The organism is Microbacterium paraoxydans, from assembly GCF_900105335.1.
GTDB lineage: Bacteria > Actinomycetota > Actinomycetes > Actinomycetales > Microbacteriaceae > Microbacterium > Microbacterium paraoxydans.
This window is the reverse complement of record NZ_LT629770.1, coordinates 492821-606235: the sequence shown is the minus strand read 5'-3', so window position 1 is coordinate 606235 and position 113415 is coordinate 492821. Positions and strand designations below refer to the sequence as shown.

At 69.5% G+C, this 113415-nt stretch carries 107 protein-coding genes, 2 tRNA genes and 2 pseudogenes (2 of these 111 only partly in view); 65 read left to right on the top strand and 46 right to left on the bottom strand.

Translation table 11 applies throughout. From position 1 onward, the window contains the following. The 10 genes from BLU02_RS03170 to BLU02_RS03125 all read left to right on the top strand — a co-directional run. Positions 1-658: the final stretch of an SCO6880 family protein gene (locus BLU02_RS03170; RefSeq protein ID WP_052001299.1), read on the top strand. 815 nt of this gene lie to the left of the window's left edge; the window shows 658 of its 1473 coding nt (coding positions 816-1473); the start codon falls outside the window, past its left edge; the stop codon is at positions 656-658. A 52-nt stretch (positions 659-710) separates the two neighbouring features. Then, positions 711-1511, top strand: a complete 801-nt coding sequence (locus BLU02_RS03165; RefSeq protein ID WP_036340994.1) for a hypothetical protein — start codon at positions 711-713, stop codon at positions 1509-1511. Beyond that, positions 1508-3010: a putative type IV secretion/conjugal transfer ATPase gene (locus BLU02_RS03160; protein WP_058630946.1), complete on the top strand. Its 1503-nt coding sequence runs from the start codon at positions 1508-1510 to the stop codon at positions 3008-3010. Before BLU02_RS03165 ends, BLU02_RS03160 begins: the two co-directional genes overlap by 4 nt. Next, positions 3007-3459: a hypothetical protein gene (locus BLU02_RS03155; protein WP_036341000.1), complete on the top strand. Its 453-nt coding sequence runs from the start codon at positions 3007-3009 to the stop codon at positions 3457-3459. The genes BLU02_RS03160 and BLU02_RS03155 overlap by 4 nt, the downstream gene beginning before the upstream one ends. Positions 3460-3539: 80 nt before the next feature. Next, on the top strand, positions 3540-4010 hold the full coding sequence (locus BLU02_RS03150; protein ID WP_231919628.1) for a hypothetical protein: 471 nt from the start codon (positions 3540-3542) through the stop codon (positions 4008-4010). Then, positions 4007-5797, top strand: coding sequence for a TraM recognition domain-containing protein (locus BLU02_RS03145; protein WP_058630947.1), 1791 nt, complete (start codon positions 4007-4009; stop codon positions 5795-5797). The genes BLU02_RS03150 and BLU02_RS03145 overlap by 4 nt, the downstream gene beginning before the upstream one ends. A 221-nt stretch (positions 5798-6018) precedes the next feature. Continuing rightward, positions 6019-6567: a hypothetical protein gene (locus BLU02_RS03140; RefSeq protein ID WP_036341009.1), complete on the top strand. Its 549-nt coding sequence runs from the start codon at positions 6019-6021 to the stop codon at positions 6565-6567. A gap of 59 nt (positions 6568-6626) precedes the next feature. Beyond that, positions 6627-11636, top strand: a complete 5010-nt coding sequence (locus tag BLU02_RS03135; RefSeq protein ID WP_231919627.1) for a helicase-like domain-containing protein — start codon at positions 6627-6629, stop codon at positions 11634-11636. A gap of 86 nt (positions 11637-11722) precedes the next feature. Further along, entirely contained in the window at positions 11723-12223 is a 501-nt protein-coding gene (locus BLU02_RS03130; protein ID WP_052001302.1) for a single-stranded DNA-binding protein, read from the top strand. Positions 12224-12238: 15 nt separating this feature from the next. Then, complete coding sequence (locus BLU02_RS03125; protein ID WP_036341012.1) at positions 12239-12829, top strand: hypothetical protein; 591 nt, start codon at positions 12239-12241, stop codon at positions 12827-12829. A gap of 64 nt (positions 12830-12893) precedes the next feature. On the opposite strand, the gene BLU02_RS03120 is transcribed toward BLU02_RS03125, so the two are convergent. Continuing rightward, positions 12894-13607: a DUF6349 family protein gene (locus BLU02_RS03120; RefSeq protein WP_036341015.1), complete on the bottom strand. Its 714-nt coding sequence runs from the start codon at positions 13605-13607 to the stop codon at positions 12894-12896. 186 nt (positions 13608-13793) lie between these two features. On the opposite strand from BLU02_RS03120, the gene BLU02_RS03115 reads away from it, so the two are divergent. Continuing rightward, the gene (locus BLU02_RS03115; protein WP_036341018.1) at positions 13794-14210 is read left to right on the top strand and encodes a hypothetical protein; all 417 of its coding nucleotides are present in this window, start codon (positions 13794-13796) and stop codon (positions 14208-14210) included. Between the two features lie 38 nt (positions 14211-14248). Next, positions 14249-15385: pseudogene (locus tag BLU02_RS03110) on the top strand (recombinase family protein); the annotation flags it as partial. Here BLU02_RS03110 and BLU02_RS17725 read toward each other — a convergent pair. Next, on the bottom strand, positions 15305-15715 hold the full coding sequence (locus tag BLU02_RS17725) for a hypothetical protein (RefSeq protein WP_036341021.1): 411 nt from the start codon (positions 15713-15715) through the stop codon (positions 15305-15307). The pseudogene BLU02_RS03110 and the gene BLU02_RS17725 overlap by 81 nt on opposite strands. Positions 15716-15944: 229 nt before the next feature. Beyond that, positions 15945-16017, bottom strand: a tRNA-Ala gene (locus BLU02_RS03105). Between the two features lie 135 nt (positions 16018-16152). Here BLU02_RS03105 and BLU02_RS03100 point away from each other — a divergent pair. From BLU02_RS03100 to BLU02_RS03085, 4 genes are all read left to right on the top strand, one after another. After that, positions 16153-17364, top strand: coding sequence for a flavin-containing monooxygenase (locus tag BLU02_RS03100; RefSeq protein ID WP_082749964.1), 1212 nt, complete (start codon positions 16153-16155; stop codon positions 17362-17364). A gap of 666 nt (positions 17365-18030) precedes the next feature. Next, positions 18031-18558, top strand: a complete 528-nt coding sequence (locus tag BLU02_RS03095; protein WP_060921447.1) for a DUF3592 domain-containing protein — start codon at positions 18031-18033, stop codon at positions 18556-18558. Between the two features lie 28 nt (positions 18559-18586). Further along, on the top strand, positions 18587-19243 hold the full coding sequence (locus BLU02_RS03090) for an SDR family oxidoreductase (protein ID WP_060921448.1): 657 nt from the start codon (positions 18587-18589) through the stop codon (positions 19241-19243). An 83-nt stretch (positions 19244-19326) separates the two neighbouring features. After that, positions 19327-20451: a glycoside hydrolase family 3 N-terminal domain-containing protein gene (locus tag BLU02_RS03085; protein ID WP_231919626.1), complete on the top strand. Its 1125-nt coding sequence runs from the start codon at positions 19327-19329 to the stop codon at positions 20449-20451. A gap of 3 nt (positions 20452-20454) precedes the next feature. On the opposite strand, the gene BLU02_RS03080 is transcribed toward BLU02_RS03085, so the two are convergent. From BLU02_RS03080 to BLU02_RS03070, 3 genes are read right to left on the bottom strand one after another with little or no spacing between them, the layout of a single operon-like run. Beyond that, positions 20455-21318: a 3-methyladenine DNA glycosylase gene (locus BLU02_RS03080; protein ID WP_082749965.1), complete on the bottom strand. Its 864-nt coding sequence runs from the start codon at positions 21316-21318 to the stop codon at positions 20455-20457. Between the two features lies 1 nt (position 21319). After that, positions 21320-22345 carry an App1 family protein phosphatidate phosphatase gene (locus BLU02_RS03075; RefSeq protein ID WP_060921451.1) on the bottom strand — a complete coding sequence of 342 codons (1026 nt, stop codon included), beginning with the start codon at positions 22343-22345 and terminating at the stop codon, positions 21320-21322. Positions 22346-22349: 4 nt separating this feature from the next. Beyond that, positions 22350-23021: a DedA family protein gene (locus BLU02_RS03070; RefSeq protein WP_060921452.1), complete on the bottom strand. Its 672-nt coding sequence runs from the start codon at positions 23019-23021 to the stop codon at positions 22350-22352. A gap of 41 nt (positions 23022-23062) precedes the next feature. Here BLU02_RS03070 and BLU02_RS03065 point away from each other — a divergent pair, with 41 nt between their 5' ends. The 3 genes from BLU02_RS03065 to BLU02_RS03055 all read left to right on the top strand — a co-directional run bounded on the left by BLU02_RS03065 (position 23063) and on the right by BLU02_RS03055 (position 27765). Then, positions 23063-24385: an anthranilate synthase component I family protein gene (locus BLU02_RS03065; RefSeq protein ID WP_060921453.1), complete on the top strand. Its 1323-nt coding sequence runs from the start codon at positions 23063-23065 to the stop codon at positions 24383-24385. A 46-nt stretch (positions 24386-24431) separates the two neighbouring features. Further along, positions 24432-26996 carry a leucine--tRNA ligase gene (gene leuS / locus BLU02_RS03060; protein ID WP_157546988.1) on the top strand — a complete coding sequence of 855 codons (2565 nt, stop codon included), beginning with the start codon at positions 24432-24434 and terminating at the stop codon, positions 26994-26996. A gap of 169 nt (positions 26997-27165) precedes the next feature. After that, complete coding sequence (locus BLU02_RS03055) at positions 27166-27765, top strand: ComEA family DNA-binding protein (RefSeq protein WP_060921454.1); 600 nt, start codon at positions 27166-27168, stop codon at positions 27763-27765. A 7-nt stretch (positions 27766-27772) separates the two neighbouring features. Here BLU02_RS03055 and BLU02_RS03050 read toward each other — a convergent pair whose 3' ends face one another. Further along, a complete protein-coding gene (locus BLU02_RS03050) occupies positions 27773-28522 on the bottom strand; it encodes a DUF2510 domain-containing protein (RefSeq protein WP_060921455.1) in 750 nt (249 codons plus the stop codon). 262 nt (positions 28523-28784) lie between these two features. Here BLU02_RS03050 and BLU02_RS03045 point away from each other — a divergent pair, with 262 nt between their 5' ends. Continuing rightward, positions 28785-31130, top strand: coding sequence for a ComEC/Rec2 family competence protein (locus BLU02_RS03045; protein WP_231919625.1), 2346 nt, complete (start codon positions 28785-28787; stop codon positions 31128-31130). A gap of 88 nt (positions 31131-31218) precedes the next feature. On the opposite strand, the gene BLU02_RS03040 is transcribed toward BLU02_RS03045, so the two are convergent. Continuing rightward, complete coding sequence (locus tag BLU02_RS03040) at positions 31219-31758, bottom strand: DUF5067 domain-containing protein (RefSeq protein ID WP_197676698.1); 540 nt, start codon at positions 31756-31758, stop codon at positions 31219-31221. A gap of 343 nt (positions 31759-32101) precedes the next feature. On the opposite strand from BLU02_RS03040, the gene holA reads away from it, so the two are divergent. Beyond that, entirely contained in the window at positions 32102-33139 is a 1038-nt protein-coding gene (gene holA, locus BLU02_RS03035) for a DNA polymerase III subunit delta (RefSeq protein ID WP_060921458.1), read from the top strand. A 67-nt stretch (positions 33140-33206) separates the two neighbouring features. On the opposite strand, the gene rpsT is transcribed toward holA, so the two are convergent. Then, positions 33207-33467 carry a 30S ribosomal protein S20 gene (gene rpsT, locus BLU02_RS03030; protein ID WP_060921459.1) on the bottom strand — a complete coding sequence of 87 codons (261 nt, stop codon included), beginning with the start codon at positions 33465-33467 and terminating at the stop codon, positions 33207-33209. 221 nt (positions 33468-33688) lie between these two features. On the opposite strand from rpsT, the gene BLU02_RS03025 reads away from it, so the two are divergent. Then, on the top strand, positions 33689-35062 hold the full coding sequence (locus BLU02_RS03025) for a glycoside hydrolase family 1 protein (protein WP_060921460.1): 1374 nt from the start codon (positions 33689-33691) through the stop codon (positions 35060-35062). Continuing rightward, on the top strand, positions 35059-36297 hold the full coding sequence (locus tag BLU02_RS03020) for an MFS transporter (protein WP_060921461.1): 1239 nt from the start codon (positions 35059-35061) through the stop codon (positions 36295-36297). The genes BLU02_RS03025 and BLU02_RS03020 overlap by 4 nt, the downstream gene beginning before the upstream one ends. Here BLU02_RS03020 and BLU02_RS03015 read toward each other — a convergent pair. The 6 genes from BLU02_RS03015 to BLU02_RS02990 all read right to left on the bottom strand — a co-directional run bounded on the left by BLU02_RS03015 (position 36289) and on the right by BLU02_RS02990 (position 43107). After that, positions 36289-37020 carry an alpha/beta fold hydrolase gene (locus BLU02_RS03015; protein ID WP_060921462.1) on the bottom strand — a complete coding sequence of 244 codons (732 nt, stop codon included), beginning with the start codon at positions 37018-37020 and terminating at the stop codon, positions 36289-36291. The genes BLU02_RS03020 and BLU02_RS03015 overlap by 9 nt on opposite strands. Before the next feature lie 67 nt (positions 37021-37087). After that, entirely contained in the window at positions 37088-37267 is a 180-nt protein-coding gene (locus BLU02_RS03010) for a hypothetical protein (protein ID WP_060921463.1), read from the bottom strand. Between the two features lie 165 nt (positions 37268-37432). Continuing rightward, the gene (locus BLU02_RS03005; RefSeq protein WP_060921464.1) at positions 37433-39142 is read right to left on the bottom strand and encodes an ABC transporter family substrate-binding protein; all 1710 of its coding nucleotides are present in this window, start codon (positions 39140-39142) and stop codon (positions 37433-37435) included. 133 nt (positions 39143-39275) lie between these two features. Beyond that, positions 39276-41204: an ABC transporter ATP-binding protein gene (locus tag BLU02_RS03000; protein ID WP_060921465.1), complete on the bottom strand. Its 1929-nt coding sequence runs from the start codon at positions 41202-41204 to the stop codon at positions 39276-39278. Beyond that, positions 41201-42121, bottom strand: coding sequence for an ABC transporter permease (locus BLU02_RS02995; protein WP_060921466.1), 921 nt, complete (start codon positions 42119-42121; stop codon positions 41201-41203). The genes BLU02_RS03000 and BLU02_RS02995 overlap by 4 nt, the downstream gene beginning before the upstream one ends. Before the next feature lie 2 nt (positions 42122-42123). Further along, positions 42124-43107 (bottom strand): ABC transporter permease, encoded by a 984-nt coding sequence (locus BLU02_RS02990; RefSeq protein WP_060921467.1) that lies wholly within the window; start codon positions 43105-43107, stop codon positions 42124-42126. Between the two features lie 242 nt (positions 43108-43349). On the opposite strand from BLU02_RS02990, the gene lepA reads away from it, so the two are divergent. Further along, positions 43350-45218 carry a translation elongation factor 4 gene (lepA, locus tag BLU02_RS02985; protein ID WP_060921468.1) on the top strand — a complete coding sequence of 623 codons (1869 nt, stop codon included), beginning with the start codon at positions 43350-43352 and terminating at the stop codon, positions 45216-45218. 148 nt (positions 45219-45366) lie between these two features. Here lepA and BLU02_RS02980 read toward each other — a convergent pair whose 3' ends face one another. Further along, the gene (locus BLU02_RS02980; RefSeq protein ID WP_083370872.1) at positions 45367-45693 is read right to left on the bottom strand and encodes a GIY-YIG nuclease family protein; all 327 of its coding nucleotides are present in this window, start codon (positions 45691-45693) and stop codon (positions 45367-45369) included. A 40-nt stretch (positions 45694-45733) separates the two neighbouring features. Between BLU02_RS02980 and BLU02_RS17720 the strand changes: the two genes are divergently transcribed. The 15 genes from BLU02_RS17720 to BLU02_RS02905 all read left to right on the top strand — a co-directional run bounded on the left by BLU02_RS17720 (position 45734) and on the right by BLU02_RS02905 (position 58053). Then, positions 45734-46153, top strand: a complete 420-nt coding sequence (locus BLU02_RS17720) for a hypothetical protein (protein WP_231919624.1) — start codon at positions 45734-45736, stop codon at positions 46151-46153. Beyond that, positions 46081-46734 carry a DUF1990 domain-containing protein gene (locus tag BLU02_RS02970; protein WP_060922192.1) on the top strand — a complete coding sequence of 218 codons (654 nt, stop codon included), beginning with the start codon at positions 46081-46083 and terminating at the stop codon, positions 46732-46734. The genes BLU02_RS17720 and BLU02_RS02970 overlap by 73 nt, the downstream gene beginning before the upstream one ends. Continuing rightward, a complete protein-coding gene (gene hemW, locus BLU02_RS02965; protein ID WP_060922191.1) occupies positions 46734-47951 on the top strand; it encodes a radical SAM family heme chaperone HemW in 1218 nt (405 codons plus the stop codon). Before BLU02_RS02970 ends, hemW begins: the two co-directional genes overlap by 1 nt. A 109-nt stretch (positions 47952-48060) precedes the next feature. Beyond that, entirely contained in the window at positions 48061-49092 is a 1032-nt protein-coding gene (gene hrcA, locus BLU02_RS02960; protein WP_060922190.1) for a heat-inducible transcriptional repressor HrcA, read from the top strand. Positions 49093-49128: 36 nt separating this feature from the next. Then, complete coding sequence (gene dnaJ, locus BLU02_RS02955; RefSeq protein ID WP_060922189.1) at positions 49129-50241, top strand: molecular chaperone DnaJ; 1113 nt, start codon at positions 49129-49131, stop codon at positions 50239-50241. Between the two features lie 2 nt (positions 50242-50243). Continuing rightward, positions 50244-50972, top strand: a complete 729-nt coding sequence (locus tag BLU02_RS02950) for a 16S rRNA (uracil(1498)-N(3))-methyltransferase (RefSeq protein WP_060922188.1) — start codon at positions 50244-50246, stop codon at positions 50970-50972. Between the two features lie 37 nt (positions 50973-51009). After that, positions 51010-51357 carry an HIT domain-containing protein gene (locus tag BLU02_RS02945; protein ID WP_060922187.1) on the top strand — a complete coding sequence of 116 codons (348 nt, stop codon included), beginning with the start codon at positions 51010-51012 and terminating at the stop codon, positions 51355-51357. Positions 51358-51403: 46 nt separating this feature from the next. Further along, positions 51404-52429 carry a PhoH family protein gene (locus BLU02_RS02940; RefSeq protein ID WP_231919667.1) on the top strand — a complete coding sequence of 342 codons (1026 nt, stop codon included), beginning with the start codon at positions 51404-51406 and terminating at the stop codon, positions 52427-52429. Next, the gene (gene ybeY / locus BLU02_RS02935) at positions 52426-52887 is read left to right on the top strand and encodes an rRNA maturation RNase YbeY (protein WP_060922186.1); all 462 of its coding nucleotides are present in this window, start codon (positions 52426-52428) and stop codon (positions 52885-52887) included. Before BLU02_RS02940 ends, ybeY begins: the two co-directional genes overlap by 4 nt. Then, on the top strand, positions 52884-54176 hold the full coding sequence (locus BLU02_RS02930) for a hemolysin family protein (protein ID WP_025103687.1): 1293 nt from the start codon (positions 52884-52886) through the stop codon (positions 54174-54176). Before ybeY ends, BLU02_RS02930 begins: the two co-directional genes overlap by 4 nt. Then, a complete protein-coding gene (era, locus tag BLU02_RS02925) occupies positions 54169-55065 on the top strand; it encodes a GTPase Era (protein WP_060922193.1) in 897 nt (298 codons plus the stop codon). Before BLU02_RS02930 ends, era begins: the two co-directional genes overlap by 8 nt. A 54-nt stretch (positions 55066-55119) precedes the next feature. Then, positions 55120-55641 carry an RNA polymerase sigma factor gene (locus BLU02_RS02920; protein WP_060922185.1) on the top strand — a complete coding sequence of 174 codons (522 nt, stop codon included), beginning with the start codon at positions 55120-55122 and terminating at the stop codon, positions 55639-55641. After that, entirely contained in the window at positions 55641-56621 is a 981-nt protein-coding gene (locus BLU02_RS02915) for a hypothetical protein (RefSeq protein ID WP_060922184.1), read from the top strand. Before BLU02_RS02920 ends, BLU02_RS02915 begins: the two co-directional genes overlap by 1 nt. Next, positions 56618-57094: a hypothetical protein gene (locus BLU02_RS02910; RefSeq protein WP_060922183.1), complete on the top strand. Its 477-nt coding sequence runs from the start codon at positions 56618-56620 to the stop codon at positions 57092-57094. Before BLU02_RS02915 ends, BLU02_RS02910 begins: the two co-directional genes overlap by 4 nt. Positions 57095-57111: 17 nt before the next feature. Beyond that, a complete protein-coding gene (locus BLU02_RS02905; RefSeq protein ID WP_060922182.1) occupies positions 57112-58053 on the top strand; it encodes a quinone oxidoreductase family protein in 942 nt (313 codons plus the stop codon). Here the strand turns inward: BLU02_RS02905 and BLU02_RS02900 are convergent. Beyond that, positions 58050-58700, bottom strand: coding sequence for a hypothetical protein (locus BLU02_RS02900; RefSeq protein WP_157546986.1), 651 nt, complete (start codon positions 58698-58700; stop codon positions 58050-58052). The genes BLU02_RS02905 and BLU02_RS02900 overlap by 4 nt on opposite strands. 191 nt (positions 58701-58891) lie before the next feature. Here BLU02_RS02900 and leuA point away from each other — a divergent pair, with 191 nt between their 5' ends. Beyond that, entirely contained in the window at positions 58892-60646 is a 1755-nt protein-coding gene (gene leuA, locus BLU02_RS02895) for a 2-isopropylmalate synthase (RefSeq protein ID WP_060922180.1), read from the top strand. 73 nt (positions 60647-60719) lie between these two features. Here leuA and BLU02_RS02890 read toward each other — a convergent pair whose 3' ends face one another. Further along, entirely contained in the window at positions 60720-61100 is a 381-nt protein-coding gene (locus BLU02_RS02890; RefSeq protein WP_060922179.1) for a VOC family protein, read from the bottom strand. A 66-nt stretch (positions 61101-61166) separates the two neighbouring features. On the opposite strand from BLU02_RS02890, the gene BLU02_RS02885 reads away from it, so the two are divergent. Continuing rightward, a complete protein-coding gene (locus tag BLU02_RS02885; RefSeq protein WP_060922178.1) occupies positions 61167-61880 on the top strand; it encodes a TetR/AcrR family transcriptional regulator in 714 nt (237 codons plus the stop codon). 66 nt (positions 61881-61946) lie between these two features. On the opposite strand, the gene BLU02_RS02880 is transcribed toward BLU02_RS02885, so the two are convergent. After that, complete coding sequence (locus tag BLU02_RS02880; RefSeq protein ID WP_025103677.1) at positions 61947-62639, bottom strand: trimeric intracellular cation channel family protein; 693 nt, start codon at positions 62637-62639, stop codon at positions 61947-61949. Positions 62640-62673: 34 nt separating this feature from the next. On the opposite strand from BLU02_RS02880, the gene recO reads away from it, so the two are divergent. Continuing rightward, on the top strand, positions 62674-63417 hold the full coding sequence (recO, locus tag BLU02_RS02875; protein ID WP_025103676.1) for a DNA repair protein RecO: 744 nt from the start codon (positions 62674-62676) through the stop codon (positions 63415-63417). Next, a complete protein-coding gene (locus tag BLU02_RS02870; RefSeq protein WP_060922177.1) occupies positions 63414-64214 on the top strand; it encodes an isoprenyl transferase in 801 nt (266 codons plus the stop codon). The genes recO and BLU02_RS02870 overlap by 4 nt, the downstream gene beginning before the upstream one ends. On the opposite strand, the gene BLU02_RS02865 is transcribed toward BLU02_RS02870, so the two are convergent. Next, positions 64157-64765 carry a P-loop NTPase family protein gene (locus tag BLU02_RS02865; RefSeq protein WP_060922176.1) on the bottom strand — a complete coding sequence of 203 codons (609 nt, stop codon included), beginning with the start codon at positions 64763-64765 and terminating at the stop codon, positions 64157-64159. The genes BLU02_RS02870 and BLU02_RS02865 overlap by 58 nt on opposite strands. 52 nt (positions 64766-64817) lie before the next feature. Here BLU02_RS02865 and BLU02_RS02860 point away from each other — a divergent pair, with 52 nt between their 5' ends. Then, positions 64818-65492: a DsbA family oxidoreductase gene (locus tag BLU02_RS02860; RefSeq protein ID WP_060922175.1), complete on the top strand. Its 675-nt coding sequence runs from the start codon at positions 64818-64820 to the stop codon at positions 65490-65492. Positions 65493-65556: 64 nt separating this feature from the next. On the opposite strand, the gene BLU02_RS02855 is transcribed toward BLU02_RS02860, so the two are convergent. Both BLU02_RS02855 and BLU02_RS02850 read right to left on the bottom strand, forming a co-directional pair. Beyond that, the gene (locus BLU02_RS02855; protein WP_060922174.1) at positions 65557-66753 is read right to left on the bottom strand and encodes a metallophosphoesterase family protein; all 1197 of its coding nucleotides are present in this window, start codon (positions 66751-66753) and stop codon (positions 65557-65559) included. Positions 66754-66896: 143 nt separating this feature from the next. Beyond that, a complete protein-coding gene (locus BLU02_RS02850; protein WP_060922173.1) occupies positions 66897-67391 on the bottom strand; it encodes a glutathione peroxidase in 495 nt (164 codons plus the stop codon). 59 nt (positions 67392-67450) lie between these two features. On the opposite strand from BLU02_RS02850, the gene dusB reads away from it, so the two are divergent. The 5 genes from dusB (at position 67451) to BLU02_RS02825 (ending at position 72831) form a co-directional block, all read left to right on the top strand. Further along, on the top strand, positions 67451-68605 hold the full coding sequence (dusB, locus tag BLU02_RS02845; RefSeq protein ID WP_025103670.1) for a tRNA dihydrouridine synthase DusB: 1155 nt from the start codon (positions 67451-67453) through the stop codon (positions 68603-68605). Further along, the gene (locus BLU02_RS02840) at positions 68595-69980 is read left to right on the top strand and encodes a deoxyguanosinetriphosphate triphosphohydrolase (protein WP_060922172.1); all 1386 of its coding nucleotides are present in this window, start codon (positions 68595-68597) and stop codon (positions 69978-69980) included. The genes dusB and BLU02_RS02840 overlap by 11 nt, the downstream gene beginning before the upstream one ends. Beyond that, the gene (dnaG, locus tag BLU02_RS02835; protein ID WP_025103668.1) at positions 69980-71848 is read left to right on the top strand and encodes a DNA primase; all 1869 of its coding nucleotides are present in this window, start codon (positions 69980-69982) and stop codon (positions 71846-71848) included. The genes BLU02_RS02840 and dnaG overlap by 1 nt, the downstream gene beginning before the upstream one ends. A gap of 36 nt (positions 71849-71884) precedes the next feature. Beyond that, on the top strand, positions 71885-72658 hold the full coding sequence (locus BLU02_RS02830) for an ATP-binding cassette domain-containing protein (protein ID WP_025103667.1): 774 nt from the start codon (positions 71885-71887) through the stop codon (positions 72656-72658). A gap of 97 nt (positions 72659-72755) precedes the next feature. Beyond that, positions 72756-72831 (top strand) — tRNA-Asn (locus BLU02_RS02825). 118 nt (positions 72832-72949) lie between these two features. Here BLU02_RS02825 and BLU02_RS02820 read toward each other — a convergent pair. Then, positions 72950-74386 (bottom strand): APC family permease, encoded by a 1437-nt coding sequence (locus BLU02_RS02820; RefSeq protein WP_060921907.1) that lies wholly within the window; start codon positions 74384-74386, stop codon positions 72950-72952. 44 nt (positions 74387-74430) lie between these two features. Beyond that, positions 74431-75528, bottom strand: a complete 1098-nt coding sequence (locus tag BLU02_RS02815) for an alcohol dehydrogenase catalytic domain-containing protein (RefSeq protein WP_025103665.1) — start codon at positions 75526-75528, stop codon at positions 74431-74433. 114 nt (positions 75529-75642) lie between these two features. Between BLU02_RS02815 and BLU02_RS02810 the strand changes: the two genes are divergently transcribed. Continuing rightward, the gene (locus BLU02_RS02810; RefSeq protein ID WP_060921906.1) at positions 75643-77055 is read left to right on the top strand and encodes a PucR family transcriptional regulator; all 1413 of its coding nucleotides are present in this window, start codon (positions 75643-75645) and stop codon (positions 77053-77055) included. A gap of 64 nt (positions 77056-77119) precedes the next feature. Here the strand turns inward: BLU02_RS02810 and BLU02_RS02805 are convergent, their stop codons facing one another. Continuing rightward, positions 77120-77635 carry a septum formation family protein gene (locus BLU02_RS02805; protein ID WP_060921905.1) on the bottom strand — a complete coding sequence of 172 codons (516 nt, stop codon included), beginning with the start codon at positions 77633-77635 and terminating at the stop codon, positions 77120-77122. Positions 77636-77751: 116 nt separating this feature from the next. Beyond that, a complete protein-coding gene (gene def, locus BLU02_RS02800) occupies positions 77752-78318 on the bottom strand; it encodes a peptide deformylase (protein WP_082750022.1) in 567 nt (188 codons plus the stop codon). 61 nt (positions 78319-78379) lie between these two features. On the opposite strand from def, the gene BLU02_RS02795 reads away from it, so the two are divergent. Further along, entirely contained in the window at positions 78380-79420 is a 1041-nt protein-coding gene (locus BLU02_RS02795; RefSeq protein ID WP_060921904.1) for a DMT family transporter, read from the top strand. Here the strand turns inward: BLU02_RS02795 and pgl are convergent. The 6 genes from pgl to tkt are packed head-to-tail and all read right to left on the bottom strand — an operon-like array spanning position 79414 to position 87511. Next, entirely contained in the window at positions 79414-80193 is a 780-nt protein-coding gene (gene pgl / locus BLU02_RS02790) for a 6-phosphogluconolactonase (protein ID WP_060921911.1), read from the bottom strand. The two genes, BLU02_RS02795 and pgl, sit on opposite strands and share 7 nt — an antisense overlap. 5 nt (positions 80194-80198) lie before the next feature. Then, the gene (locus tag BLU02_RS02785; RefSeq protein ID WP_060921903.1) at positions 80199-81134 is read right to left on the bottom strand and encodes a glucose-6-phosphate dehydrogenase assembly protein OpcA; all 936 of its coding nucleotides are present in this window, start codon (positions 81132-81134) and stop codon (positions 80199-80201) included. Then, complete coding sequence (zwf, locus tag BLU02_RS02780; protein WP_025103658.1) at positions 81131-82681, bottom strand: glucose-6-phosphate dehydrogenase; 1551 nt, start codon at positions 82679-82681, stop codon at positions 81131-81133. Before zwf ends, BLU02_RS02785 begins: the two co-directional genes overlap by 4 nt. A 20-nt stretch (positions 82682-82701) precedes the next feature. Next, positions 82702-84309: a glucose-6-phosphate isomerase gene (locus tag BLU02_RS02775; protein WP_060921902.1), complete on the bottom strand. Its 1608-nt coding sequence runs from the start codon at positions 84307-84309 to the stop codon at positions 82702-82704. Continuing rightward, entirely contained in the window at positions 84306-85418 is a 1113-nt protein-coding gene (tal, locus tag BLU02_RS02770) for a transaldolase (protein ID WP_060921901.1), read from the bottom strand. The genes BLU02_RS02775 and tal overlap by 4 nt, the downstream gene beginning before the upstream one ends. Next, positions 85415-87511, bottom strand: a complete 2097-nt coding sequence (gene tkt, locus BLU02_RS02765; RefSeq protein WP_060921910.1) for a transketolase — start codon at positions 87509-87511, stop codon at positions 85415-85417. The genes tal and tkt overlap by 4 nt, the downstream gene beginning before the upstream one ends. 249 nt (positions 87512-87760) lie before the next feature. On the opposite strand from tkt, the gene BLU02_RS02760 reads away from it, so the two are divergent. Further along, positions 87761-88666 (top strand): heme o synthase, encoded by a 906-nt coding sequence (locus BLU02_RS02760; protein WP_029989291.1) that lies wholly within the window; start codon positions 87761-87763, stop codon positions 88664-88666. Here BLU02_RS02760 and BLU02_RS17715 read toward each other — a convergent pair. Both BLU02_RS17715 and BLU02_RS02750 read right to left on the bottom strand, forming a co-directional pair. Beyond that, positions 88612-89088: a hypothetical protein gene (locus tag BLU02_RS17715; RefSeq protein WP_060921909.1), complete on the bottom strand. Its 477-nt coding sequence runs from the start codon at positions 89086-89088 to the stop codon at positions 88612-88614. The two genes, BLU02_RS02760 and BLU02_RS17715, sit on opposite strands and share 55 nt — an antisense overlap. A 68-nt stretch (positions 89089-89156) precedes the next feature. Beyond that, positions 89157-90278: a COX15/CtaA family protein gene (locus BLU02_RS02750; RefSeq protein ID WP_060921900.1), complete on the bottom strand. Its 1122-nt coding sequence runs from the start codon at positions 90276-90278 to the stop codon at positions 89157-89159. 232 nt (positions 90279-90510) lie between these two features. Here BLU02_RS02750 and sufB point away from each other — a divergent pair, with 232 nt between their 5' ends. The 7 genes from sufB to BLU02_RS02715 all read left to right on the top strand — a co-directional run bounded on the left by sufB (position 90511) and on the right by BLU02_RS02715 (position 97186). Continuing rightward, positions 90511-91929, top strand: a complete 1419-nt coding sequence (sufB, locus tag BLU02_RS02745; RefSeq protein WP_025103651.1) for a Fe-S cluster assembly protein SufB — start codon at positions 90511-90513, stop codon at positions 91927-91929. Next, on the top strand, positions 91930-93135 hold the full coding sequence (gene sufD / locus BLU02_RS02740) for a Fe-S cluster assembly protein SufD (RefSeq protein ID WP_060921899.1): 1206 nt from the start codon (positions 91930-91932) through the stop codon (positions 93133-93135). It abuts the gene before it with no gap. Further along, the gene (locus BLU02_RS02735) at positions 93132-93458 is read left to right on the top strand and encodes a non-heme iron oxygenase ferredoxin subunit (RefSeq protein WP_060921898.1); all 327 of its coding nucleotides are present in this window, start codon (positions 93132-93134) and stop codon (positions 93456-93458) included. The genes sufD and BLU02_RS02735 overlap by 4 nt, the downstream gene beginning before the upstream one ends. A gap of 3 nt (positions 93459-93461) precedes the next feature. Beyond that, positions 93462-94232, top strand: coding sequence for a Fe-S cluster assembly ATPase SufC (gene sufC / locus BLU02_RS02730; RefSeq protein ID WP_025103648.1), 771 nt, complete (start codon positions 93462-93464; stop codon positions 94230-94232). A 9-nt stretch (positions 94233-94241) separates the two neighbouring features. After that, complete coding sequence (locus tag BLU02_RS02725) at positions 94242-94571, top strand: metal-sulfur cluster assembly factor (protein WP_017202280.1); 330 nt, start codon at positions 94242-94244, stop codon at positions 94569-94571. A gap of 93 nt (positions 94572-94664) precedes the next feature. Next, positions 94665-95819: a MalY/PatB family protein gene (locus BLU02_RS02720; protein WP_060921897.1), complete on the top strand. Its 1155-nt coding sequence runs from the start codon at positions 94665-94667 to the stop codon at positions 95817-95819. After that, positions 95816-97186, top strand: a complete 1371-nt coding sequence (locus BLU02_RS02715) for an MFS transporter (RefSeq protein ID WP_060921896.1) — start codon at positions 95816-95818, stop codon at positions 97184-97186. Before BLU02_RS02720 ends, BLU02_RS02715 begins: the two co-directional genes overlap by 4 nt. On the opposite strand, the gene BLU02_RS02710 is transcribed toward BLU02_RS02715, so the two are convergent. After that, the gene (locus tag BLU02_RS02710) at positions 97149-97733 is read right to left on the bottom strand and encodes a TetR family transcriptional regulator (protein WP_060921895.1); all 585 of its coding nucleotides are present in this window, start codon (positions 97731-97733) and stop codon (positions 97149-97151) included. The two genes, BLU02_RS02715 and BLU02_RS02710, sit on opposite strands and share 38 nt — an antisense overlap. A gap of 50 nt (positions 97734-97783) precedes the next feature. Between BLU02_RS02710 and BLU02_RS02705 the strand changes: the two genes are divergently transcribed. Both BLU02_RS02705 and BLU02_RS02700 read left to right on the top strand, forming a co-directional pair. Then, positions 97784-98497, top strand: coding sequence for an energy-coupling factor ABC transporter ATP-binding protein (locus BLU02_RS02705; protein WP_060921894.1), 714 nt, complete (start codon positions 97784-97786; stop codon positions 98495-98497). Next, positions 98494-99087: a CbiQ family ECF transporter T component gene (locus tag BLU02_RS02700; protein ID WP_060921893.1), complete on the top strand. Its 594-nt coding sequence runs from the start codon at positions 98494-98496 to the stop codon at positions 99085-99087. The genes BLU02_RS02705 and BLU02_RS02700 overlap by 4 nt, the downstream gene beginning before the upstream one ends. Positions 99088-99090: 3 nt before the next feature. Here BLU02_RS02700 and BLU02_RS02695 read toward each other — a convergent pair whose 3' ends face one another. The 4 genes from BLU02_RS02695 to BLU02_RS02680 all read right to left on the bottom strand — a co-directional run bounded on the left by BLU02_RS02695 (position 99091) and on the right by BLU02_RS02680 (position 103056). After that, a complete protein-coding gene (locus BLU02_RS02695; RefSeq protein ID WP_060921892.1) occupies positions 99091-100401 on the bottom strand; it encodes an acyltransferase family protein in 1311 nt (436 codons plus the stop codon). A gap of 95 nt (positions 100402-100496) precedes the next feature. After that, positions 100497-101168, bottom strand: coding sequence for a response regulator (locus tag BLU02_RS02690; RefSeq protein WP_060921891.1), 672 nt, complete (start codon positions 101166-101168; stop codon positions 100497-100499). Next, positions 101165-102433 carry a sensor histidine kinase gene (locus BLU02_RS02685; RefSeq protein WP_060921890.1) on the bottom strand — a complete coding sequence of 423 codons (1269 nt, stop codon included), beginning with the start codon at positions 102431-102433 and terminating at the stop codon, positions 101165-101167. Before BLU02_RS02685 ends, BLU02_RS02690 begins: the two co-directional genes overlap by 4 nt. A gap of 5 nt (positions 102434-102438) precedes the next feature. Beyond that, complete coding sequence (locus BLU02_RS02680) at positions 102439-103056, bottom strand: DedA family protein (protein ID WP_060921889.1); 618 nt, start codon at positions 103054-103056, stop codon at positions 102439-102441. Between the two features lie 166 nt (positions 103057-103222). Here BLU02_RS02680 and BLU02_RS02675 point away from each other — a divergent pair, with 166 nt between their 5' ends. The 3 genes from BLU02_RS02675 to BLU02_RS02665 all read left to right on the top strand — a co-directional run bounded on the left by BLU02_RS02675 (position 103223) and on the right by BLU02_RS02665 (position 108882). Next, positions 103223-104821, top strand: coding sequence for an ABC-F family ATP-binding cassette domain-containing protein (locus BLU02_RS02675; protein WP_060921888.1), 1599 nt, complete (start codon positions 103223-103225; stop codon positions 104819-104821). 22 nt (positions 104822-104843) lie between these two features. Continuing rightward, on the top strand, positions 104844-105476 hold the full coding sequence (locus tag BLU02_RS02670; protein WP_083370871.1) for a pyridoxine/pyridoxamine 5'-phosphate oxidase: 633 nt from the start codon (positions 104844-104846) through the stop codon (positions 105474-105476). Positions 105477-105771: 295 nt separating this feature from the next. Next, positions 105772-108882 carry an InlB B-repeat-containing protein gene (locus BLU02_RS02665; protein WP_060921852.1) on the top strand — a complete coding sequence of 1037 codons (3111 nt, stop codon included), beginning with the start codon at positions 105772-105774 and terminating at the stop codon, positions 108880-108882. Between the two features lie 44 nt (positions 108883-108926). Here the strand turns inward: BLU02_RS02665 and BLU02_RS02660 are convergent, their stop codons facing one another. The 4 genes from BLU02_RS02660 to BLU02_RS02645 are packed head-to-tail and all read right to left on the bottom strand — an operon-like array spanning position 108927 to position 110809. Beyond that, positions 108927-109736, bottom strand: a complete 810-nt coding sequence (locus BLU02_RS02660) for an SURF1 family cytochrome oxidase biogenesis protein (RefSeq protein ID WP_060921851.1) — start codon at positions 109734-109736, stop codon at positions 108927-108929. Next, positions 109733-109930: a hypothetical protein gene (locus BLU02_RS02655; protein WP_060921850.1), complete on the bottom strand. Its 198-nt coding sequence runs from the start codon at positions 109928-109930 to the stop codon at positions 109733-109735. The genes BLU02_RS02660 and BLU02_RS02655 overlap by 4 nt, the downstream gene beginning before the upstream one ends. Beyond that, on the bottom strand, positions 109927-110271 hold the full coding sequence (locus BLU02_RS02650; RefSeq protein WP_082750016.1) for a DUF3099 domain-containing protein: 345 nt from the start codon (positions 110269-110271) through the stop codon (positions 109927-109929). The genes BLU02_RS02655 and BLU02_RS02650 overlap by 4 nt, the downstream gene beginning before the upstream one ends. A 52-nt stretch (positions 110272-110323) precedes the next feature. Further along, entirely contained in the window at positions 110324-110809 is a 486-nt protein-coding gene (locus BLU02_RS02645; protein WP_082750015.1) for a DUF4190 domain-containing protein, read from the bottom strand. 140 nt (positions 110810-110949) lie between these two features. Here BLU02_RS02645 and BLU02_RS02640 point away from each other — a divergent pair, with 140 nt between their 5' ends. Continuing rightward, positions 110950-111660, top strand: coding sequence for a beta-ketoacyl-ACP reductase (locus BLU02_RS02640; protein WP_060921849.1), 711 nt, complete (start codon positions 110950-110952; stop codon positions 111658-111660). Between the two features lie 15 nt (positions 111661-111675). Here the strand turns inward: BLU02_RS02640 and BLU02_RS02635 are convergent, their stop codons facing one another. From BLU02_RS02635 to BLU02_RS02625, 3 genes and pseudogenes are all read right to left on the bottom strand, one after another. After that, a complete protein-coding gene (locus tag BLU02_RS02635) occupies positions 111676-112371 on the bottom strand; it encodes an alpha/beta fold hydrolase (RefSeq protein WP_060921848.1) in 696 nt (231 codons plus the stop codon). A gap of 35 nt (positions 112372-112406) precedes the next feature. Further along, positions 112407-113039: pseudogene (gene serB / locus BLU02_RS02630) on the bottom strand (phosphoserine phosphatase SerB); the annotation flags it as partial. A gap of 49 nt (positions 113040-113088) precedes the next feature. Further along, on the bottom strand, positions 113089-113415 hold the 3' portion of the coding sequence (locus BLU02_RS02625) for a glucose-1-phosphate adenylyltransferase (RefSeq protein ID WP_060921847.1). 915 nt of this gene lie beyond the right edge of the window; the window shows 327 of its 1242 coding nt (coding positions 916-1242); its start codon lies beyond the right edge, outside the window — the gene reads right to left on this strand; its stop codon occupies positions 113089-113091.

Sequence of the window (113415 nt, the reverse complement as noted above, 5' to 3'; positions counted from 1 at the left end):
CCTGTCGGCAGCGCTGCGCTCGGCAGACCTGACGAGCAAGGGCTGGCTCAGCACCGGGCAGATCGCGGTCATCCTGCGCTCGGCGTATGACCCGGCTATCGCCGCGACGCTGGAACGCCACGGCGACCTCGGACACGACCTCGCCACCGCCGGGCCAGTCGCGGTCACCGAGTCGTGGGGGCATCTGCGCAGCGACTCGGCCTATCACACCGTCGTCTGGATTTCGGAGTGGCCGCGCTCGATGGTGCATCCGGGGTTCCTCTCACCCGTGTTGCTGTCCAGTGGTATCCACCGTGCGTTCTCGCTGATCTGTACCCCGCTGCGCACCGATCAGGCCGCGCGCGACATTCGCCGCAAGAAGACCGAGTACATCAGCGACGCGGCCCAGCGCGCCCGCATCGGGCAGATCGAAGACGCTTCGCAAACCGCTGAATACCACGACGTGCTCCAGCAGGAGGCAGACCTCACCGCCGGGCACGGAGTGCTCCGCTACACGGGTCTGATCTCGGTGTCTGCCGACTCGCTCGAGGAACTGGAAGCGGCAGTCGCTGCGATCGAGCAGGCCGCCATCCAAGCCTCGTGTGAGGCCCGCGTGCTGGTCGGCCAGCAGGCCCAAGCGTTCACCGCCGCCGCGCTGCCGCTGTGCCGCAAGGTCTGAGCCGTCGGGCGCACCTCGAAGCCACCTGCACCTGTTCATCTGGAGGTCCGACATGCCCACGTTCAACGACCCGACCGCTGACGCTGCGGAAGCAAACGCGGCGTTGCGAGGCCTCGCGCACGCCAGCCGACGCATCGACAACCCCGACAAGCTCCACGGCATCGTCGGGGAACTACTGGCCGCGACCCGCTTGCTGGAACAGTCGTTCATCCAGCTCGCCGGAGCAGGTATCACCTACCAAGGCCGGGCCGCTCATGACGACGGTGACCGCGACCTCGGTGCCGCGGATGTCTGGGCCGCTGCCGATGCGCTGCGCCAGGCCGCGCAGCATGTCAGCGCCGCCGAGAGCTGCCTGGATCAGGCGTCCGGGCACCTGGGGCGCATCGCCTGGCAGCCGTCCGAGCGCCAGTGGGTGACCGTGGTGTTCTTGCAGGGCGAGGAAGCCGACCGGGTGCTTGACTTCATCGACCGCGACGGCACCGACGCGGCAATCGAGTATCTGCGAGGCTTGGACTACGGCGACGAGACCAACAATGCCGCGCTGGCAAACGGGCACGTCTACGACGAGCTGCCCGACAGCACAACCGACAAATACGCCAAGACCGCCGGCTACTCCCTCACCTACAACCGGACGCTCGGCAACGTCGCCCTCTACCGTGACTACAACCCGCCAGCCAACGCCACAGCAAACGCCGACGGTTCACAGCGGGTGGAGCCCGCACAGGATGCGGCGAACGTCGAGGCCGCGCGCCGCGCGCTCGATGAGCGCCGCGACCGCGTGCGTGGCGATGGGTCCTGGTTCACCCCCGACCGCATCGCGGACATCAAGCGCGACCGGGGGCTGGAACGATGAGCCACAGCGACGAGGAGAAGCTGCACGCCTCGGTGCTGGTCGCCCCCGCGAAAGAGCGGCGCCGCTACCGCAAGCAGCGGCGCCAAGCCGCGGACCAGCTGCACCGCGAGCAGCGCCAGCAGCGGATAGACGAGGCCAAGGCCCGCGCCGAAGCGGACAAGGCCGAGCGCGCCGCACGCCAGTATCTGCCCGCCGCCGGGGAACCCGGACCCTCGATGCTGCGTACACCGGGCCGCTTCCAGTTGCCCCGACATCAAGACACCTCCGCCACCCTCTCCGGCGCGTACCCGTTCGTCGCCGAGGGCGGCCTCGGCTCGTCCGGTGTCTTCGTCGGTCAAGACTTGTACTCGGGCGGGAGCTTCGTCTACGACCCGTGGGTGCTGTACGCCAACGGCGTCATCACCGCGCCGAACGTCGTGCTGGCCGGAATCGTCGGGTCCGGCAAGTCCTCACTGGCCAAGTCGCTCTACACGCGCAGCCTGCCGTTCGGGCGGCGCGTGTACGTGCCGGGTGACCCGAAAGGGGAACATACCGTCATCGCTGAAGCGGTCGGCGGCAGGGCGATCGCGCTCGGCCACGGCATGGCCAACAGGCTCAACCCTCTGGACGAGGGGTATCGGCCCTCCCACTTCACCGATGCGGAGTGGGAGAGCACCGTGGCAGCGCGCCGCCGCGACCTCATCGGCGCGCTGGCCGAGGTCGTCCTCAACCGAGGCCTCACGCCGCTGGAGCACACCGCAATCGACACGGCGCTGATCGCGACCGTGCGAGAGAACACCGTGCCGATTCTGCCGATGGTCGTAGACCGTATCCTCGCCCCGTCCGACGACGCCGACGGGCGACTGACCGAGGACGGCCGCATCGTCGGCCACGCCTTGCGGCGTTTGGTCGCAGGCGACTTGGCGGGATTGTTCGACGGCCCCTCGACGGTGCAGTTCGACCCGACGCTGCCGATGATGAGCCTCGACCTGTCGCGGGTGACGGAGAACAGCACGCTCATCAGCGCGCTAATGACGTGCTGTTCGGCGTGGATGGAGTCGGCGCTGCTCGACCCGGCAGGCGGGCAACGGTGGGTGATCTATGACGAGGCGTGGCGGCTGATGTCTCAGCCGTCGTTGCTGAGACGGATGGACGCGCACTGGCGGCTCGCCCGGCACTACGGCATCGCCAATGCCTTGATCTTCCACAAGCTGACCGATCTGGAGAACGTCGGTGACTCCGGCAGCGCCATGCGTTCGCTCGCCAACAGCCTGCTGGCGAACGCCGAGACGCGGGTGATCTACCGGCAGGAATCCGACCAGCTGGGCGTCACCGCCAAGGCCCTCGGCCTGACGACCACCGAGCGTAAGCTGCTGCCCTCACTCGGCGTCGGGCAGGGCCTGTGGCGCATCAAAGAACGCAGCTTCGTCGTCCAACAGCAGTTGCACCCTGCTGAGCTCGCGCTCTTCGACACGAGTGCCCGGGCATCGGGGCGCTCTCCGGGCGGGAGCGTGCGATGAGCCAGAGCGAACCTGATCGGGAGCGCCTCACGCTGACGATGACGGCGCTCGACGACGGCCTGAACCGGATCGCTCGGAAGCACGAGGGCGCGGTGCAGTTCTTCTACGAAGATCCCGAGACGTTCGGCGCCGGGCACTTCGTGTTCTACCCGGAGAACGACACCCGCTCACGGTTTGCGATCGAAGAGCAGTACACCGGCACCGACTGGTCAGACGACGAGCGGCTGCCGACGTCGTGGACGTGGACAGCGGAACGTCGCGTGCGCCACTCGGACGGCACGCACATGTGGGGCGTCGAGCGCACCGGCGAAGCGCGTGCGGAGGACTTCTGGCAGGTGCTCGTCGAGGCCGAGAACTGGGCGCGGCGCATACAGAACCGCACCACTCAGGCCGCACAGTTCGGCATCGGTCACCGCCGAAGGAACGAACCGCCCGCGCCGAGGCTCTAGCCGCTCGCCGGGAGGCGTCAGGCGCACCTGACGGCATGAGAAAACCACTTGCCCATGCCGCTGCTCCCGCGCCGGTCTCGATGCCGCTGATCCGCCTCGCCGTGCACGACGACGGCACGATGAGCGCCACCGTCGACGGGGAACCCCTCGCCCCGCCGGTCGCCGAGGGCGCATGGCGGCGCGGCTCGTTCGCGCGGATTGTCGATCAGGTCACCGCCGAGCGGATGATTCCGGCACGAGTCGAGGTCACCGAGGCCGATGGCTCGACGTTCACCGACATCATCACCGCCACCGCCCGCAAGAACACCCCCGCTCCGGCCCCGCCGGAACCCGAACCTGCGGATGCGCCCCGGCTGCTGGAAGTGACCGGGGATGGTTTCGTGCCCGGTGAGGACATTGCGGTGTGCCACATCATCAGGCACACCGACGCCGCCCCGACTGGCACCGCCCGCGCGCTCATCGACCTGGCCTGTGACCACGTCGACCCCGGCGACGAGGTTGTGCTCGTGGGCAGGGTCTCGGGCACGTTCGTCGTGCGGAGCCTGTCATGAGTGCCCCGGCACCGGGCAGGCAGACCGGCTCCTTCGGTGACGAGCTGACCAACGCCGCCATGATCGGACTGATCGGGGTGTTCGCGCTCACGCTGCTGCTGCGCGGTGCCGGGTCGGTCGCGGCGTTCCTCACCGGCACCGCTCAACCCCTGGCCGGCCCCGCCGCCGGGGTCGGGGTGCTGTTCAACCCCGGCGACCCGGCGACCGCGCTGGAGGCCGATGGCCTCAGTGTCGTCGCCTATTGGATCGTCGCGGTCGTGCTGCTGGGGCTGCTGGCGGCGGCGATCACCTGGGCGTGGACACTCCTGCGCCGCCAGTCGCGCAAGAGTGCGCAAGACCCTCATCGACTTCCCGGCACGGCAACGAAACATGACGTGGCTCAGGCCGCCTCCGCCAAGGCGCTGCTATCTCGGGCAGGGAATCTCCGGCCCTCTCTGGAGCGTCCCGCGCCGTCCGATGTGGGCTATCGGATCGGCACCTCGCATGGGCTTGACGTGTGGGCCAGCGTGGAGGACTCTCTGCTGGTCATCGGCCCGCCTCGAAGCGGCAAATCCCTCCAGATCGTCGTGCCGACGATCCTGGATGCGCCCGGCGGAGTGGTCGCCACCTCGACCCGCCCGGACAACCTCACCGCGAGCCTGCGCGCGCGCCAACGCATCGGCCCGACCGCCGTGTTCGACCCGCAGCACCTGGCCGAGGGCATCCCGGCCGGGCTGCGCTGGTCACCGATCAGGGGCTGCGAAGACCCGCTGACGGCGATGATCCGCGCAACCGGCCTCGCCTCGGCCACCGGCCTAAGTTCGGGCGGCGTGGAGGGCGGCGGGTTCTGGGAGGGCAAGACCCGCTCCGCGCTGCAGGCGCTCTTGCACGCGGCCGCGATCGACCACAGGCCACCGTCGGAATTGTTCCGGTGGACGCTCGACCCCACAGCCGCCGCCGATGCGGTGGCGATCTTGACGAACAGCCCACTCGCGGCGGGCGGCTGGGCCGAGTCGCTGGAGGCGATGATCGACGCCGACCCGAGGACGCGCGACTCCATCTGGCAGGGCGTGTCACTGTCGCTGAGCGCCCTGGCCGACCCGCGCGTGCTCGATGCGGTCTCACCTGGCGCGGGCGAAGACTTCGACCCGGAGAAGTTCATCCTCTCGCGCGGCACCCTCTACCTGCTCGCCACCGGCGCGGGCGCGGGCGCGAGTGCCGCGCTCGTGGCGGCGTTCGTGGAAGACCTCGTCGAGGCAGCCCGCCGCGTAGCGGCACGCTCACCTGGCGCACGCCTCGACCCGCCCCTGCTGCTGGCCTTGGACGAGATCGCCAACCTCAGCCCGCTTCCCAGCCTGCCGACACTCATGTCGGAGGGAGGCGGAACGGGAATCACCGCCATGCCCGTGCTCCAAAGCCTCGCCCAAGCGCGGGATCGCTGGAGCGAGAACCAGGCCAACGCGACCTGGGATGCCGCGATCACCAAGATCGTCCTCGGCGGCGCATCCAACAGCCGTGATCTGCAAGACCTCTCCTCACTGATCGGGGAACGCGACGAGTTCACCGACAGTGTGACCTTGGGCGACCACGGCACCCGGTCCAATCAACGCTCGGTCAGACGCATCGCGATCATGCCGCCCGAGCGAATCCGCACCCTCCCGTTCGGCACCGCGGTCACGCTGCTGCGCTCGGCCCCGCCGATCATCACCGATCTGCGGGCCTGGACGAAGCGAGACGACGGCGAGCGACTGAAAGCCGATCGGATCGAGATCGAGGCGTTGCTGGAACGAGGCGCGAATGGCCCCTGAGCTGCACCTCATTCACCGACCGCTGAACCGTGGCCGCGAGCTGCGATCGGTGGTCGCAGCAACGACGGCAGAGGCGTGGAGGTGATGGCCAATGGCCCGCAGGAGCCGGAAAGCGCCGCCCGGTCAGCTCGAGTTCGACCTGTGGGGGCTGGCCGAGCAGACCGCCGACGAGCAGATCAACGAAGCAGCCGAAACCGCGACCGGACTGGAGGGATCGACACATGAACAAGTACGGAGCGCAGGCGATGGCGCACTGGAAGACCCACGCACCCCAGCGGTTCCAGAACCTCGACGACCCGACCCGGTTCTTCACCGATCTGGGCCAGGAGGCGCAGGGCCAGATCAGCGAACTGGCGCGACAGATCGAGACAACACCGGCGTCGGTGCTGGCGAAGACGGCCTCTTCGGAGCAGACTTACTTGCAGGACGTGGCACGCCGGATGACGGCGCTACGGATAGCGGAGGAGGTCGTGATGCAGCAACTCGCCTGGGTCAGCGACCCGAGCCTGCCGCTGGACGAGGCCCGCGAGGAGTGGGAGCAGACCCGGCCGTCGGACGAGAATCTGGTGACCTGGGCCGAGCGGATGCAAGACGCCCCCGACCTGATGCCCTCGACGGTCGACCTGGAGCAGAAAGCCAAAGACTGGGCCGTGCCGACTTGGTTCTTGGAGGGTCTGGTCGAAGCGGAGATCCCGAGGCAGTACCTGGAAGAACACCAGAGCCTGCTGGCCGAAGCGGCGACGATCCGCTTCCTGCGCGAAGTCCGCTAACCTCCACCGCCGACGAGACCGCCACCGACTCGGAGCCTGCCGCGACGGTGGGGCGGTTCGTGCCCGCCACGCACGACGACCTCGCTCCCTCGGGCGCGAAAGCCCGCTTTCGCGCGAACATCGCGGCGATCGAAACCGCCCGGCTGCTGGTCGAGCAGGAACGCCCGGCGACCGCTGATGAGCAGCAGACGCTCGCGCGCTGGTCGAGCTGGGGCGCGGTGCCCGATGTGTTCGACGAGTCCAGGCAGGACTGGACAACCGAGCGTGAGCAGCTGCGGAGCCTGCTGACCCCGGACGAGTGGGATGCCGCCGCACGCACGACGATCAACGCGCACTACACCGACCCGTTGATCGTGCGGCAGATGTGGCGGACCATGACCGCGCTCGGCTTCGACGGCGGCAGGGTGCTGGAACCCGGCTCCGGGCTGGGCACGTTCCTCGGCATGGCCCCCGAGACCGCGCGCATGACCGGGGTGGAACTCGACCCGGTGACCGCGGCGATCAGCCGCGCCCTGTATCCGCACGCCGAGGTACGGACTGAGTCGTTCGCCGACACCCGGCTGCCCGAAGCCTCGTTCGATGCGGCGATCGGGAACGTGCCGTTCTCAGACGTGACCTTGCACGACCCGGTGCACAATCCGACGCGGCTGTCGATGCACAACCATTTCATCCTCAAGAGCCTGCGGCTCACCCGGCCCGGCGGGATGGTCGCGGTGCTCACGTCGCAGTACACGATGGACGCGCAGAACCCCGGCGCGCGCCGCGAGATGGCGATGCTCGCTGACCTCGTGGGCGCGATCAGGCTCCCCGCCGGGGCACATCGGCGCACGGCGGGAACCGACGTGGTGACCGATCTGCTCATCCTGCACCGCCGCGAGGACGGGCAACCCCCGGCAGATGACCTGTGGGAAACGGTCACCCCGATCAGCCTGGACGGACAGCGCGCGAAGATCAACGCCTACTTCGATCACCACCCCGAGCATGTGCTCGGCACCCTGAGCATCCGGCAGGGCATGTACGGCACCCCGACGCTCACCGTCGATGGCGACCTCGACCGCCTGGAGGCCGACCTGGCCGATGTGCTCGACCAGATCACGTTCACAGCCCGCCGCACCGGAAGGGTCTTCACTGCGCCCACGGCGGAGTATCAGGCACGGCAGGCCGCGCGTGTGCCGTCGCCGCCGCAGTTGTGGGATGGCAGCATCGTCGCCACCGACACCGGGTTCGGCACCGTCGTCCAAGGCTCCGTCGAACCGTTGGACGTGCCGAAATCGGCGGGGCCGGAGCTGCGCGCCCTGCTGGGGTTGCGCGACGGCGCGCACCGGCTGCTCGAACTGGAGGCCGCGACCGTCGATGACACCGACGAGATCAACCAGGCGCGCGAGGGCCTGTACCGCGACTACCGGAAGTATGCTGGCAGGTACGGGCCGCTGAACCGGTACACGCTGCGCCGCACCGGCCGCACCAACGAGGCCGGGGAAGACACCTACGCCCGCACGGTGCCGACCCCGATCCGGCTGCTGCGCTCCGACCCGTTCGGGGCGCTCGTGCTCGCCTTGGAGCAGTTTGACGACACCGACCAGACCGCGACCCCGGCGGCGATCATGACACGCCGCGTCGTCTCCCCGCGCACCGAACCCCAAGGCGTTGACACCCCGGCCGATGCGATAGCGGTCAGCCTCGACCGCACCGGCAGGATCGACCTGCCGCTGATCGCCGACATGCTCGGCATGGACGAAACCGAAGCCCGCGCCTCGCTTACCGGGCTGGTGTTCACCGACCCGATCACCGACGAGCTCATCCACGCCCCCGCGTATCTCTCCGGCGACGTGCGCATGAAGCTGGAGCACGCCACCGAGCGCGCCGCCGACGACCCGGCGTTCCAGGCTAATGTCGACGCGCTCACCGAGGTCGTACCCGAAGCACTCGGCGTAGAAGAGATCAGCGCCCGCATGGGCGCGGTGTGGATTAGCGCCGACGTGCACGCGCAGTTCTTGAACGAGCTGCTGCGCACCCGCGACGTGAACGTGGAGAACCCGCTGCCAGGCATGTGGGAAGTGCGGGGAGGACGCCAAGGGCTGCTGGCCACCAACGAGTGGGGCACCGAGCGTCGCCCGGCCCCCGATATCGCCCAGGCGATCATGGAGCAGAAGACCCTGCTCGTCTACGACGAGATCGAGAACGTCGACGGCAAGAAGCGCCGCGTGCTCAACCCGCTGGAGACCACCGCCGCGCAGGAGAAAGCCGACGCCCTGCAAGAGCGGTTCGCCGAGTGGGTGTTTGAAGACCCGGAGCGTGCCCGCACGCTCGTGGCCGAGTACAACCGGCGCTTCAACTCCATCGTCTTGCGCGACTACACCGACGCGGGCGAGTACCTGAGCCTGCCGGGGCTGGCGGAGAACTTCACCCCGCGCCCGCACCAGCGCTCCGCCGTCGCCCGCATGATCGCCGAACCGGCTGCCGGGTTGTTCCACGAGGTCGGGGCGGGCAAGACAGCGGAAATGATCATGGGCGTGATGGAGATGCGCCGCATGGGGCTGATCGACAAGCCCGTGCTCGTAATTCCGAATCACATGCTGGAACAGTTCTCCCGCGAGTGGCTGCAAATCTATCCGCAGGCCCGGATTCTCGCCGCGTCCAGCAAAGACCTCACCGCCGACAAGCGCCGCCTGTTCGTCGCACGGACCTCGGCGAACGAGTGGGATGGCGTGCTCATGACGCAGGGCGCGTTCGAGAAGATTCCACTGCGCACCGAGACCCAGCAGGCGTACATCCAAGCCCAGGTCGACGACATGCGGGAAGTGCTCGCCACCGCGACGGGCGAGAACGCGATGAGCGTCAAACGCATCCAGCGCAAGCTGCTCCAGCTGGAGAACAAGGTCAAAGCCCGCATCGACACCAGCCGAGATGCCGGGGTGTGCTTCGAGGACACCGGCATCGACTACGTGGTCGTGGACGAGATGCACATGTACAAGAACCTCGCCACCGACTCGAACATCCAAGACGCCGCGATCGAGGGTTCCAACCGTGCCTCCGATCTGCACATGAAGCTCGAATACCTGCGCTCCGAAGGCCGCGAACGGGTGGTCACCGGGGCGACCGCGACGCCGATCTCGAACAGCGTGACCGAGGCGTTCGTGATGCAGAAGTACCTGCGCCCGGACTTGCTCGACGCCGCCGGTATCGGCGCGTTCGATGCGTGGGCGGCGACGTTCGGGCAGACGGTCACGCAGATGGAGATGGCCCCGACCGGCAACAACACGTTCCGCATGAAGACGCGGTTCGCCAAGTTCCAGAACGTGCCCGAGATGCTGAAACTCTGGTCGATCTTCGCGGATGTGAAGACCGCCGAGGATCTGCAACTGCCCACCCCCGAGATCGCCGAGCGCGAGGATGGTAGGCGGGCACCGGCGACGGTCGCGATCCAGCCCACGGTCGAGCTGGAGCAGTTCATCGAGACCCTCGGCAAGCGTGCCGAGAAGGTCGCAGCCCGGGCGGTGTCGCCCAGCGAAGACAACATGCTCACCATCTCGACCGATGGGCGCAAGGCCGCCCTCGATATCCGCATGATCGCATCCACCGACCCGTCTGGGCCGACCAAGGTGGACCTGGCTGCCGACAGCATCCACCGGGTCTGGGAGCAGACGAAAGACAACATCTACCTCGACCCGATCACCGGGCAGGAGTCGCCCGTGCGGGGTGCGTTGCAGCTGGTGTTCTCCGACATCGGCACCCCGAACCCAACCCAGTGGAACGCCTACGACGAACTGCGGGCGCAGCTTGTCGTGCGCGGGATGCCGCCCGAGTCCATCCGGTACATGCACGAAGCCAAGACCGACGTGGACAAAGCCAGGTTGTTCGCTGCCGCGCGTGCCGGGCACGTCGCGGTGCTGATGGGTTCCACACAGAAAATGGGCGTCGGCACCAACGTCCAGAACCGGGCCGTCGCGCTGTATCACCTGGACTGCCCGTGGCGACCCAGCGACATCGCCCAGCGCGAGGGCCGCATCCTGCGCCAAGGCAACCAAAACCCCGAGATCGGCATCGTCCGGTTCGTCACCGAACGGTCATTCGACTCCTACATGTGGCAAGGGGTCGAGCGGAAGGCGACCTTCATCGCGCAGCTCATGCGTGGAAACCTCGACTCCCGCGAGATCGAGGAGATTGACTCATCCGCCCTATCCGCCGCCGAAGCCAAGGCCATCTCCTCGGGGAACCCGCTTCTGCTGGAGCACTCCACGGTGCATACCGAAGTACAACGGCTCCGCCGTCTCGAACGCGCCTATCACCGCAACGAGTCGATGCTCGTCCACGCCCGCGACCGCGCCAGTGACCATGCACGGAGTGCCGCAGCCGACATCGAAGCCCTCGAAGCGGTGCTGCCGCGCGTGACCGACACTTCCGGTGACAGGTTCCGCATCGAGCTACGCGACAACACCTACACCTCCCGGGCCGATGCTGCACACGCGCTCGCAACTTGGGCGCACGACTCCGACCTGAAGTGGGCACCGCGCTACGCCTCCCGCGACCACGGCGTCATCGGCCAGATCAGCGGCTTTGACGTGATCGTCTCGACCAGCCCGGCACTCGGGGCCGACCCCGTGGTGAACATTCGGCTCGACGGGGTGCCGCGTAGCGGGTTCATCATGACCCGCCAGTCGTTCCTCGACGGCGGCGTCGGACTCATCCAGCGCATCGAGAACCGCGCATCCGGCATCCCCTCCCTCCTCGAGCAAGCCCGCAGCGACCTCGCCAGCGCCGAGACCGAACGCGACGATGCCGAGCAGCGCATCGGCCAGCCGTTCCGCCACGCCCAGGCCCTTGCCGACGCGGAGAAAGACCTCGCCAGAATCGAGACCCAGCTGGCCGCGATGCAAGAAGACATCGACCACGCAGCACAACCCGAACCCGCGCCGGGGAACCCACCGAATGGGCTGAACGTCGAGACCGTGCGAGCACACCGGCCCGCGCTCGGTGTCCGCCCGAACCCCGAACGCACCCCGGTATCCAGCAGAGCTGGTTCGTCGGCGCAGTCGTGGGCGCGGGAGACGCCCGCGCGAGGGTTCTAAGGCTCGCGGGCCGCTTCGTGCACCTTGCCGCCACACACAAGCAGCGCCGCCTACTGGCGGGGCACCGTGAGGTAGGAGGCAAGCTGATGGACGAGCAGAACGAGCCGCACGACGGCCAGAGGCAGGAACGGGCGAAGCTGCGACCACGTGAAGCGCTGGTCGGATACATCGACTCCGAACCCAGGCTCACGTACAGCAAGAACGGGATCGCGCGGTTGTACGCGCGCGTCGGCGTCGATCACTTCCGTCGTGACGGCGAGGATTCGTTTGTCAAGACCGGCACCACGTTCCACGACATGGTGCTCTTCCGCAAGACCGCCGAGGAAGCGAGCCAGAAGTTCCAGCAGGACGACCGCTTCATCGCACAGGGGTACGTGCGGCCGTTTACCGATCAGAACGGCAACGAGCGTGAAGAGTTCGTGGCCACGAAGATCGGCCACGACATGATGTGGACGCCCTACACCGTCGACCGTGCGCCGCAGCAGGAGACACCGCAGCGTGAGGCCCCGGGCCTCGACCGCAGCCAAGGGTTCGAGCGCGACGACCGGCCCGCGCAGCAGCGCGAACCGGCCGTGATGTCGCAGTAGGACAGGGCCGACACCATGAATGACGAAGAGGACTTCGTACCCGAGCAGGACGAGCCAGAACCCGAAATCGACCACGGCACCACAAACCGGGTCGGGGCGGCGGGGCCGATGCTCGATGAACCGCCCGGCCCGATCAACTGGAATCTGCTGACCGCCGACGACGCCGAGGCCGCATGGTTGGAACTGAACCAGTGGGTGAACTGGCTTCGCACGACCTACGGGCTGCCGTCGTCGGTGGTGCCTCCCATGTGGCACCGTCACCCCGAGCTGCACTGGGAACTCTCAGCGCTTCACACCCATTGGCTGTGCGCGTTCGACCCGCAGCAGAACGGTTCGGCCCCGATCGGCTGGCACCGGGATTTCGCGGACGCCAGGCAGCGGCTGCGTGATTGGGTCGCCGCGTGCGGCACCCGCCTCGACCGCGACCGGCCCACGCGCCAGACCGTCTGGCCCGGCGAGGACGAGGCCGAACCGATCGAAGACACCCCGATCACCGACCGCGACGAGGACTTCGTGGCCTACGTCATCGCCGACGTCGAGCGCCGCCGCCAACTCGAACACGACTTCTACGCCAACCTCAACCCCGAGACCGGCGAGATCAGCTGAGCATCGCACCGCTTACGGGGCCGAAGCCCTACTCCCAAGTTTCGGCCCCGCTCTCGTGTGCCGGTCAGTCGCCGAGCATGCGCCCGGTCCGACGCGGCGCGCTCACTGACGGCTCGAACTGGGCAGGCTCCCGGCGCACGGCGTGACCTGCGGGCCGAGGCGCGGGGCGCTCCAGCGCGGTAGCGGACAGGTCGTAGCCGCCCCAGGGTGAGTAGGCAGGAACGTGGCGGATGCCGAACTGCTGGCGTTCGGTGATGATCGGGGCACCAGGTATCTGCATGTGCTGCGGGTAGCGTTGCTCAATCCACCGCAGGGCCACTTTCGACAGGCCCTTGTCGGTGCGTACCCGAATCTGGCCGGGAACCACGGGGAGGTCTCGCCACCCCGGTACGGCGTGATCGTGCCACGCTTCGACCGCATCTGACTCGCCGCCGGCGTCGGACTGCCACGCGCACGGCCCGCAGACGATCTTCTTCAGCAGATCGCCCGGCCCCTCCGCGTCGGGCTCAGGGCGAAGATCGGCGTGGAACATCTCGGCGCGATGCTCGCCGAACTCGACAGTGGCATGACTGAAGCGGTGCCACATATGGCTACGCGCGAACGAGCCGAAGCTGCCGTTGATGAACCGCCAGTGCTCAAACGCCTCGTCCAGCAGCCTCGGTGGGTAGTAGTCCTCGGTGTAGTGCAGCGGTGCTCCGGCCCACTCGGGCAGTCGCGCGCGGGCGTCCTCGCGGGCGAACTCATCGAAGTCGAACGCCAGCTGCTCCATCGTGGCCATACGGGTAGGTACCCGACCCACGACGACCGCTCTTCCGACAGCAGCGTGCAGGCGCTAGACTAGGGGTAGGCGACATCAATGTTCAGCTAGTCGTCACCGGCCCCAGGCAGGTGGCAGACGAACCGGGGAAGCCGCCCCGGCAAGTCCATCCCATAGGAAGCGTCGCCGCTTCGGGAGGACTTGACCATGATCTGGCTCATCTTCATCGCAGTCGTCATCCTTTTCCGGGTGCTGCGGCCTTGGATACCCTCGACCATCCTGCTCGACTGGTTCCGCACTCAGCGCGACCCGAAGTGGGGTCTGTGGGCCGTGCTCGCCGGGGTCGTCTACTTCGGTTTCGCCTACGGGTGCACCGTCCTGATCGACAACGGAGGCCCGGAGTGGCTCCACCTCTTCGTTCTGATCGGGATCTGCGAGGGCTTCCGCTTCCTCTTTCACGGCTTCGGCATCTACCTCCGGCTCCGTGCCGCCCGCCGCAAGGAACGCCGCGTCGCCCGTGACGCTAACGGGCAGGCGAGTTCACCTGGCGGGTATGAGGCACTACCGGGTGACGAGCACGGGCCGACGTATCTCGGCCGAGCCTCGGGTGCGCTCCAAGCCTGACAACAAGCAACTGATCGCGCTGGTTCTGCACATCGCGGATGGACTTCACGCCCAGGAGCTTGATGAGCAGCAGCGTCGCATCGGTGATCGACACAGCACCGGAAACACGACGCACGCCCATTCGTCGTCTGGCGAGCAAGGAGGCCACCATGACCCTGACAATGCCGATACACGACACGGATACGTCGCCGCTTCTGACAGCGGTGACGTATCAACGTGTCTCGACCAAGGAGCAGGCGACCAAGGGGGGTCGTGACGAGGGGTTCTCCATCCCCGCTCAGCGCCAGGCGAACGCGCGCAAGGCCGAAGACCTCGGCGCACGCATCGTCGCCGAGTTTGTGGACGCCGGAGAGTCCGCCCGCTCAGCTGACCGGCCAGACCTGCAACGGATGCTGGAGTACATCGCCACGCATCAAGTCACATACTGCATCGTCCACAAGGTCGACCGCCTCGCCCGCAACCGACTGGACGATGTGGAGATTCACCGCCGCCTGGTCGAAGCCGGGGTGACCTTGGTGTCTGCGACGGAGAACATCGACGAGACGCCCTCGGGGATGCTGCTGCACGGCATCATGTCCTCCATCGCAGAGTTCTACTCCAAAAACCTCGCATCCGAGGTCAGCAAGGGCCTGAACCAGAAGTTCGAGACCGGCGGAACCCCGATGCGAGCACCAGTCGGGTATCTCAACGTCCGCAAGCGTGACGAGCAGGGCCGCGAGTACCGCACCGTCGAGATCGACGCCGAGCGCGCCCCGCTGGTGAGGTGGGTATTCGAGCAGTACGCGACCGGTGAGCACACCGTTGTCAGCCTGCTCGCCGAGGCCACCGCGCGCGGACTCACCACCGTACCCACGCCGAAGCGTCCGTCCGGGCCGGTGGGCCGTTCCACGTTCTTCTCGATGCTGCGCAACCCGTACTACATCGGCATCGTCCGCTACAAGGGAGCCGAGCAGTCCGGCACCCACGAACCGCTGGTCGATGTCGAGACCTGGCAGCAAGTCCAACGTCTACTCGACTCCCGCAAGATCGCGGCCGAGCGCCGCCGCACGCACGACCACTACCTGAAAGGCTCCCTGTTCTGCGGCCAGTGCGGGTCACGGATGCAACTGGACTACCCCGCCAACAAGCAAGGCGTGCGCTACGCCTACTACGTGTGCTCCGGTCGGGCCTCCAAACGGAAGAACTGCACCCGGCGGGCCGTGCCGGTCGGTATCGCCGAGCAGCTGGTCGCGGACTGCTACCGAGACATCTCCATCACCGAAGAGCAGTACGCCGCCCTCGCCGCTCAGGTCGAGACAGCGTTCGATGAACGGCTCGCCTCCCGCTCCCAGGAACTGGCCGACCTGACCGAGAACCGCAAGCGGCTCCAGAACGAGAGCGACAAGCTGCTCGCCGCACACTTCGCCGACGCCATCGACCTCGACACCCTCAAACGGCACCAAGACCGCATCCGGGCCGGGCTTGCAGACATCGACCGCCGCCTCGCCAGCGAACACGACCAGCACGAGGGCTCACGCAAGCACCTCAGCACCGCGCTCAGCCTGCTCGTTGACTGCGCGACCCTGTACGCGCGCGCCGACGACCAAGGCAAGCGGCTGGCCAACCAAGCGCTCACCAACGGCATCGAGATCAGCGAAGACGAGAGGGCGACGATCAAGCTCGCTGAGCCGTTCGCCGCCCTCGCACCAACACCGGCTTCCACCGATGTCAGGTGTTCTAGTACGTCTGAAATTGTGGACCTGAGGGGACTCGAACCCCTGACCCCCTGCATGCCATGCAGGTGCGCTACCAGCTGCGCCACAGGCCCAGACGCTGCTCCGGAGTGCTCCGGGCAACGTGAAAACACTACTACACGAATCCGCATCCGCACCAATCGGCGCGGGCTGCCCGGGCGCGTCGGGGCGCGAGGAACATCCGGAGGAGCGACGGCGTTCGATCCATCGTGAGCACTCTCGACAGCATCGTGATCGGCGCCGGCCAGGCCGGGCTGTCCGCGTCGTTCCACCTGCGTCGCCGCGGGATCGAGCACGTCGTGCTGGACGCCGATGCGCGGGCCGGGGGAGCCTGGCAGCACCGGTGGGACGCCCTCACGATGCGCGACGTGCACGGGGTCGCCGAGCTCCCGGGAGACAGCGCGCCGCCGCGGGACGAGCGCCGGGCGAACATCGCGGTGCCGGAGTACTTCGCCGCGTACGAGAAGGCCCATGATCTTCCGGTGCTGCGGCCGGTGCACGTCCGCCGGGTTCATGACGACGAGGGCGTCCTGGTCGTCGAGGCCGACGAGGGGGAGTGGCGCACCCGCACTCTCGTCAACGCGACGGGCACCTGGACGCAACCCTTCATCCCGCATTATCCGGGGATGGAGACGTTCCTCGGGGAGCAGTTCCACACCGTCGACTACCCCGGCCCGGAGCACTTCCTCGGCAAGCGGGTGCTGGTCGTGGGCGGCGGTGCATCCGCCGTGCAGTTCCTCGGTGCCCTCGCTCCTCTCACCGAGACGCTGTGGGTCACCCGACGCCCGCCCGTCTGGCGGGACGACGACTTCACGCCGGAGGCCGGTGCCGCCGCGGTCGCGCTCGTCGAGAAGCGCGTGGCGGCCGGATTGCCCCCGGAGAGCGTGGTCAGCGTCACGGGGCTCATGCTCCGACCGCAAGAGAGGGAAGCGGAGCGTCTCGGAGCGTACGCCGACCGTCGACCGCTCTTCCAGCGCATCGAGCCCGACGGCGTGCGCTGGTCCGACGGAGCGTTCGAGCGCGTCGACGTGATCCTGTGGGCGACGGGGTTCCGGCCGGCCATCGGCCACCTCGCCCCGCTCCACCTGCGCAGTGCCGCGGGCGGGATCCAGCTCGACCGCGGCGGCCGCGGCACGACGGCCGTCGCGGATCCCCGGGTGCAGCTCGTCGGCTACGGCCCGTCCGCGAGCACCATCGGCGCGAACAGAGCGGGGCGTCCGCGCGCTCGCGAAGGAGGGCGCCGCGGTCTCCTCGTGACCGTTTCGTCGTCCGGCGCCTCCTGTGGATACGCTGGGAGGCATGCTGCGCATCATCCTGACCGTCGTCTGGCTGCTGCTCTCCGCGTGGCTCGTGGTGTGGGTGGGGGAAGGCCTGTTCGGTGTGAACCAGCGCGAGTCGATCCTCCCCTTCGCGAGCGATGACGGCCTGGGCGGACCGATCGTGATCGGCGTCGCCTGGGGCCTGCTGCTCACCTTCGGCGGATCGATGTCGGGTCTGGCGCGGCGCAAGAAGGTCCGCGGGCCGGCGCAGATCGGCGTCGGCACCGTCGTCGAGATGTCGCGCACCGGCGTGACCGTGAACGACGTGCCCCAGTACGACCTCTTCATCCGGGTCAGCCCCAGCGTCGGCGACGACTTCATCGGACAGCTGCGCATGCTGCTCGACGCCGGTGACGTCGGAGCGCTGCAGGTGGGGCAGCCCGTCCCTGTCCGCTACAACGTGGACGACCCCGACACCGTCGAGCTCGCTGACCTCAGCGACCCGAGCGTCCGAGAGGCGATGCTGCAGTGGCGCATCGACCGCGGCCTCATCGACCCGTCCCAGGTCCGCGCTCGTACGACGGGGACCCAGGTGCCCGCGTCCGTCGTCGAGGTGCGTCCGACCGGGCGACGCCGCGAGGGGCAGAGCGAGCTCGCGCTGAAGGTGCTCGTGGCCCCCGAAGGAGCAGAGCCGTGGGAGGCCGACACCACCGTGTTCGTCTACCCGCAGGCCGTATCGCGCCTGCAGGTGGGGGCACCGATCTGGGCGTTCTACCGGCGTGAGGATCCGCACACGGTCGCCGTCGCCATCGAGAAGGAGCCGGCACGATGAACCCCCTCGACACGCTGATGTGGCTGGTGAACTTCCCGGCCGCGCACGGCTACGCGATGGTCTTCATCGCGGCGTTCTCGATCCTCGGGCTGTTCGCGGTGTCCGCGCGGGGAACGACCGGAGGCGGCTCGCTGCGGGCTGTCCGCGAGCGGGAAGGGCTTGTTCCGGCGGGCACGCGATCCAGCGGCGGCATCGGCGGCTCCGTGGTCCGCGTGTTCTTCCGCGTCCTGGCCTTCGTGATGCTCGGCTCCCTCATCATCGGCATCCTGAGCCTGACCGGTGTCCCGGTGACCCGCGCGTACATCTTCGAGAACGGTCGTCCCACCACCGGCACGGTGGACGGGGACTGGGTGACGTTCACGGCCGCGGACGGCACCGAATACACGCTGGAGAGCGACTTCTTCACTCCGGCCGTGTACCCGGACCGTGACGCGTGGCTCCCGAGTGGGGCACCGGTGGTCGTCCGATACCTGCCCTCGCATCCGCAGGCCTTCGTCATCGACAGTTCGCAGATCCCGGACTGACGTCGGCGAGGGCGCGTAGGGTGAAGACATGTCGCGCATCCTCGTCTTCGGCGGCCACGGCCGCATCGCCCTGCTGCTCGCCCCGCTCCTCGTGGCCCGCGGTCACGAGGTCACGGGGGTGATCCGGAACCCCGATCACGTGTCCGAGGTGGAGGAGAGCGGCGCGATCGCTCTCGTCGCCGACATCGAGACCATGGACGTCGACGCCCTCACCGAGATCATCCGCGGGCACGACGCGGTGGTGTGGTCGGCCGGTGCCGGGGGCGGGAGCCCCGAGCGCACCTACGCCGTCGACCGGGACGCGGCGGAGCGGACCATGGACGCGGCGGAGCGCGCGGGTGTGCGACGCTACGTCATGGTGTCGTGGATCGGCTCCACGGCCGATCACGGCGTGCCGGAGGACGACTCCTTCTTCCCGTACGCCGATGCGAAGTGGGCCGCAGACGAGCACCTCCGCGCTTCCGGCCTCGACGGGACCATCCTCGGCCCTGGCACGCTGACCTTCGACGATCCGACCGGACGCATCCGCATCGACCCGGAAGGGCGCGGCGAGGTCTCCCGCGCCGACGTCGCGGCGGTCATCGTCGCGACCCTGGAGGATCCGGGCACGATCGGGCGCACCATCCGCTTCGGCAACGGCGACGAGGAGACCTCGGTGCCGATCGCCGAGGCGCTCGCGCGCTGAGAGCGATGAACCGGGGCTGGTCACGGGTGCGGCGAGGCGTAGGCGCCGCACTCGTCCTGCTCGCCCTCACGGGAGGTGCCTGGGTGTCGGCGGCTGCACAGTCCAGCCCGGAGCCGGCTGCCGAGGCGGTGTCGGTGCAGGCTGCAGAACCTGACGCGATCCGGGAGCAGGCCGCCGCCCTCGTCGCGGACATGAGCACGGCGGATCAGGCGTCATCCATCGTGATGGGACACATCGGCGGGACCGATCCGGCGGCGCTACGCGACTACATGAAGTCGGGGCTCGGAGGCTTCATCCTCATGGGTGGGAACATCCCGGCGACGGAGGAAGAACTCCGCGCACTGACGGCCGCGCTGACGATCGACCCGGCCCTCCCGCCGCTGATCGCCGTGGACCAGGAGGGCGGCATCGTCTCGCGACTGCCCTGGGACGCCTTCCCAGCGTCGACGACCCTGAAGAGCCGTCCGGTCGCCGAGACCTCGGCGGCCTTCGCGGCCCGCGGCGCGCTCGTCGCCCGCGCCGGGATCACCGTCGACTTCGGCACCGTCGCCGACGTCCCGACGGACCCCGGCTCGTTCATCTTCGGGCGTGCCCTCGGCACCGATCCGGAGAGTGCCGCCGACCGCACCGCGGCGGCGACCGCGGCCCAGGAGCACTTCGTCGCGTCCACGCTCAAGCACTTCCCCGGGCACGGAGCGGCGCCGGGAGACTCCCATCACGCGATCCCGAGCACCGGAATGACGAAGGCGGCGTGGCGTGAAGGGGACGGCGTCCCGTTCGCCGCCGGCATCGAAGCCGGCGCCTCGTTGCTCATGTACGGCCATCTCGCGTACACCGCCGTGGACTCCCGTCCGGCGTCGCTCTCCGCGGAGTGGCATCGCATCGCGCGGGAGGAGCTCGGCTTCGAGGGTGTGGCCGTGACGGACGACCTCGGCATGCTGCTGTCCTCGGGGGATCCGGCATACGCTGACCCCGTCGCGAACGGCGTCGCCGCGGTCGCGGCCGGCAACGACCTCGTGCTCATAATCGCGGGGTCCACGGCGCAGACCGCGACCGAGATGGCCGCGGGGATCGCCGCGGCCGTCGACGCCGGGACGCTCCCCGCCGAGCGTCTGGAGGACGCGGCGACCCGCGTGCTCACCCTGCGTCTGGAGCTCGCCGCAGCGTCGTCGTCGTGGGCCGTCTGTGGGGACTGCACTGCCCGCTGACGCTCAGGCTGCGGCGCGCTCGTCCGGGCCGAGCCAGGCGGTGAGGAGGGAGGCGCGGAGGACGGCGCCGCGGTCTGCGAAACCGCGCTGGCGCCGGACGTACTCGGCCTTGCCCTCCGGCGTCTCGATGCGTACCGGTTCGACGTCCCACGCCGACAGGTCGTACGGGGCGGCCTGCATGTCGAGCAGCCGGATGTCGCGCGCCAGCTCGAACGCGTCCAGCAGCAGCTCTCCGGGAACGAGCGGACCGAGCTTCATCGCCCACTTGTACAGGTCCATGCCGGCGTGCAGGCAGCCGGGCTGTTCGAGGAGGGGCTGATCCTCTCTCGTCAACGCCGCCCGGTTGCGAGGCACCGCCTCCGGAGTGAAGAACCGGAAGGCGTCGAAGTGCGTGCAGCGGAGATCGTGACCCTCGACCACCGCGTCCGTGCCCTCCTGCCCGAGCCGCAGGGGGACGGCATGCCGATGCTCTGCGGCGCGATAGACCATCGCCCACTCGTGCAGGCCGAAGCAGCCGAACTGCCCGGGACGGGAGCCGGTACGGCGCAGCATCAGCGAGACGAGGCGAGCGAGCTCCGGCTTCTCGGCGGCGAAGCGCTGGGCGTCGGGAATCGCGCCGCCGGGTGACATCCCGGGGGAGTACCAGCGCCATGTCACTCGCTCGGATGCGTCCTGCAACTCCACGCCCGCCCCCGGGTGCCACCGCCGGAGCTGCGCGGGCTTATAGCCGTAGTAGGTGAAGAGGAAGTCCCACACCGGGTGCTTCTCGCCGCGCGCCACACGGTCTCGGTGCTCGGCCGTCAGCGCGTCGGCCCGTTCCCGATGCGCGTCCTCGCGCCGGAGCCAGTCGTCACGCCTGAGGATCATGTCAGTGCAGGATGCCGGCATCGCCGAGCTGGTCGCGGAGGCCGGCGCCGTCCTCTGCGCTCACCCAAGGAGCCTCGTCAGCGTCATGCGATTCCATCTCGGCGCGACCGCCGGCGAGCACCGCCTCCGCGGGCAGCAGCCGTCGGATCGCGACACCCGCGACGGAATCCGGGTACTCCTCCTGGAACTGCGTGTAGATGGCCTCGTCGTGCTGGCCGTCGTCGCCGATCAGCAGCCATTTGACGTCCGGGAACTCGGTCGCCAGCCGACGGAGGTTCGTGAGCTTGTGCTCGCGGCCGCTGCGGAACCAGCGATCGTGCGTAGGACCCCAGTCGGTCAGCAGCAGCGAGCCTGCGGGGAAGAGGTGCCGACCGAGAAACCGTGACAGGGTGGGCGCGACGTTCCAGGCGCCGGTGGAGAGATAGATCATGGGGGCACCGGGGTGCTGCCGGAGAAGCTGATCGAGCAGAACCGCCATCCCCGGCACAGGAATGCGTGCGTGCTCGTCGACGACGAACGAGTTCCAGAAGGCGATGAAGGGGCGGGGGAGCGCGGTGACCATGACGGTGTCGTCGACGTCCGAGACGACGCCGAACCGGGTGGTCTCCGCGACGATGAAGGCCCGGGCCTCGATGGGCTCCTGCCCCTCGACAGTGATCGTGAAGGTCTGCCAGCCGGGCTCGAGATCGGCGCGGATGACGGTGTCGATGACCCCGCCGCGGTCGGCGACCACACGATGCGTGCTGTCGCCGACATGCACGTCGACGGAGGCGAAGCCGACAGGGATGCCGACGAAGCTGCGCCAGCCGCGGATGCTCGCCGGTTCCCCGTCGCGACCGCGGCGCTGCGGCGGGACGATGAGCACACGACCGAGCACACGGACCCATCCGGGGCCGCCGTAGCCCGGGAAGGGCAGCACGGTGGCGTTCCGGCCGCGGCGGCGCGCTCGTCCCTCGCGCCACACGTGCAGGCGGTGCTCGAGACGGGCGAACCAGTGGATCCTGGGCGCCGGGGGTGCGGGGGCCATTGCCTCAGTCTTTCACGTCGGCGTCGGACTCCACCGCCGGTGCCTCCAGATGACGCGCCTCCAGGCGGTGCAGCAGCCGCTTGCCCAGGTAGGCGAGCACGAGGAACAGGGCGATGACCCCGACGAACAGGTAGCCCGCGAAGTGCACGCGGTCGACGAGCTCACGGAAGCTCCCGGCCGCCAGCGAGGTCACGCTCACGTACGCCGAGGCCCAGATGATGCAGGCCGGGGTCGTCCAGGCCAGGAAGCGCCGGTAGGGGTACTCGCTCATCCCCACTGTGAGAGGGACGAGGGAGTGGAGGACCGGGAGGAAGCGGGAGAGGAAGATGGCGATGCCGCCGCGACGTGCAAGGTAGTTCTCCGCGCGGACCCAGTTGTGCTCCCCGATCCGCCGCCCGAGCCAGGAAGCACGGATGTAGGGGCCGAGCCAGCGGCCGAGCCAGAAGCCGATGCTCTCTCCGATGAGGGCGCCGACGACGACGGCGACACCCATCGCGATGCCCTCGAGGGGAGTGGCGACGCCCATCGAGGCGATGATGACGATCGTGTCGCCGGGGACGATGAGGCCGATGAGGATGCTCGTCTCCAGCATGACGGCGAGACCCGCGACCAGAGTGCGCGTGACCGGATCGATCGACTGCACGGTGTCGAGGAGCCAGAGCAGGAGGTCGTCCACCCCATGAGGATACGGGAGCGGCCCGGTCCTAGGCTGGAAAGGTGCCCGACCGCCTGACCCCCCGACCGCTGCCGTCCTGGGTGGCTCCGGAGCGTGTTTTCGCGGTGATCGCGCAGCAGCTGGCGGATGTGTTCTGGCTCGATGCGGGCGCTGACGCCGCCGAGGGATGGAGCTTCCTCGGCACCGGGGTCGCCGAACAGCTCCCGGAGGACGTGCGCCTGGATGCCGGGCCCGTCGAGGCGGGGATGCCGCCGTTCCGTGGAGGATGGGTGGGCTGGCGCGACTACGAGAGCGGAGCCGTCCGCGCGGGGGCTCCGGTCGCCACCGACCCGGAGCCGGAAGCCCGGACGTGGCTGCGCGTGACCATGGCCGTGGCGTTCGATCATGCCGCGCACCGCCTGTGGCTTCTGGCCCCGGAGGGGGAGTCGCGTGAGGGGGAGCGCTGGCTGCAGTCCCTTCTGAGCGACGCCGGCCCGGAAGCGCTGACGCCGCGGGTGGTGGAGGATCGTCACGCCGCCGAGGCCCGCCACACCCCTGCCGCATACGAGCAGCTCATCGACCGCTGCCGCGACCTCATCCACGCGGGCATCGCGTACCAGCTCTGCCTCACGACGCGGTTCACCGTGCCAGGGACCCATGACCCCGTCGCCGTGTACGAGCGGCTGCGGGCGGCGACTCCCGCCCACCATGGCGGATTCCTGCGCATCGGGGGACGTGCGCTCCTCAGTGCCAGCCCCGAGCAGTTCCTCCACGCCGCCGGTGGCGTCATCCGCACCCGTCCCATCAAGGGGACCCGCCCTCGAGGCGCCGACGCCGTGACCGATGCCGCGCTCGCCGCAGAGCTCGCCGCGGATCCGAAGGAGCGGGCCGAGAACGTGATGATCGTCGACCTCATGCGCAACGACCTCTCCCGGGTGTGCGTGCCGGGGTCGATCCGGGTCGAGGGGCTCTGGGAGGTCGAGAGCTATCCGGCCGTGCATCAGCTCGTCAGCACCGTCAGCGGCACGGCCGCGGAGGGGACCACGGTCGGGGCGCTGCTGGAGGCCGCATTCCCCGCCGGAAGCATGACCGGAGCGCCGAAGCTGTCGGCGATGACGCAGCTGCACGAGCTCGAAGGCGGCCCGCGCGACATCTATGCCGGCTGCTTCGGCTATATCGGCGTGGACGGTGCGCTCGACCTCGCGATGGTGATCCGCAGCATCGTCGTGGACGAGGAGGCTGCGTTCGTCGGCGCCGGTGGCGGGATCACGTGGGGATCGGTGCCCGCGGCCGAAGTGCGTGAGGTCGCCACGAAGGCCCGCGCCCCTCTCGCGGCGCTCGGCGCGGAAATGCCCGCCACCTGGCGTTCCGATATCCTGAACTGATCCCGTTTTTCCCTTCAGATTGGTCGTGCGTTCGTTGTCCGAGAACATGTCCACCGCTCCCGTCGACGAGGAGTTCTCCTCGCCGCACGCCATCCAGGCCAAGTGGCAGAAGTACTGGGCGGAGCACGAGACGTTCCTCACGGGCGGAGACGACGACACCCGGCCGCGGCGCTATGTGCTGGCCATGTTCCCGTACCCCTCTGGCGACCTGCACATGGGGCACGCGGAGAACTACCTCTACTCCGACATCGTCGCTCGCTTCTGGCGTCACCGGGGCCACAACGTCCTGAACCCGATCGGGTGGGACTCCTTCGGGCTGCCGGCGGAGAACGCCGCGATCCGCCAGGGTGCTGACCCGCGCGAGTGGACGTACCAGAACATCGCGCAGCAGAAGGTGGGCTTCCAGCAGTACGGCGTCTCCTTCGACTGGAGCCGGGTGCTGCACACGTCCGACCCCGAGTACTACCGCTGGAACCAGTGGCTGTTCCTGAAGATGTACGAGCGGGGCCTGGCGTACCGGAAGAAGAGCCCGGTCAACTGGTGCCCGAACGACCAGACCGTTCTGGCCAACGAGCAGGTCGTGGATGGGCGCTGTGAGCGCTGCGGCTACGAGGTCGTCAAGAAGAAGCTCACCCAGTGGTACTTCCGCATCACCGACTATGCGGACCGCCTGCTCGACGACCTGAACCAGCTCGAGGGGTTCTGGCCGCACAAGGTGCTGCAGATGCAGCGCAACTGGATCGGCCGTTCCGTCGGCGCCGATGTCGACTTCCGCATCGAAGGCCGCGAGGAGCCGGTGACGGTGTTCTCGACCCGTCCGGACACGCTGCACGGTGCGACGTTCTTCGTCGTCGCGCCCGACGGCGACCTGGCCGCCGAGCTCGCCGCGGAGGCCGAGCCCGAGGTGCGCGAGCGCTTCCAGGCCTACCTGGCCGAGGTGCAGAAGACCACGGACATCGATCGGCAGTCCACCGACCGTCCCAAGACGGGCGTGTTCCTGGGCCGCTACGCGATCAACCCGGTCAACGGCGAGAAGCTCCCGATCTGGGCTGCCGACTACGTGCTGGCCGACTACGGGCACGGCGCCGTCATGGCGGTCCCGGCGCACGACCAGCGCGACCTGGACTTCGCACGCGCGTTCGATCTGCCGGTCAAGGTCGTCGTCGACACCACCGCTCCGGTCACCGGTGCCATGCCGGTCATCGAGGTGGACGAGGACGGCGTCCCGATCGATGCCGATGCCGCGCTCGACGAGCAGAACCCGGCGAAGACCGGCGTCGCGCTCACCGGCGAGGGGCGCATGATCAACTCTGGTCCGCTGAACGGACTGTCGAAGCGCAACGCGATCGCGCGCGCCATCGAGCAGCTGGAGGCCACGGGGACGGGGCGGGCGGCGAAGAACTACCGCCTGCGTGACTGGCTGATCTCGCGTCAGCGTTTCTGGGGGACGCCGATCCCGATGCTGCACGCCGAGGACGGCCGGATCATCCCTGTGCCCGAGGACCGGCTGCCGGTGAAGCTGCCGAGCGTGGAGGGTCTCGATCTCAAGCCGAAGGGCACGTCGCCGCTGGGCGGCGCGGAGAGCTGGGTACGCACGACCGACCCGGAGACCGGCGACCCGGTACTCCGCGATCCCGACACGATGGACACCTTCGTCGACAGCTCCTGGTATTTCCTTCGGTTCCTGTCGCCGAACAGCGACACGCAGGCGTTCGACCCGGCCCAGGCGGCGCGCTGGGCCCCGGTGGACTCGTACATCGGCGGTGTCGAGCACGCGATCCTGCACCTGCTGTACGCCCGCTTCATCACCAAGGTCCTCTTCGACATGGGGCTGATCGACTTCACCGAGCCGTTCTCCAACCTGATCAACCAGGGCATGGTGCTGCTGGACGGCCAGAAGATGTCGAAGAGCAAGGGCAACCTGGTGCTGTTCCAGGAGGAGCTCGACGCCCACGGTGCGGACGCGCTCCGCGTCGGTCTGGCCTTCGCCGGTCCGGTGGAGGACGACAAGGACTGGGCGGACGTGTCGACCACCGGTGCGCAGAAGTTCCTCGCGCGCGCCCTGCGGATCGCGCACGAGGTCGCCAGCCCCGTCGACGTCGTCTTCGACGGAGGCGACGCGGCGCTGCGCCGTGCGACGCACAAGCTGCTCGCCGAGGCGCCTGCGCTGGTCGAGCAGACCAAGTTCAACGTGCTCGTCGCCCGTCTGATGGAACTCGTCAACGTGACCCGCAAGACGATCGACGGTGCTGCCGGTGCTGCCGACCCCGCCGTCCGTGAGGCGGCGGAGACCATCGCCGTCATGCTCGACCTCATCGCCCCGCACACCGCGGAGGAGATGTGGGAGATCCTGGGGCACGAGCCGTCCGTCGGACTCGTGTCGTGGCGCTCCGCCGATCCGGCGCTCCTTGTCGAGGACACCGTCACTGCGGTCGTGCAGATCGGCGGCAAGGTGCGCGCGCAGCTCGAGGTGCCGGCACGCATCGGCGAGGCCGAGCTCGAGGCGCTGGCGCGAGCCGACGAGCGGGTCATCCGCTCGATCGGCGATCGCGAGGTCGTCAAGGTCGTCGTGCGGGCCCCGAAGATCGTCAGCATCGTCGTCAAGGGCTGAGTCCCCGGCGTTCTCCGCGGTTTCGCCGACCCCGGCGCGAAGCGGTGATCCCCGGACCGGGTTGCGACCGAGAACGGCCGTCCTCCACGACGAGTCCCTTCTGAGCGTCTCTCCACGGTCGCTGTGTCCGGCTCCGGGAGGCGGTGGGCGCGGAGCTTAGGGTGACCGGATGACCTCGGCCCCGCCTCCACCTCCTCCGCCCCGTCGGAGGCTCCGCCTCGGGCTCGGCGCGGCGGTCGTGCTGGCGATCGTCGCGCTCTCCACGGCCGTCGGCCTCGGCCTGGTGCAGGGGCAGCCGTCGTCCGTCGAGGCCGTTCCGCTCGCGGAGAGCTCGGCGTCGGTCGAGTCCGCGCCCGCGGAGATCTACGTGCACGTGCTCGGCGCGGTCGAGCACCCGGGCCTGTACGTCCTGCGCACCGACTCCCGGGTCGTCGATGCCCTCGCGGCCGCCGGCGGGTCGACGGATGCCGCCGACCTCGTGGGTGTCAACCTCGCCCGACGGGTCGAGGACGGGGAGCAGATCCTGGTCCCGGTCGTGGGTGCCGTCGCCGGCCCGTCGGCGCCGCCATCCGGAGACGGGACCGTCGATCTGAACACCGCGGATCAGGCGGCTCTGGAGCAGCTCCCGGGAATCGGGCCGGCGCTGGCCGAGCGCATCGTCGCGTGGCGCGAGGACAACGGTCGGTTCCGCACGGTCGACGATCTCCTGGCGGTGCCGGGGATCGGGGAGAAGGTCTTGGAGGGGCTGCGAGACGGGGTGCGCGTGTGACAGTCGCTTACCCCTGGGGATCGCAGGTCAGCGTGGCATCCGTGATCACCTGGGTCGCCAGCTCCCGCTCGGACTCGAGCGGATCGCGTCCGTCGACCAGGAGCTGGACGCTCTCATCGGACAACTCGGAGTCGTAGACGTACTGCCCGACGCAGGGGTAGAAGTCCGGCATGTCGTCATAGGTGGTCAGACCGTTCGACCGGTTGATCTCCTCCGCGGACGCGCCGATCTCCTCAGGTGTCGGACGGCTCTCACTGGCGCTGCTCGGCGCGTCCGATGGCTGGGCGCTGGCTGGGGGCGCGCTTTCGGCGGGCAACGAGTCGTTCAGCGCCGACGAGGCCAGCACGAGCGACACGATGAGCACGATGACCCCGATCACGGCGCCGACGACCGACACGACCATGCCGACGATCGACGGCCACTTCGCGGCGTTCTTCGTGAACAACCCGATCAGCGACACGACGAACCCGGCGAACAGGATCACCGCGCCGACCACGAACAACACCGGGATGAAGGCGAGAACGGCGCCGAGGACGGCCAGGCCCAGCCCGATGAACCCGAGGACCGGCGTCGGCCGAGAAGCAGCGTCAGGGACCTGTTGCGCAGGGGCGGCCGACCCGTATGTCGGCGCCTCGGGATGAGGCGGCGAGGGATTCGTCGGAGCCGAAGGGGGAGCGTAGGCGTCGGTCCACCGTGCTCCGTCCCACCACCGCTGGCGCCCGGAACCATCGTCGTACCACCCAGCCGGGACACTCATGCGCTCTCCTCCTCGTCGCGGCAGCGTCCGCCGCGCGCGAGTACCCAGGCTACTCAATCGCTTCCGACGAGGTCGTCACCGCGTCCGACGCCGGCGGTCTCCTCCATCAGAGAAGTGCTCCTCCACACCCTGACCTCCAGGGTCGTTGTCCTCTGCTCGTGCGGCGGTGGTCGCGGCGGGCGGAGCGGGCACCGGCGCGACTCTAGGGTGATCCGATGCATGAGAGGCAGCGTTCGTCCCTGGGGTCCGAGGAGGGATCGGCGTGACGCGCGATCTGCGCCTGCTGCCGGTGGCGGTCGGTGCCTGGGGTGTGGCCCTGGTCTGCGTGTTCGTGCCGGGAGCGGCGGCGTGGGTGGCGGGTGGATGCCTGGCGGCCGCGGGGATCATCGGCGCCGCTCTGGCGATCCGGCGCCGCGCAGTCGCGACGATCGGGGGACTGGTCATCGTGGTTCTCGCGACGGCGGCGGCCGTGGCGTTCACCGTGTTCGCACAGTCCGCGGGCCGTGACGCCGTGCACGCGTGGGGAGGCAGAGCCGTCGAAGCGGTCGGTGAAGTCTCGTCCTCGGCGTCCGTGGGACGCGATGGGCGTCTGTGGATGGACGTGCAGCTGAGCGGCATCGGTGCGCCCGGGGCCGTGGCGCCGGCGGCCGGTCCGGTGCGCATCGGCATCGAGGAAGGGGAGGGGTTCGTCCTCGGTGCGCAGGTGCGGGTGACCGGAGAGAGTGCGGAAACGGATGCGGGGGAGCGGGCGGCCCTCGTCGTCTTCGTCGCCGCGGGAACGGTGGAACGGTCCGCACCGGGCGTCTTCGGATTCGCTGCAGACCTCCGCCGGTCGTTCGTGGAGCGCGCGACGCGGCTCCCGGAACCCGGCGCCGGGCTCCTTCCGGGGTTGGCGGTGGGCGACACGACCGCTGTGCCTGCCGCCGTCGACGCCGACATGCGTACGAGCGGCCTCAGCCACCTCACCGCCGTGTCCGGGGCGAACTGCGCGATCGTCGTCGCTGCGGTCTTCGGGATCGTGGCGTTGAGCGGCGGGACGCGAGCGCTGCGGGTCGTGCTCGCCGCCCTCGCCCTGGCGGCCTTCGTCGTACTCGTGACACCGGAGCCGAGCGTCATCCGGGCCGCCACGATGGCCGCGGCGGGCATGCTGTCGATCCTCGTCGGGCGGCCGAGCGCAGGCGCCGGAATCCTGGCCCTGTGTGTGGCCGTACTCCTCGTCGCCGATCCCTGGCTGGCGTCGGCCCCGGGATTCGCGCTGTCCGCCGTGGCCTCCGGGGCCCTCATCCTGCTCGCCCCGGCGCTGGCGAACGGGATCGGGCGCTGGCTGCCCGGTCCGCTCGCCCTGGCGATCGCCGTGCCTCTGGCGGCGCAGCTCGCGTGCGCGCCCGTGATCGCGTTGTTCGCGGAACAGCAATCGCTCGTCTCGGTCGTCGCGAACCTCCTCGCCGAGCCGGCCGCGCCGATCGCCACGGTGATCGGGCTGCTCGCCTGTCTCGCTGCGCCTCTCCCACCCGTCGCGGATCTGCTCGCCGCGTGCGCCTGGCTGCCGTCGGCGTGGATCGCGACCGTCGCGCATGTCACTTCCGGGCTCCCCGGCGCTCAGGTGCTCCTCCCCGCGGGTCTCGGGAGCGCTGCCCTGGTCGCGCTGGTGAGCGTCGCGATCGCCATCGTGTGCTGCCGCGGAAGACCGCGCCCGGACGTCGTGACGGTGCGCTCTCGTCCGCGGGGCACGTCGACGTCCGGCGGCGTCCTCACCATCGTCCGATGCGTGGCGGCCGGCGTTCTCATCGTCGTGGCGTCCGTCGGCACCTCCCGCGCGTTGGTCGACGGTCCGCTCGCTCCGCTCGTGACGCCGCACGGGTGGGCGATCGCCGCGTGCGACGTGGGCCAGGGCGACGCGATCCTGGTGCGTTCGCAGGACGCGATCGCCCTCATCGACACAGGTCCGGACCCGGCGGCGCTCGACGCATGCCTCCGCTCGCTGAGCGTCGATCGCATCGACCTGCTCGTGCTCACGCACTTCGACGCGGACCACGTCGGGGGTGCGGCTGTGCTCGAAGGGCGAGTGGACACCGTGCTGCACGGACCGCCCGCCGATGGCACCGATGCGCGCGTGCTCGACGACCTGGCGCGGGCGGGCGCTGCCCTCCGGGCAGCCGGCGCCGGAGACCGGGGCGCTCTCGGCGAAGCGTCATGGCGAGTGCTCTGGCCGCGGAAGGGCAGCGTCGCCTTCCCGTCGGGCAACGATGCGAGCGTCGTCACCGAGTTCGCCGGGGGAGGCGTGCCCCGTGCCCTGTTCCTCGGCGATCTCTCCGCGGTCCCGCAACGCGCGCTGTTCCGCGGTACGCCGTTGACACGATACGACGTGGTGAAGGTCGCCCATCACGGGAGCGCTGACCAGGAGCCCGCCCTCTACGAGGCTCTGCAGCCGAGCGTGGCGCTCATCACGGTCGGCGCGGGAAACGACTACGGGCACCCGCGTCGGGAGACCCTGGAAATGCTGTCGGCTCTCGGCGCGCACGTCTACCGCACCGACCACGACGGCCGCACCCTGCTCGGCATCGAGGACCATGCCCTCCGCGTCTGGACCGACGTCGCGCCGCCCTGAGCGCCATTCACGAGGCATCGCACGTGGCTCTCAACTTCGAACGGCTCCCAGCATGCGCCGGGAGCCGTTCGATGCCGCGCTCAGTGGGTCACTGCAGCGTGAACGTTGCGCGTCCGATCTCGGTCATGCCGAGGTCGTTAGAGGCGACAAGCTCTACCGGGGTTGCCTCGTCGTCCAGCTCGTAGGCAACAGCGTTGGCGACAGTGCCGCCCTTCTTGATGTCCTGCAGCTGGGTGTCGAGGAACTGCTCGTCCGGGAGCATTCCGACGCCGAGCTCGTTGACGGCGTTCGGGTCATTGTCTTGGATCGCGGTGAAGGTGCCGATCCACGCGGTGGACGGATCGATCGTGTCATCGGAGTTGTTCGTGACTTCGTACCAGAAAGCGATGACAGGCTTCTCGCCATACTCGTTGCCTGGTTGGCCGACGGCGATCTTCTTCGTGTCGGTGATCGTGATCGTGTACGCGGGCAGGGTAAGGACGTTATTGGCAAACGATGCATCGGTTGTCGTCTCCGACTCATCCGAGGTGTCATCGCTCGACACTGCAGTGGTCGTCTGCGGCTTCGGCTCTGCCGCAGGTGCTGAGCAGCTACTGAGCAGAAGTGCCATGGTCACCAGAGCGAGCACGGCGGAATTGTTTTTTGACAGGCGCATCAGCGCGTCCCCCAAGCGTAAGTGAGATTGCTGACCTGACGTCAGCAGTCTCACGCTAGCGTTGGACGGACGGGCTGGAGATCGCCAGATGAGCGAGCCGGGGCGATTGTTATCAGCACGTCATCATCTGGGGCGAATCGTCTCCGGTCCCTCCGTGAAACACGATTCGGGGTGTCGACGCTCGACGATCGCCTGCCGATCGGCTCCGCAACTGCGTTGTGGGCGGCGTGGTGATTGGAAGGCGCAAGTTCCCGCGTCTGGACCGACGTCGCGCCGCCCTGAGGCGGGTGTCCGACGCCGCCGGTAGGCTGGTCCCATGGCAGCTTCCCGTCCTCCCTCCCGCGGCGGCGCGAAGGCCACGAAGATCCCGCAGGTGTCGTGGCGGGAGCCTCATCCCGCTCCGTTGGTGCTCGTATCCGGGCCGGAAGAAGTCTGCGCCGAGCGCGCGATCGCCGGGGTGCGCGACTACCTCCGTGCCGAGGATCCGGCGCTCGAGGTCAGCGACGTGCGTGCCGACGACTACGCTCCCGGCACGCTGCTCTCCCTGACCTCGCCGTCGCTGTTCGGAGAGCCGCGACTGGTCCGCGTGTCCGGCGTGGAGAAGTGCTCCGACGCGTTCCTCCAAGAGGCCATCGGGTATCTGGAGAACCCGCAGGAGGGCGCGACCGTCGTTCTGCGGCATACCGGAGCCAGTGTCCGCGGGAAGAAGCTCCTCGACGCCCTCCGCGCGGGGACCGGCGGTGGGATCGAGATCGCCTGCCCCGCCATCAAGCGCGACGGCGACCGGGTCGACTTCGCGGCGGGGGAGTTCAAGGCGGCCAAGAAGCGCATCGCTCCGCCGGCACTCCGAGCGCTCGTCTCGGCATTCGCCGACGACCTCACCGAGCTCGCCGCTGCATGTCAGCAGCTCATCGGCGATGTCGACGGTGACATCACCGAAGAGGTCGTCACCAAGTACTACGGCGGCCGGGTCGAGGTGTCGGCGTTCGTCGTCGCCGACACCGCCATCGCCGGTCGCTACGGGGAGGCTCTCGTGGCGCTCCGCCATGCCCTGTCCTCCGGTGCGGACCCGGTGCCGATGGTCGCCGCGTTCGCGATGAAGCTGCGCACCATGGCGCGCGTCGCCGGCAATCGTGAACCCAGCAGGCAGCTCGCCCCGCGCCTCGGGATGAAGGACTGGCAGGTGGACCGCGCGCGGCGAGACCTGGCGGGCTGGAACGAGCGCTCCCTGGGAATGGCGATCCAGGCGACCGCGCGCGCCGACGCCGAGGTCAAGGGTGCGGCGCGCGACCCGATCTTCGCGCTCGAGCGCATGGTGACGGTCATCGCCACCCGTGAACCGTTCGGGGGCTAGGGCTCTCGCCTCCCGGAAAGCAGAAAGCCCGCCTCATGAGGAGACGGGCTTTCCGGAAGTCGGAAGCTCAGAGAGCTGCGACCTGCTTGGCGATCGCCGACTTGCGGTTCGATGCCTGGTTCTTGTGCAGCACACCCTTGCTGACGGCCTTGTCGAGCTTGACCGAGGCCTTCTTCAGGCTCTTCTCTGCTGCGGCCTTGTCGCCGGCGGCGACGGCCGCGCGGGTCTGGCGGACGAGAGTCTTCAGCTCGCTCTTCACGGCCTTGTTGCGCGCGTGAGCCTTCTCGTTGGTCTTGTTGCGCTTGATCTGCGACTTGATGTTTGCCACGTGTGGACGCTTTCTGTACAGGAGTTATTCGGAGTGCCGGCAGCAGAAGAGGGCTGCTGCACGGCGGTCGTGAGGGAAGAACCCACACGCAAGCCAAGAGTCGAGTCTACCAGCACCGGATGGGATCGTGCGAAACGACACCGACCGGACGAGACGCCGTCGCGCGGAGGGTGGGACCGGGTGCAGAATCATCCTCAACGACGACGACGTCAAGGAGCCCGATGACCCCCCTCAGCACCGACCCGACCGCGCGTGCGCGGCTCCGCTGGTCCGCCGCCACCTCATCCATCCAGATCGAGGGTTCCCGCCGTGCCGACGGAGCGGGCCGGTCGATCTGGGACGACGAGATCGCGAAGCCCGGACGCATCCGCGACGGCTCGACGGCGGAGCCGGCGTGCGACAGCTATCGCCGTGTGGCGGATGACGTCGACCTGGTGGCCGGTCTCGGACTCGATCGGTACCGGTTCTCGATTCCCTGGGCGCGCGTGCAGCCGGACGGACGCGGACCCGGGAACGTCGCGGCGCTGGACCACTACGCCCGCGTCATCGATGCTCTGCTGGAGGCCGGAGTCACACCGTTCCCGACGCTCTACCACTGGGAGCTGCCGAGCCGCGTCGAGGCCGACGGCGGCTGGCTCACCCGTGACACCGCCGAACGCTTCGGTGAATACGCCGCCCTCGTCGCCGCCCGCCTCGGAGACCGGGTGTCGTCCTGGTACACCCTGAACGAGCCCGCCATGACCACCCTGCAGGGCTACGCCGTCGGCGCGCTCGCACCCGGCAGGCAGCTCCTCTACGGTGCGCTCCCGACCGCCCACCATCAGCTGCTCGCCCATTCCCGAGCCGCTGACGCGCTGCGACACCAGGGTGCGGAGAGCGTGGGGCTCGTCAACAACCACACCTGGGTCCTGCCGCTGCGGGACACCGAGGAGGATCATGCCGCAGCCGCGGTCTACGACCTCCTGCACAACCGGCTGTTCAGCGAGCCGCTGCTCTCCGGGACGACACCGGACCTGGAGGCGCTCGGGCTTCCGCCGCTGCCCATCCTCGGTGATGACCTCGCACGCATCGCGGGATCGATCGACTTCTACGGCGTGAACTTCTACAACCCGACGACCGTCACCGCCGCCGCTTCCGGGAACGACATCCCGTTCGAGATCGTGCCGACGCCCGGAGTCCCCGTCACCGGGTTCGGTCCCGAGTGGCCGATCATGCCGTCCGCGCTGCGTGCTCTCCTGATCGACCTGCACCGCCGCCACCCGGACATGCCACCGATCGTCATCGGAGAGAACGGAGCTTCCTTCCCGGAACCCGAGGTCGCCGGTCCTGTGGAGGACATCGACCGGATCGCCTACCTCTCCGCGCACATCGACGCGGTGGGCGAGGCCATCGACGCCGGCGTCCCCGTCGAGGAGTACACGGTCTGGTCGCTGCTCGACAACTGGGAGTGGACGGACGGCTACACGCAACGGTTCGGTCTCGTTCACGTGGACTTCTCGACGGGGGAGCGCACCCCGAAGGGCTCCTACGGCTGGTATCGCGAGCTCATCGGGGGCGCTCGTGCGGCCCGCAACGCCGAGGCGGCACGAGCGTGAGCGGTACCTCGGGCGTCGCCACCCGCAGGGCGGGCCTGCGCTGGATGTCGTTGTTCACCCTCGCCTGGCTCGCCATCTGGACCGTCCAGCTCACCCCGGTCCAGCTCCTCCTCCCGCTGCAGCTCGACACTCCGGAGGACGACTGGATCCGTGGCGTCGTCTCCTCCGGGATCGTGCTCGGAGTGGGTGGCCTCGCCGGTGTCGTCGCCGGGCCGCTCGCCGGAGCGCTCTCGGACCGCGCCCGTGCCGGCGCGCACCGGCGTCGCCCGTGGGCTCTCGGCGGTGTCGTGCTCACCGCCGCGTGTCTCGTGCTCACCGGATTCGCCGAGGGACCGTGGGCGGTCGGCGCCGGCTGGATCGGCGTCTCGATCGGTGTCGCCGTCTCCTCCGCCGCGTTCACCGCTCTCATCGCCGACCAGCTCCCGACGACGCAGCGCGGCGCCGCCTCCGCCGCGGTCGGTTCGAGCCAGGCGGTCGGCATCGTTCTAGGGGTCGGGCTGGTGGTGCTGCTGGGCCTCGACATCGTCGCCGGGTATCTGCTCCTCGCCGGCATCATCGCGGCGGTGGGCATCGCCGCGGCGCTGCTGCTGCCGGACCCGCCGAGCACCGAAGCGCTCCGTCCCCAGCGCATCGGGCGTCCCCGCCTGGCGTCGCTCCGCGACCGCGACTTCGCCTGGATGCTCTCCGGCCGGCTCGTCACCAACATCGGCAACGCCCTCGGGACGGCCTTGTTCCTCTTCTTCCTGCTGCACGGCCTCGGGCAGGAGAGCGCGACCGCACAGGACAACCTCCTGCTCCTCATCGTCGTCTACACCGTCTTCGTCGTTATCGCCTCGGTGATCACGGGAATCATCTCCGACCGCACAGGCGAGCGGCGTCGACTCGCGGTGGCGGCCACGGTCGTGCAGGCGGCATCGGGTGTGGTGATCGTGGCCCTGCCCACCTTCGAGATGACGATGATCGCCGCAGCACTCATGGGCGTCGGCTACGGCGCCTTCTCGACGGTGGGACTCGCGTTCGCGGCCGATCTGCTCCCGGATGAGCAGGACCACGCGCGCGATCTCGGCATCGTGAACGTGACCGCCGCCCTCGGCCAACTCATCGGGCCCGTCCTCGGAGCCGGGCTCGTCGCGCTGGCCGGCGGGTTCTGGCTCGTCTTCCTCGCGGCGGCTGTCCTGTCGCTCGTCGGGGGAGCGCTCACCGCCGCCGCGCGGCCCCGAGTGCTCTCAGCCTGACGCCGTGCGCTGCTCGATCGTCGCGATCGCGAGCGCGAGGACGGCATTGAACACCCGCGGGCGCATGGCCGTGAGAAGGTGCGTGGTCCGCGGCACGACGATGAGCTCGGCCTCGGGGGCCAGACGCCGGAACAGGGGCTCGTTCAAGCGGAGCTGATCGTACTGGCCGTTCACGAACCACAGGGGTACGTCGATGCGGGGGACAGCGGCGGCGACGTCCAGAGCGGCGAGGCTGCGGAGCGTCTGGTCCTGGATGTCGAGCGCATAGCCGCCGGCGGCGAAATCACCGCGATTCTCCTCGGGGATCGTCGCAGCGAGCATCCGCTGCGTCAGCCACATGCCACGGTCGGGCAGGGAGTCGACCGCCCTGGCGAACAGTCGGTATGCACGCAGCCCCGCGCCGCGGGGCAGCGAGGTGCACGCCGCGGCGACGAGTCCGTCGACGGGGGGAGTCTCCGCGCCACCGGTGTATGCCAGGGAGAGCAGCCCGCCCATCGAGTGCCCGACGAGCAGCACGGGGCCTCTCTCGGCCGCGGCGCGGACGGCCGCGTCGATCGTGTGCAGCGCCTCGTGGAGGGTGAAGTCCTCGTCCATCCGGCTGCCGTGGCCGGGGAGGTCGACGGCGGTGACGGGGAGCTCGCGTGCCTCCAGGTACTCGATCTGCGACCGCCACATGGTGGCCGACGTGCGGATGCCGTGCACGAGGACGGTCTGGACGGTCACGCCTTCAGCATAAGGAAAGCGGGGCCGGTGGATGAACCACCGACCCCGCTTCGACACGAGAGGGCCTTTACTTCAGGCAGATCGCGCGCATACCTCCGATGAAGCACGTCTTGGTGCCCATCTTCCCGCCGCCGCCGTCGCCCTGCGGTATGGGCTTCACGACCGCGCCTGCCGAGACACCAGACCCCAACACCATGACGGCCGCAACGCCGAGGGCGAGCACTCCCGCGCGAATCTTGTTCTTCATCGATCCTCCGATCTCGTTTCCGGCCACTCGTTTCGGAAGCCCCCGGCGGAGCCGGGACCTCCCCGCCGAAACGGAGACCATACCTTTCGCGCGACGACGATACACGAAGCGGGGCCGGTGGATGGACCACCGACCCCGCTTCGACACGAGATGTGTCAGAGGATGTTACTTCTCCCAGCCGACGTTCTCGACCGGCGTGATGCCGAACAGGTCGAGACCCACGTAAGGCTCCGGGGTCAGGTTAGCCAGACCCTCCTGAACCGTGTAGATCTGCGGGCCGTTGTACAGCGGGATGAGACCCCAGCGCTTGTAGATCTCGGGCTCGAGCTCCATGGCGGCCTTGGTCTGCGCCTCGGGGTCGCTCTGCGACTCGACCTTGTCCTTGATCTCCGCGTCGAGCTCGGCGTCACCGACACCCGACAGGTTCAGACCGGAGTCCGAGCAGTAGAGCTGGCAGAACCAGGCGGCACCGAACGGGTCGGACGAGGTGAAGCGGAGTCCGGAGACGTCCCAGTTCTTCGAGGTGTAGTCGTCGGAGAACTGGCTGGCGGGACGCACATCGACCTTGACGTCGATGCCGATCTCCTTCTCCTGCGCCTGCAGCGACTGCGCGAGCGCCTTGGCGGTCGCGGTGTCGTTCCAGATGGGGTAGACGACGGAGAGCTTGACGCCGTCCTTCTCGCGGATGCCGTCCGAGCCTTCGGTCCAGCCGGCCTCGTCGAGGAGCTTCTTGGCGCCCTCGACGTCGAACTCCCAGCCGGCGGCCTTCATCGAGTCGGTGTAGCCGGGCTGGAAGGAGAACAGGGTGAGCGAACCGGCCGGGTCCTCCTCGTAGCCGAGGCCGTTCCAGGCGATCTGCTTCTGCTGGTCGATGTTGATGGCCTTGAAGAACGCCTCACGGACCTTGACGTCCTCGAACTGCGGCTTCGTCGCGTCGACCTGCAGGATGGTGTTCGCCGTCTGCTGTGCGCGGTAGACGACCGCACCGTCGACGTCCTTGACCTGGTCGATGAGCTCCTGAGAGCCCGTCTCCACCATGTCGACCTCGCCGTTCTTGAAGGCGTTGACGCCAGCCTGGCCGTCCATGCCCGTCATGGTGACCTTGTCGAGCAGCGGAGCGTCGCCCCACCACTCGGGGTTCGGCTTGAAGGAGATGTAGCCCTTGTTCGCGTCGAACTCGTCGACGGTGTACGGGCCGGCACCCCACTCCGGGTGCGGGTTGTCGATCATCGCCTCGTTGAAGACGTCCGGGTCGGCGAGGGCCGGGTGGATCACGCCGCCGTTGAACGGCATCTGCGGCCAGGCGAACTCGCCCTTGAAGGTCACGATGGCCGTCTTGGGGGAGTCGCCCTGCTCGACGGACTCGATCTCCTTGTAGCCGTCGGTCGCGTTCGGGTTGAAGCCCTCGTCGTAGGAGCGGTTGGCCTTCCACGTGGCATCGATGGCGGTCCAGTCCATGTCGGTGCCGTCGTTCCAGTGGGCCTCGTCGGTGAACGTGAACGTCAGGACCGTCTTGCCGTCCTTGACCTCGTTCTTCCACTCCGACAGGTAGTTGTCGTTCTTGTACTGCGTGCCGTCCGGCTCCATCAGGATCAGCTGCGGCGTGTACCACGCGGCGATGCGGGCGGTGTCCGCGCTGCCGTCGCTGTTGAATGCGTTGAGCTGGTCGGGGACCTCGCGGATGGCGAAGTTGACCTCGCCGCCTTCCTTCAGGTTCTCGCGGGGCTGCGGGTTGTAGTTCGCCATCTCGACTTCGGCAGCTTCGCCGTTGTCGCCGCTGTTGCCACTGCCGCCGTTTCCGGCAGCGCACCCGCTGATCGCGAGTGCGAGAACGCCGGTGAATGCCAGCGCTCCCATCAGCTTGTACTGCTTCATGGTGCTCCTTTCGCCTTACGGCGTGTCATAAAGGGAAGAATAGTTCGAGCCTCATACCGGTACGCCGCCGTGCGGTGAATGGCGCCTAACCGTTATCGGACGGTGACCACTCTCGGCCCCGGCCGTGCCCGTGTCAGACCGTCGCCGGCTTCGTGCTGACCGTGTCGGGATCGAACACGACGCGCTGCCGCGTGCGCTCGATATCCGGGTCGGGGACCGGGATCGCCGAGAGCAGAGCCTTGGTGTACGGGTGCTGCGGATTGTCGAACACCTCGTCGACATCGCCGTGCTCGACGAAATCACCGAGGTACATCACGGCGACCCGATCGGCGATGTGGCGGACGACGGAGAGGTCGTGCGCCACGAAGAGGTACGACAGCCCGAGCTTGACCTTGAGCTCATCGAGGAGATTGATCACGCCGGCCTGGATCGACACGTCGAGCGCGGAGACCGGCTCGTCGAGAACGACGATCTTGGGGTTCGTCGACAGCGCGCGGGCGATGCCGATGCGCTGTCGCTGACCACCCGAGAACGCCTGGGGGAAGCGATCGCGATGCGCCGGATTGAGGCCGACGAGATCCATCAGCTCACCGACACGACGGTGCACCTCGGCGCTCGGCGTTCCGATCGCGAGAAGCGGCTCTGCGATGATGTCGGCGACGGTCAGGCGAGGATCCAGAGCACCCATCGGGTCCTGGAACACGATCTGGATGTCGCGACGCAGAGCGCGCTCGACCTTGTGGCTGCGGATGTCGTTGACACTCGTGCCGGCGATCACGATGTCGCCCTCGGTCTGCTTGACCATGTCCATGATCTGCAGCAGCGTCGTCGTCTTGCCGGAGCCGGACTCGCCGACGATGGCCATCGTCTCGCCCTCGCGCACGTCGAAGCTGATCCCCTTGATCGCGTGGACCTCACCGACCTTGCGCTTGAGGAACGCCCCCTTCAGAAGGGGGAACGTCTTGGTGAGGTTCTTCACCTCGAGCGTGATCGGCCGCTCCTCGCGGGGAAGGCGCGTGAGGTCGCTCTCGGGGACCTCGCGCACGGGGTACACCGGTAGCCCGCCGAGCATGCCGCCATCCTCGATCTCGTCCGCCCGGATGCAGGCCGCACGGTGTTCTGACACGCCTCCCGTGTGAACGGGGAGAAGCTCCGGCTCCTTCGCGCGGCAGGCGTCGATCACGATGGGGCAGCGGTCCGCGAACGGGCACGCATCGGGCAGGTCGATGAGCAGGGGCGGGTTGCCCTTGATCGGGGTCAGAGGCTCCTTCTCGGCCTTGTCCACGCGCGGGATGGCGCCGAGGAGTCCGATCGAGTAGGGCATCCGGGTCTTGTGGAACAGCTCCCTGACCGGGGCCTGCTCGACGGGCTTGCCCGCGTACATGACCATGACGTCGTCGGCGGTGCGGGCCACGACACCCATGTCATGCGTGATCATCATCACGGCCGCGCCGGTCTCGTCCTGTGCCTTCTCGATGAGGTCCAGGATCTGTGCCTGAATCGTCACGTCCAGAGCAGTGGTCGGCTCGTCGGCGATGATCAGCTTGGGGTCGTTCGCCATCGCGATGGCGATGACGACGCGCTGGCGCATGCCTCCGGAGAACTCGTGGGGGAAGGCCTTCATGCGCTTCTCCGGCTCCGGGATCCCGACGAGCTTGAGGAGGTCGATGGCCCGGGCGTTGGCCTCTTTGCCGCTCATGTTGCGGTGCACGGTCAACGCCTCGATCAGCTGCGTGCCGATCGTGTACACGGGGGTCAGCGAGGTCAGCGGGTCCTGGAAGATCATCGACAGGCCGTTGCCGCGGATCGTGGAGAGCTGCGCGTCCGTCTTGCCGATCAGCTCCTGGCCGTCGAACATGATCGAGCCCGACACCTTGGCGTTCTCGTCGAGCAGGCCCATCACCGCCAGGGAGGTGACCGACTTGCCCGACCCGGACTCTCCGACGATGCCGAGGGTCTTCCCGGCCTCGAGGTCGAAGGAGACGCCGCGGACGGCGTGGACACGGCCGGCCTCAGAGGCGAAGCTGACGTTGAGGTCGCGGACGGAGAGGATGGGGCTCATGCGCGGCCTCCAGCAGCCGAGGTGGGATCGAGGGCATCACGCAGACCGTCGGCGATGAGTGCCATCGACACGGTGAGCAGAGTGAGGACGAGGGCCGGGAAGTAGAACAGCCACGGCGAGCTCGTGATGGTCGTGCTGCCCTCGCCGATCAGGGAGCCGAGGGAGACATCGGGGATCTTGACGCCGAAGCCGATGAACGACAGACCGGTCTCGGTGGTCACGGCGGCGACGATGCCCAGGGTGAAGTTGATCACCAGCAGTGATCCGATGTTGGGGACCAGATGCCGCAGGACGATGCGTCCGCCACGGACCCCCATGTAGCGCGCAGCCTGCACGTACTCGCGTTCGCGGAGCGACAGCGCCATCGTCCAGATGATGCGCGCGGGGAAGAACCATCCGACGAAGATCATCACCAGGGCGATGACCCACCAGACGCCGCCGGAGTCATTCGAGACGACCGACAGGATGAGGAAGGTCGGGACGACCATCATGAAGTGGATCACCAGAAGAGCGATGCGCTCGAACCAGCCGCCGAAGTAGGCGGCGGCCGTGCCGACGAGTGCCGAGAGGATCGTCGTGCCGAGCGAGACGGTGATGGCGATCATGAGCGAGCGCTGCAGACCGACAGCGGTCTGCGTGTACGTGTCGTTCCCGGCGCCGTTGGTCCCGAACCAGTGGTCGGCCGACGGGGGCGAGCTCAATGCCAGGAAGTCCATGTCATTCACCGCGTAGCGCGACAGCAACGGTCCGAGCGTCGCGAAGAGGATCAGGACGAACAGCACGATGATGCCGCCGACAGCGGGCTTGTTGCGCAGGAACCGGCGCGTGTACAACGTCCACTTCGAGAGCGACTTGTCGGCGGGCTGCGGAGGCCCGACGGGCGGCTCGACGAGGGGATCGATCATTTCCGTGGTCATTTTCAGCTCACCCTCACTCGCGGGTCGAGGATGACCACGATGATGTCCGCCAGCACGGCGCCGATCGCGGTCAGAACGGCGCCGAACGCGGCGACCGCCACGACACCGTTGATGTCGTTCTGGTTGATGGTGTCGAGGAAGTAGCGCCCCATGCCCTGCCAGGCGAAGATCGTCTCCGTCAGGATCGCGCCGGTGAAGATCGTCGGGATCGTGAAGGCGACCTGGGTGGCGACCGGGATGAGGGACGTGCGGAGCGCGTGCTTCCGGATCGCCTGGGCCTTCGTGAGCCCCTTGGCGCGAGCCGTGCGGACGTAATCGGCGTTGATGTTGTCGAGCAGCAGGGAGCGCTGAAGGAAGTGATACTGGGCGTAACCGACCAGCACCAGAGCGATGGTCGGCAGGGTGACGTGCTGGAGCGCATCGACGATCGTGGGGAAGAAGCCGGTGACCCCGGGACTGGAGGAGCCGGTGACGTAGAAGATGCGCACGCCGGTCGCCTCGTTGAGGGCGATGGCGAGGAGTACCACGGCGAGACCCGCCACGATGATGTTGATGTTCATCGTGATGATCGAGGTCGCCTGGCCGATGCGGTCGGCGAGCTTGTACTGACGAGAGGCGGTGTACACGCCCAGCCAGACGCCGAGCACGGCGGCGATGATCGTGGCGCCGAGGACGAGCTCGGCGCTGACCCACATGCGATAGGCGACCTGCTCGTTCACCGACTGCCCCGTCGGGCTGACGCCCCAGTCCCATCGCAGCAGAATCCCCGAGAACCAGTTCCACCACCGTTCGATCAGTGGGACTGTGTCGCTCAGGTTGCGGGGGATGAGGACGTTGTCGATCTGCTCAGGACTGAGCGGAGGGCGACGACCCACGTAGTTGCTGCGCGGATCGAGGAAGCCCCACGCGAGGAAGTAGGTGAGGTTCGTCGCGACCACGATCATGAGCAGCCAGCCGAGGGCACGGCGCGCGAGGTACTTGATCAAGGGGGATTTGTCTTTCTCTTCTCCAGACGCGCTCGGGGTCTGCCGACGCAACGCTGAGCCGGGCGGATGATCGGGTTTCATCCGCCGTTCCGCGCGACGCGACAGCCCTCACGGAGTCTGTGACGGAGTCGTATCGCTTACGGGATCCGGTGTCACGGATTGATCCCGGGCAACTTCGGGAGACTATCACCGATACGCACGAATGGGGATTATGAGGACCCTCACCGTAGAATCGACGGGACATGTCCCCACGCGCTCTCACCCCGCTTCAGCCTGCCGCGACGCCGGCTGCGCAGATCCGTAACTTCTGCATCATCGCCCACATCGACCACGGCAAGTCGACCCTGGCCGACCGCATGCTCCAGATCACCGGCGTGGTCGCGGAGCGGGACATGCGCGCCCAGTACCTCGACCGGATGGACATCGAGCGGGAGCGCGGCATCACGATCAAGAGCCAGGCGGTGCGGATGCCGTGGGCTCTGGGGCAGGCGCAGGGCCCGGACGAGGTGTTCGCGCTCAACATGATCGACACCCCCGGTCACGTCGACTTCACGTACGAGGTCTCCCGGTCGCTGGCCGCGTGCGAGGGTGCCATTCTGCTCGTCGACGCGGCGCAGGGCATCGAGGCCCAGACGCTGGCCAACCTCTACCTCGCGCTGGAGAACGACCTCCACATCATCCCCGTCCTCAACAAGATCGACCTGCCCGCCGCCGACCCCGAGAAGTACGCGAAGGAGCTGGCCTCTCTCATCGGGGGCAAGCCGGAGGACGTGCTGCGTGTCTCGGGGAAGACCGGCATGGGCGTCGAGGATCTCCTCGACCGGATCGTCGAGGAGATCCCGGCACCCGTGGGCGACGCGGACGCACCCGCGCGGGCCATGATCTTCGACTCCGTGTACGACGCCTACCGCGGCGTGGTCACCTACGTGCGGATGGTCGACGGCAGCCTCTCGCCCCGCGAGCGGATCCAGATGATGTCCACCGGCGCGAACCACGAGGCCCTCGAGGTCGGCGTGTCGAGCCCGGAGCCCACTCCGACCAAGGGGCTCGGCGTCGGCGAGGTGGGCTACCTCATCACCGGCGTGAAGGATGTGCGGCAGTCGAAGGTCGGCGACACGATCACGAACGCCCGCAAGCCCGCGGCGGAGGCGCTTCCCGGCTACACGGACCCCAAGCCGATGGTCTTCTCGGGCATCTACCCGATCGACGGCAGCGACTACGCCGAACTGCGCGAGGCGCTGGACAAGCTCAAGCTCTCCGACGCCTCGCTGCAGTACGAGCCGGAGACCTCCGTGGCGCTCGGCTTCGGGTTCCGCTGCGGGTTCCTCGGCCTGCTGCACCTGGAGATCGTGACCGAGCGTCTTTCGCGGGAGTTCGGCCTCGACCTCATCACCACCGCCCCGAGCGTGATCTACGAGGTCGTGACGAGCGACACCGGCGAGACGGTGACCGTGACGAACCCGAGCGAGTACCCCGACGGCCGTATCGGCTCGGTGTCGGAGCCGATGGTGAAGGCGGCGATCCTGCTGCCCAAGGACTACGTCGGCACCGTCATGGAGCTGAGCCAGTCGCGGCGCGGCACGCTGCTGGGCATGGAGTACTTCTCCGAAGAGCGCGTCGAGCTGCGCTACAACATGCCGCTCGGCGAGATCGTGTTCGACTTCTTCGACCAGCTCAAGTCAAAGACGCAGGGCTACGCGTCCCTGGACTACGAGCCGTCGGGGCAGCAGGAGGCCGACCTGGTCAAGGTCGACATCCTCCTGCAGGGCGAGAAGGTCGACGCGTTCAGCTCGATCGTGCACCGGGACAAGGCCTACGCCTACGGCACGATGATGGCGGAGCGGCTGCGCAAGCTCATCCCTCGCCAGCAGTTCGAGGTGCCGATCCAGGCCGCGATCGGTGCCCGCATCATCGCCCGCGAGACGATCCGCGCGATCCGTAAGGACGTGCTCGCCAAGTGCTACGGCGGTGACATCACCCGTAAGCGCAAGCTCCTCGAGAAGCAGAAGGAGGGCAAGAAGCGCATGAAGATGGTGGGCCGCGTCGAGGTTCCGCAGGAGGCGTTCATCGCCGCGCTCTCCGGCGACGTCGAGACCAAGGACAAGAAGTAGCCCGCTCCCGCTGAGCCTGTCGGTCCACGCTGGGTCGCTGAGCTTGTCGAAGCGGGTCCGTCCGCGCTGGGTCGCTGAGCGTGTCGAAACGCGCGGTTCTCAGGGTCCGTCCGCGCTGGGTCGCTGAGCGTGTCGAAACGCGCGGTTCTCAGGGTCCGTCCGCGCTGGGTCGCTGAGCTTGTCGAAGCGCACTGTACGACCTCGACAACGACGGAAGGTCCTCCCACCGATTCTCGATCAACGCCATCTTCTTCCGACGACTCCATCCCTGGATCTGCTTCTCCCGGAAGAAGGCCGCGTCGACGGTGTCGAAGTGCTCCGCGTAGACCAGCGAGACCGGTCTCCGGTGGCGCGTATGGATGGCGGCGAACGCGTCGTCGTAGTTGTGCTCCCAGATGCGGGCTTCGAGGTCGCCGTTCGTGCTGCCCGTGTAGAAGCTGCCGTCACGGCATTCGAGGATGTAGGTCCATGGCATCCGGCCATCATGGTGGAGGTGTGTGCGGGTTTCCCGGGGCATGGGCGATTCCTTCGACAAGCTCAGGGACCCACCCTTCGACAAGCTCAGGGACCCACCCTTCGACAAGCTCAGGGACCCACCCTTCGACAGGCTCAGGGACCCACTCTTCGACAGGCTCAGGGACCCACTCTTCGACAGGCTCAGGGACCCACCCTTCGACAAGCTCAGGGACCCACCCTTCGACAGGCTCAGGGATCCACTCTTCGACAGGCTCAGGGATCCACCCTTCGACAGGCTCAGGGACCCACCCTTCGACAGGCTCAGGGACCCGGTCGACGCCGGGGGATGTGACGGCGTGCGGCGCGGGGGGTGTTCGCTCAGGGAACCCGAAGTAGGCTGGAACTCATGCGGCGCGGGACTTTCCGAGACGACACGGTGGACTATGCGGCCGTGGGTGCGACCCACGCCCCCGATCTGATGCAGTACCCGCCGGAGCGCAGCATCCCGGCGGAGGAATCCTGGCGGATCGGGAGCGGCGAGGAGCGATTCCAGACGGCCGGCGAAGCCCTGCTGTCCTGGACGGCGCAGCGTGCGGCCGGGCTGTCGGTGGAAGACGTCCGCCCTGCTCCCGGCCCCGCGTACGCCGGCGTGAGCTTCGATGCCGAGGGCAACCCCATCGCACCGAGCAAGCGCGACGTGGAGCCGCGGTATGACGCGGAGGGGGTGCCCTTCGTGGGCGCGGGCATGACGCTGCGCCTGAGCGGCCGAGTGGGTGGGATGCGCGCTGACTCGGAGCTGCGCGTGATCTCCGTCACCGAGGAGACCCGGCGGATCGGCTTCGTGCTGGGCACGGTCGGGGGCTCCGTCGTGAGCGGCGAGGAGTCGTTCGACGTGGACTGGCGAGAGGACAACGACGAGGTCTGGTTCACGGTCCGCGCCTTCGACGCCCCGAACACGCTGCTCTACCGTCTCGTTCCCGCACTGATGAAGCGCCGCCGTCGCGAGCTCTTCGCGCGCTACCTCCGCGCGATCTCCCCGCTCTACGCGACCCCGGTGTGATGGCGGGACCACTTCCGCTCGGGGATCCGGCGCCCGCGGACGGGCGGCTCCCCGCAGACCTTCCGATCTCCGCCGAGACGCCGTTCTCCGCCTACCTGCACATCCCGTTCTGCCGGGTGCGCTGCGGCTACTGCGACTTCAACACGTACACGTCCGGTGAGCTCCGCGGGGCGAAGCAGGAGGACTACGCGTCCACCCTCATCGGCGAGATCGCCCTCGCGCGTACCGTCCTGGATGAGGCCGGAGCGCTGCGCCCGATGGACACCGTCTTCTTCGGCGGCGGCACGCCCACGCTGCTTCCCGCGGGAGACCTCGCCCGCATGCTGGGAGCGGCCACCGCGGCGTTCGGACTCGCACCGGGCGCCGAGGTCACGGTCGAGGCCAATCCCGACACCGTGACCCCGGAGGTCGCACGAATCCTCGCCGGGGCGGGGGTCACGAGGCTGTCCATCGGCATGCAGTCCGCCGTTCCGCACGTCCTCGCCGCGCTCGACCGGACGCACCGGCCCGAGAACGTGCGTACCGCCGTCGCCGCGGCGAAGGAGGCAGGACTCGCGGTCAGCGTCGACCTCATCTACGGTGCACCGGGGGAGAGTCTCGCCGACTGGGAGGCCTCGCTCGACGCCGCCCTCGCCCTGGAGTCCGACCACGTCTCCGCGTATGCCCTCATCATCGAGGACGGCACGAAGCTCGCGCGACAGATCCGTCGCGGTGAGGTGCCGACTCCGGACGACGACCTGCAGGCGGACATGTACGAGCTGGCGGACGAGCGCCTCGCCGCCGCCGGGTTCGAGTGGTACGAGGTCAGCAACTGGGCTCGCAGCGAGGGGCAGCGGTCGCGCCACAACCTCGCGTACTGGCGGGGGAGCGACTGGTGGGGCTTCGGCCCCGGCGCCCACAGCCACGTCGCCGGCCTCCGATGGTGGAACGTCAAGCATCCCGCCGCCTACGCGCAGCGGCTGGCCGCCTCGTCCTCGCCGGCGGCAGGGCGCGAACGTCCGGACCCGGAGGCGCGGACCCTGGAGCGCATCCTCCTCCTCAGCCGCATCCGTGAGGGGATCGCAGTGACCGACGTCCCGGAGCAGAACAGGGACCGCATCGCCGGCCTCATCGCCGACGGGCTCATCGACGCGGCGGCGGCGATCCGCGGGCGCGTGCAGCTCACGCTCCGGGGCCGCCTCCTCGCCGACGCCGTCGTGCGCGAACTGACGGATTGAGCGGCTCCACAGGCGCTGCCCCGCCTTCGGAGATCTCCCGGTCGCAGGAGGTAGGATTGGCACTCAGGGCAGCAGAGTGCCAGCATCCGGTCGGCGGGAAGGGGAAGCCATGGTCACAGAGCGAGGGCTGCAGGTCCTCCGCGCGATCGTGCAGGACTACGTCGAGACGCACGAGCCCGTGGGCAGCCGTTCCATCGTCGACCGGCACTCGTTCGGCGTCTCGGCGGCGACCATCCGCAACGACATGGCGCAGCTGGAGGACGAGGAGCTGATCACGGCTCCGCACACGTCATCCGGACGCGTGCCGACGGACAAGGGCTACCGGGTGTTCGTCAACCACCTCGCCCAGCTCCGCCCGCTCTCCACCGCGCAGCGTTCCGCCATCGAGTCGTTCCTCGCCGACCCGGCCGACCTCGACGATCTGATGGTCCGGACGGTGCGCGTGCTCACACAACTCACCGGACAGGTCGCGTTGGCGCAGTATCCGTCGTTCGCGAGAGCGCACGTGACCCACGTGGAGCTCGTCACGCTGGCCCCCAACCGGCTCCTCATCGTCCTCGTGACGGACGCGGGCGGGGTGTCCCAGCGGATCACCGCACTGCCGGACACGATCGACGAAGCGGACCTCGCGGTGCTTCGCGCGCGACTGTCCGCCCTCATCACCGGGCAGGCGATCGCGTCGGCTTCCGACCGACTTCAGGCGCTCCTCGCCACGGAGGAGACGCCCCATGATCGTGTGCTCCGCGCGGTCGCCGGCGTCGTCATCGACGAACTCGGCGGCTTCCGGCAGGAGCGGCTCGTGATGGCCGGAGCCGCGACCCTGGCGCGGCGGGAACAGGACTTCCGCGGCAGCATCCACCCCCTCCTCGAGGCCATCGAGGAGCAGGTCACGCTGCTGCGGCTGATGAGCGAGATGGTGCCCGACGAGCACGGCCTCGCGGCGAGCATCGGCACCGAGAACGCCTCCTTCGGGCTAGGCGAGGCGTCGATCGTCGCCAGCAACTACGCGGCGCCCTCGGGGACCGCGCGGGTCGGTGTCATGGGGCCCACCCGGATGGACTATCCGAGCAACCTCGCGGCGGCACGGGCGGTCGCCCGCTACCTGTCGCGGATGCTCGACGACGACGAGGCCGGCCGCTGAGGCGGCCCCCACGGAAACACACGCAGAAGGGCGATTGTGGCGGACCACTACGAGGTTCTCGGGGTGTCCCGGGACGCTTCCACCGATGAGATCAAGAAGGCGTATCGGCGCCTGGCACGGCAGCTCCACCCGGACGTGAATCCGGGCGAGGAAGCCGCGGAGAAGTTCAAGCTCGTCACGCACGCCTACGACGTGCTCAGCGACGAGGAGTCACGCCGACGCTACGACATGGGCGGCGGTGACGGCGCGAACAACTTCGGCGGCTTCGGCGGCTTCGGCGACATCTTCGAGACGTTCTTCGGTGCGTCACAGGGCGGCGGACGCGGCGCCCGTCCGCGATCGCGGCGAGAGCGCGGTCAGGACGCGCTCGTCCGGGTCACCCTCGACCTCGGCGACGTCGTCTTCGGCGCACATCGCGACATCGAGGTCGACACGGCCGTGCTCTGCGAGACCTGTCAGGGCTCGTGCTGCCAGGAAGGCACGTCGCCGGTCACCTGCGACATCTGCGGCGGCACGGGGCATGTGCAGCGTCAGGTGCGGAGCCTTCTCGGCAACGTCGTCACCTCCCAGCCGTGCGGCACCTGCGAGGGCTACGGCACGACCATCCCGTACCCCTGCGGAACCTGTGGCGGGCAGGGGCGCGTCCGCTCGCGCCGCACGGTGTCCCTCGACATCCCGGCGGGCGTCGAGACCGGACTGCGGCTGCAGCTCCCCGGCTCGGGCGAGGTCGGCCGCGCGGGCGGCCCGAACGGCGACCTCTACGTGGAGGTCACGGTCAACCCGCACCCCGCGTTCAGCCGTGACGGCGACGACCTGCTCGCCACGCTCGAGGTGTCCATGACCGATGCCATCCTCGGCACCGAGACCTCGATCGAGGGTCTCGACGGGGAGGTCGACCTGGAGATCCGCGCCGGTGTGCAGTCCGGTGACGTGCTGACCATCAAGGGGCGAGGCATCACGCCGCTGCGCGGCACCCAGCGCGGCGACCTCCGCGTCGGCGTGCAGGTGGTCACCCCCACCAAGCTCGACTCCGCACAGCGCAAGCTCATCGAGGACTTCGCCAAGAAGAACAAGGCGCCGGGCCCGCAGCTCGCGCAGTTCCAGCAGGGTCTGTTCTCCAAGCTGCGCGACCGCTTCCGCACCCACTGATCGTGGCCCTGCACTTCCTCGTCGAATCCGCGGGTGACGCTGCGGCGGGCGGCCTCGTCTCGCTGACCGGTGCCGAGGCGAAGCATGCGGCCGTCGTCAGGCGGCTTCGCGTCGGCGAGGCCGTCACGGTCGGCGACGGCCGGGGCGTCTGGCTGACCGGCGTCGCCGAAGAGGTGTCGCCGTCGCGCGTCGACGTCCGGATCACCGAGCGCGTCGAGCACGAGCCGGCGAGTCCGCGCCTCGTGCTCGTGCAGGCGCTCGCGAAGGGCGACCGCGACGAGCTCGCCGTGCAGGCCGCGTGCGAACTGGGTGTCGACGAGGTCGTGCCGTGGCAGGCGGGTCGCAGCGTGTCGCGCTGGGAGGGACCGAAGGCGGTGAAGGGGCGCGAGCGCTGGGCGACGATCGTCCGTGAGGCCGCGAAGCAGGCGCACCGTGCCTGGGTACCCGAGGTGGCCGCCCCGGAGACGACCGCACAGCTCGCGACCCGCGCGGCGACGCAGCGCGTGCTCCTGCTCGACCCGACCGCGCCCGCGCGGCTCTCCGCGCTGGTGCCGGATGACCGTGACCTCGTGCTCGTGGTGGGTCCGGAGGGCGGGATCGCTCCGGAGGAGCTCGAGAAGCTCACGGCCGCGGGCGCGGAACGCGTGCTGCTCGGCGACACCGTGCTGCGCACGTCCACGGCGGGCCCCGCGGCCATCGCCGTGCTGTCCGCGGCCCTCGGGCGCTGGTGACCGGCCGCGCCGCGCGTCCCCCCAGTAAGCTGAGAGCATGAGCGAACCCTCGATCTTCACGCGCATCCTCACCGGGGACATCCCCGGGGAGATCCTGCTCGACACGGGCCGCGTCTTCGCGATCCGCGACATCGATCCGCAGGCGCCGCTCCATGTGCTCGTCATCCCCAAGACCGAGGAGTACCGCGACGTGACCGAGCTCGCGGCCGGGGATCCCGCGCTGCTGGCCGAGATGGTCGCCGCCGCCAAGCGCATCGCGGAGGAACACGCCAACGGCGAGTACCGCCTCATCTTCAACAACGGCGCGAGTGTCGCGCAGTCCGTCTTCCACGTGCACGCCCATGTGCTCGGCAACCTCGAGGAGAACAAGCTCGTTGGCTTCTGACGATCAGGAAAACGTCACCGAACGGCTCTATGCCGACGGCGTCGCGATGGTGCAGCTGCTCGGTCCGCAGGACCGGCTGCTGCGGATGCTCGAGCGCGAGCACCGCGACGTGCAGGTGCTCGTCCGCGGCAACGAGATCACCCTCACGGGCGCGCGCGAGGCCGTCGCCAAGGCCAAGACCCTCGTCGACGAGCTCCTCACGATGACCAAGGCGGGGCACGATCTCGCCCCGAGCGACGTGTCCAGCTCGGCGCGGATGCTGCGTCAGGACGGCGGCCCGCGGCCCAGCGAGGTGCTGGGCGAGGCGATCCTCTCCACGCGCGGCAAGGTGATCCGGCCGAAGACCCTCGGTCAGAAGGAGTACGTCGACGCGATCGAGGAGAACACGATCGTGTTCGGCATCGGTCCTGCCGGAACGGGCAAGACCTACCTGGCGATGGCCAAGGCCGTCCAGGCGCTGCAGCGCAAGGAGGTCACCCGCATCATCCTCACCCGTCCGGCGGTCGAGGCGGGGGAGCGCCTCGGGTTCCTTCCCGGCACGCTCACCGACAAGATCGATCCGTACCTGCGGCCGCTCTACGACGCGCTCAACGAGATGATGGATCCGGAGATCGTGCCGCGCCTGATGGCGACGGGCACCATCGAGGTCGCGCCCCTCGCGTACATGCGCGGACGCACCCTCAACGACTCCTTCGTCGTGCTCGACGAGGCGCAGAACACCACGCCCGAGCAGATGAAGATGTTCCTCACCCGTCTCGGGTTCGGCACGAAGATGGTCGTCACCGGCGACATCACCCAGGTCGACCTCCCGCAGGGCGCTTCCGGCCTCCGCCTGGTCACCCGGGTGCTCGACGGCATCGACGACATCCACTTCTCCCGTCTCACCAGTGACGACGTGGTCCGGCACTCCCTGGTGGGGCGCATCGTCGACGCCTACAGCGAGTACGACGAGCGGCGCGTGGCGCAGCGGGCCGAGCGCGAGCAGGCGCACGAGTTCGCCAACCGCGCCGAGCGCCGCGGCGCCCAGCGACCAGGACCACGCGACCGCATGCCGAAACGAGGGCTCTCATGATCGAGATCAACAACGAGTCGGCCATCGATGTCGACGAGACCGTGCTGCAGCGGCTGACGGACTTCAACCTCGCGCAGCTCCACGTCAGCCCGGACGCCGAGGTGGCCATCGTGCTCGTCGACGAGGGCGCCATGGAGGCGCTGCACGTGCAGTGGATGGACGAGCCGGGGCCGACCGACGTCCTGAGCTTCCCGATGGACGAGCTCCGGCCCGGCACCGAGGACCGTCCCACGCCTCCCGGGCTGCTCGGCGACATCGTCCTCTGCCCGCAGGTCGCGGAGACGCAGGCGCAGGCCGCCGGCCACACCCTCATGGACGAGCTCATCCTGCTCACCACGCACGGGCTGCTGCACCTGCTCGGGTTCGACCACGCCGAGCCGGATGAGGAGCGGGAGATGTTCGGGCTGCAGAAGCAGCTCATCCAGGGCTTCGCCGCGTCCGAGCGCCGCCGGCGATGACGGAGCTGCTGCTGCTCGTCGCCGCGGTGCTGCTGGTGGCGTTCGGCGGCCTCATGGCCGCGATCGACGCGGCATACGGCGTGACCTCGCGCGCCGGACTCGAGGACATGGCGACCGAGGGGCGCCGAGCGAAGGCCCTCGGGCGGATCGCCGCCGACCTCGACGCGCACGTCAACGCCGTCGCCTTCATCCGTGTTCTCGCGGAGGTGACGGCCGCCGTGCTCGTCACCGTGGCGTTCACGATCGTCTTCGAGAACATCTGGTGGGCGATGCTCGCCGCCGCCATCCTGATGACCGGAATCACCTTCGTCCTCGTCGGGGCGAGTCCGCGGACGTTCGGTCACCAGCACGCCGAGAGCATGATCCGCGGGAGCGCGGCCATCGTGCGCGGACTCCGGATCATCCTGGGTCCCATCGCCCAGGGGCTCGTCGTCCTGGGCAACCGTGTCACCCCGGGGACCGGACGCAGTTCGTTCTCCAGCGAGGACCAGCTGCTCAGCATGGTCGATGAGGCCGCGTCCAACGACCTCATCGAGGAGGACGACCGCGATCTCATCCACTCGGTGTTCGACTTCACCGACCAGTTCGTCCGGGCGGTGATGGTGCCGCGCACCGAGATGGTCACCGTGGGCGCGGAGGCGACGACCGACGAGGCCATGTCGCTCTTCCTTCATCGCGGGGTGTCCCGCATGCCCGTCGTCGACGATGAGGCCGACGACGTCGTCGGGGTGCTGTATCTCAAGGACCTCGTGCAGTTCGCGTACCGGGACGACAGCGCCTGGCGCGCAGCGTCCATCCGTCCGATCGCTCGGCCGGCCACGTTCGTCCCCGAGTCGATGCGCGCGGAGACGCTGCTGCAGCAGATGAAGCGCGACGCCGTGCACGTCTGTCTCGTGATCGACGAGCATGGCGGGATCTCCGGCCTGGTGACGCTGGAGGACCTCATCGAGGAGCTCGTGGGGGAGATCTCGGACGAGTACGATCAGGTGTCCGCCGAGTTCGTCGACCTGGGCGACGGCCGCTATCGGGTGAGCTCCCGGCTCTCGCTGGAGGACGTGGGCGATCTGTTCGGTCTGGAGCTCGAGGACGAGGACGTCGACTCCATCGGCGGCCTGCTCGGCAAGACGCTCGGCCAGGTGCCGCAGCCCGGTGCGACGGCGACCGTCCACGGGCTCGTGCTCACCGGGGGCGCGTCCCGCGGGCGGGGGCGCGGGATCGCGACGGTGTTCGTGGAACGGGCGGCAGAGCCCGAAGAAGTGCAGGATGAAGGAGAGCGGCGCGATGACTGAAGACACCCGGAGCGGGTTCGTGACTTTCGTCGGGCGGCCGAACGTGGGCAAGTCCACGCTCACCAACGCCCTGGTCGGCGAGAAGATCGCCATCACCAGCGAGAAGCCGCAGACCACGCGCCGCGCGATCCGCGGCATCCTCAACCGGCCGGACGGGCAGCTCGTCATCGTCGACACTCCCGGCATCCACAAGCCGCGCACACTCCTCGGCGAGCGGCTGAACGATCTCGTGGAGCAGGTCCTGGGCGACGTCGACGTGATCGGCTTCTGCGTGCCCGCGACCGAGAAGGTCGGTCCCGGCGACCGCCGCATCGCCGCCTCGCTGGACGGTTACCCGCGTGCGCAGAAGATCGCGATCGTCACCAAGACCGACGCCGCGGGTCGCGACGAGATCACCGAGCGGCTGATGGAGGTCGACTCCCTCCGGGAGGACTGGGCCGCGGTGATCCCGCTGTCGGCGCTGACGCGGGATCAGCTCGAGGTGCTGGCGGACGAGATCCTGCAGCTCATGCCGGAGGGGCCCGCACTCTACCCCGAGGGCGTCACCACCGACGAGTCCGTGGAAGACCGGATCGCGGAGATCATCCGCGAGGCCGCGCTCGACGGCGTGCGCGACGAGCTCCCGCACTCGATCGCCGTCGTCGTCGATGACATCTCCCCGCGGGAGGACAGCGACCTCACCGACGTGCATGCCTCCATCGTCGTCGAGCGGGACAGCCAGAAGGCGATCATCATCGGCCACAAGGGCAAGCGTCTCCGCGACGTGGGAGCGCGCGCCCGCGCCGGCATCGAGGAGCTTCTCGGGACCCGCGTGTTCCTCGGGCTCCACGTCAAGGTCGCGAAGGAGTGGCAGCGCGATCCGAAGCAGCTCGGGCGGCTCGGGTTCTGACATGCCGGGCAGCAGGACGTCGGAGGCGGCGGGCCGACCGCCGACCCCACCGACATGATCGGCCGCGGCGAAGACCCGAGCTCGCTGCGGAACGAGGTCTTCACACGAGTGTTCGATGAGCACTGGGCGACGGTGCGCCACCACATCGAGGGCGTCGTCCCGGATGACGACGAGGTCAGCGAGATCGTGTCGGAGGTGTTCCTCGTGGCGTGGTCGCGACTGCGGCCCTCGCGGCCGCCGGGGAAGGTCTGGCTGCTCCGTCAGACCGACCGCCAGCTCCGCGCGCGGGCTCGGCGTTCGTCCACTGTGCACGGCGCGATCGACGCCGTGCACGCGGGACTCTCCGGCGACCCCGAGGCCCTCGGCAGGTTCGGGCGCAGCGAAGTGCTCAGAGCTTTGGGTGTCCTCACTCCGGGGCAACGGCGTATCATCATGCTCACGTACTGGGATGGACTCGCGGTGGGGGAGATCGCGGAGCTGCTGCGCACTTCTGAGTCCCGGGTACGGAAGACGTTGGCTCGTGCCGAAGATCGGCTGCGAGAGACGCTGGGACTGGAGGGGACGGGGAGCGCGTGATGTCTGACAATGCCCTGCTCGAGCGCGTGCTCGTCGAGGCCGATCCCGCGCGCACGCCGCGCGATGCCGAGCCGGATGCGCGCGCGATCGCCGCGCGCGACCGCATCATCCGGTCCGCGCGTGCCCCGCGACGACGGCGAGCCAGGACGATCGGCTGGGCGGCAGGGCTGACGGCTGTCGCCGCGTCCGCCGCTGTGGCGATCGGCGTCCTCCTCCCGCAGGGAGCCGCCGTGGCGGGAGCGCCGTCTCCGCTCGTGTTCGAGGATGCCGGTTCCCTGGGCGACACGGTGGCCGCGGCGGAGGCGGATCTCGAGGTCTTCAGTCCACCCACGGAACCGGAGCGCTCGACACGGACGGCCTTCTGGTCGTACAACGTCGAGGTCGACACCGAACGGGCCGAGGTCGTGCCGCAGTTCGCGACCTTCACCTGGGAGGAGGATCTCTCGGGAGTGGCCGTCGCCATCAACGGTGAGCCGTACGCGCCGACGGATGCGGTGGCGAACGGACAGGCCGAGGTGAAGAGCACGGGCGAGGTGGCATCCCGTGTCGTCCTCGCTCCGGGTGAGTTCGTCACTCCCGTCGTCGATGTCCCGGGCGATTCCGCCGAGGACGTCCGGGCACTGCTGGTCGCCTTCGACATGCCCGAGCAGCCCACCGCGTTCGAGGTGGTGACGGCGATCACCTCCGTCTTCGGGCAGTGGACGCTCACGAACGCGCAGCACGCCGAGCTGCTGACCCTGATCGAGGAGTCCGGGGGCGCGGAGGCTCTGGGGACGACGAACGATCGGCTCGGCCGCCCGGTCTCCGGGATCCGGGTCGTCTCCGCCGACGGCGTCGTCCGTGACGACGTGCTCGTATCGCTCGACACCGGCCGCATCGTGGGTCTCGAACGGACTGTGCTCAAGGACGATGGGGTGTTCCCCGCGGGGGCGATCGTCGACTACCGGATGTGGGACATCGACGAGGAGATGCTGCGATGACACGACTGCGCATCGCCGTCGTGCTCGGACTGGCCCTGGTCCTGACCGGAGCGGGCGGCCCTGTCGTCGCGGCCACTGCTGAGGAGCCGCCGCTCGACCCGCTGATGGTGCGCATCCTCGACGAGGTGCCCGGTGGCGTGGTGATCGACGCCGGCAGCGCCGTATGGCCGAAGCTCGACATGGAGTACACCTCGAACATGGCGACCGTCCGCACGATGGCGCGAGCGGTCGGGAACTGTGCGACCGGTCGCATCTGCGCGTACCGGGAGCTCAATCGCGTCGGCGCCATGCTGAGCTGGGGAAGCTGTACGACCATCGCGATCCCGTCCTCCTTCGCGACGAAGTCGGCGGCGAACGCCCGCACCTCCGGTTACATGCAGGTCCGGAACGGGAGCACGGTCCTGGCGACGGTCTCCGCCAATGCGTGGAGCAACATCTCCGGCTCCGCGACCAACATCCGCTGCTTCCTCTGACGGCAGGACGGCTGACCATGGCGAGACACTGGGTGGCGCGGGTGGCGGGATCTCCCGATTCGTGGGAGTTCGAGGAGTATGAGCCCGCGGCGCCGCGCGAGGGCGAGGTCACGATCCGGGTCCGGGCCGCGGGGGTGAATCCGGCCGACGCGAAGCATGTCGCCGCCGCCCGGCCGGGGATCAAGTTCCCGGTGCCCATCGGATACGAGGTCTCCGGTGAGCTCGCGGCGATCGGCCCCGCGACCCGCATCGGTTCCGGTGAGGCCGAGGTCGGCGATGAGGTCGTGGCGTTCCGCGTGCGGGGCGGTTACGCGACCGAGGTCACGGTGCCCGCGGCGAAGGTGTTCGCGAAGCCGTCCACGCTCACCCACCCGGAAGCGGCCAACCTCCTGCTCGTCGGCACGACGGCCGCGGAGATGCTCGCCGTCACCGGGGCGACGCCGGGGGAGACGGTCCTGCTGCATGGGGCGTCCGGCGCGGTGGGTGTCAGCGTGCTGCAGCAGGCGCGGCTCCGGGATGTCCGGGTCATCGGGACCGCCAGCCCCGAACGCTTCGGTGAGGTCCGCCGTTTCGGTGGGATCCCGGTGGCCTACGGCTCCGGACTCGCTGATCGGGTACGAGCGCTGGCCGACGGGCCGATCGCTGCGGCTCTGGACGCGGTGGGCACGGACGAGGCCGTCGACGTGTCCCTCGCCCTGGTGTCCGATCGCCGCCGGATCGTCACGATCGCGAACTTCGCGCGAGCGTCGGCCGACGGGTTCCTCGCGATCGCGGGGTCGATGCCCGACAGCGCCCGGTTCCGCGACGAGGTGCGCAGCGAGCTCATCGCCCTGGCGCAGAACGGTGACCTGGTGGTGCCGCTCGCACGCACGTTCCCGCTCGCCGAGGCGCCCGAGGCCCATCGGCTCCTCGCCACCGGTCACCCGGGCGGCAAGCTCGCCCTGGTCACCGACGCCTAGTCGATCTCGCGGAGCGCAGACGTGACGACGACCACGTCCTCGCCGTACTCGGCATCCACCGCGTCCTGCAGCGTCCCGTCGTCCCAGACGACCTGGAGCCACACGTAGCCGCGGTCCGCCGACACGGCGAGCGCGTCCGCGCCGAGGCGTCCGGTGATGTCGTTCTGCACCCGATCCAGCTCGTCCGCCGAGCTCGTACCGTCGATGCCGGCCGTCGGATCCTCCGGAGCCATCGGATCGTAGAGCGCGAGGAGCGCCGGGGGACCGGCCACCGTGAATCGCTCGCCGTCCCAGGTGCCGGTCACCGCGTAGGCCCCCCACCGCGTCTCCCCGGACGACTCGCGACCGTCCAGACCCTCCCAGCTCCACTCGTCGAGCGGGACGCCGTCGCACTGCGGCGGATACGACTCGAGGATCGCGCCGAGACACAGCCGCACGTCCCCGGAGTCGTCGAGCACGGTTCCCGTGGCGACGACGCGCCCCTTGGGTGGTGCGGGTTCCGACTCCTCCAGGAGCATGTCCGAGGGAACGGTCGTGCTTGTCGGCGGAGCGGACGCTCCCGGCGCGGTGGCACAGCCGGCCAGCAGCAACAGCACTGCCGTCGCGACGCCGACGGCGGTGACAGGGCGGTCGCGGAGGATGCTCATACCGACCAGTGTCGCGCGGGCACGCACCGTCTCAGACGTCGAAACGCCCGCGGCTTCCCTGCTAGCATGACCACATGCCTTTCGGCGGTCTGCTTCTTCTTAGCTGCCGCGACGAGTCCTAAAGCTAGGGCCTTCCTCGTCGCGGCGCTTGTGTTGGCCCGTACATCTTGACGAAGAGAAGAAGCCCCATCATGCAGAACACCCAGCGCCCGTCCGCGATGCCGATCCACAAGTACCGGCCGTTCCACGAGCAGATCAACGTCCACCTGCCTGACCGCACATGGCCCGATGCCCGCATCACCGAGGCGCCCCGCTGGTGCGCCGTCGACCTCCGCGACGGCAACCAGGCCCTCATCGACCCCATGTCGCCCGAGCGCAAGCGCGTCATGTTCGAGCTGCTCGTCAGCATGGGGTACAAGGAGATCGAGGTCGGCTTCCCCTCTGCGAGTCAGACCGACTTCGACTTCGTGCGTCAGCTGATCGAGGAGAACCTCATCCCGGATGACGTCACGATCCAGGTACTGACGCAGGCACGCGAGCATCTGATCGCGCGCACCTACGAGGCCATCGCCGGTGCCAAGCAGGCCATCGTGCACCTGTACAACTCCACGAGCGTGCTGCAGCGCGAGGTCGTGTTCCGCACCGACAAGCAGGGCATCATCGACATCGCGCTCGAGGGCGCTCGGCTGTGCCGTCGGTTCGAGAAGACGATCCCGGACACGCAGGTGTACTACGAGTACTCCCCGGAGAGCTACACCGGCACCGAGCTGGAGTTCGCGGTCGACGTCTGCAACCAGGTCATCGAGATCTTCGAACCCACGCCGGACCGCAAGGTCATCATCAACCTCCCCGCGACCGTGGAGATGGCGACGCCGAACGTCTACGCCGACTCGATCGAATGGATGAGCCGTCACCTGAACCACCGCGAGAACGTGATCCTGTCGCTGCACCCGCACAACGACCGCGGCACCGCGATCGCCGCGGCCGAGCTGGGGTACATGGCCGGAGCCGACCGCATCGAGGGGTGCCTCTTCGGCAACGGGGAGCGCACGGGCAACGTCGACCTCGTCGCCCTCGGCATCAACATGTTCACGCAGGGCATCGACCCGCAGATCGACTTCAGCGACATCGACCAGGTCAAGCGCACGGTCGAGTACTGCAACCAGCTGCCGGTTCCGGAGCGCAGCCCGTGGGCCGGGGACCTCGTCTTCACGGCGTTCAGTGGCTCGCACCAGGACGCCATCAAGAAGGGCTTCGAGGCCATGGCCGCCGAGGCCGAGGCGCAGGGTGTCACGGTCGATGAGATCGAGTGGGCCGTGCCGTACCTGCCCGTGGACCCGAAGGACCTCGGTCGCTCCTACGAGGCCGTCATCCGCGTGAACTCCCAGTCCGGCAAGGGCGGCGTCGCGTACCTGCTGAAGTCCGACCATGCGATCGATCTGCCGCGCAAGCTCCAGATCGAGTTCTCCGGGGTCGTGCAGGCCAAGACGGACGCCGAGGGCGGCGAGGTCACCAGCGACCAGATCTGGTCGATCTTCACCGACGAGTACCTGCCGGCCGCCGACACCGAGGCGAAGTGGGGCCGGTTCGAGCTGCTCGCCACGCAGACCCGGAGCGACATGTCCGGTGACGTCGTGCTCGACGTCGTGCTGCGGGACGACGACCAGGAGGTCTCCGTGTCGGGCAACGGCAACGGTCCGGTCGCCGCGTTCGTGGAGGTGCTGCGGGGTCAGGGCTTCGACATCACGGTCTACGACTACGTCGAGCACGCTCTCAGCGCCGGCGGGGACGCGCAGGCCGCCGCGTATGTCGAGCTGCAGGTGGGAGACCAGCGCCTGTGGGGAGTCGGCATCGACGGCGACATCTCGACCGCGTCGCTCAAGGCGATCGTGTCCGGTGTGAACCGGTCGATCCGCAGCCGTCAGCAGGAGCTGGCCGCCGTCTGACCCTCTTTCGAATCGCGCGATTGGTCGTATTCGGCCGCCGGATGGGACCAATCGCGCGATTCGAAGCGGGGGATCAGTCCAACCACTGCACCAGCTGCCAGATGAGGCCGTTGTGGTCGGCGAACTGGCAGTATCGCTCGCCCCAGGGCTCGGTCTCGGGTGGGGTGACCACGCGAGCGCCAGCGGCCGCGATCCGGGCGAACTCGTCGTCGATATCGTCGACGACGAAGACGATCAGGGTTCCCTGACCGGCGGATCCGGCGATCTCCTGCGGGCGGAACGTCGACAGCCCCGTCTCGAGGAAGATGACATTCGGCACGGGCCCCGGGTGCTGCAACGAGACGAAGCCCTCCGCGGACATCGCCTCCTCGAAACCGAAGTGCGTCATGGCGAAGGCTGCGGAGGCTGCGACGTCGGGGACGTTGAGCGAGAGAGCGGTCTGCGTGATGTTCACGGTTCTCCATTCCTAAAGGCTGTACAGCGTATAGGGTTAAGGCGCGAGCGGTCTAGGCTATTCCCGATGACCAAGAACCTCGTCGATCTGCTCTGGCGGCACAGCCCTGTGGCTCCCGCGACGCCACAGCGAGGACCGAAGGCGCGTCATTCGACGGATGACGTGGTCGACCGCGCTGTCGCGTTGGCTGACGTCGATGGCCTCGCGGGGGTGACCATCCGGTCTCTCGCGCAGAGCCTCGACCTGACGCCGATGTCGATCTACACCCACGTCAACAGCCGCGCCGACCTGCTCGTCCTGATGGCGGACGCGATGAATGCCAGGATGCTCGTCGCGCCTGTGCAGGCATCCGAGTGGCGCGCGGCGGTCCGGGCAGTCGCCGAGGACAACTTGCGCCTCTTCCGGGACCACCCGTGGCTCATCGACATCCACGATCCGCGGGTCGCGCTCGGCCCGGGCACCATCGCCAAGTACGACCGGGAACTCCACGCCTTCGACGGCCTCGGTCTCGGCGCCGTGGAGCGCGACGCGGCGTTGAGTTTCGTGTTGGACTTCACCCTCTCCGCGGCGGCGCGCATGCGCGAGCAGCAGGGTGCGGAGTCGTTCGCCGCCTCATGGGCGGAGGCGGCACCCCGGCTGGCGACCTACCTGGGTGACGATCTGCCGCTCGCCCGGTCGGTGGGCCAGGCTGCCGGGGAATCCATGGGTGCGCCCTACGACGCCCGGACGGCGTGGGAGTTCGGCCTCGCGCGCGTGATCGACGGGCTCGCCGCCACCTGACTCTCTTTCGAATCGCCCGATTGGTCGTATTCGGCCGCCGTATGGAGCCAATCGCGCGATTCGAAGTCAGTCCTGGGGCTTCACGATCGGGATGGCACCGGTCTCCGCGGCGACCTTGCGGCGGTAGAGACGGCGCTGCTCCGGCAGCGAGACGTCGAACGTCACGGCGAGGATCCGGATCACGGCGGTCACGACGATGCCGATGACGGCCGCGAGGGGGATGGGCATCCCGACGGCGTTCGCGACGACGATGAACGTGCAGCCGGCGGCCGCAGCCACGGCATACAGGGAGCCGACGTGCATGATCGCCGTCGGCAGGCCCATCAGCATGTCGCGGAGCACGCTCCCGCCGACCGCGGCGCAGACCCCGATGAAGACCGCGGGAACCTCGGGGATGCCGAAGGCGAGGGCCTTGCTCGTCCCGAAGGCGCCGAACATCCCGATCACGACGGCGTCCAGCACCACGATCGCCGTGTTGAGTCGCGTGAAGAGTCCGGCCAGCAGCATGCCGAGCAAGGCCGCACCCGCTGCGGTGACCAGGTACCACTGGTTCTGCAGGGTGGCCGGTGTCTGTCCGAGCAGGATGTCGCGGATGAGACCGCCGCCCATGCCGATCATGATCCCGATGATCGCGACGCCCAGCCAGTCGAGCCGGCGCTGGCCCTGGAATCCGGCGGCGAACATCGCGCCCTGCACTCCGCCGAGACCGACGCCGAGGAGGTCCGCCCACAGCGGAATGGTGAAGAGCGGTTCGGTCACGCGTCCATTGTCGCGCACGGAGGATAATCGAAGGGTGCCCACCTACCGAGACGAAGCGGTGATCCTGCGCACCCACAAGCTGGGGGAGGCGGATCGCATCGTCACGATGCTGTCGCGGCGGCACGGGAAGGTGCGCGCGGTCGCCAAGGGCGTGCGTCGCACCTCGTCGAAGTTCGGCTCCCGTCTCGAGCCGTTCATGGTCGCCGACGTGCAGCTCTACGAAGGCCGCTCGCTCGACATCGTGCAGCAGGCCGAGTCGCTCGGGGCCTACGGCACGGACATCGCCGCGCACTACGACCGGTTCACCGCCGCGAACGCCATGGTCGAGACGGCGGATCGGCTCAGCGACGCCGAGGCTACCCCGGAGCAGTACCTCCTGCTCGTCGGCGGGCTGCGGGCGCTGTCCCGCGGCGAGCACGCTCCGCGCAGCATCCTCGACTCGTATCTGCTGCGCGTGATGTCCCTCTCGGGATGGGCGCCGTCCCTCGAGGACTGCGCGCGCTGCGGGGCTCCGGGGCCGCACTCCGTCTTCGTCGCGCAGTTGGGCGGACTCGTGTGCCACGCCGACGCGCCCGCCGGCAGCCCCCGGATCGCCGAGAAGACCTTGACGTTGCTGCGTGCCCTGATCCGCGGCGACTGGGACCTCATCGACGCGGCCCCGCACGCAGACACCGCCGCCGCCTCGGGTCTCGTCGCGGCGTACGCCCAGTGGCACCTGGAGCGGGGCATCCGCTCGCTCGCGCACGTGTCGTCCACCCCCGGAGAAGGAGCACGGTGAGCCCGAAGCCCTACACGCACAAGGACGCCGTGCCGTATCGGCCGATCGACTGGACCGGCGTGTACCCGCCCGCGTTCCCGGCCGTCCCGGAGCACGTCGCCATCGTCATGGACGGCAACGGTCGCTGGGCGAACCGCCGGGGCCTCAACCGCATCGAGGGGCACAAGGCCGGGGAGGAGGTGCTGCTCGACGTCGTCGCGGGCGCGATCCAGGCCGGCGTGAAGCACCTCTCCGTCTATGCGTTCTCCACCGAGAACTGGGCCCGTTCCCCCGAGGAGGTCCGCTTCCTCATGGGGTACAACCGCGATGTCCTGCACCGCCGCCGCGATCAGCTCAACGAGTGGGGTGTGCGCGTGCGGTGGGCGGGGCGCAAGCCGCGCCTGTGGGGGAGCGTCATCAAGGAGCTGCAGTACGCCGAGCAGCTCACCCGCGACAACGACGTGCTCACCCTCACCATGTGCGTCAACTACGGCGGTCGGGTCGAACTCGTCGACGCGATGCGGGCCATCGCGGCCGATGTCGCGGCCGGGCGGGTGAAACCGAACGCGATCAGCGAGAAGACGATCCGTCGTCACCTCTACGTCCCGGACATGCCGGACGTGGACCTCTTCCTGCGCAGCTCGGGGGAGCAGCGCACCTCCAACTTCCTGCTGTGGCAGTCGGCCTACGCCGAGATGGTGTTCCTGGACACCCTGTGGCCGGACTTCTCCCGCGAGGAGCTCTGGCGCGCGATCGGGGTCTACCTCTCCCGGGACCGACGCTTCGGCGGCGCCGTGGACACCCCGACCTCGGTCTGAGCTCGCAGCCAGCGCTCCGTCTCGCGCGGATGCGTCAGACGCACGATCGTGAGGTGGGGGAAGCGCTCCTGCACCGCCGGGAAGCGCTCGGACCATTTGTGCAGCGTCGCCGTCTGCCAGGCCAGGATGCTCTCCTCCGGCGTGGCCCCCAGCATCCGCCAGATCGGCTTCTCGACGTTGCCGTTCCACATCCGGGTGCGCAGGATGCTGCGGCCGAGGGTGCGCCGGAGCAGACGCGACCGCACCACGCGGTACGGGTAGTCGAGCCAGAGCGCGAGCTGCGCCCTCGGGGTCAGGATCTCGTCGGTGCCCTTGCTCGTGTACTGCCACTCGGTCACCCACCGCTCCTCCGCGGCCAAGGCGCGCACGTCGTCGAGGAACTCCGCCCGCGGGGTCCAGTCCGGGCCGTGGAACAGGCCGTCGATCTCCACGTGACGGAGGTCCCAGAGGGCGGCGAGCCGTCGGGACAGAGTCGTCTTCCCCGACCCGGTGACGCCCGCGACGAGCACCCGTGCGGGCCGGAAGGGGAGGGGATCGTCGGCGGAGAGCATCCGAGGATTCTACTGACGGAATACGTCGGACGCGCGGACGGTTGACCACGGTGTGACTGAACCCATCGCCATCGACATCTGGTCCGACATCGCCTGCCCCTGGTGCTACATCGGCAAGCGCAACCTCGAGAAGGGGCTGGAAGCGGTCGCGGCCGACGAGGACGCTCCGCAGGTCACGGTCACCTTCCACTCCTTCGAGCTCTCCCCGGACACCCCGGTCGACTTCGACGGCGACGAGATCGACTTCCTCTCCGGGCACAAGGGGATGCCGCGCACGCAGGTCGAGCAGATGCTCGCCAACGTCACGAACGTCGCCGCGAACGCGGGCCTGCAGTACCGGTTCGACCTGCTGCAGCACACGAACACGGTGAAGGCGCACGAGCTGCTGCACTTCGCGAAGGCCGAGGGACGCCAGCACGAGATGGAGGAGCGGCTCATGTCCGCCTACTTCACCGAGGGCAAGCACGTGGGACGCATCGACGACCTCGTCGCCCTCGCCGCCGAGGTCGGTCTCGATGCCGATCGCGCCCGCGCCGCACTCGAGAGCGAGCAGTACCTCGCCGACGTCCGTCAGGACCAGGCGCAGGCTCGCGCCTACGGCATCCAGGGGGTGCCGTTCTTCGTCGTCGACGGCCAGTACGGCATCAGCGGCGCGCAGCCGCCGGCGGCGTTCGAGAACGTGATCCGCGACCTCTGGGCGCAGCGCAGCGCGGCCGTCGAGGCCTGATCCGCACCGACAGACGACGGCGGGGACCCCGGGTCGGGGATCCCCGCCGTTCTGCTGCCCGGCCTCAGAGGCGCTGCTGGCGGGGTCCGAGGGGGAGCGGCTCCATCGGCTGGTCGTTCGCGGTCAGGTCGATGCCGAGATCCCGGGCGTAGACGACCCTGGTGGAGATGGCGACCTCGTCGCCCGCCTCCTTCAGCTCGAACACGCGGCCCCCGCGCATGCGGTTGCGCTCGGCGCCAGGGAGACCATAGGCGCCGAAGCCGGTTCCCGGGGCATAGCCCAGCATCACGCCGTAGTAGTCGCCCGTGTAATCGTTGACGTGGTCGTGCCCGACGAACACGCCCTTCACGTCGCCACGTTCGAGGATCGCGTTGAACATGCCTGAGTTGAACGGTCCGGGGCATTCGTCCTCGTTGCGTTCGCCGACGATGCCGTGGCGGGCCTTGCCGCGCGCGGCGTCGGCCGCCGTACGGGTGTCCACACCGCCCCACCACATGAAGCGGTGCTCCCACAGCGCGATGTGGAGGAACATGAGGCCGGGCACCTTGCGTCCACGGCGCTGCTCCAGGCGCTGCGACTGGTCGCGGTACCAGGCGACCTGGTCCATGCGCAGCCAGTCCCAGGCCGGGTAGCCGTCGAAGTCCTGGCCGTCGATGGCGTCCGGCGCGTAGCGGCCCGAGTCCATCAGCCAGAGCGCGAACGCCTCCCGGTTCTTCTTCGCAGCGGAGCCGATCGTCACGATCGTGTTGCTCGTGCCCGTCACGCCGCGCGTGTTCTCGGCGTTCACGTTGTACTCGTACGAGCGGTAGATCTTCAGCATCCCGGCTTCGTCGACGCCGGACTGTGGCAGCGAGTCCTCGTCGTGGTTGCCGTAGGTGACCGCCCAGGGGATGCGACGGGACTCCATCGGCATGACCACGTTGTTGATGGCCTGCTTCACCGCCAGCCGCGTCTCGCAGCCGCCCGTGATCACGTCGCCGTTGATGACGACGAAGTCCGGCTTCTCCTGGTCGAGCACCTTCTCCATCAGCTCGACGGTGCGGCGGTCGGTCAGCTCGTCGTCCTGCGTGTCGTTGAACTGCACCACCTTGAAGGTGCCGTCGGCACGGAAGCGCAGGTTCCGCGCCTGCCCACCACCCGGCGACGCCGGGGCGATCGTCGCTGCGGCAGGTCCGGTGCCGAGGGGGAGGGCGGTACCGAGCGCACCGAGCGCTCCCGCGGTGAGGACAGTTCGCCGGCTGAGGGGCAGTCGGTCGGGCATGCGTGGTCTCCTTCGTCTTCGGCGCGTGTCGCCGCGGTGAGACTAGGGACGCCACATGTCGACGGGGAGACCGGAAGGTGAACGAGGGCGGCCACGTCGGGCGTCACGGCGCGGTGCGCGCGTGACGCAGAGGTGAACGACGCTCAGCGGGGGAGTGCGGCCTCGATCGCCTCGACGATCTCGGGAGCGTCCGGCTTCTGCTTCGGGCGGAAGCGCAGCACGTCGCCGTCCGGCAGCACGAGGAACTTCTCGAAGTTCCACTCGACGCGGCCGGCCTTGCCCCCCGCATCCGGCGTCTCCTTGAGCGCCTTGTAGAGCTCGGCGGCGTTCTTGCCGTTGACCTTGATCTTGTCGTTCACCGGGAAGGAGACGCCGTACGTCGTGGAGCAGAACTCGAGGATCTCGTCGACAGAACCGGGCTCCTGTCCGAAGAACTGGTTGCAGGGGAAGCCGACCACGGTGAAGCCGCGGTCTCCGAAGCGCCGCTGCAGCTCCTCCAGCTGCTCGTACTGCGGAGTGAGGCCGCACTTGGAGGCCACGTTCACCACGAGCACCACGTCGGCACCCAGATCGTCCAGAGTCTTCTCCTGCCCCTGGGCGTCGGTGAAGGGGATGGAACGGAGTGCGGAATCGGTCATATGCACAGCTTAGGTCGCCGCATCCCCACCGGCTCCGGGTCTGGGAGAATGGACACGCCATGACTCTCGCCACCGCCCCCGCCCGCCCCCTCCGCATCGGCCCGATCGACCTCGACGTGCCGGTCGTCCTCGCGCCGATGGCCGGGATCACGAACACGGCCTTCCGACGCCTGTGCCGGGAGTACGGGGCCGGCCTCTATGTCAGCGAGATGATCACCTCGCGCGCGCTGGTCGAACGCAACGAGACGACCATGCGACTGATCCGGCACCACGAGTCGGAGACACCGCGGTCCATCCAGCTCTACGGCGTCGATCCGAAGACCATCGCCGAGGCCGTCCGCATCATCGTCGCGGAAGACCACGCCGACCACATCGACCTCAACTTCGGCTGCCCGGTCCCGAAGGTGACGCGCAAGGGCGGCGGAGCGGCGCTGCCGTGGAAGTCGAAGCTCTTCGCCGACATCGTCGATCAGGCCGTGAAGGCCGCCGGCGACATCCCGTTGACGGTGAAGATGCGCAAGGGCATCGACCGCGACCACCTCACGTTCCTCGACGCCGGGCGGGCCGCCGAGGACGCTGGAGCCGCCGCCGTGGCGCTGCACGCCAGGACCGCGAGCGAGTTCTACTCCGGTCACGCCGACTGGAGCGCGATCGGCGAGCTCAAGCAGGCCGTGACCAGCATTCCCGTGCTGGGCAACGGCGACATCTGGTCGGCGGACGACGCCGTGCGCATGATGGCGGAGACCGACTGCGACGGCGTGGTCGTCGGCCGCGGGTGCCTGGGACGGCCGTGGCTGTTCGGGCAGCTCGCCCTCGCGTTCGGGGGAGAAGGCAAGACGGTCGATGCGACGCTCGGCTTCGTCGCCGACGCCTTCCGTCGGCACGCGGAGCTGCTCGTCGAGTTCTTCGAGGACGAGGACCGCGGCTGCCGCGACATCCGCAAGCACGTCTCCTGGTACTTCAAGGGCTACCCGGTGGGCGGAGACATCCGCACGGGCCTCGCCACCGCGTCGAGCCTGCAGGAGATCGACGACCTCCTGGGCCGACTCGACCGTGCGGCTCCGTACCCCGGCGCGGACGCCGAAGGGCAGCGCGGCCGCGCGGGACACCCGAAGAAGACGGCTCTTCCGGAGAAGTGGCTGGAGTCGCGCGAGCTCGCCTCGTCGGCGTCGGAGATGATGCGTGGAGCGGAGATCGAGAACAGTGGCGGATGACCCCCGGGTCGGCGCGCGCGCCGACGGCTATGACCCGCGCGACGCGGAGCGCTTCATCGCGGAGACCCATCGTTCCGAGCGGGACGACTTCGCCCGCGACCGCGCGCGCGTGCTGCACTCGGCGGCTCTGCGGCGGCTCGCCGCGAAGACGCAGGTGCTCAGCCCCGCCAGCACGGCCGACTTCGCCCGCAACCGTCTGACCCACTCGCTCGAGGTCGCGCAGGTCGGCCGGGAGCTCGCCGCGGCGCTCGGGGTCTCCGCGGACGTGGTGGACACCGCGTGCCTGAGCCATGACCTCGGCCACCCGCCGTTCGGCCACAACGGCGAGCGGGCGCTGAACGAGTGGGCGGCGGCCATCGGCGGCTTCGAGGGCAACGCCCAGTCGCTGCGCATCCTCACCCGGCTGGAGGCGAAGGTGCTCGACGCCGACGGCTCCTCCGTCGGCCTGAACCTCACGCGGGCGAGTCTCGACGCGACCTGCAAGTATCCGTGGACCGTCGACAGCCCCGTCCCCGACCCGGGGGGTCGGCTCAAGTTCGGCGTGTACCCGGAGGACGAGGCCGTGTTCCGCTGGATGCGCGACGGAGCACCGGGGCGGCTGCGCTGCATCGAGGCCGAGATCATGGACCTCTCCGACGACATCGCCTACTCGGTGCACGACTTCGAGGACGCGATCGTCAACGGCTACGTCGACGTCGCGCAGCTCGCCGACCCGGCGGCGCACGAGGCCCTGCTCAGCCGGATCCAGCAGTGGGTCGGCTACGACTTCACGCGCGACGAACTCGCCGACGCCCTCTATCGGCTCGCCTCGCAGCCGATGTGGCTGGCGTCCTTCGATCGTTCCCGACAGGATCTCGCCCGGCTCAAGAACCTCACCAGCGACCTCATCGGCCGGTTCGCGCGCGCGGCGGTCGCGGCCACCCGGGAGGCGTTCGGGGGCACGCGCCTGGTCCGCTACAACGCGCACGTGATCGTGCCTCGCGTCGTCGAGGTCGAGATCGCGGTTCTCAAGGGGATCATGGGTCAGGCGATCGTCACGATCGATGCCAGGAAGGGCGTCTACAAGGAGCAGCGCCGAGTGCTGAAGCGCTTGGCCGACGCCCTGTGGTCGACCGACACCCTGTGGTCGGCCGGCGCGGACGTGCTGGAGCCCGCGTTCGCCGCCGACTTCGTCGCCGCCGAGAGCGACGCGGAGCGGGCGCGGGTCGTCGTGGATCAGATCGCGAGCCTGACCGATCAGAGTGCGATCGACTGGCACAACCGCCTGGTCGGGGAGATCGACCCGGCGGAGGTCGGCATCTGGACGCCGCGTCATGCGCGCCCCGGCGCGCGCACGCCTGTCGAGAGGCGGCCCGTCGCAGAAGGCGCCCGCTGATGCCCCGCATCCGGCAGGCCGACGTCGACGAGGTCAAGGCCCGCACCAACATCGCGGACATCGTGGGGGAGCGCGTCGCCCTCAAGTCGGCGGGGGTGGGGTCCCTCAAGGGACTGTGCCCGTTCCACGACGAGAAGAGCCCCAGCTTCCACGTGCGTCAGCAGGTCGGCTACTACCACTGCTTCGGCTGCGGGGAGTCGGGCGACGTGTACTCCTTCCTCCGCGCGATGGACCACGTGAGCTTCACGGAGGCGGTCGAGCGGCTCGCGGGCCGCATCGGCTACACCCTGCATTACGAGGACGGAGGGGCGGCGCCGGAGACCAGTGGCCGCAGCCGGCTGTACGCGGCGAACACGGCCGCGGCGGAGTTCTTCCGGTCCCAGCTGCTGTCGCCGGATGCGGAGGCGGCCCGCCGGTTCCTCGGGGAGCGCGGCTTCGACGCCGGGGCGGCGGCGCACTTCGGCGTCGGCTTCGCCCCTCGGGGATGGGACGGCATGCTCAAGGCGCTGACCGCCCAGGGCTTCACGCGCGAGGAGCTGAGCACCGCAGGACTCGTCTCCACGGGACAGCGCGGTGTGTACGACCGGTTCCGCGGCCGCCTCGTCTGGCCGATCCGGGACGTGTCGGGGCAGACGATCGGCTTCGGCGCCCGCAAGCTGTTCGACGACGACCAGGGCCCCAAGTACCTCAACACCCCCGAGACCCCGATCTACAAGAAGGCCCAGGTGCTCTACGGGCTCGACCTCGCCAAGCGCGACATCGCCCGCGGCGACCCGCGCCGGGTCGTGGTCGTCGAGGGCTACACCGACGTGATGGCCTGCCACCTCGCCGGGCTCACGACCGCGGTCGCGACCTGCGGCACCGCGTTCGGCGCCGAGCACATCAAGGTGCTCCGCCGGGTCATGGGCGACGACAACGCGTCCGGTGAGGTGGTGTTCACCTTCGACGGCGACGAGGCGGGACAGAAGGCCGCGCTGCGGGCGTTCACGGAGGACGACCGGTTCAACGCGCAGACCTTCGTCGCGGTCGCCCCGGACGGCCTCGACCCGTGCGACCTCCGGCTGCAGCGCGGGGACGCGGCGGTGCGCGGCCTCATGGACGCGAAGCAGCCGATGTTCGAGTTCGCCATCGACCGCAAGCTCGCGGGTTTCGACCTCTCCACGGTCGAGGGCCGGGTCGGCGCCCTCCGTGCCGCGGCCCCGATCGTGGCGGAGATCCGCGACCGCCTGCTGCGCCCCGGCTACGAGCGGGTACTCGCACGCCGACTCGGCATGGACCCGACCGAGGTGCATGGGGAGGTCGAGCGCGCCGCGCGCGGTGCGCAGGCGGCCGCTCCTCAGGCCCGTCGGGAGGCCGCGCCGCGGGTCGATCCCGCCACGGGCGGGCCGGTCGTCGCGGCCGTGACGCTCGCCAGCCTGCCCCGTTCGCCCGACGTCGCCGTGGAGCGCGATGCGCTCATGGGAGCCCTGCAGTACGGTCACCAGATCGATGCGGCGCTGCTGACGCGAGCGCTCGCGGAGCCGTTCCGCACGCCCGGCCTCGATGCCGTGCGCGAGGCGGTCGCCGCCGCCCCCGATCGCAGCCGTCCCGGCTGGGTGACGGACGCGGTGAACAGCGTGCGCGAGCCGTACCGCTCGCTCGCGGGCGAGCTGCTGATGACGCCGTTCCCGGCACGAGACGAGGCCGGCGCGGTGGCGTCGGCGACGGATCTCGCCCGACGGCTGGTGGTGCGGCAGCTCGAGCACGAGAAGCAGGAGCTGCTGGGCGCGGTCCAGCGCGTCCCTGCCGACTCCGACGGCGGGCGCGCGCTGCGGGTGCGGCTGCGGGACATCGACGTGGAGCGGCAGCGGTTCTTCGCCGAGTCGTAACCGGAACGCTCCCGGACGAGACGGCAGGATGGACATATGCCCCGCACGCCCGAATCCTCGAACGCGATCGAGTGCTCCGATCTGGTCATCGACCGGATCGGTCACGGCACGCCGAATCGCGCGGTCGACGGCGTGACGTTCTCGCTCGCCCCTGGCGGGCTCATCTGCGTCGCGGGGCCGACCGGCTCGGGGAAGTCGACCCTCGTCGCCGCGCTCGCGGGTTCCACGGATCCCTCGGTGCGTGTCGTCGGCGGCCGGGCGCAGGTCTGCGGCATCGACATCCGTCGTCCGGGTCGCAAGCACCGCATCCTCACCTACCGCACGGGCTTCGTGCCGCAAGGTGCCGGGGCGGATCTGCCGCCGCAGCTGACGGTCAACGAGGTCATCGCCGAGCCGATCCTCATCCGGGAGAAGCGCGTCAACACCCGGGCGCTCTCCATCCGGGTGGCGACGCTTCTGGATGAGCTCCACCTGCCGCTCGGGACCGCCGCGAAGTTCCCCTATGAGCTCAGCGCGGGCATGCGCCAGCGGGTCGCGATCGCCCGTTCCTTCGTGCTGGAGCCGCGGGTGCTCATCGCCGACGAGATCCTCGCGAACCTCGATCTGGAGGTGCGACCGGTCGTCTTCGACGCCATCACCCGGCGCCGCAAGGAGGAGGGGATGGCGGCTCTCCTCGTCACCAACGACGCGGACTTCATCCGGGAGCTGAACGCCGAGACGCTCATGCTGCGCGGGGGCCACGTCGTCGCGCGGGGCGTCGGCAAGGACCTGCTCTGGGTGCCGAATGCGGAGTCGGATTCCCGCCGCTGAGCGCGACACGCCCGAGGGGCGCGGAAGGCGGCCCGGTGTCACGAACAGCGTCTCGAGTTTGCTAAGCTTGACGAGTTGCCCGCACCGCGGCGCACATTCCTCGGTAGCTCAATTGGCAGAGCAGCCGGCTGTTAACCGGCAGGTTCTTGGTTCGAGTCCAAGCCGGGGAGCCAACGAGAGAAGCCCCCTCCACGGAGGGGGCTTCTTCCGTTCCCGGACCGCTCGGCGGCACGCCCGGATACAGGAAGAGCCCCTCCTCGCGGAGGGGCTCTTCCTGTCGAAGAGGACGGTTCAGCCGACGCCCTCCATGGCGCTCGTCTCGGTGTTGCCGATCCGGGCGATGACGTCAGGGCGACGCCGGGCGAGGTAGGCGTACCGGGTGAGCGCGAGGGCGACGGTCACGAGGAACACGTACGGGATCACGTTGTACGGGAAGGCGGGCACGGGCCACACGTTCGCGAAGAAGACGTACGCCATCGTCACGACCGCGACCGTGGCGCACACCTTCACCAGACCGTTCCGCATCTTGGCCCGCTGCGTGTAGACCACGCACGCGATGGCGACGAGGGCGTAGGCGACCATGTAGCCGTAGGTGCCCCAGGTGTTGACCCAGACGAGGATGTCGCCCGTCGCCGCTCCCGCCACCAGTAGCACGATGTCGACCGTGATCGCCGCGGCACCGGCGAGGATGAGCACGCGGTGCGGCGTGAGGTGCTGCTCGTGGGTGCGTCCGAAGCGCTCCGCGACGACGCCTTCCTTGCCCATCACGTAGACGATGCGGCCGATCACGTTGAGCGGGGCGACGACGACCGCGAAGAACGACGCCGAGACGCCGAACGTGAGCACGGCCGCGAACCAGCCCGGCATGCCGATGAGGGCGGACATGCTCTCCAGCGGGCTCGCGGCGGTGGCGAGGTCGTCGCCGAGGACCGCGATCTGCGTGTACGCGGCGAAGACGTAGAGCACGCCGACGCCGAGGGCGCTCCACATGATGGCGCGGGGGATCGCCTTGTACGGCTCCTTGGCCTCGCGGCCGAGGGCGTCCGCAGAGGAGAAGCCGACGAAGCCCAGGATGCCCAGCACCATGCCGGACGCGATGCCCTGGAACGATGAGCCGGTCGCGAGGACCTGCGCGGGGTCCCAGGCGGAGGGACCCGCCCACGCGAGCGCCGCGATGAGGAGCACCAGGATGATGCCGACGGAGAGCAGCTCGAGGACGAGCGAGACCCGGGCGGACAGACGGATGCCGCGGATGGTGAACAGCGTCGCCAGGCCACCGAGCAGGATCGCCAGGCCGATGTCCCAGCCAAGCCCCTGGGCGGGCAGGCCCAGCATGCTCAGGAACTGCCCCATGTAGCTGACCGAGCCGCTGAGGGAGGCCGCCGCGATGCCGAAGCAGCCGATCAGCAGGGTGACCCCGGCGAGGAAGGCGCCGAACGGGCCGAGGCCCTTCGACACGTAGGTGTACAGCGAGCCTGCCGAGGCGTGCTTGCGAGCGAACACCACCACGCAGTATCCGACGCACAGGATCACGATGGTGGCCAGTGCGAAGGCGTAGATGGTGCCGTTCCCGGCGCCGAGGAAGATGGCGGCGGCCGTGAAGGCGATGACGGCGCTGGGGGCGATGTTGGCGATGGCCTGGGCGGCGAGCTCGGGTCCGCTCATGACGCCGGTGCGGAGCCCGGCATCCTGCGGGCCGCCGGGCGGGGCGACGACGGTGTCTGACATGGTTCTCCTGGTTTCGGGTTTCAGGGATGGGCCGCGCGCGGCGGTCAGGGGATGAGGAGGGTACGCAGTGCCGAGCCGCCGTCGAGGTCGTCCAGGGCGGCGGCGGCCTCGGAGAGCGGACGGCGACCGGAGATCAACGGATCGATCTTGAGCTGCCCGTCCATGTAGCGGTCCACGAGCGCGGGGACGTCGATCGACGGCCGCACCGAGCCGTAGTTCGAGCCGAGGATGCGCTGGTCGGCCTCGGCGAGGACGAGCGGCTCGAACGAGGCGCGTGCTCCCGTGGGCGGCAGCCCGACGATGACCGCGGCGCCGCCGAGTCCGAGCATCTGGATGGACTGCTCGGTCGTGGAGGTGCGTCCGATCGCGTCGAAGGCGTAGTCGACGCCGTCCGGGATGAGCTCCCGCAGCTGCGCCACGGCGTCGCCCTGGGAGGCGTCGATGCGGTCCGTGGCCCCGAACTGCAGGGCCATCTGCGTCTTCTCCGGCCGCACGTCGATCGCGACGATGCGCTCGGCACCGGCGAGTCGGGCGCCCTGGACGACGTTGAGGCCCACGCCCCCGCAGCCGATCACGGCGACGGTCGATCCGGGTTCTACGGCGGCGGTGTTCAGGACGGCGCCGACACCGGTCGCGACAGCGCAGCCGACCACGGCGATGACGTCGAGGGGCGCGTCGTCGCGGACCTTCACGGCTCCGGATGCGGGGACGACGACCTCCTCCGCGAAGGACGACACACCCAGGTAGTGGTGCAGCTGCTCGCCGTCGCGGCTCAGCCGCGACGTGCCGTCGAAGAGCACGCCGAGGGGAGCGACCACGGTGGCGACCTTCTGGCAGCGGGCCTCGTGACCGGCGCGGCAGTAGCGGCACTCGCCGCACGGCGGCACCCAGCTCAGCACGACGTGGTCGCCGACAGCGAGCGTGGTGACGCCCTCGCCCAGTTCGGTGACGACGCCGGAGCCCTCGTGGCCCATGACCAGGGGAGCGGCGGCGTCCCACTCGCCGCGCTTGACGTGCAGGTCGGAGTGGCAGACACCGGCGGCGGCGATGCGTACGCGCACCTCACCGGCGCGGGGCGGAGCGAGGTCGACGTCGACGAACTCGATGGGCGACTGGGGGTCGCGGAAGACAACAGCTTTCATGACATCCTTCGGGAAGTGGGGATGCGCACGATGCTAGGAGAGAGCGGAAGCCCTCGGCATCCGACAGAAGCGTGAACAGAGCGGCTGCTCTTCGACAATCTGTATGATCGGAGGGTGGCTCGTGACGTCGCCTCCGTGGCCAGGTATCTCCGGGCGGAACTGCTGCCGGGCGCTGTTCCCGGAGCGCGGCCGGTCAACGCGGTCCTTCCCCTCGACGACTTCGGTCCGCCGGTGGATCCGCTCCACGCGACGCTCGTCGTAGCCGAAGAGGCCGCGCTCCTCGGCGTCGGCGGCGACCGCCGTGCCGCGCTGGGGGAGACCGTGGTGGTCACGAGCGACGACAGCCCCCGTCTTCGCGAAGCCGTGCGGGACGCGGGGTTCACGGCCATCGTCGGGGTCCCCCTGTCACCGCCGCTGGTGGTACCGACGCTGACCTCGCTCCTCGCCGTCGATCAGGCGGCGGAGGCTCGCGCCATCACCTCGGCGATGCGGGTGCTCACGCTGGCGGCGCGGCGCAGCGGCATCACCGGCGTCATCGCGGAGCTGGCGCACCGCATCGACGGGTGGGCGGTGCTCCTGGATCGGCATGGCGAGGTCATCACGACCGCAGGAGCAGGAAGCCTGCACATCGACGATGCGATCGCCGTCGCCGTCGGCCGACCGGTGCGGGTGCGCCATCGCGCCCTGCAGGTGCACCCGGTCGGTCCTGGCCAGGACATCACCGCGCAGCTCGTGACCGCTCCGCGCAACGACAGCTCCGGCCGCGGTCGCGAACTGAGCTCGCAGGCCGCGGCGCTGCTCGATCTCCTGATGCGCACCCGGGACAGCAGCCAGCTGGAGCGCCTCGGCCGCTCGATGATGTTCGAGACCGTCCGCGAGGGAGGGGAGGAGGCCACTCGTCTGCTCCGCCGCTGGGGCGTGCACGAGCGCGTGCTGGTGGGTTTCGCGCTCGCGTCCCGCACCAGCGGTGTCGACGTCGAGCATCTGCTCGGTCTCTGGCTCGACGAGCTCGGCGCCGAGCACGTCTTCACGTCGCAACGGGGAATCGTGCAGGGCGTCGTGCGCGAGGACCATGCCGACCAGATCGCGCATCGCGCCAGGGCGTTCGCCTCGACGCTCTACCTCGGTCTCGGCCGACCGGCGGGTACGGATGCCCTCGCCCGCAGCATCGACGAGGCGCGGCACGCCTGCGAGGCCGCGCGCACCGGCGGCGAACGCGTGGTCCGCTACGAGGCCATTCCGACGGTGTCGTTCGTGCTCGGGGCGCTGGACCCGGATCAGACCACGCGCCTTGCGCGTCTGCTCGACCCGCTGCGCGCAGCCGAGCGGCCGGCCGAGCTCCTCGACACGCTCCGGGTGTTCCTCACGTGCAACGGGGCGTGGAGCGAGAGCGCGGCGCGACTGCGCATCCACCGGCAGACGCTGACGACCCGCGTCCGACGGATCGAGGACCTCACGGGCCTCTCGCTGTCCGATCCGGACGACCGCGTCGCGGCGTGGCTCGCTCTCCGTGCCGCGGACGGCTGAGCCGTGGCACGGACGACGAAGGGCCCCGCCTCGCGGCGGAGCCCTTCGTGAAGGTGCGGTCTGATCAGCGAGCGGCGCCCTTGAGCGATCCCTCGACCTGTCCGGCCGGGTCGATGATGATGCACTGGATCACGCGGTCGTTGGCCTGCTCCCACGAGTCCTTGCTGGGGGTGAGCGTGGTCACGTCCAGGGCGGACTCCTGGTACGAGACGCCGACGAAGGACGTGTACGCGTCGCCGATGCACTCCTCGGACGCGGCGCTGATGGCGTCCTCCGAGTACTCGCCGTCGTCCATCTTGATCTCGTAGAAGACCTCTTCGTCGTGCGGCTCGGAGCACGGCACGACGTTCGCGTCGGTGAGCATCCCGGAGCCGGTCTCGAGCATGCAGTCGCCGAGCTTCACGGAGAACACGTCGATGTTCGCGCTCTCGGTGACCTGACCGGTCTCCTCGTCGCGGTCGGCGTCGGCGCGACCGCCGCCGAGGATGCTGTTGATCGCGCTGCAGCCGGTGAGGGCGAGCGAGACGGCGACAGCCGAACCGGTGAGCACGAGTGCGCGACGGGTGCGCGACTTCATCATGGATTTCCCCTTCAGAGCGTGACGCGGGGCATGCTGAATATCCCCGCCGCGAACACGCTATAGTGCCCGGAGTCTATGACGCAACTTGAAGGATGCTGTGCGTGGGCTGAATGGGATCAGCCCTCGAGGTCATCCACTCCGGGGAGCCAGCTGGCCCCCGGGCGTCCCCAGCCGCGCTTGCGAGCGATCTTCTGCGTCGTCTTCCAGTCGGAGTCCGAGAGGCGGTCGATGTAGAGCACGCCGTCGAGGTGGTCGAACTCGTGCTGCATGATGCGAGCGCGCCAGCCGTCCACCTCCAGCGTGACCGGGCTGCCGTCCAGATCCGTCGCCGTCACCCGCACGCGGTCGGACCGGCGCAGGGGGAACCGCTCGCCCGGGAAGGACAGGCAGCCCTCGGACTCCAGCTCGGGGTCCGGCGCGCCCGGTTCCGTCGGCGTCATCCACAGTTCGGGGTTGATGAGCACACCGCGCCACGGCTGGTCGTCGTCGTCGACGTAGGAGTACGTGTAGATCCGCAGCGGCACCCCCACCTGAGGGGCGGCGAGACCGACGCCGGGCGCGGCGTCCATGGTCTCGAACATGTCGGCGACGAGGGTGCGGATCTCGTCGGTGATCGCCTCGACGGGGGAGGCGGGGGAGTGCAGGACGGGATCGCCCATGATGCGAATCGGAAGGACAGCCACGTCACAACCCTAGTCCGCGGCACTCTCCGGGTAGGGTCGTACTGTGAGCGCAGGGGTGTGGATGGGGACGGTCGAGGACGTCGGCGACCAGCTTGTCGGCGCGTTCCAGAACCCGGACCTGCTCCTCGGGATCCCGCTGGCTCTCGCCGGTGCCGTGTTCATGTCGCTCGGCGCGCAGTACCAGCACCGGGGCGTGGAGAAGGTCGAGCGGCTCAGCGGCTCCGACGGCGCCGCCGGCCTCAGCTTCGATCAGCTCAAGCGCCTGTTCACCCGCCCGTCCTGGGTGATCGGGACGCTCATGCTGGGACTCGCGATCGTCTGCCAGCTCGCGGCGCTCGTGAAAGCACCGCTCATCGTGGTGCAGCCTCTCGGCGCCATCGCGCTGGTCATCACGACGCTGCTCAACGCCCGCATCTCCGGTCACGCCCCCACGCGGCAGTCGCTCACCGCGATCATCGCCTGTGTCGGCGGCATCTTCCTCTTCGTGTTCTTCGCCGCGATCTACGCCACGGAGAAGGAGGTCACGGACCGCGAGCTGTTCGTCATCCTCGCGATCCTGCTCGTCGTGATCATCGTGCTCGGGGCGTGCTGGCTCATCCTCCGGCACCGGATGCGGGCGCTGTTCTACATCATCGGCGCCGGCATCCTCTACGGTTTCGTCGCCACCCTCGCGAAGGTCATCATCAAGCGCATCGAGGCCGGCCAGTTCGAATGGATCACCGCGGTCTGCCTGCTCGCGTTGCTCTCGGCGGGTGCCGTCGGCGCGTACTTCGTGCAGACCGCCTACAGCTCCGGTCCGCCGGACCTCGTCATCGCCGGTCTGACGGTGGTCGACCCCATGGTGGCCGTGCTCATCGGCATGCTCGTACTCGGTGAGGCCGCGGCGGCTCCGTGGTGGGTCTTCATCATCTTCGGCGTCGCCGGCAGCATCGCCGTCTGGGGCGTCGTCGGGCTCGCCCGGTTCCACCCGCAGGTCCTCAGCGAGAGCCAGGAGCTCGGCATCACCCGGGGGAGCGATCCCGCCACCCCGCCGGCTGCTCCCGCATCGGGTGCGCCGGAGCAGCCGGACCCGCGTGAGACACGCGGCCCGGACGCTCAGTAGGCCTGGTCGATGAGGTCGGGGGAGACCTCGGATGCCGCGGCCTCGTCGACGAAGAAGACCGTCCGCTTGCGGCCCTTCGCCCCGGCTGCGGGAACGCTCGTGTAGCTGGCGCCGGCGAGAGCGAGGCCGAGCGCCGATGCCTTGTCGGCACCCGTGAGCACGAGCCAGACGCGCTTGGAGGCGTTCAGGACCGGGCGGGTGAGGGTGACCCGCTCGGCCGGGGGCTTGGGGGAGTCCCGCACGGGCAGCGCCGCGGCATCGGTCACGGTGACCTCTTCCCGGTCCGGGAAGAGCGAAGCGATGTGGCCGTCGGGACCGACGCCGAGGAAGCACACCGCGAACGACGGCCACGGGTGGTCCTCGGTGCCGAAGCGGGCGAGCTCGGCGGCGTACGCTGCGGCGGCCTCATCGAGGTCGAGACCGCTGTCCGAGGCGGCGACCTCGTGCACGTTCTCCGCGGGGACGTCGATGTGGTCGAGCAGCGCCTCCCGCGACTGGAGGGCGTTCCGGTCCGCGTCCTCCTGCGGGACGAAGCGCTCGTCACCCCACCAGAAGTGCACGAGGGACCAGTCGATCTCAGCGGACCGCGGGTTGTCCCGGACAGCGCGCAGGACGGCACCGCCCATCGAGCCGCCCGTCAGGGCGACGTGAGCCAGACGGCCGTTGCGTGTCCGCGCGCGGACACGGGTGAGGAAGCGATCGGCGACCCGGAGGGCGAGGGCGGCGGGGGTGGCCTCGACCACGACCCGCTTCTCTGCGGACGATCCCGGCATCGAGGTCACTCTCCTGTCTCGGGCGGACCGAGCTTCTCCCAGCCCTCCGTGATCACTCGACCGTACAGGACGTCGGGGTCGAGCCTGCGCAGCTCCTCCGCGAGGCACTCGCGCAGCGTCCGCCGCGGCAGGTGGAGATCGTGGTCGGGCTGGTTCGGCTGGGTGAGGACGGCGACGCCGGGCGACGGGCGCTCGAGGAGGATGTCGCCGGACTCCCGGGTGAGGCGCACCGACTTGATGCCCTCCTGCCAGTGCTCCGGGTCCTCGTACGACCACCGCACCGGCACGTCCAGTGCCATCTGCAGCCACGCGGCGAGCAGTGCCGTGGAGGGCGAGGCGCTCCCACCCCGGACCTCGACGGCGGTGATGGTCTCGTACGGCGGCTGGTCCAGCACCGCGGCGAGCTGCTCGCGCCAGTGCGTGAGGCGCGTCCAGGCGAGGTCGGTGTCGCCGGGAGCGTGCGTGCGCCCGAGGAGGGCGAGGCGGTCGCGCACATCTGGGGACGTGGCGGCGTCGGTGATCCGGCGCTGGGCGATGCGGCCGAGCGGCGACGTCGCTGGAGAGGTGGGGGCCTCGTCCGGCCACCACGCCACCACCGGGGCGTCCGGCAGGAGCAGTCCGGTGAGCAGGCTCTCCTCGTTGCTCGCGGCGGCGCCGTGCGCGTGCAGCACGACGACCTCGCTGGCCCCGGCGTCTCCGCCCACGCGGATCTGCGCGTCGAGGCGGGACTCGCCGTCGCCGGTGGTCAGCACGATCACACGCATCGGGTGCTCGCGCGACGCATCGTTCGCCGCGTCGATCGCGGCCTCCGCGACGCCCTTGCGGGCCGCGATGACCAGGGTGAGGACGCGGCCGAGGGCGACGGCGCCACCCTCCTCGCGCACCTTGACGAGCTGCTTGGCGACCTGGCTGACGGTCGTGTCGGGAAGGTCGATGATCACGGGCGTCTCCAGACTCGTCCGTCGCGGGCCAGCAGGTCGTCGGCCGAGGCCGGTCCCCACGAGCCGGGCGCGTACTGCTCCACCGGACCGCCCTGGGCGGCCCAGTACTTCTCCACCGGGTCGAGGATCTTCCAGGAGAGCTCGACCTCCTCATGCCGCGGGAACAGCGGAGGGTCGCCCAGGAGGACGTCGAGGATCAGACGCTCGTACGCCTCCGGGCTCGCCTCCGTGAACGCGTGGCCGTAGCCGAAGTCCATCGTCACGTCGCGGACGTTCGTGCCGTTGCCCGGCACCTTCGAGCCGAAGCGGATCGTCACGCCCTCGTCGGGCTGGACGCGGATCACGAGGGCGTTCTGCCCGAGCTCCGAGGCGTTGCCGCGGCCGAACAGGTGCTGCGGCGCACGGTTGAACACCACGGCGATCTCCGTCACGCGACGGCCGAGGCGCTTGCCCGTCCGCAGGTAGAACGGCACGCCGGCCCAGCGTCGGGTGTCGATCTCCAGCTTGATGGCCGCGTAGGTCTCCGTCGTCGACTCGGGGTTCATCCCCTCCTCGTCGAGGAAGCCGGTGACCTTCTCACCGCCCTGCCAGCCGCCGGCGTACTGTCCGCGCGCCGTGGCGAGGGAGAGATCCTCCGGCACGTGCACCGCGGCGAGGACCTTCTCCTTCTCGGCCCGCAGATGCTCCGCGGAGAGGCTGATGGGCTCCTCCATCGCCGTGAGCGCGAGGAGCTGGAGCAGGTGGTTCTGGATGACGTCGCGGGCGGCGCCGATCCCGTCGTAGTACCCGGCACGACCGCCGACGCCGATGTCCTCGGCCATCGTGATCTGCACGTGGTCGACGTAGTTGCGGTTCCAGATCGGCTCGTACAGCTCGTTCGCGAAGCGCAGCGCGAGGATGTTCTGCACCGTCTCCTTGCCGAGGTAGTGGTCGATGCGGAAGATCGAGTCGGCGGGGAACGCCACCTCGAGGGCTGCGTTGAGAGCGCGCGCCGACTCGAGGTCGTGCCCGAACGGCTTCTCGATGACGACGCGCCGCCAGCGCTCGTCGTCGTCCGCGTCCTCGCCCACGAGCCCCGAGTCCTTGAGCTGCTTCGCGACGAGCGGGAAGTCCTTCGGCGGGATCGAGAGATAGTAGGCGTGGTTGCCCATGGTCCCGCGTTCCACGTCGAGCTTCTCGACGGTCTCCCGCAGCTTGCGGAAGGAGTCGGGGTTGTCGAACTCGCCGGAGACGAACCGGATGCCCTGGAGCAGCTGCGTCCAGGTCTCCTCGCGGAACGGCGTGCGGGCATGCTGCTTCACCGCGTCGTAGACAACCTGGGCGAAGTCCTGGTCCTCCCAGTCGCGGCGGGCGAAGCCCACGAGCGCGAAGCCCGGGGGCAGGAGCCCCCGGTTCGCGAGATCGTAGACCGCCGGCATGAGCTTCTTGCGGGACAGATCACCCGTCACGCCGAAGATCACGAGGGCGCTGGGCCCCGCGATCCTGTTGAGACGACGATCGTCGGGGTCGCGCAGCGGGTTGTGCCCGCGCGAGATGGGTACAGACATCGGTGGGGGCTCTCCTGCGGTTACTTCTGTGCGGCTTCGAAGAGGGCGAGCACGTCGTCCGAGGACTCGGTGATCGTCAGGGAGACGACGGGCCGTCCGTGCTCCGCGAGCACACCCGCGTCACCGGCCGCCTGCGCCTGGATGAGCTGCCCGAACGTGAACGGCCGGTCGGGGATCTCGAGATCCACGTCCGTGCGCTCCAGGATCTGCAGGAACACGCCCTGGGCGGGGCCGCCCTTGTGGTACTGGCCCGTGGAGTGCAAGAAGCGCGGTCCCCAGCCGAACGTGGTCGGGCGCCCGGAGTCGGCGGCGACGAGCTCGCGCAGGCCCTGGAGCTGCGGTACCTCGAGGCGGTTGACGTAGGCCTGGATGGACACGTAGCCGTCGGCGGGGAGCTGAGCCCAGAGAGCGTCCAGTACGCCTTCGACGGTTCCCGACACGGCGAGTGCGGGATCGGAGACTCGCACCTCGACGCCGTTCTCGACGAACGCGGGCGCCGTGGGCTCCGGGCGTGCGTCGAGCAGGCCCCGGGCGGCGACCTTGGCCGACTCCACGTCGGGCTGGTCGAACGGGTTGATGCCGAGGAGGTGCCCGGCGATGGCCGTCGCGTACTCCCAGACGATGAACTGCGCGCCGAGCGTGCCGCTGACGAGGATCTCGCCCTCGTGCCGCTCGTGCAGGTGGAACTCGTTGGCGTCATCGACGAGACGCACGATCTGGAGATCGGCGGGGACCGGGTCGAGCTCCGGCGAGACCGGGAGCAGGACGACCGGGAGGATGCCCGTGCCCTCCTTGCCCGTGGACTCCGCGATCAGCTGCTCGATCCAGTCCGGCAGCCCCTTGATGTGCGTGCCGTCGGTGATCAGGCCCAGCTTGTCGCGGCGGGGGTTGGTGGCGGCGATCGCCGCCCCGAGACGGAGGGCGGGGTTGTCGGCGGAGTCCACGGCCACCTCGAGCAGCGAGGCCTCGGCCTCGTCCAACAGCTCGTCGATGTCGACGCCGGCGAGTCCAGACGGGACGAGGCCGAAGGCGGTCAGCGCCGAGTAGCGGCCGCCCACGTTCGGGTCGGCGTTGAAGACCCGGTAGCCGGCCTCGCGCGCCGAGGCGTCGAGCGGGGAGCCGGGGTCGGTGACCACGACGATCCGCTCGGTGGGATCGATGCCGAGGTCGCGGAAGGCGGCCTCGAAGGTCCGGCGCTGCGAGTCGGTCTCGACCGTGGAGCCCGACTTCGACGACACGACGAGGACCGTCTCGGCGAGCCCCTCGTCGAGCGCGGCGAGCACCTGCCCCGGGGCGGTGGAGTCGAGGATCGTGAGCGGGACGCCGGACGTCTGCGCGATGACCTCGGGAGCGAGCGACGAGCCGCCCATTCCGGCCAGCACCACGCGGGTGACGCCCTTCGCCGCGAGTTCCTCGCGCAGCGCGACGATCTCCGCGACCAGCGGGCGGGAGACCGAGACGGCCTCGACCCAGCCGAGGCGGACCGAAGCCTCGGCCTCGGCGGCCGGACCCCAGAGCGTGGCGTCGCCACCGGTGATGCGGGAGGCGACGAGGTCGTGGACCAGGGCGGGCACGGTCTCCTCGATCGCGACGCGCGCCGCGCCCGATGCGTGGATGGCGAAGGTCATCGCTGCGCCTCCAGAGCCTCGGTGACCTGCGCGAGCAGATCGTGCCAGGAGTCGATGAACTTCGCGACCCCCTCCTCCTCGAGCACCTCGGTGACGGCGTCGAAGTCGACCCCCACCTCGGCGAGCCCGGCGAAGACCTCGCGGGCCTCCTCGTAGCCGCCGGTGATGGTGTCTCCCGTGACGACGGCGTGGTCGAACGTCGCCTCGAGGGTCTTCTCCGGCATCGTGTTCACGACGCCGTCCGCGACGAGCTCCGTGACGTAGAGGGTGTCCGGCAGCGCCGGGTCCTTCACGCCAGTGGACGCCCACAGCGGGCGCTGGACGTTGGCGCCGGCGGCGAGGAGATCCTGCGCGCCCTTCTCAGCGAACGTCTTCTCGAAGAGCTCGTAGGCGAGTCGGGCGTTCGCGAGTCCCGCCTTGCTCTTCAGCGCGGCGGCGGTGTCCGTGCCGATCGCGGTCAGGCGCTTGTCCGTCTCCGTGTCCACCCGGGAGACGAAGAACGAGGCCACCGAGTGGATGGTCGACAGATCGATGCCCGCCTCCTTGGCACGCTCGAGGCCGGTGAGGTACGCCTCGATGACCTCGGCGTAGCGCTCCAGGCTGAAGATGAGGGTCACGTTGACGCTGATGCCGTTCGCGATCGCCTCGGTGATGGCCGGGAGGCCGGCCTTGGTCGCCGGGATCTTCACGAGGAGGTTGGGCCGGTCGATCCGGTCCCACAGCTCCTTGGCCTGCGCCACGGTGCCGTCGGTGTCGTGGGCGAGGTCGGGGGAGACCTCGATCGAGACGCGACCGTCGACGTGGCCGGACTCCTCCCACACCGGGCGGAAGACGTCGAGCGCGGCACGGACGTCCTGGGTCGTCGCGGCGAACACGGCGTCCTCGGCGGAGGCTCCGGACGCGGCGAGCTCGGTGACCTGCGCGTCGTAGGACGTGTCGTTCTTGTCCGTGATCGCGTTCGCGAAGATGGTCGGGTTCGTGGTGACGCCCACGACGTTGCGCGACGCTATCAGCTCGGCGAGGTTGCCGGAGGAGATGCGGGTGCGCGAGAGGTCGTCGAGCCAGATGCTGACGCCGGCGGCGGCGAGCTGGGCGGTGGGGGTGCTCATGCGTTCTCCTTGATGGTCTCGCGGGCGGCCGCGACGACGGCCTCGGTGGTGATGCCGAACTTCTCGAAGAGGGTCTTGTAGTCGGCGGAGGCGCCGAAGTGGTCGATGCCGACGGACCGGCCGCGGTCGCCGACGATGCCGCGCCACGTGAGCACGGAACCGGCCTCGACCGAGACGCGGGCGGTGACGGACGACGGCAGCACGCTCTCGCGGTAGGCCTCGTCCTGCTCTGCGAACCACTCCAGCGAGGGGGCGGAGACGACGCGGACGTTCACGCCCTCGCCGGCGAGCACCTCGCGGGCGTTCACCGCGAGCTGCACCTCGGAGCCGGTGGCCACGATGATGACGTCCGGCGTGCCGTTCGGCGCTTCGGCCAGGACGTAGGCGCCCTTGGCAGCCTGGGCGGCCGAGGCGAAGGTATCGCCCGAAGCCTCGCCCTCGCCGCGCGGGAACACCGGGATGTTCTGGCGGGTCAGCGCGATGCCGGCCGGGCCCTCGTGGCGCCGGAGGATCTCGAGCCACACGGCGGCCGTCTCGTTGGCGTCCGCCGGACGGACGACGGCCAGGTTCGGGATCGCGCGCAGCGTCGCGAGCTGCTCGATCGGCTGGTGCGTCGGGCCGTCCTCGCCGAGGGCGACCGAGTCGTGCGTCCAGACGAAGACGCTCGGCACGTTCATCAGCGCGGCAAGGCGCACGGCCGGACGCATGTAGTCGCTGAAGATGAGGAACGTGCCCCCGAAGGCGCGCGTGGGCCCGTGCAGCACGATGCCGTTGACGATCGCACCCATGGCGTGCTCGCGGATGCCGAAGTGGAGCACCCGGCCGTACGGAGTGCCCGACCACTCGTGCGTCGACCACTCGGCGGGGATGAACGACGGTGCGTCCTTGATCGTCGTGAGGTTCGACTCGGCGAGGTCGGCGGAGCCGCCCCAGAGCTCGGGGAGCTGCGCCGCCAGCGCGTTGATGACCTGGCCGGACGCGGCGCGGGTGGAGACGTCCTTGCCGGCTTCGAACACCGGGAGCGCGTCCGCAATGTCGGTGGGAAGCTCGTGCGCCTCGACGCGGTCGAGCAGGGCCTTGCGCTCGGGGTTGGCGGCCGCCCAGGCGTCGAACGACTCCTGCCAGGCGGCGCGGGCCTCGGCGGCGCGCTCCGCGAGGCCGCGGGTGCGCTCCAGCACGTCATCGGCGACGACGAAGGTCTGCTCCGGGTCGAACCCGAGGACCTTCTTGGTGGCGGCGAGCTCGTCGGCTCCGAGTGCTGATCCGTGGATCTTCCCGGTGTTCTGCTTACCGGGGGCCGGCCAGCCGATGATGGTCTTGAGGATGATGAGCGACGGCTTGTCGGTCTCGCCCTTGGCCGCCTCGATCGCGGCGTGGAGCTCGGCGACGTCCTCCACGTACTCGCCGGTCCTCTTCCAGTCCACGGTCTGCACGTGCCAGCCGTAGGCCTCGTAGCGAGCGGCGACGTCCTCGGTGAAGGCGACGTTCGTGTCGTCCTCGATGGAGATCTGGTTGGAGTCGTAGATCGCGATGAGGTTGCCGAGCTGCTGGTGGCCGGCGAGCGAGGAGGCCTCGCTGGTGACGCCCTCCTGCAGGTCGCCGTCGCCCGCGATCACGTAGACGAAGTGGTCGAACGGGCTCGTGCCCGCTGCGGCCTCGGGGTCGAAGAGGCCGCGCTCGTAGCGGGCGGCGTACGCGAAGCCGACTGCCGAGGCGAGGCCCTGGCCCAGCGGGCCCGTCGTGATCTCGACGCCCTTGGTGTGGCCGTACTCGGGGTGTCCGGGGGTCTTCGAGCCCCAGGTGCGGAGCGCCTTGAGGTCGTCGAGCTCGAGCCCGAACCCGCCGAGGTAGAGCTGCACGTACTGCGTCAGCGACGAGTGGCCGACCGACAGGATGAAGCGGTCACGGCCGAGCCAGTCGGTGTCGGTCGGGTCATGCCGCAGCACCCGCTGGTAGAGCAGATAGGCGGCGGGAGCCAGACTCATCGCCGTGCCGGGATGACCGTTGCCGACCTTCTCGACCGCATCGGCCGCCAGGATCCGGGCGGTGTCCACCGCGCGTCGATCGATCTCGTCCCACTGCAATTCCGACACGTTCATGCCCTTTCCGACAGTTTCGAGGGCGCCGGTATTCCCTGGCGCATCCGCAACTTCCCTGGCGCATCCCGCATCGTCCAGGAGACGGGCGGGGTTGTGCGCAGCACCGGGCGCGCGAGTGCTCTCAGCATAGCGGGGACGGTCGCGGCGGCTGAGGGGTAGAAGGCGCGGAACGCGTCACGGCGTGTCATACACTGGAGAGGTTGTCCGGTAACGCGCGCGGAGGAGGCGATCGAGATCTCGACGATGTCTGATCAGACCGTACGGAAGTCGTCCATCGGTCGCACGGTGAGCGCCTACGTCACTCTGACGAAGCCCCGGGTCCTCGAACTCCTCCTCGTCTCGACCGTTCCGGTCATGTTCCTCGCGCAGGGCGGACTGCCCGATCTCTGGCTGGTCCTCGCGACGGTCATCGGCGGATCGATGAGCGCCGGTTCGGCCGGCGCGTTCAACATGTACCTCGACCGCGACATCGACGCGCACATGCACCGCACGGAGAACCGGCCGCTCGTGACCGGCGAGGTCAGTCCGCGCGGCGCCCTGATCTTCTCGTGGACGCTCGCGATCGTGTCGACCGTGTGGCTCTGGTTCACCACGAACCCGCTCACGGCGATCCTGTCGGCCTCCGCGATCTTCTTCTACGTCGTGATCTACACGATGATCCTCAAGCGCCGCACCGAGCAGAACATCATCTGGGGCGGCATCGCGGGGTGCTTCCCGGTCCTCATCGGCTGGTCTGCCGTCACCGGGTCGCTCGACTGGCCCGCCTTCATCCTCTTCCTGCTCGTCTTCCTCTGGACGCCGCCGCACTACTGGCCGCTGTCCATGAAGTACAAGGACGACTACGACGATGTCGACGTGCCCATGCTCGGCGTCACCCGCAACGCGTCGCAGGTCGGCCTGCAGGTCATCCTGTACGCGTGGGCCACGGTCGCCTGCTCGCTGCTGCTCGTGCCGATCGCCGGCATGGGCCTCGTCTACACCGTCTCCGCCCTGGTGTTCGGCGGCTGGTTCATCTATGAGTCGCACCGCCTGTACAACCAGGCGGTCCGGGGGACCGAGGCGCGGCCGATGCGAGTCTTCCACGCCTCGATCACTTACCTGACGCTGCTGTTCGTCGCCGTGGCGATCGACCCGCTGCTGCCCTTCTGATCCTCGTCGGCCTGGGGCTCGTCGGCCTGAGGCTCCGCATCGACCTGCGCCTCTGCATCGGCGGTCCGGAGAGCGGGTTCGTCGCGCGGGACTGAGACCGTCTCGACCGCCTCGTCCTGGATGATCGGCTCCTCGCGCTCGACGATCGGCGCGGGGGCGATCGGGGAGGCGACCAGCGTGCGCGCGGCGACGAGGCCGAGCGACAGGAGCAGGCCCACAAGGCCCGCACCGAGGACGACCGCGCCGACGACGACGAGCGACTGACCGACGTACACCTCGACACCGGTGGCGGTGCCGTCCATCAGGGTGGTCGTCATCGTGCCGATCTGTCCGGCGATCATCCAGCCGCCGACCCCGACCGCGGCGAGGGAGACGACGATGAGGAGCCAGAACCCGGCGCTGCGGGTGAGTGTCTTGTTCATGTCGACCACGATGGTCGATGCGGTGATGAGCGCCCGGTGCGCGCGCTATGGATCGTCTGTGCGGCAGGTCAGTCGACGGGGGCGGGTGCGACGGACGCGGTGCGCTTGAGGTGCAGCACGACGACCGTGTAGGTCGCGGCCGACAGCGATGCCAGGACCATGTGGATGCCCACGAGCACGGGCGGCAGCCCCTCCCGCGCCTGCCAGACGCCGACGGCCACCTGCACGAGGATCGCGATGACGAGGACGAGCAGCCACCGGCGGGGCTCGAGGCGCAGGACCCAGGCGGACACCGTCAGGAAGAGCACGAGCGCGGCGAGGATGTAGCCCGGCCAGGAGTGGACGTGGGCGAGGACCGTGGCGTCGAAGCCGCGGCGCAGCACGTCGGCGTCGCCCGAGTGCGGGCCCGATCCGGTCGTCAGCACGCCGAACAGGATGGTCACGGCGAGGGCGAGGCCGGTGACGTGCGTCACAATCGCGAACCAGGTGGGGACGGCCCGCTCGCGCGGTCCTTCCGGAGTCGCCAGCCGCACGAGGAACGCGGCGGTGATGCAGACGAGCAGGAGCGACGACGTGTAGTGGAACCCGACGATGAAGGGGTTCAGGCCCGTGAGCACGGTGATGCCGCCGACCAGGGCCTGCGCGACGACGCCGATCAGCACGAGCCAGGCGAGGAGGACGAGATCCCGTCGGGCGGGCGTCGTGCGCACCGAGTGGACCGCCGCCGCGATCACCGCGATCAGGAGCACGGCGGAGGCGACGGGGAACGCCGGGAAGTCGGTGAGCGAGACCAGGACGAAGGCGACGGCCGCGCCGGCGAGACCGCCGACGGCGAACCACAGGGCGTCGATGAGCGCCCGGCGGCCGCTGATGGTGTGCAGGACGAGCAGGACGACGGCGATCGCGATGATCCCGACGACGCCGGTCATCAGCCGGTTGCCGAACTCGATCATCCCGTGGATGCCCTGCACCTCGACGATCGGGACGAGCGACTCGGGCGTGCACAGCGGCCACTCGGTGCAGCCGAGGCCGGATCCGGTCAGCCGCACGGCGCCGCCGGTGCCGATGATGATCGTCTCGCTGAGGAACGACAGCCACGCGAAGACGGTGAGCGCGCGACCCCACACCGCGGAGCGGGGGGAGGCGGTCGCCCTGGTCGTCGAGGGGGCGGGGATGGTCGTCTCGGGCATAAGTCCTCCGGCCCGTCGAAGACGTGGCGCACGGCCCGTCCGTCAGGCGGAACCTGTAGAATCGGATTGTTGCGATGAGCGCTGACAGCGCTGAAGCATCGTCAACAGTTTAGGCGCGATGGAAGCGCCCGTGATGAGGGCCCCACCAACGGCACCCGCTCCCGCAGACTCGACGGGGATCAGGTGTGTCGGGGCGGATGACACCGTTTGGGACCTGTGAGGAGAGTGTTGCATGTCGGATGTGCTGATCGACCGCCCGGAGCTCGATGGTCTGGGGGTGTACGAATTCGGCTGGCACGATGAGGATGCCGCGGGTGCCGTCGCGAAACGCGGGATCTCGGAAGAGGTCGTCCGCGGGATCTCGGCCCTCAAGAACGAGCCGGAATGGATGCTGAAGACCCGTCTCAAGGGCTATCAGCTCTTCGGCCGCAAGCCGATGCCGACCTGGGGCGCCGACCTCAGCGACATCGACTTCGACAACATCAAGTACTTCGTCCGCTCCACCGAGAAGCAGGCGCAGAGCTGGGAAGACCTCCCCGAGGAGATCCGCGAGACGTACGAGCGCCTGGGCATCCCCGAGGCCGAGCGTCAGCGTCTCGTCGCCGGCGTCGCCGCGCAGTACGAGTCCGAGGTCGTGTACCACCAGATCCGCGAGGACCTGGAGGCCCAGGGCGTCATCTTCATGGACACCGACACCGCCCTGCGCGAGCACCCCGAGTTCTTCGAGGAGTACTTCGGCACCGTCATCCCCGCGGGCGACAACAAGTTCGCCGCGCTGAACACCGCCGTCTGGTCGGGCGGCTCGTTCGTCTACGTCCCCAAGGGCGTGCACGTCGAGATCCCGCTGCAGGCCTACTTCCGGATCAACACCGAGAACATGGGCCAGTTCGAGCGGACCCTGATCATCGCCGACGAGGACAGCTACGTCCACTACATCGAGGGCTGCACCGCCCCGATCTACAAGTCGGACTCCCTGCACTCGGCCGTCGTCGAGATCATCGTGAAGAAGAACGCCCGCGTGCGCTACACGACGATCCAGAACTGGTCGAACAACGTCTACAACCTGGTCACCAAGCGCGCCGTGGCACACGAGGGCGCGACCATGGAGTGGGTCGACGGCAACATCGGCTCCAAGGTGACGATGAAGTACCCGTCGATCTACCTGATGGGTGAGCACGCCAAGGGCGAGACCCTCTCCGTCGCGTTCGCCGGCCCCGGTCAGCACCAGGACGCCGGCGCGAAGATGATCCACATGGCGCCGTACACGCAGTCGTCGATCGTCTCGAAGTCGATCGCCCGCGGCGGTGGCCGTGCCGGCTACCGCGGCGAGGTGCGTGTCGACGCCGCCGCCCATCACTCGGCGAACACCGTCCGCTGCGACGCCCTCCTCGTCGACACGAAGTCCCGTTCCGACACCTACCCGGCGATCGACATCCGTGTCGACGACGTGCAGCTCGGCCACGAGGCCACGGTCTCCAAGGTCAGCGAGGAGCAGCTCTTCTACCTGCAGTCCCGTGGCATGCCCGAGGACGAGGCGATGGCGATGATCGTGCGCGGCTTCATCGAGCCGATCGCGCGCGAGCTGCCGATGGAGTACGCGATGGAACTGAACAAGCTCATCGAGATGGGCATGGAAGGATCGGTCGGCTAAATGGCGGCCTCGACGACAGCGCCCAGCGAGGCGCAGCACACGAACGCGCACATCGACCCGGCCGCCCAGGTGGCGGACGCCGGATTCGTCCCAGTGCAGACCCGCTCCGAGCGTCCGCACTCGTTCGACCCGGACGACTTCGGCACGCCGACCGGTCGCGAGGTGAACTGGAAGCACACGCCGGTGGCCGCGCTCGCGCCGCTGTTCCGCCCGGCCGAGGGCGACGAGGGCGTGCAGTACTCCTTCACGTCCGGCGAGCAGTACGTCGCCGCGCCGCTCCCGGCGGGAACCGCTCCGCGCGGCGAGGTCTTCCTCGCCGAGGACATCACCGCGGCCGTCGCGTGGCAGGGCGCCTCCGAGGCCCTGCACATCCGCATCCCGCGCGAGGAGGAGGTCGCATCGCCGATCTTCCTGTCGCTCACGGGCACCGGAGCCGACCGCCGGGCGGACGCCCACATCGTGATCGAGGCCCTCGAGCACAGCGCCGCCACGGTGGTGCTGCAGCACAAGGGCTCGGCGCAGTACGCCCAGAACGTCGAGATCATCGTCCGCGATGGAGCGAAGCTCACCGTCGTCTCCGTGCAGCAGTGGGACGACGACGCCGTGCACGCGGCCGCCCACCAGGTGCGGGTCGCGGCCGATGCCACCCTCAAGCACTTCGTCGTGAGCTTCGGCGGCGGCGTGGTGCGCGTGAACCCGAGCGTCGAGCTCGCCGGTGCCGGCTCCGAGGGCTACCTCTACGGGCTGTCCTACGCCGACTCCGGTCAGCACCTGGAGAGCCAGGTGTACCTGCACCACAAGGGCCCGCACACGACCGGCGACGTGCTCTACAAGGGCGCGCTGCAGGGCGAGAGCGCCCACAGCGTGTGGATCGGCGACGTGCTGATCGGGGTGGAGGCCACCGGCACCGACTCCTACGAGGCCAACCGCAACCTGGTGCTCACGGAGGGCGCACGCGCGGATTCCATCCCGAACCTCGAGATCGAGACGGGCGACATCGTCGGCGCCGGGCACGCGAGTGCCACCGGCCGCTTCGACGACGAGCAGCTCTTCTATCTCCAGGCCCGCGGCATCCCGGAGGACGAGGCCCGCCGACTGGTGGTGCTCGGCTTCCTCACCGACATCGTGCTGCGCCTCGACATCCCCGACCTGGAGTCGGAGCTGCTGGCCGCCATCGAGGCCGAGCTCGCCGAGGTGGACGCGTGACCGCGCAGCGCGTCTGCGGCGTCTCCGAGCTGGAGCAGGACATGCCGCTGCGCGTCGAGCCGGACGGTGTGCCGATCACGGTCATCAAGGACGGCGAGGGCGTCATCCACGCCATCGGCGACACCTGCACCCACGGCGACATCTCGCTGTCCGAGGGCTTCGTGGAAGGTGACACGGTGGAGTGCTGGGCCCATGGCTCGGCGTTCTCCCTGATCACCGGCAAGCCCCAGAATCTCCCCGCATATGAGCCCGTCCCGGTCTACGTCGTCGAGATCGACGGCGACGACGTGCTCATCGATCCCGCTGTGACGAAGGAAGTCTGAAGAATGTCTGTTCTCGAGATCCGCGACCTGCATGTGACGGTCGAGACCGAGGCGGGGACCACCCCGATCCTCAACGGAATCACCCTCACCATGAACACCGGTGAGACCCACGCCATCATGGGCCCCAACGGCTCCGGCAAGTCCACCCTGGCCTACACGATCGCCGGCCACCCGAAGTACACGGTCACCTCCGGCTCCATCACCTTCGACGGTGAGGACGTCCTGGCGATGAGCGTCGACGAGCGTGCCCGCGCCGGTCTGTTCCTCGCCATGCAGTACCCGGTCGAGATCCCCGGCGTGACCGTGACGAACTTCCTGCGCACCGCGAAGACCGCGCTCGACGGCGAGGCGCCCTCGATCCGGCAGTGGACCAAGGACGTCAAGGAGTCCATGGCCAACCTCCGCATGGACCCCAAGTTCGCGCAGCGCAACGTCAACGAGGGCTTCTCGGGCGGCGAGAAGAAGCGCCACGAGATCCTCCAGCTCGAGGTGCTCAAGCCGAAGTTCGCCGTGCTCGACGAGACCGACTCCGGCCTCGACGTGGACGCGCTGAAGATCGTCTCCGAGGGTGTCAACCGCGCGAAGGAGTCCACCGGCCTCGGTGTGCTGCTCATCACGCACTACACCCGGATCCTCCGCTACATCCGCCCCGACTACGTGCACGTGGTCGTCGCGGGCAAGATCGTCGAGGAGGGCGGCCCCGAGCTCGCCGACCGCCTGGAGAACGAGGGCTACGACCGGTTCCTCGACCCCTCCGCTCCCATCGAGGCGTAGGCTGATCGCATGACAGCGACCCTGACGGACGAGAAGTACGACGCGGTCACCGAGGCTCTCAAGGACGTGATGGATCCTGAGCTCGGGATCAACGTCGTCGACCTCGGACTCATCTACGACCTCGCCTGGGATGACGAGAACGACGCTCTCGTCATCCACATGACGCTGACCAGCGCGGGCTGCCCGCTCACGGACGTCCTCGAAGACCAGACGGCGCAGGCCCTCGACAACGTCGTGGACCGCTTCCGCATCAACTGGGTGTGGATGCCGCCGTGGGGGCCTGAGCGGATCACGGACGACGGGCGCGACATGATGCGTGCGCTCGGTTTCGCGATCTGAGCGTTCCGGTCACCTGACCACCAGACGAAGCGGGCGTGCCGGGCACGCCCGCTTCGACGTCTCCGCATCGGCGCGGAGAGAATCGGAGGACGAATGCTGTCGGTGAAGGCCCTGTCGCTGTCGGAGCTGCGCGAGCGGACCAGCGAGAAGTGGCGGGAGTATCCCGAAGACGTGCTGCCCCTCTTCGTCGCGGAGATGGACTTCCCGCTCGCCCCGGCGATCATCGCCGCACTGCAGCGGGCGCTGGATCTCGGGGACACCGGGTACATCGCCTCGCGGACGCCGCTGGCGGAGGCGTACGCGGGTTTCGCGGAGCGCCGCTTCGGCTGGCGCCCCGACCCGGCGCGGATGCGCAGCACGGCGGACGTGAGCATGGGCATCGTCGAGATCCTCCGTCGCGTCACGCAGCCGGGGGAGCGCGTCGTCGTCACGCCGCCGGTCTACCCGCCCTTCTATGACCTCGTCGCCGAGGCCGGTGCCGAGGTGCAGCGTGTCCCGCTGCGCGACACGGGGACCGGCTGGGAGCTCGACCTCGACGGGATCCGCGCCGCCTTCGAGGACGGCGCGACGGCCATGCTCCTCTGCAACCCGCACAACCCGACCGGCACCGTGCACGATCGGGAGACGCTGTCCGCGCTGGCCGAACTGGCCGAGGAGTACGGCGCGACGATCGTCTCCGACGAGATCCATGCGCCGCTCACCCAGCCGGGCACGGGCTTCACGCCGTTCCTCGCCGCGAGTGACGCGGCGGCGCGGGTGGGCTATGCCGTCGTCAGCGCGAGCAAGGCGTTCAACCTCGCGGGGCTGAAGTGCGCGCTCATGGTCACCGCCGCAGAAGAGACGTCCGCGGTCGTGCGCGACCTGCCCGTCGAGGTGGAGTGGCGGACGGGGCAGTTCGGTCTGCTCGCCGCCGTCGCCGCGTTCTCGGAGGAGAGCGACGCGTGGCTCGACGGCCTCCTGCGCACGCTCGACGAGAACCGCGTCCTGCTCGAGGACCTGCTCGCCCGTCACCTCCCCGCCGCCCGCTATCGCCTTCCGGACGCGGGATACCTCGCGTGGATCGACCTCTCCGCCCTCGGCTGGGGAGACAACCCCGCCCGGAAGATCCTCCGTGAGGCGAAGGTGGCGCTGCACTTCGGCCCGGCCTTCGGCGACGAGGGGGCCGGGCACGTGCGACTCAACTTCGGCACGAGCCCCGAGATCCTCATCGAGGCGATCGAGCGCATCGCCGCGCTCGTCGAGCGATGACGGCGGCGGAGCCGACGGCAACGATCTGGGACCGCAGCCGCGTCTGGGTGACTCTGGGCGCTGTCGCCCTGATCTTCCTCGCCGCGATCGAGGCCCTGGCGGTGACCACGGTCATGCCGATCGTCAGCGATGCCCTGAACGGCCAATCGCTGTATGCCGTCGCCTTCGCCGGTACGCTCGCGACCAGCGTGATCGGGATGGTCGCGGCGGGGTCCTGGTCGGACGCGCGTGGTCCGCGCGGCGCGCTGTACGCCGCCGTCACCCTCTTCATCCTGGGGCTGCTGATCTCCGGGTTCGCGACGACGATGCCCCAGTTCCTGATCGGACGACTGGTGCAGGGGCTGGGCGCGGGTGGGCAGACGGTGGCCCTGTACGTCGTGGTCGCGCGGCTGTATCCGCCGCATCTGCACGGCCGGGTGTTCGCGGCGTTCGCGGCCGCCTGGGTGGTGCCGTCGATGATCGGGCCCTTCCTCGCCGGAGCGGTGGCGGAGTACCTCGATTGGCGCTGGGCGTTCCTCGGCGTGGCGGTCCTGACCGCGATCGCCTTCTCGATGATCGCGATCCGACTGCGGGGTGTCGATCTCGGCCGCGGGGAGCCGCAAGACCGCCGTGCGCTGGTGACCCGTCTGCTGCTGGCCGTCGTCGTGGCGGTGCTCGCGGTGGTGATCGGGCTGTCCGCCGAGCTCGATCCGGCGATCGGGTGGCCGGTGGCACTGGGGGCTGTGCTCGCGATCGGCGTCGTCGTGCTGCCGCTCCTGCCACGACGGACCCTCCGAGCCGGCGCCGGGCTCCCCAGCGTCGTGCTCATGCGCGGTGTGGCGGCCGGGGCGTTCTTCGCCGCCGAGGCCTACATCCCGTACCTGCTGATGCGGAAGTTCGACTTCTCCGCGACCTGGGCGGGAGTCGCCTTGATGCTCGCGGCCTTCGCCTGGGCCGGGGCGTCGGCTGCGCAGGGTCGCTACGGTGAGCGGCTCGGCAATCACCGCATCACGGCGCTCAGCCTCGGCGCACTGCTCGTGGCGATGCTCTGCGTCCTGGCCGCAGCGGCGTTCGATGCCTCCCCGGTCTTCGTGATCGTCGGGTGGGCGTTCGCCGGGGGCGGCATGGGGCTGCTGTATCCGCGGCTCACCGTGCTGACGCTGGCCTACTCGGACGAGACGAACCAGGGATTCAACTCCTCGGCGCTGTCGATCTCGGATGCCACGGGTTCGGCGGTCGCCATCGCACTGGCGGGCCTCGCCGTCGCCACCCTCGGCGGCGGCGCGGACGCGTTCGCCGTCGTGTTCGTCCTCGGTGTCGGGCTGGTGCTGCTCGCGGTGATCCCCGGGCTCAGGCTCGGGCACGCCGCGGAGTCATCGGTGCGCTGAGCTCGCCGGCCAGGGCGAGGACGCCGAGGTCGAACACCCGGTCCAGGCCCGCGGTGACGTCGACCTCGCCGGAGGCCGGGAGTGCGCCATGGCTGTCGGCGTGCATCCGCTGCTGGACGAGGGTGGCATGGCCGAGCACGAAGTGCAGGATCGCCGCCCCGCGATCCTCGGCGTGAGTGGCGCCCTCGGCGTGGAGGGCGGCGACCAGGGCGTCGCGGGCATGCGCGGAGCCGAGCTGGAGCGCGTACGTGCTGAGGACGAGCTCGGCGCCGTCCCGGTAGGCGAAGAGGGCGTCGCGGAGCGCGCGGGCGGTCGCGAGGACGCCCTCCGCTCCGTCTGGGACGGTCGCCGTGATCCGATCGGCGAGGTCGGCGAGGAGCTCCTGCTTGTTCGCGACGTGCCAGTATAGAGCGCTCGGCTGCACGTCGAGCCGGGCCGCGATCCGGCGCATGGAGAGATCGGCCAGCCCCACCTCGTCGAGAAGGGCGAGGGCGGTCCGTGCGACGCTCTCCCGATCGTGACGGGCGGGATTCGTCTCGGGACTCATGCCCCCACTATAGTGAACGGCGTTCAGGTGAACGGTGTTCAGGAGGATGCATGCGCTGGCGGGAGCGGGACGCGACGACGATCGCGGAGCCGGGGACGCTGCGTCTCGACGGCGTGGGCGTGACCGTCGACGACCGCGTGCTCCTCGACGACGTGACGCTGGAGCTGACCGCACCGCGCATCGCCGTGATCGGAGCGAACGGCTCGGGGAAGTCGACGTTCGCCCGGCTGCTGAACGGCCTCATGACGCCGACCACGGGAACGGTCACCGTCCACGGCCTCGACGCGCTCCGGGAGCGGACCGCCGTGCGCCGTCGGGTGGGCTTCGTCTTCACCGATCCGGATGCCCAGATCCTGATGCCGACCCCGGCCGAGGATCTGGCGCTGTCGCTCCGAGGGCGGCCCCGTGACGAGATCGCCGCCCGCGTGCAGGAGACCCTGGAGCGGCACGGTCTCGGTGCCCACGCCGACATCCCGGCGTCGTCGCTCTCGGGAGGACAGAAGCAGATGCTGGCCCTCGCCGCGGTGCTCCTCGCCGAGCCGGCGCTGATCGTGGCGGACGAGCCGACGACACTCCTCGACCTGCGCAACGCGCGGCGGATCGGAGACCTCCTTCTGTCGCAGGAGGCGCAGGTGCTGATCGTCACCCACGATCTCGAGCTCGCGGCCCGCTGCGACACCGCCGTCCTGTTCGACGGCGGGTGCGTCGTCGATCAGGGAGAGCCCGAGGCGGTCATCGCACGCTACCGGCGGCTGTGCGCATGATCCTGCCGTCTCCGGTCGGTGCGGGACTGCTGCATCGGGTGCCGGCCGGTCCGAAGCTCGCCGGGCTCGCCGTCGCGGCGCTCGCGTTGACGCTGTTCCCGCACGGGCCGCTCAGCGTCGCGGTCTGCCTCACGGCCGTGCTCGCGCTCTACCCGATCGCGGGGGTGCCGCTCTCCGCCGCGGTGACGGAGCTGTGGCGGCTGCGTGCGGTCCTGCTCGTGCTCGCGATCGCCCTCGCCGTCTTCGTGTCTCCCATCGCCGCCTGGGTGAGCACCGGGCGGGTCGCCGTGCTGCTGCTGCTCGCCGCCCTCCTCACCCTGACCACGCGCATGTCCGATCTCTTGGCCGTGCTGCAGCGCCTCCTGCGTCCGCTGCGGCGCGTCGGGGTCGATCCGGAGGCGGTGTCGATGGCGGTATCGCTCACGCTGACCATGGTTCCCGTCGTGGCCGGACTCGCGCAGCGGGTACGGGACGCGGAGCGCGCACGAGGAGTCCGCCTGGGCGTGCGCGGCGTGGTGCCGCTGCTCGTGCTGACGCTGCGCCACGCGGATCAGGTCGGCGATGCCCTCGCCGCCCGCGGGGTCGGCTGAAGGTCAGGCCAGGACGGCGGTGCCGGGGACGGCACTGCCGGGGTGTCCCGCCAGCCGCAGCGCCGCGACCAGCAGCAGGACGGCGAGCGCCGCGGTGGCGACCGTCGTGCCGAGCACCAGGAGGAGCACCACTCCGCCGAGACCCAGCACCGTTGCCAGCGCCAGGCGGCGGTGCGACGCCGTCGCCTCCGGCGAGGGGTGATTCTCGAACCGATCGACGCGGATCGCGACCATCGCGGTGAGGACGACAGCCGTCAGGAGCCACAGTGGGCGGGCGGCCCACCACTCCGCGCTGTCGAGGGCGGGAAGGGTCACGCCGCCGACGAGGGCGGCGAGGGCCGTTGCTCCGGCCATCGACAGCAGCACCGGCATGTGCCAGAGGTAGATCGTCATCGTCCGCCGGGTGACGAAGGCGGTGAACGCGGCCACCGGACGGCGAAGACTGAGGCGCCCGATGTGCGCCCGGTACAGGGAGAACAGGATCGTGTGGATCAGCCCGACCAGCAGCAGGGCGCACGTGGGCGGGTTGATGTTGGCGATGAGGTCGGGGGAGTACGCGCCGATGAGGAACAGGACGACGAGCACCCCGAGGGCGCCGATGCCGATCGCGGCGCGGGTGCGGCGACGAAGGGCGTCCACGCGGCCGTCGGCGAGGAGGAACCCGAGCTGCTGCATCGTCAACCACACGAAGGCGAGGTTGAGGAACCCCACGGCGTCGTTCCCGGTCACGGCCCGCAGGACATCGACCGCCACGGCCGCGGTGGCGAGGACGGTGATCGTGCGCAGGGGCGCGCGCTCGTGCAGGGCGACGAACGCGGGGAGCAGCGCCTGACACAGCAGGAAGACCCCGAGGAACCACAGGGGCTGTCCGTATCGGAAGCCCGCGACGGCGATGAGATCCGGTGCGACGCCGAGGACGGTGAGCACCGCGAGCGCGGCCCCGACCGCGCCGACCGTGAACAGGGCCGGGCGCAGGAGCCGGTGCACCCGACCGGCCACGAAGGCGGTCGCGCTCCCGCCGCGGGCGCGGAGGCGGCGGTACGCGAGGAGCCCCGAGAACCCTCCGATCACGAAGAAGAGCGGCATCACCTGCAGCAGCCAGCTCAGCGGCGCGATCCAGCTCGTGCCGTCGCTCGCGTTCTCGAACACCGGTCCGGTCTCCGACATGGTGACCCCGACCATGACCGCGTGCAGCAGGACGACGCCGAGCACGCACAGCGCGCGCACCAAGTCGATTCCGGTGTCGCGGTGGCCGGTGGCGGCGGATACGGCGGGGGCGGGGGTGCTGAGGCGTGGAGCCGCGGCGATGACCATGAGTCCTCCTGGGAACGGTGTCCTCGGAGGCTATGGAGGCGGTGGGGGACGGGACATCACTCCGTGGTGCCGTCCTGACCCTACGCAGGGGTGACTCAGGCGGAGGGCTCGACCAGACCGGTGTCGTACGCGAGGATGACGGCGTGCACACGGTCGCGGAGACCGAGCTTCGCGAGCACCTTGCCGACATGGGTCTTCACGGTCTGCTCGGCGATGAACAGGTCGCCGGCGATCTCGGTGTTCGACCGGCCCTTGCCGATGAGGACGAGGACCTCCCGCTCCCGGTCGGTGAGCTCGGCGAGGGCGGTCGCCGACCGCCGCGAGGCCGGCCGCCGTCCGGCGAACTGCTCGATCATGCGCCGGGTCACGCTGGGGGCGAGGAGCGCATCGCCGCCCGCCACCACGCGCACGGCGTGCACGAGCTCCTCCGGCAGAGCGTCTTTGAGGAGAAACCCGCTGGCCCCAGCGGCGAGGGCGTCGTAGACGTAGTCGTCGATGTCGAAGGTGGTGAGCATGAGGATCCGCGGCACGTGCGCGGCAGGGTACGACGGACCGAGGATGCGGCGGGTGGCCTCGATGCCGTCGAGCTCCGGCATGCGGACGTCCATGAGGATGACGTCGGGATCGAGCCGCGCGGCGAGCGTCACGGCCTCCGCGCCGTCGGCCGCCTGGCCCGCCACGCGGATCCCCTCGTGCGCGTCCAGTAGGGCGGCGAAACCGGCGCGGACCATCGCCTGGTCGTCGGCGATGAGCACGCTGATCGTCACGGGTTCTCCTTGTCTTCCGCCGAGGCGGTCGGGGTGGGCGGTACGGCCGTTGCAGACAGCGGCAGGGTGGCCTCGACGGTCCAGCCGCCGTCGTCGGACGGCCCGGCGGCGAGACTCCCGCCGAGCAGCTCGGCGCGCTCACGCATTCCCCGGAGGCCGTAGCCGCCGGAGGGGCTCTCGGTCGGCTGCGGCGGTGCGGCGTTGCGCACACGGATGTGCAAGGCATCGGCGTCGGCATGGAGCCGGACGGTGACGCGGGCACCGGGCGCGTGGCGGACGGCGTTGCTCAGCGCCTCCTGCACGATGCGGAAGGCGGCGATCTGCACGCCGGGTCCCGCTGCGGAGGCCGCTTCCATCCCCTCCAGCACGAGGCCGACCTCCACCCCTGCCCGGCGGATCGTGTCGACGAGGGCCGGGACGTCGTCCAGTCCCTGCTGCGGTGCGAGCTCGGCGTGCTGGTCCTCGGTGCGGAGCACTCCCAGCATGCGCCGCATCTCGGTGAGCGACGTGCGCGCGGTGGCGGCGATGTCGTCGAACTCGGCGGCGGCCTCGGCGTCGAGGTCCGCGATCCGGTAGCGCGCGGTCGACGCCTGCACCTGGATCACCGACATGCTGTGCGCCACGACGTCGTGCAGCTCCCTGGCGATCCGGGTGCGCTCCTCCACGAGAGCGCGCCGGGATTCCTCCAGCGCGCTGTGCTCCTTCTCCCTCGTGAGCTCCGCCGCGACACGCACACGACCGGCGACGAGGACGGCGATGAGCAGCATCGCGGCAGCGACCGAGGTCGTCACGATGAGATTGGCGGTGGCGCTGCCGGAGCTCGCCGGCGTCGCGACCATGTCCGGGCGCAGCAGCGGCGCCGTCAGCGAGGTCAGTGCGCCGATCACGAGGGTGAGGCCTCCGAGGCGGGCTCCCTGCACGAAGGACATCACGCCCACGAGGAGGACGAAGGACAGGAGGGCCGGTACCGACCAAGGCCAGGGGGAGTGGATCGCGCGCGCCGGCTCGACGAGGAGCGGCAGCAGGAAGGCGCCGGCGGCGAAGACGACGATCGCCGTCCGCGGCCGGGAGGGGACGAGGAGGGGAGCGCCGCACACGGCGGCGCCGAGCAGGAAGGGCAGGGGCAGCGGCGTGCCGGAGAGCACCGTCTGAAGGGAGACGAGGAGCGCGTACAGCACGACGACCGTCGCAGTCAGCGCCACGAGGGCGCCGGTGCGACGGCTGATCCGTGGCGGGCGCGGGGTGCGCTCTCGGCGGCGTGCCATGCGTCTCATCCTGCCAGGTGCGCGACCGGCGTACGGCGTCGGCGGAGCGCCGCGATCCGGTCGATGACGACGCCGACGATCAGGGCGATGACGACGCCGATGGCGGCGCTGAGGAGGGGCTGGTCGTGCAGCCACGCGCCCGCGAGCAGCCCGATCGCGAGACTGAACACGCTCCAGCTCACACCGGCGATGAGGCTCAGCGGGAGGAACCGTCGCCACGGGAATCCGAGCGCTCCGGCGGACATGTTCACCGCGACGCGTCCGATCGGGATGTAGCGGGCGCCCAGGATCAGCGTGGCGCTGCGACGGTCCAGCGCACGCTGCGCGTAGGCGAAGGCGGCGGCGACGCGGGGGCGCCGCATCCAGGCGAACCGCGTCGTGCCCAGTCGGCGCCCGATGAGGAACGCGATGTTGTCGCCGATCGCGGCGCCCAGGGCGGCGACGGCACCCAGCAGCACGATGTCGCCGTCGCCGGTGGACGCGGCGACGGCCGCCGCGGCGACGAGGACCGTCTCGCTCGGGACCGGCGGGAAGAACCCGTCGATCACGGTCACCGCGAACAGCACGGCGTACAGCCAGGGGGAGGCGATCGCCTGCAGGATGAGGTCGTTGAGGATGTCCACTCCGGCACCGTAAGCAGGGGGTGGGGAGAGGAGCATCACTCCGGGGTATCGCCTCGGTCACCCTGGAGAGGGATATCCGTGCCGGGCGTCGCCACAGGCAGGGCGGCATATACTGGTTGGCTGGCCGCTCGGCCATCACCTCCTCCCGAACGAACGGACGTCCGCTGTGCTTGCCGTGCACGACCTCGAGATCCGCGTTGGCGCGCGCCTGCTGATGGAGAACGTCTCGTTCCGTGTGTCCGATGGCGACAAGATCGGCCTCGTCGGACGCAACGGTGCGGGCAAGACGACGCTCACCAAGGTGCTCGCCGGCGACGTGCTGCCCTCGGGTGGCACCGTCACCCGTTCCGGCGAGCTCGGCTACCTGCCGCAGGATCCCCGTTCGGGCAATCCGGAAGACCTCGCCCGTACCCGGATCCTCGACGCCCGCGGCCTCGGCCAGCTCAACCTCGGCATGACGGAGGCCTCGCTCGCGATGGGGTCCGACGACCCCGCGGTCGCTGCCAAGGCGATGAAGCGCTACGCCGCGCTCACCGAGAAGTTCGAGGCGCAGGGCGGCTACGCGGCCGAGGCGGAGGCGGCCTCGATCGCGCACAACCTCTCGCTGCCGGACCGCATCCTCGACCAGCCGCTGTCGACCCTCTCCGGAGGCCAGCGCCGGCGCATCGAGCTCGCCCGCATCCTCTTCTCCGACGCGCAGACGATGATCCTCGACGAGCCCACCAACCACCTCGACGCGGACAGCGTGGTGTGGCTGCGCGAGTTCCTCAAGAACTACAAGGGCGGGCTGATCGTCATCAGCCACGATGTCGAGCTCGTGGGCGAGACCGTCAACCGGGTGTTCTACCTCGACGCCAACCGCCAGGTCATCGACATCTACAACATGAACTGGAAGAACTATCTGCGGCAGCGCGCTGCGGACGAGGAGCGTCGCAAGAAGGAGCGGGCCAACGCCGAGAAGAAGGCGACGACGCTGCAGCAGCAGGCGGCGCGCTTCGGGGCGAAGGCGTCGAAGGCGGCAGCAGCGCACCAGATGCTCGCGCGTGCCGAGAAGCTCCTCTCCGGGCTGGAGGACGTGCGTCAGGAGGACCGCGTCGCGAAGCTGCGGTTCCCGAAACCCGCCCCCTGCGGCAAGACCCCGCTCATGGCCTCCGGGCTGTCGAAGTCGTACGGCTCGCTGGAGATCTTCACCGACGTCGACCTCGCGATCGACCGCGGTTCCAAGGTCGTCGTGCTCGGTCTCAACGGTGCGGGCAAGACGACGCTGCTGCGCATGCTCGCGGGGGTCGACCAGCCGGACACCGGCCAGCTCGAGCCCGGACACGGCCTCAAGGTCGGGTACTACGCGCAGGAGCACGAGAACCTCGACGTCAGCCGCTCGGTCCTGGAGAACATGGTGTCGGCCGCTCCGCACATCACGGAGACGGAGGCCCGCAAGGTCCTCGGCTCCTTCCTGTTCACCGGCGACGACGTCCTCAAGCCGGCGGGTGTGCTGTCCGGTGGCGAGAAGACCCGGCTGTCGCTGGCGACGCTCGTCGTGTCGTCCGCGAACCTCCTCCTGCTCGATGAGCCCACGAACAACCTCGATCCGGCCTCGCGCGAGGAGATCCTCGGGGCGCTGGCCCACTACGAGGGTGCGGTGGTGCTCGTGTCGCACGACCCCGGCGCGGTGCAGTCGCTGAACCCCGAGCGGGTCCTCATCCTGCCCGACGGCGTCGAGGACATCTGGAGCCAGGAGTACCAGGACCTCATCGAGCTCGCGTAGCGGGTCGTGGCATAGTCGGAGGATGGCGGCGCACCCGATCCTTCCTCCCTCGGAACTCGCGACGTGGTTGCGCGCGCAGCCCACCCTCACCGGGACGGCTCCGCCGTTGCACCTCGACGACCTTCCGGACGATCCGGTGCTGCTCTTCCGGGAGTGGCTCCGCGAGGCGGCGGCGGCCGGCGTCCCCGAACCGCACGCGGCGACGCTGGCGACGGTGGACGCCGACGGCATCCCTGACGCGCGCACGCTGATCCTCAAGGACGTCGACGCGCGCGGCTGGGCGTTCGCCGGGGCCCGGTCCTCCCGGAAGGCCGCGCAGCTCGGTGCGCGTCCGGCGGCGGCGCTGAACCTCTGGTGGCAGCCGCAGCGGCGCGCGGTCCGAGTCCGAGGAACCGTGGAGGAGGCGTCGGCGACCGAGAGCGACGCCGACCTCGCGGCCCGCTCCGAGAGCGCACGCGGGGGTTTGCAACCGGGGGACTGGGTGCTGTGGCGGGTGGTTCCGACGCGGGTCGAGTTCTGGCAGGGGGCGTCCGACCGGAACCACACCCGGATCGTCTACCGTCGTGTCGACGGCCGCTGGCAGCTCGCGGCCCCCGCCCCCGTTTCCGCCCCCGCCCCTTCCTCCGCCGCCGTCCCCGGCTCCCTGGTGCGTTGACGCCCCCTTTCCCCACGCGGGCGGCCCGTTTCCGATCCCGCACGGTCGTCCCGCGCGGGATCAAAAACGGGCGTCCCGGCGCTGCCGCACGCCCGTTTCTGATCCCGCAACCGCGGCGCACGCGGATGCGGGATGGAAAACGGTCACGGGAGCTCGAGGTGAGGGGACTTTTTGAGCTCGGCAGGGCGGGCGGAGGGGAGGGAGGGGAGGGTGAGACCCGGGGTGAGAGGGGGTGGAACGGAGAGTGGCGGGGTGGCACACTGTAGCGATCTGCTCGCCGGAGGGGGACGACCACATGCGCAGGGCACGACGTCGGACTCTCGTCGCTGCGCTCGCGCTGGTCCTCGGAGTCGCCGGAGCGGTGGCCACCGCGGCTCCGGCTCTCGCGGCCGCCCCCGTCGGCGGACCGACGACGCCGGGCATCTGGGGGTATCACACCGTCACGTTCGAGTCTCTCGGCAGCACCGTCGCACAGGTCGCCGTCGCCGACGGAGGGCTGGCGCCGCGGCAGCCCGCCCCGACGTCCGCGGAGGGACCGTTCGACGGCTGGGTCACGGGACCCGCCGGTGCCGAGGAGCCCTTCCGGTTCGAGAGCACGGTCATCACGACGGACCTCGTCGTCCGAGCCACCTTCGCGGACACGCGGGTCGTGCAGTTCCTCGCCGGTCCTGCGGGAGAGGATGCGGAACGCATCATCGACGCCGATGAAGTGCGGGACGGCGAGCCCTTGGGCGAGATCGCTCCCGATGTCGCCGAGGTGCCGGACGGAAAGGTCTTCACGGGGGAGTGGTACCGCGAGGACGACCCGACCCGGAGCCCGTACGACTTCGCGACCCCGGTCACCGAGAACTTCCGGCTGGTGCCGATCCTCGTCTCCGGTTTCGCGGTGTCCTTCGTGACGGACGGTACCGCGGTGACCCCGGAGTTCGTCGTCGAGCCCGACACGGCCTTCACCGCGGCGGATCTCGCGGCTGTCCCACCCCCGACCCGCACGGGCTACACGTTCACGCAGTGGTGGGCGGATGCCGCGCGATCGCAGCCCGTCGACCTCCCGCTGACGGACACCACCACGCTCTACGCGGGGTGGCAGGGGCAGGACGTCGAGTACCACGTGAGCTATTGGCTGGAGAAGCCGAACGTCGTTCCCGAGTCCTACCCGTCCCCGGTGTTCACCGCGGCGGGCGCCGCACCCCCGGCGTGGACCGACGACGACGGGAGGCTCAGCGACGCCCAGTTGGCGGATCCGGCGAACTTCCTCTTCCTCGATGACATCGCCTCCTCGGCGACCGCGGGTTCCACCGTCGGGGGCCCGACCGCGAAGGACGACCTCCCGACGCTCATCAAGGAGCTCGTGCGCGCGCAGCTCGACCCCGCCGTCGTGCAGTCCGATCCGCTCACCTTCGCCGACCTGGCGGTGAGTCAACAGGACGTCACGGTGCAGGGCGACGGGTCGACGGTGGTGAACGTCTATCTGACGCGGGCGCTGTGGCGCACGGACTTCCGGCTCATCGCCCCGGGGAGCACGGCCAATGTGCCCGCCGCGTGCGCCGCCGCGGGCACCTACGACATCACCATGGATGTCGGCGGCACCACCTACTTCGCCTCAACCGTGTCCGGTGGCGCGCAGCTGCTCGGCACGTTCTCGGTGCGCGAGAAGATCGGTTTCGACATGCAGGCCGCGGGCGTGGCACCGGTGCCGTTGTCGCAGACCGACGGGTCCGGGATGATCACCGTCTACGACGCCGGGACGGAGAATCAGAGCTGCGTCCTCCGCGGTTGGGGACCCCAGCAGTTCACGCCGCTGATCTTCACCGCGGTCTACACCGGTGCGGGTGCGGATGTCGGGTCCGTCGATCTCGCCGGACGCACCACGACCATGACCGGCAAGATGGCGGCCGCGTCCACGCAGAACCTCACCCAGCGGTTCGAGTACGCCGAGGCTCTCGACCAGGGCCAGTCGGCGCCGGACGTCGTCCTCGGGCCGGACGGCACTCCGAACGACCCGCTGCGGGTGGAGACGCTCTACGCCAACAACAAGACCGCCGTGCGCGCCGCCGTCCCCGCCGGTCACCAGGTCTTCCAGCAGTACCGGAGCGCCTGGTACTGGGCGTCGACCGGCGATCGGCAGGTGGCGAGCGTCATCGACGGCTTCACGTCGTACGTCGGGTACGGCACCGGAACGAACGCCCAGGGCAACTACTTCCAGCTCGACCAGCCGTCCGGACGGCTCTATCAGCTCAACAACAGCGGGAACGTCAACGACAGATACCGGTACCAGTTCTACAGCCGCAACACGTATGCGCTCAGCTTCGTGACGGGTGGCGGCACAGCGATCCCCGCCGTCACGGGCATCCCCTTCGAGACCTCGCTCGAGGCGTCGGCGCCTGCCGACCCCACCCGGGGTCGCGATGTCTTCCTCGGCTGGTACACCGACTCCCAGTTCAACGTGCCGTTCACGTTCGACGGAGCGACGATGCCGGCCAGCAACCTGGTGCTCTACGCGCGGTGGCTGACGGATCCGCACACGGTCCGGTTCTACGACCATCCCTCCAGCCCGGAGCCCATCGACGAGCTGACGCAGACGGTCGAGGACCAGGGGATGGCGACCACTCCGGATCCGTTGCCCCCGCAACCGGACGGCCAGACGTTCCTCGGCTGGTACCAGCGGACGACAGCCGGCTTCTTCGTGCCGTATGACTTCGACACGCCGGTCGGCGCCGACCTCGAGCTCTACGCCCGGTGGCAGCAGCCGGAGGCCGCTCCCTTCACCCTCCACTACGACGGGGACGGCAACACCGGCGGCACCGTGCCGACGGATCCGCTCGGCTACGACGCCGGATCGAGCGCGATCGCCGTGGACGGAGCGGGACTGACCCGGGGTGACGAGGTCTTCGTCGGCTGGCGCATCGCGACGATCGCGGCGGCGCGCATCATCACGAGCCCCGTGGCGGCTGACGGACTCTTCCAGGCGGGACACACGGTGCGCTTCGCAGGACGAGACATCACGCTCACCGCCGTGTACTCCGATCCGTCTCCCTCGTTCGCCGTGACCTTCCAGGAGAACGGCGGGGCTGACGGCACCGTCACCTGGGATGGGCCTCCGGAGGCGTCCATCACGTATCCCGGAGCATTCGACCTGCTCTTCCGAGGTCCCGGGACCACGTTCCTCGGGTGGTCGGCGTCCGCGGACGCGACGGTCGCCGATCCCGCGTTCGACCGGCTCAGCATCTCGACGCTCACCGCCGACCTCGTCCTCTACGCCGTCTGGGAGGACGCCCCCGTGCCGCCGACGCCCACTCCGCCCTCGAACGGCTCCGGAACGGACCCTGGCGCCGCACCGGTGGGGACCCGTGGGGCACGTTGCTGCTCGGGACCCTCCTGTTCGCCACGGGGCTCGTGGCGATGACGGCACGGCGCCGACGGGGTCGGGGCTGACGATCCCCGGCCCGCTCAGCGGGCGTCGAGCAGTTCGTCCTCGGCGGCCGCGTCGCGGTCGCGGCGTTTCGGCGCCTTCACCGGTGCCGGCTTCCCCTCGACCTCTTCGCGGTGCTTCACGATCTCCGTGCGGATGATGTATCCGATGAAGATGAAGCCCATGATGGCGAACAGGATCCACTGGATCGCATAGGACAGGTGCGGACCCGGGTCGTCGGTGGGGGACTCGAAGCCACCCAGTGCCGTGTCGGCGGCGGGCTGCTCCTCGACCAGGCGTCCGTAGGTGCCGGTGATCACGTCGTCCCCGACGAGGTCGGCGATGGACGGGAGGTGGATCGTGGGCACCTGGCCCTCCGGAGCCCCGCGTCCGGACCCGGGAAGCGGCTCGCCGGGACGCAGGCGGACGGTCACCGTGACCTCGCCGGACGGCGGCGACGGAACGGCGTCCGGGAGCTGCCCCTCGCCCGGGGGCACCCAGCCGCGGTCGACGATGAGCACACGGCCGTCCGCGTCACGGAAAGGGACCAGCACCTCGAACGCGCTCGTTCCGCCGTGGGGACGGTTGCGGACCAGAAGCTGCTCGTCGGCGAGGTACTCGCCCTGCAGCGTGACGGGGCGCCATTCGTCTGCGGGGTCGAGCTCGTCGTCGGCGACCACGTCGGCGAGGGGGACGGCCGGCGCGTCGTAGTTCTGCTCCACGAGCGCGATCTGCTCGGCCCTGGACTCGTTCCGCTCGAACTGCCAGTTCGACAGGAAGACGCAGGCGATCGCGAAGCCGATGGCGATGAGGACGTACACGCCCCAGCGGGTCAGGCGGTTGCTCATGAGGAGGGCACCCCGTCTCGAACCGTCACCGGGAAGTCCCGCGCGGCCAGGTAGTCGTGGAGGAAGCCGACGTGCTCATCGCACGCCAGCCAGATCTTCTCGCGGTCGGCGGCGTGGATGCGCGGGTTGCGCCAGACGACCTGCTTCGTGGCCGCGCTCCGGCATCCGGCGCGCGAGCAGATGAGCTCGCTCATCGGTCCGTGCGGCCTTCGCGGATGGTGATCACGTCGGGGGCGGTCTCCGGAGCGAGCGACGGTGCGGGGGGCGCGTCGATCTCGCGCAGCGGCGACTCCGCGGCGGTCTCCGTGCTGTCGCTGCCGGCGTTGGCGAAGACGACCGCGATGTACGGGAGGACAGCGGCGGCCAGCGCGAAGACCCATGTCCACCAGCCGAAGGGCTGCACGAAGAACATCAGCCCGAAGCAGACGATGCGGATCGTCATCGTGAGGGCGTACCGGCGCACACGGTGGTCACCCTCATCCCGCGGGGACTGCGGCAGTGAGGTGACGGCCGGGACTCGACGTGCGCTCTTCACGATGGTTCCAGCCTACGCCGCCGTGGCGACATCGGCATGCCCGGGCGAGGCGTCAGCTCGCGAAGACGAACGGCAGGGTGAAGGCGCCGAAGACGACGAGGCCGATGATCGTCGACACGATGGTGAAGACCAGCACGCCGATCATGACGTAGCCGAGGATGAGCCCGGCGATCGCCATGCCGCGGCCTCCGAGACCGGGGGTGCGACGGATCTGCCCGAGCGCCATGTGACCGGTGATCACGGCCGTGATCGAGGCGAGCATCGGCACGATCGCCCAGAACAGCACGACACCGGCGATGCCGCAGACGAGGGAGGTGATCGCGAGGCCGCTGGTCGGGCGGGCAGGCGCAGCCCCATACGGCTGCGGGGCCGCGTACTGCTGAGGGGCCGAATACTGCTGAGGGGGCGAGTACTGCTGCGGCGCGGCATGCGCAGGGGGAGTCTGCGGGAATCCCGGGTACGCAGGCGAGGAGCCGGGGGCCGATGGGAGGGCCGGGGGCTGCTCACCCGACGGACCGGAGATACGGGGATCGCTCACTCTGATGCCTTTCGTCGCCCTCAGAGTCCCAGCCCGCCCCTCGTCTGTCAAACGGCCGTCGTGAAGGCGAGAGAGCAACGTCGCTAGGATCGATCACGGTTCGGATTCCCGGCCCTCGACCCCAGACCCAGGAGTGTCCCATGAGCGCGGAGCGCGTCGTCCTCGTCACCGGAGGCAACCGCGGCATCGGCCGCGCCATCGCCGAGCGCTTCGTGCGGGAGGGCTACCGGGTGGCGGTGACCGCTCGCAGCGGCGAGGGTCCGGAGGGCACCCTGACGGTGCGCGCCGACGTCACGGACGCCGCCGCTCTCGACGCGGCCTTCACCGAGGTGGAGCAGCAGCTCGGCCCGGTGGAGATCGTCGTCGCCAACGCGGGCATCACCAAGGACACCCTGCTCATGCGCATGAGCGAGGACGACTTCGACAGCGTCGTGGCGACGAACCTCGGCGGCACGTTCCGCGTCGTCAAGCGGGCCTCGAAGGGGATGCTGCGAGCGCGGTTCGGACGGGTCATCCTCATCTCCAGCGTCGTGGGCCTCTACGGCTCCGCGGGGCAGACGAACTACGCCGCCTCGAAGAGCGCGCTGGTCGGTTTCGCCCGCTCGCTCACGCGCGAGCTCGGCGGACGCGGCATCACCGCCAACGTGGTGGCACCCGGCTTCATCGAGACCGACATGACCGCGGAACTCCCCGAGGAGACGCAGAAGCAGTACAAGGCGAACATCCCCGCCGGACGTTTCGCGACGCCGGATGAGGTCGCAGGCGTCGTGACCTGGCTGGCGAGCGACGACGCCGGCTACATCTCGGGCGCCGTCATCCCGGTCGACGGCGGTCTCGGCATGGGGCACTGAGCCTGGCTCTCCGCGTCAGCGATCGATCGCGCGCACCAGGAGCTCCGCGAAACGCTCGGGCGCCGAGAACTGGGGCCAGTGCGCGGAGCCGATCCGGACGACCTCGGCGTCGTCGATCGCCCCATACTCCTCCGCGTACGGACCCCACTGGCTGATCACGGCATCGAAGGCGTCCTGATCCAGCCCTCCCATCAGCAGGGTGACCGGGATGCGGTACCGCGCCGGGTCGCTCAGAGCGAGCTCGTCCGTCGGCACCCGCGCGGGCACGCTGTGGGTGAGCGGGACGGTCCTCGTGCGGGTCTCGTCGTCCAGATCGTGCACGTCCTCGTCCGGGAAGAAGCCCCAGCCCGGGAACGGGACGACGCCGTCCTGCACCGGGAACTCGCTGATACCCGAACCCGGGGGTGGGGGCACGGTGTCGACGAAGACGACCCTGGCCACGCGGTCAGGTCGTGCGTCGGCGACGCCCCAGGCGACATTGCCTCCGCCACTGTGCCCGACGACCACCACATCGCCCTCCGCGGCATCGACGGCGGCGACCGCGGCGGAGACCCAGTCGTCGATACCGATACCCGCCGCTGCCTCCGCAGACGCGTCGAGTCCGGGCATGGTCAGCGGCCGCGGTCGATGACCGGCTCGCTCCAGCGCGGGGACCACGGCGTCCCAGCTGGTCGCGTCGAGCCAGAGGCCGGGGATGAGGATGATGTCCATGACCCGACCGTAGACCCGGCCCCGGACATCGGCCAGGGGAGCAGAGGGATGACCGTACCGAGGTCGACCGGGCCGATGACAAGGCTCGCGGACTCGCGGACGGCGGGCTTGGCGTTGAAGGCGAGGCCCAGGCCGGCGACCGCCATCATCGGGAGGTCGTTGGCGCCGTCGCCGATCGCGATGGTCGCATGCGGAGCCACGCCGAGCTCCTCCGCCCAGGTGCGCAGCCAGAAGGCCTTGGCCGCGCCGTCCACGATGTCACCGTCCACCCGGCCCGTGAGCGCGCCGTCGGCGACCTCGAGGCGGTTCGCGCGCCACCGGTCCACGCCGAGTCCCGGTGCGACCTCGTCGAGGATCTCGTGGAACCCTCCCGAGACCACGCCGACCACCCCTCCGCGCGCGTGCACAGCGGCGGTGAGGTCGCGGACCCCCGGCGTCGGCTCGATGCGTGAGCGGACCCGGGCGAAGGACTCGACGGGAACGCCCGCGAGGGCCGCCACCCGGGAGCGGAGGCTCGTCGCGAAGTCGATCTCCCCGCGCATCGCCGCTTCGGTGGCCGCCTGCACCTCGGCCCGACGCCCGGCCTCCTCTGCGAGGAGCTCGATCACCTCGTTCCGGATGAGCGTGGAATCGGCATCGAGGACGACGAGGAATCGCGCGGTGGTCACCCCCCGAGCCTAGCGACCCGGGGGACCGGAGCCCGTGCCGCATGACGCGTCAGCGTTCGATGAACACGCCCTTGCCCACGACCGTGATCCCCGACTCCGTGACCGTGAACCCGCGGGCGAGATCGCGTTCACGGTCGACTCCGACCGTCGCGCCGTCGGCGAGGACCACGTTCTTGTCGAGGATCGCGCGGTGCACGCGGGCACCCTGTCCGACGTGCACGTGATCGAACACCACGGAGTCCGTGATGGTCGAGCCGCCGCCGGCCAGGGTCCACGGCCCCACGACGCTGCGTTCGAGGTGCGTGCCGGAGAGCACCGACCCCAGCGAGACGATCGAGTCGATGGCGTTGCCGATCCGCCCCACCGAGTCGCGGAC

Bases quoted from the DNA above. Each gene is read 5' to 3' on its own strand.
- leuA (WP_060922180.1), top strand. From the start codon at position 58,892: ATGCAGAACACCCAGCGCCCGTCCGCGATGCCGATCCACAAGTACCGG.
- BLU02_RS02700 (WP_060921893.1), top strand. From the start codon at position 98,494: ATGATCCTGCCGTCTCCGGTCGGTGCGGGACTGCTGCATCGGGTGCCG.
- BLU02_RS02855 (WP_060922174.1), bottom strand. From the start codon at position 66,753: ATGCCCGACCGACTGCCCCTCAGCCGGCGAACTGTCCTCACCGCGGGA.
- BLU02_RS02660 (WP_060921851.1), bottom strand. From the start codon at position 109,736: ATGAGCAACCGCCTGACCCGCTGGGGCGTGTACGTCCTCATCGCCATC.
- lepA (WP_060921468.1), top strand. From the start codon at position 43,350: ATGTCCCCACGCGCTCTCACCCCGCTTCAGCCTGCCGCGACGCCGGCT.
- dusB (WP_025103670.1), top strand. From the start codon at position 67,451: ATGACTCTCGCCACCGCCCCCGCCCGCCCCCTCCGCATCGGCCCGATC.
- BLU02_RS03115 (WP_036341018.1), top strand. From the start codon at position 13,794: ATGATCTGGCTCATCTTCATCGCAGTCGTCATCCTTTTCCGGGTGCTG.
- BLU02_RS02815 (WP_025103665.1), bottom strand. From the start codon at position 75,528: ATGAAAGCTGTTGTCTTCCGCGACCCCCAGTCGCCCATCGAGTTCGTC.
- hrcA (WP_060922190.1), top strand. From the start codon at position 48,061: ATGGTCACAGAGCGAGGGCTGCAGGTCCTCCGCGCGATCGTGCAGGAC.
- holA (WP_060921458.1), top strand. From the start codon at position 32,102: ATGGCAGCTTCCCGTCCTCCCTCCCGCGGCGGCGCGAAGGCCACGAAG.
- BLU02_RS02655 (WP_060921850.1), bottom strand. From the start codon at position 109,930: ATGAGCGAGCTCATCTGCTCGCGCGCCGGATGCCGGAGCGCGGCCACG.
- BLU02_RS02715 (WP_060921896.1), top strand. From the start codon at position 95,816: ATGACGGCGGCGGAGCCGACGGCAACGATCTGGGACCGCAGCCGCGTC.
- BLU02_RS02930 (WP_025103687.1), top strand. From the start codon at position 52,884: ATGACGGAGCTGCTGCTGCTCGTCGCCGCGGTGCTGCTGGTGGCGTTC.
- BLU02_RS03165 (WP_036340994.1), top strand. From the start codon at position 711: ATGCCCACGTTCAACGACCCGACCGCTGACGCTGCGGAAGCAAACGCG.
- BLU02_RS02940 (WP_231919667.1), top strand. From the start codon at position 51,404: ATGGTGCAGCTGCTCGGTCCGCAGGACCGGCTGCTGCGGATGCTCGAG.
- sufB (WP_025103651.1), top strand. From the start codon at position 90,511: ATGTCGGATGTGCTGATCGACCGCCCGGAGCTCGATGGTCTGGGGGTG.
- BLU02_RS02915 (WP_060922184.1), top strand. From the start codon at position 55,641: ATGTCTGACAATGCCCTGCTCGAGCGCGTGCTCGTCGAGGCCGATCCC.
- BLU02_RS02980 (WP_083370872.1), bottom strand. From the start codon at position 45,693: ATGCCATGGACCTACATCCTCGAATGCCGTGACGGCAGCTTCTACACG.
- leuS (WP_157546988.1), top strand. From the start codon at position 24,432: ATGTCCACCGCTCCCGTCGACGAGGAGTTCTCCTCGCCGCACGCCATC.
- BLU02_RS02705 (WP_060921894.1), top strand. From the start codon at position 97,784: ATGCGCTGGCGGGAGCGGGACGCGACGACGATCGCGGAGCCGGGGACG.
- BLU02_RS03050 (WP_060921455.1), bottom strand. From the start codon at position 28,522: ATGAGTGTCCCGGCTGGGTGGTACGACGATGGTTCCGGGCGCCAGCGG.
- BLU02_RS02695 (WP_060921892.1), bottom strand. From the start codon at position 100,401: ATGGTCATCGCCGCGGCTCCACGCCTCAGCACCCCCGCCCCCGCCGTA.
- BLU02_RS02670 (WP_083370871.1), top strand. From the start codon at position 104,844: ATGGCGGCGCACCCGATCCTTCCTCCCTCGGAACTCGCGACGTGGTTG.
- sufC (WP_025103648.1), top strand. From the start codon at position 93,462: ATGTCTGTTCTCGAGATCCGCGACCTGCATGTGACGGTCGAGACCGAG.
- BLU02_RS02830 (WP_025103667.1), top strand. From the start codon at position 71,885: ATGCCCCGCACGCCCGAATCCTCGAACGCGATCGAGTGCTCCGATCTG.
- BLU02_RS02920 (WP_060922185.1), top strand. From the start codon at position 55,120: ATGATCGGCCGCGGCGAAGACCCGAGCTCGCTGCGGAACGAGGTCTTC.
- BLU02_RS02795 (WP_060921904.1), top strand. From the start codon at position 78,380: ATGGGGACGGTCGAGGACGTCGGCGACCAGCTTGTCGGCGCGTTCCAG.
- BLU02_RS03090 (WP_060921448.1), top strand. From the start codon at position 18,587: ATGTCGCGCATCCTCGTCTTCGGCGGCCACGGCCGCATCGCCCTGCTG.
- BLU02_RS02905 (WP_060922182.1), top strand. From the start codon at position 57,112: ATGGCGAGACACTGGGTGGCGCGGGTGGCGGGATCTCCCGATTCGTGG.
- BLU02_RS03155 (WP_036341000.1), top strand. From the start codon at position 3,007: ATGAGCCAGAGCGAACCTGATCGGGAGCGCCTCACGCTGACGATGACG.
- BLU02_RS02885 (WP_060922178.1), top strand. From the start codon at position 61,167: ATGACCAAGAACCTCGTCGATCTGCTCTGGCGGCACAGCCCTGTGGCT.
- sufD (WP_060921899.1), top strand. From the start codon at position 91,930: ATGGCGGCCTCGACGACAGCGCCCAGCGAGGCGCAGCACACGAACGCG.
- BLU02_RS02995 (WP_060921466.1), bottom strand. From the start codon at position 42,121: ATGACCACGGAAATGATCGATCCCCTCGTCGAGCCGCCCGTCGGGCCT.
- BLU02_RS02805 (WP_060921905.1), bottom strand. From the start codon at position 77,635: ATGATGAAGTCGCGCACCCGTCGCGCACTCGTGCTCACCGGTTCGGCT.
- BLU02_RS03080 (WP_082749965.1), bottom strand. From the start codon at position 21,318: ATGATCCTCAGGCGTGACGACTGGCTCCGGCGCGAGGACGCGCATCGG.
- BLU02_RS17720 (WP_231919624.1), top strand. From the start codon at position 45,734: ATGGGCGATTCCTTCGACAAGCTCAGGGACCCACCCTTCGACAAGCTC.
- BLU02_RS02775 (WP_060921902.1), bottom strand. From the start codon at position 84,309: ATGACCTTCGCCATCCACGCATCGGGCGCGGCGCGCGTCGCGATCGAG.
- BLU02_RS02720 (WP_060921897.1), top strand. From the start codon at position 94,665: ATGCTGTCGGTGAAGGCCCTGTCGCTGTCGGAGCTGCGCGAGCGGACC.
- BLU02_RS03000 (WP_060921465.1), bottom strand. From the start codon at position 41,204: ATGAGCCCCATCCTCTCCGTCCGCGACCTCAACGTCAGCTTCGCCTCT.
- BLU02_RS17715 (WP_060921909.1), bottom strand. From the start codon at position 89,088: ATGAACAAGACACTCACCCGCAGCGCCGGGTTCTGGCTCCTCATCGTC.
- BLU02_RS02820 (WP_060921907.1), bottom strand. From the start codon at position 74,386: ATGTCAGACACCGTCGTCGCCCCGCCCGGCGGCCCGCAGGATGCCGGG.
- BLU02_RS03055 (WP_060921454.1), top strand. From the start codon at position 27,166: ATGACCTCGGCCCCGCCTCCACCTCCTCCGCCCCGTCGGAGGCTCCGC.
- BLU02_RS03125 (WP_036341012.1), top strand. From the start codon at position 12,239: ATGAATGACGAAGAGGACTTCGTACCCGAGCAGGACGAGCCAGAACCC.
- BLU02_RS03130 (WP_052001302.1), top strand. From the start codon at position 11,723: ATGGACGAGCAGAACGAGCCGCACGACGGCCAGAGGCAGGAACGGGCG.
- BLU02_RS02945 (WP_060922187.1), top strand. From the start codon at position 51,010: ATGAGCGAACCCTCGATCTTCACGCGCATCCTCACCGGGGACATCCCC.
- BLU02_RS02640 (WP_060921849.1), top strand. From the start codon at position 110,950: ATGAGCGCGGAGCGCGTCGTCCTCGTCACCGGAGGCAACCGCGGCATC.
- BLU02_RS02710 (WP_060921895.1), bottom strand. From the start codon at position 97,733: ATGAGTCCCGAGACGAATCCCGCCCGTCACGATCGGGAGAGCGTCGCA.
- BLU02_RS02665 (WP_060921852.1), top strand. From the start codon at position 105,772: ATGCGCAGGGCACGACGTCGGACTCTCGTCGCTGCGCTCGCGCTGGTC.
- BLU02_RS03005 (WP_060921464.1), bottom strand. From the start codon at position 39,142: ATGAAGCAGTACAAGCTGATGGGAGCGCTGGCATTCACCGGCGTTCTC.
- BLU02_RS03075 (WP_060921451.1), bottom strand. From the start codon at position 22,345: ATGGCCCCCGCACCCCCGGCGCCCAGGATCCACTGGTTCGCCCGTCTC.
- era (WP_060922193.1), top strand. From the start codon at position 54,169: ATGACTGAAGACACCCGGAGCGGGTTCGTGACTTTCGTCGGGCGGCCG.
- BLU02_RS03120 (WP_036341015.1), bottom strand. From the start codon at position 13,607: ATGGCCACGATGGAGCAGCTGGCGTTCGACTTCGATGAGTTCGCCCGC.
- ybeY (WP_060922186.1), top strand. From the start codon at position 52,426: ATGATCGAGATCAACAACGAGTCGGCCATCGATGTCGACGAGACCGTG.
- BLU02_RS02685 (WP_060921890.1), bottom strand. From the start codon at position 102,433: ATGGCACGCCGCCGAGAGCGCACCCCGCGCCCGCCACGGATCAGCCGT.
- tal (WP_060921901.1), bottom strand. From the start codon at position 85,418: ATGAGCACCCCCACCGCCCAGCTCGCCGCCGCCGGCGTCAGCATCTGG.
- BLU02_RS02910 (WP_060922183.1), top strand. From the start codon at position 56,618: ATGACACGACTGCGCATCGCCGTCGTGCTCGGACTGGCCCTGGTCCTG.
- BLU02_RS03010 (WP_060921463.1), bottom strand. From the start codon at position 37,267: ATGAAGAACAAGATTCGCGCGGGAGTGCTCGCCCTCGGCGTTGCGGCC.
- BLU02_RS02760 (WP_029989291.1), top strand. From the start codon at position 87,761: ATGTCTGATCAGACCGTACGGAAGTCGTCCATCGGTCGCACGGTGAGC.
- BLU02_RS02865 (WP_060922176.1), bottom strand. From the start codon at position 64,765: ATGCTCTCCGCCGACGATCCCCTCCCCTTCCGGCCCGCACGGGTGCTC.
- BLU02_RS03145 (WP_058630947.1), top strand. From the start codon at position 4,007: ATGAGTGCCCCGGCACCGGGCAGGCAGACCGGCTCCTTCGGTGACGAG.
- BLU02_RS02750 (WP_060921900.1), bottom strand. From the start codon at position 90,278: ATGCCCGAGACGACCATCCCCGCCCCCTCGACGACCAGGGCGACCGCC.
- pgl (WP_060921911.1), bottom strand. From the start codon at position 80,193: ATGCCGGGATCGTCCGCAGAGAAGCGGGTCGTGGTCGAGGCCACCCCC.
- hemW (WP_060922191.1), top strand. From the start codon at position 46,734: ATGGCGGGACCACTTCCGCTCGGGGATCCGGCGCCCGCGGACGGGCGG.
- BLU02_RS03095 (WP_060921447.1), top strand. From the start codon at position 18,031: ATGAACCCCCTCGACACGCTGATGTGGCTGGTGAACTTCCCGGCCGCG.
- BLU02_RS02635 (WP_060921848.1), bottom strand. From the start codon at position 112,371: ATGGACATCATCCTCATCCCCGGCCTCTGGCTCGACGCGACCAGCTGG.
- BLU02_RS03160 (WP_058630946.1), top strand. From the start codon at position 1,508: ATGAGCCACAGCGACGAGGAGAAGCTGCACGCCTCGGTGCTGGTCGCC.
- dnaG (WP_025103668.1), top strand. From the start codon at position 69,980: ATGCCCCGCATCCGGCAGGCCGACGTCGACGAGGTCAAGGCCCGCACC.
- BLU02_RS02725 (WP_017202280.1), top strand. From the start codon at position 94,242: ATGACAGCGACCCTGACGGACGAGAAGTACGACGCGGTCACCGAGGCT.
- BLU02_RS02970 (WP_060922192.1), top strand. From the start codon at position 46,081: ATGCGGCGCGGGACTTTCCGAGACGACACGGTGGACTATGCGGCCGTG.
- BLU02_RS02850 (WP_060922173.1), bottom strand. From the start codon at position 67,391: ATGACCGATTCCGCACTCCGTTCCATCCCCTTCACCGACGCCCAGGGG.
- BLU02_RS03140 (WP_036341009.1), top strand. From the start codon at position 6,019: ATGAACAAGTACGGAGCGCAGGCGATGGCGCACTGGAAGACCCACGCA.
- BLU02_RS02900 (WP_157546986.1), bottom strand. From the start codon at position 58,700: ATGAGCATCCTCCGCGACCGCCCTGTCACCGCCGTCGGCGTCGCGACG.
- zwf (WP_025103658.1), bottom strand. From the start codon at position 82,681: ATGTCTGTACCCATCTCGCGCGGGCACAACCCGCTGCGCGACCCCGAC.
- BLU02_RS03025 (WP_060921460.1), top strand. From the start codon at position 33,689: ATGACCCCCCTCAGCACCGACCCGACCGCGCGTGCGCGGCTCCGCTGG.
- BLU02_RS03150 (WP_231919628.1), top strand. From the start codon at position 3,540: ATGCCGCTGATCCGCCTCGCCGTGCACGACGACGGCACGATGAGCGCC.